The sequence below is a fragment of the Uliginosibacterium gangwonense DSM 18521 genome, assembly GCF_000373965.1.
In the GTDB taxonomy this organism is placed as follows: domain Bacteria; phylum Pseudomonadota; class Gammaproteobacteria; order Burkholderiales; family Rhodocyclaceae; genus Uliginosibacterium; species Uliginosibacterium gangwonense.
On the sequence record NZ_KB892863.1, the window covers coordinates 1 to 115,343 of the forward strand.

General features: G+C 55.7%; 101 protein-coding genes (1 of these 101 running past the window's edge). 36 read left to right on the forward strand and 65 right to left on the reverse strand.

What is annotated here, in order from left to right; genetic code table 11:
- From B145_RS25970 to B145_RS0116280, 4 genes are all read right to left on the reverse strand, one after another.
- The coding region (locus tag B145_RS25970; RefSeq protein ID WP_018608729.1) for a DUF6531 domain-containing protein at positions 1-3,146 on the reverse strand (3,146 nt) is incomplete at its 3' end.
- Between the two features lie 191 nt (positions 3,147-3,337).
- Complete coding sequence (locus B145_RS25975; protein WP_018608732.1) at positions 3,338-4,219, reverse strand: contractile injection system protein, VgrG/Pvc8 family; 882 nt, start codon at positions 4,217-4,219, stop codon at positions 3,338-3,340.
- 121 nt (positions 4,220-4,340) lie between these two features.
- Complete coding sequence (locus tag B145_RS0116275; RefSeq protein WP_018608733.1) at positions 4,341-4,964, reverse strand: LOG family protein; 624 nt, start codon at positions 4,962-4,964, stop codon at positions 4,341-4,343.
- A gap of 81 nt (positions 4,965-5,045) precedes the next feature.
- Entirely contained in the window at positions 5,046-5,270 is a 225-nt protein-coding gene (locus tag B145_RS0116280) for a hypothetical protein (protein WP_018608735.1), read from the reverse strand.
- A 238-nt stretch (positions 5,271-5,508) separates the two neighbouring features.
- Here B145_RS0116280 and B145_RS0116285 point away from each other — a divergent pair, with 238 nt between their 5' ends.
- The 5 genes from B145_RS0116285 to B145_RS0116305 all read left to right on the forward strand — a co-directional run bounded on the left by B145_RS0116285 (position 5,509) and on the right by B145_RS0116305 (position 10,687).
- Positions 5,509-6,138, forward strand: coding sequence for a DedA family protein (locus B145_RS0116285; protein ID WP_018608737.1), 630 nt, complete (start codon positions 5,509-5,511; stop codon positions 6,136-6,138).
- Complete coding sequence (gene purN / locus B145_RS0116290) at positions 6,135-6,776, forward strand: phosphoribosylglycinamide formyltransferase (RefSeq protein WP_018608739.1); 642 nt, start codon at positions 6,135-6,137, stop codon at positions 6,774-6,776. The genes B145_RS0116285 and purN overlap by 4 nt, the downstream gene beginning before the upstream one ends.
- Positions 6,777-6,861: 85 nt before the next feature.
- Complete coding sequence (locus tag B145_RS0116295) at positions 6,862-8,004, forward strand: DUF3108 domain-containing protein (RefSeq protein WP_018608741.1); 1,143 nt, start codon at positions 6,862-6,864, stop codon at positions 8,002-8,004.
- Between the two features lie 78 nt (positions 8,005-8,082).
- Positions 8,083-9,351 carry an RsmB/NOP family class I SAM-dependent RNA methyltransferase gene (locus B145_RS0116300; protein ID WP_018608742.1) on the forward strand — a complete coding sequence of 423 codons (1,269 nt, stop codon included), beginning with the start codon at positions 8,083-8,085 and terminating at the stop codon, positions 9,349-9,351.
- Positions 9,352-9,430: 79 nt separating this feature from the next.
- Positions 9,431-10,687, forward strand: coding sequence for a mechanosensitive ion channel family protein (locus B145_RS0116305; protein WP_018608744.1), 1,257 nt, complete (start codon positions 9,431-9,433; stop codon positions 10,685-10,687).
- Between the two features lie 15 nt (positions 10,688-10,702).
- Here B145_RS0116305 and B145_RS0116310 read toward each other — a convergent pair whose 3' ends face one another.
- Positions 10,703-11,281, reverse strand: coding sequence for an acetate uptake transporter (locus B145_RS0116310; protein WP_018608746.1), 579 nt, complete (start codon positions 11,279-11,281; stop codon positions 10,703-10,705).
- A gap of 126 nt (positions 11,282-11,407) precedes the next feature.
- Positions 11,408-11,938, reverse strand: a complete 531-nt coding sequence (locus B145_RS0116315; protein WP_018608747.1) for a YgjV family protein — start codon at positions 11,936-11,938, stop codon at positions 11,408-11,410.
- Between the two features lie 213 nt (positions 11,939-12,151).
- Here B145_RS0116315 and B145_RS25980 point away from each other — a divergent pair, with 213 nt between their 5' ends.
- Entirely contained in the window at positions 12,152-13,315 is a 1,164-nt protein-coding gene (locus tag B145_RS25980) for an ROK family transcriptional regulator (protein ID WP_018608748.1), read from the forward strand.
- A gap of 24 nt (positions 13,316-13,339) precedes the next feature.
- Here B145_RS25980 and B145_RS0116325 read toward each other — a convergent pair whose 3' ends face one another.
- The gene (locus B145_RS0116325) at positions 13,340-13,681 is read right to left on the reverse strand and encodes a DUF3301 domain-containing protein (protein ID WP_026259209.1); all 342 of its coding nucleotides are present in this window, start codon (positions 13,679-13,681) and stop codon (positions 13,340-13,342) included.
- Between the two features lie 207 nt (positions 13,682-13,888).
- On the opposite strand from B145_RS0116325, the gene B145_RS0116330 reads away from it, so the two are divergent.
- Positions 13,889-14,812: a hypothetical protein gene (locus tag B145_RS0116330; RefSeq protein ID WP_018608750.1), complete on the forward strand. Its 924-nt coding sequence runs from the start codon at positions 13,889-13,891 to the stop codon at positions 14,810-14,812.
- 3 nt (positions 14,813-14,815) lie between these two features.
- On the opposite strand, the gene B145_RS27635 is transcribed toward B145_RS0116330, so the two are convergent.
- The 13 genes from B145_RS27635 to B145_RS0116395 all read right to left on the reverse strand — a co-directional run bounded on the left by B145_RS27635 (position 14,816) and on the right by B145_RS0116395 (position 28,605).
- Positions 14,816-17,722, reverse strand: coding sequence for a PAS domain S-box protein (locus tag B145_RS27635; protein WP_018608751.1), 2,907 nt, complete (start codon positions 17,720-17,722; stop codon positions 14,816-14,818).
- A 126-nt stretch (positions 17,723-17,848) separates the two neighbouring features.
- Positions 17,849-18,598, reverse strand: a complete 750-nt coding sequence (gspN, locus tag B145_RS0116340; RefSeq protein ID WP_018608752.1) for a type II secretion system protein N — start codon at positions 18,596-18,598, stop codon at positions 17,849-17,851.
- 5 nt (positions 18,599-18,603) lie between these two features.
- Complete coding sequence (gene gspM / locus B145_RS0116345; protein WP_018608753.1) at positions 18,604-19,104, reverse strand: type II secretion system protein GspM; 501 nt, start codon at positions 19,102-19,104, stop codon at positions 18,604-18,606.
- Positions 19,104-20,291, reverse strand: a complete 1,188-nt coding sequence (gene gspL / locus B145_RS0116350; RefSeq protein WP_033407467.1) for a type II secretion system protein GspL — start codon at positions 20,289-20,291, stop codon at positions 19,104-19,106. Before gspL ends, gspM begins: the two co-directional genes overlap by 1 nt.
- Positions 20,292-20,310: 19 nt before the next feature.
- Positions 20,311-21,303 carry a type II secretion system minor pseudopilin GspK gene (gspK, locus tag B145_RS25990; RefSeq protein WP_083917782.1) on the reverse strand — a complete coding sequence of 331 codons (993 nt, stop codon included), beginning with the start codon at positions 21,301-21,303 and terminating at the stop codon, positions 20,311-20,313.
- Positions 21,263-21,838, reverse strand: coding sequence for a type II secretion system protein GspJ (locus B145_RS28745; protein ID WP_083917783.1), 576 nt, complete (start codon positions 21,836-21,838; stop codon positions 21,263-21,265). Before B145_RS28745 ends, gspK begins: the two co-directional genes overlap by 41 nt.
- Complete coding sequence (gene gspI / locus B145_RS25995; protein WP_018608757.1) at positions 21,835-22,218, reverse strand: type II secretion system minor pseudopilin GspI; 384 nt, start codon at positions 22,216-22,218, stop codon at positions 21,835-21,837. The genes B145_RS28745 and gspI overlap by 4 nt, the downstream gene beginning before the upstream one ends.
- A complete protein-coding gene (locus tag B145_RS27640; protein ID WP_018608758.1) occupies positions 22,215-22,682 on the reverse strand; it encodes a prepilin-type N-terminal cleavage/methylation domain-containing protein in 468 nt (155 codons plus the stop codon). The genes gspI and B145_RS27640 overlap by 4 nt, the downstream gene beginning before the upstream one ends.
- A 3-nt stretch (positions 22,683-22,685) precedes the next feature.
- A complete protein-coding gene (gspG, locus tag B145_RS0116375; protein ID WP_018608759.1) occupies positions 22,686-23,141 on the reverse strand; it encodes a type II secretion system major pseudopilin GspG in 456 nt (151 codons plus the stop codon).
- 14 nt (positions 23,142-23,155) lie between these two features.
- Positions 23,156-24,355 (reverse strand): type II secretion system inner membrane protein GspF, encoded by a 1,200-nt coding sequence (gene gspF, locus B145_RS0116380; protein WP_018608760.1) that lies wholly within the window; start codon positions 24,353-24,355, stop codon positions 23,156-23,158.
- 16 nt (positions 24,356-24,371) lie between these two features.
- Positions 24,372-25,832: a type II secretion system ATPase GspE gene (gene gspE / locus B145_RS0116385; protein WP_018608761.1), complete on the reverse strand. Its 1,461-nt coding sequence runs from the start codon at positions 25,830-25,832 to the stop codon at positions 24,372-24,374.
- Positions 25,829-27,967: a type II secretion system secretin GspD gene (gspD, locus tag B145_RS0116390; RefSeq protein ID WP_157288467.1), complete on the reverse strand. Its 2,139-nt coding sequence runs from the start codon at positions 27,965-27,967 to the stop codon at positions 25,829-25,831. Before gspD ends, gspE begins: the two co-directional genes overlap by 4 nt.
- Positions 27,968-27,972: 5 nt before the next feature.
- Complete coding sequence (locus tag B145_RS0116395; protein WP_018608763.1) at positions 27,973-28,605, reverse strand: type II secretion system protein N; 633 nt, start codon at positions 28,603-28,605, stop codon at positions 27,973-27,975.
- Between the two features lie 198 nt (positions 28,606-28,803).
- Between B145_RS0116395 and B145_RS0116400 the strand changes: the two genes are divergently transcribed.
- The 3 genes from B145_RS0116400 to B145_RS0116410 all read left to right on the forward strand — a co-directional run bounded on the left by B145_RS0116400 (position 28,804) and on the right by B145_RS0116410 (position 31,132).
- Positions 28,804-29,448 (forward strand): retropepsin-like aspartic protease family protein, encoded by a 645-nt coding sequence (locus B145_RS0116400; protein WP_033407472.1) that lies wholly within the window; start codon positions 28,804-28,806, stop codon positions 29,446-29,448.
- Positions 29,449-29,461: 13 nt separating this feature from the next.
- Positions 29,462-30,064 (forward strand): CoA pyrophosphatase, encoded by a 603-nt coding sequence (locus B145_RS26005; RefSeq protein ID WP_018608765.1) that lies wholly within the window; start codon positions 29,462-29,464, stop codon positions 30,062-30,064.
- 138 nt (positions 30,065-30,202) lie between these two features.
- The gene (locus B145_RS0116410) at positions 30,203-31,132 is read left to right on the forward strand and encodes a CobD/CbiB family protein (RefSeq protein WP_018608766.1); all 930 of its coding nucleotides are present in this window, start codon (positions 30,203-30,205) and stop codon (positions 31,130-31,132) included.
- Between the two features lie 4 nt (positions 31,133-31,136).
- On the opposite strand, the gene miaA is transcribed toward B145_RS0116410, so the two are convergent.
- Positions 31,137-32,090, reverse strand: coding sequence for a tRNA (adenosine(37)-N6)-dimethylallyltransferase MiaA (miaA, locus tag B145_RS0116415; protein ID WP_026259211.1), 954 nt, complete (start codon positions 32,088-32,090; stop codon positions 31,137-31,139).
- A gap of 227 nt (positions 32,091-32,317) precedes the next feature.
- Between miaA and B145_RS0116420 the strand changes: the two genes are divergently transcribed.
- Positions 32,318-33,610, forward strand: coding sequence for a sensor histidine kinase (locus tag B145_RS0116420; protein ID WP_018608768.1), 1,293 nt, complete (start codon positions 32,318-32,320; stop codon positions 33,608-33,610).
- 8 nt (positions 33,611-33,618) lie between these two features.
- Positions 33,619-34,641, forward strand: a complete 1,023-nt coding sequence (locus tag B145_RS0116425) for a response regulator (RefSeq protein WP_157288468.1) — start codon at positions 33,619-33,621, stop codon at positions 34,639-34,641.
- A gap of 91 nt (positions 34,642-34,732) precedes the next feature.
- On the opposite strand, the gene cqsA is transcribed toward B145_RS0116425, so the two are convergent.
- From cqsA to B145_RS0116490, 13 genes are all read right to left on the reverse strand, one after another.
- Positions 34,733-36,010 (reverse strand): alpha-hydroxyketone-type quorum-sensing autoinducer synthase, encoded by a 1,278-nt coding sequence (cqsA, locus tag B145_RS0116430; protein WP_018608770.1) that lies wholly within the window; start codon positions 36,008-36,010, stop codon positions 34,733-34,735.
- Positions 36,011-36,526: 516 nt separating this feature from the next.
- Positions 36,527-36,661, reverse strand: coding sequence for a hypothetical protein (locus B145_RS29530; protein ID WP_018608772.1), 135 nt, complete (start codon positions 36,659-36,661; stop codon positions 36,527-36,529).
- A 217-nt stretch (positions 36,662-36,878) separates the two neighbouring features.
- Complete coding sequence (locus B145_RS0116440) at positions 36,879-38,414, reverse strand: amino acid permease (RefSeq protein ID WP_018608774.1); 1,536 nt, start codon at positions 38,412-38,414, stop codon at positions 36,879-36,881.
- A gap of 249 nt (positions 38,415-38,663) precedes the next feature.
- Positions 38,664-38,936: a cell division topological specificity factor MinE gene (gene minE, locus B145_RS0116445; protein ID WP_018608776.1), complete on the reverse strand. Its 273-nt coding sequence runs from the start codon at positions 38,934-38,936 to the stop codon at positions 38,664-38,666.
- Positions 38,937-38,938: 2 nt separating this feature from the next.
- Positions 38,939-39,754, reverse strand: a complete 816-nt coding sequence (gene minD / locus B145_RS0116450) for a septum site-determining protein MinD (RefSeq protein ID WP_018608779.1) — start codon at positions 39,752-39,754, stop codon at positions 38,939-38,941.
- A gap of 41 nt (positions 39,755-39,795) precedes the next feature.
- Positions 39,796-40,557, reverse strand: a complete 762-nt coding sequence (gene minC, locus B145_RS0116455) for a septum site-determining protein MinC (protein WP_018608781.1) — start codon at positions 40,555-40,557, stop codon at positions 39,796-39,798.
- Between the two features lie 84 nt (positions 40,558-40,641).
- Positions 40,642-41,433 carry a flagellar biosynthetic protein FliR gene (fliR, locus tag B145_RS0116460; protein WP_018608783.1) on the reverse strand — a complete coding sequence of 264 codons (792 nt, stop codon included), beginning with the start codon at positions 41,431-41,433 and terminating at the stop codon, positions 40,642-40,644.
- A 6-nt stretch (positions 41,434-41,439) separates the two neighbouring features.
- Positions 41,440-41,709: a flagellar biosynthesis protein FliQ gene (gene fliQ, locus B145_RS0116465; RefSeq protein ID WP_018608785.1), complete on the reverse strand. Its 270-nt coding sequence runs from the start codon at positions 41,707-41,709 to the stop codon at positions 41,440-41,442.
- Between the two features lie 9 nt (positions 41,710-41,718).
- Positions 41,719-42,462: a flagellar type III secretion system pore protein FliP gene (fliP, locus tag B145_RS0116470; RefSeq protein WP_018608787.1), complete on the reverse strand. Its 744-nt coding sequence runs from the start codon at positions 42,460-42,462 to the stop codon at positions 41,719-41,721.
- The gene (fliO, locus tag B145_RS26010) at positions 42,459-42,866 is read right to left on the reverse strand and encodes a flagellar biosynthetic protein FliO (RefSeq protein WP_157288469.1); all 408 of its coding nucleotides are present in this window, start codon (positions 42,864-42,866) and stop codon (positions 42,459-42,461) included. Before fliO ends, fliP begins: the two co-directional genes overlap by 4 nt.
- Before the next feature lie 141 nt (positions 42,867-43,007).
- Positions 43,008-45,332: a Tex family protein gene (locus B145_RS0116480; RefSeq protein WP_018608791.1), complete on the reverse strand. Its 2,325-nt coding sequence runs from the start codon at positions 45,330-45,332 to the stop codon at positions 43,008-43,010.
- 139 nt (positions 45,333-45,471) lie between these two features.
- Positions 45,472-45,975: a Dps family protein gene (locus B145_RS0116485; protein ID WP_018608793.1), complete on the reverse strand. Its 504-nt coding sequence runs from the start codon at positions 45,973-45,975 to the stop codon at positions 45,472-45,474.
- 75 nt (positions 45,976-46,050) lie between these two features.
- Positions 46,051-47,493: a catalase gene (locus B145_RS0116490; RefSeq protein ID WP_018608794.1), complete on the reverse strand. Its 1,443-nt coding sequence runs from the start codon at positions 47,491-47,493 to the stop codon at positions 46,051-46,053.
- Positions 47,494-47,719: 226 nt separating this feature from the next.
- Between B145_RS0116490 and B145_RS0116495 the strand changes: the two genes are divergently transcribed.
- The 14 genes from B145_RS0116495 to kduI all read left to right on the forward strand — a co-directional run bounded on the left by B145_RS0116495 (position 47,720) and on the right by kduI (position 64,370).
- Positions 47,720-48,325: a methyltransferase domain-containing protein gene (locus B145_RS0116495; protein WP_018608796.1), complete on the forward strand. Its 606-nt coding sequence runs from the start codon at positions 47,720-47,722 to the stop codon at positions 48,323-48,325.
- Positions 48,325-49,746 carry an oligosaccharide flippase family protein gene (locus B145_RS0116500; RefSeq protein ID WP_018608797.1) on the forward strand — a complete coding sequence of 474 codons (1,422 nt, stop codon included), beginning with the start codon at positions 48,325-48,327 and terminating at the stop codon, positions 49,744-49,746. Before B145_RS0116495 ends, B145_RS0116500 begins: the two co-directional genes overlap by 1 nt.
- Positions 49,740-50,753: a glycosyltransferase family 4 protein gene (locus B145_RS0116505; RefSeq protein WP_018608798.1), complete on the forward strand. Its 1,014-nt coding sequence runs from the start codon at positions 49,740-49,742 to the stop codon at positions 50,751-50,753. Before B145_RS0116500 ends, B145_RS0116505 begins: the two co-directional genes overlap by 7 nt.
- Positions 50,753-52,714 carry an asparagine synthase (glutamine-hydrolyzing) gene (gene asnB, locus B145_RS0116510; protein ID WP_018608800.1) on the forward strand — a complete coding sequence of 654 codons (1,962 nt, stop codon included), beginning with the start codon at positions 50,753-50,755 and terminating at the stop codon, positions 52,712-52,714. The genes B145_RS0116505 and asnB overlap by 1 nt, the downstream gene beginning before the upstream one ends.
- 3 nt (positions 52,715-52,717) lie before the next feature.
- On the forward strand, positions 52,718-53,830 hold the full coding sequence (locus B145_RS26015; protein ID WP_018608801.1) for a glycosyltransferase family 4 protein: 1,113 nt from the start codon (positions 52,718-52,720) through the stop codon (positions 53,828-53,830).
- 10 nt (positions 53,831-53,840) lie between these two features.
- On the forward strand, positions 53,841-54,911 hold the full coding sequence (locus B145_RS26020) for an MraY family glycosyltransferase (protein WP_018608802.1): 1,071 nt from the start codon (positions 53,841-53,843) through the stop codon (positions 54,909-54,911).
- The gene (locus B145_RS0116525; protein ID WP_018608805.1) at positions 54,911-56,053 is read left to right on the forward strand and encodes a glycosyltransferase; all 1,143 of its coding nucleotides are present in this window, start codon (positions 54,911-54,913) and stop codon (positions 56,051-56,053) included. Before B145_RS26020 ends, B145_RS0116525 begins: the two co-directional genes overlap by 1 nt.
- Positions 56,054-56,252: 199 nt before the next feature.
- Complete coding sequence (gene tig, locus B145_RS0116530; RefSeq protein WP_018608807.1) at positions 56,253-57,563, forward strand: trigger factor; 1,311 nt, start codon at positions 56,253-56,255, stop codon at positions 57,561-57,563.
- Positions 57,564-57,634: 71 nt separating this feature from the next.
- A complete protein-coding gene (gene clpP, locus B145_RS0116535; protein WP_026259216.1) occupies positions 57,635-58,258 on the forward strand; it encodes an ATP-dependent Clp endopeptidase proteolytic subunit ClpP in 624 nt (207 codons plus the stop codon).
- Between the two features lie 41 nt (positions 58,259-58,299).
- Complete coding sequence (clpX, locus tag B145_RS0116540) at positions 58,300-59,571, forward strand: ATP-dependent Clp protease ATP-binding subunit ClpX (RefSeq protein ID WP_018608811.1); 1,272 nt, start codon at positions 58,300-58,302, stop codon at positions 59,569-59,571.
- Positions 59,572-59,649: 78 nt separating this feature from the next.
- On the forward strand, positions 59,650-62,082 hold the full coding sequence (gene lon / locus B145_RS0116545) for an endopeptidase La (RefSeq protein WP_018608813.1): 2,433 nt from the start codon (positions 59,650-59,652) through the stop codon (positions 62,080-62,082).
- A gap of 96 nt (positions 62,083-62,178) precedes the next feature.
- Complete coding sequence (locus tag B145_RS0116550) at positions 62,179-62,547, forward strand: PilZ domain-containing protein (RefSeq protein ID WP_018608815.1); 369 nt, start codon at positions 62,179-62,181, stop codon at positions 62,545-62,547.
- 29 nt (positions 62,548-62,576) lie between these two features.
- Entirely contained in the window at positions 62,577-63,350 is a 774-nt protein-coding gene (locus B145_RS0116555; protein ID WP_018608817.1) for a TatD family hydrolase, read from the forward strand.
- A gap of 180 nt (positions 63,351-63,530) precedes the next feature.
- Positions 63,531-64,370, forward strand: a complete 840-nt coding sequence (gene kduI / locus B145_RS0116560; protein ID WP_018608819.1) for a 5-dehydro-4-deoxy-D-glucuronate isomerase — start codon at positions 63,531-63,533, stop codon at positions 64,368-64,370.
- Positions 64,371-64,449: 79 nt separating this feature from the next.
- Here the strand turns inward: kduI and B145_RS0116565 are convergent, their stop codons facing one another.
- The 15 genes from B145_RS0116565 to B145_RS0116635 form a co-directional block, all read right to left on the reverse strand.
- Positions 64,450-65,565: a YbdK family carboxylate-amine ligase gene (locus B145_RS0116565; RefSeq protein WP_018608820.1), complete on the reverse strand. Its 1,116-nt coding sequence runs from the start codon at positions 65,563-65,565 to the stop codon at positions 64,450-64,452.
- A gap of 3 nt (positions 65,566-65,568) precedes the next feature.
- Positions 65,569-66,756 carry a cation:proton antiporter gene (locus B145_RS0116570; RefSeq protein ID WP_018608822.1) on the reverse strand — a complete coding sequence of 396 codons (1,188 nt, stop codon included), beginning with the start codon at positions 66,754-66,756 and terminating at the stop codon, positions 65,569-65,571.
- Between the two features lie 103 nt (positions 66,757-66,859).
- Positions 66,860-67,450, reverse strand: coding sequence for a MarR family winged helix-turn-helix transcriptional regulator (locus tag B145_RS0116575; RefSeq protein WP_018608824.1), 591 nt, complete (start codon positions 67,448-67,450; stop codon positions 66,860-66,862).
- A 23-nt stretch (positions 67,451-67,473) separates the two neighbouring features.
- The gene (locus B145_RS0116580; RefSeq protein ID WP_018608827.1) at positions 67,474-68,823 is read right to left on the reverse strand and encodes a chloride channel protein; all 1,350 of its coding nucleotides are present in this window, start codon (positions 68,821-68,823) and stop codon (positions 67,474-67,476) included.
- 153 nt (positions 68,824-68,976) lie between these two features.
- On the reverse strand, positions 68,977-69,813 hold the full coding sequence (locus B145_RS0116585; protein ID WP_018608829.1) for an ATP-binding cassette domain-containing protein: 837 nt from the start codon (positions 69,811-69,813) through the stop codon (positions 68,977-68,979).
- A gap of 11 nt (positions 69,814-69,824) precedes the next feature.
- Positions 69,825-70,601 (reverse strand): aliphatic sulfonate ABC transporter permease SsuC, encoded by a 777-nt coding sequence (ssuC, locus tag B145_RS0116590; protein WP_018608831.1) that lies wholly within the window; start codon positions 70,599-70,601, stop codon positions 69,825-69,827.
- Between the two features lie 9 nt (positions 70,602-70,610).
- Complete coding sequence (gene ssuD, locus B145_RS0116595) at positions 70,611-71,783, reverse strand: FMNH2-dependent alkanesulfonate monooxygenase (protein ID WP_018608833.1); 1,173 nt, start codon at positions 71,781-71,783, stop codon at positions 70,611-70,613.
- A 30-nt stretch (positions 71,784-71,813) separates the two neighbouring features.
- Positions 71,814-72,767: a sulfonate ABC transporter substrate-binding protein gene (locus B145_RS0116600; protein WP_018608835.1), complete on the reverse strand. Its 954-nt coding sequence runs from the start codon at positions 72,765-72,767 to the stop codon at positions 71,814-71,816.
- A gap of 11 nt (positions 72,768-72,778) precedes the next feature.
- The gene (gene ssuE, locus B145_RS0116605) at positions 72,779-73,375 is read right to left on the reverse strand and encodes an NADPH-dependent FMN reductase (RefSeq protein WP_018608837.1); all 597 of its coding nucleotides are present in this window, start codon (positions 73,373-73,375) and stop codon (positions 72,779-72,781) included.
- Between the two features lie 93 nt (positions 73,376-73,468).
- Positions 73,469-73,684, reverse strand: a complete 216-nt coding sequence (locus B145_RS0116610; protein WP_018608839.1) for a TOBE domain-containing protein — start codon at positions 73,682-73,684, stop codon at positions 73,469-73,471.
- 270 nt (positions 73,685-73,954) lie between these two features.
- Positions 73,955-75,151 (reverse strand): amino acid aminotransferase, encoded by a 1,197-nt coding sequence (locus B145_RS0116615; RefSeq protein ID WP_018608842.1) that lies wholly within the window; start codon positions 75,149-75,151, stop codon positions 73,955-73,957.
- Between the two features lie 48 nt (positions 75,152-75,199).
- On the reverse strand, positions 75,200-75,814 hold the full coding sequence (locus B145_RS0116620; RefSeq protein ID WP_018608844.1) for a YitT family protein: 615 nt from the start codon (positions 75,812-75,814) through the stop codon (positions 75,200-75,202).
- A 40-nt stretch (positions 75,815-75,854) separates the two neighbouring features.
- Positions 75,855-76,340 carry an Lrp/AsnC family transcriptional regulator gene (locus tag B145_RS0116625; RefSeq protein WP_018608846.1) on the reverse strand — a complete coding sequence of 162 codons (486 nt, stop codon included), beginning with the start codon at positions 76,338-76,340 and terminating at the stop codon, positions 75,855-75,857.
- A 105-nt stretch (positions 76,341-76,445) separates the two neighbouring features.
- The gene (locus B145_RS0116630) at positions 76,446-77,828 is read right to left on the reverse strand and encodes an amino acid permease (protein WP_018608847.1); all 1,383 of its coding nucleotides are present in this window, start codon (positions 77,826-77,828) and stop codon (positions 76,446-76,448) included.
- Positions 77,829-78,361: 533 nt separating this feature from the next.
- On the reverse strand, positions 78,362-79,273 hold the full coding sequence (locus tag B145_RS0116635) for a LysR family transcriptional regulator (RefSeq protein ID WP_018608849.1): 912 nt from the start codon (positions 79,271-79,273) through the stop codon (positions 78,362-78,364).
- Between the two features lie 130 nt (positions 79,274-79,403).
- On the opposite strand from B145_RS0116635, the gene B145_RS0116640 reads away from it, so the two are divergent.
- Complete coding sequence (locus B145_RS0116640; protein ID WP_211209855.1) at positions 79,404-80,189, forward strand: DODA-type extradiol aromatic ring-opening family dioxygenase; 786 nt, start codon at positions 79,404-79,406, stop codon at positions 80,187-80,189.
- 46 nt (positions 80,190-80,235) lie between these two features.
- Here B145_RS0116640 and mfd read toward each other — a convergent pair whose 3' ends face one another.
- Positions 80,236-83,682, reverse strand: a complete 3,447-nt coding sequence (gene mfd / locus B145_RS0116645; protein WP_018608852.1) for a transcription-repair coupling factor — start codon at positions 83,680-83,682, stop codon at positions 80,236-80,238.
- 207 nt (positions 83,683-83,889) lie between these two features.
- On the opposite strand from mfd, the gene B145_RS0116655 reads away from it, so the two are divergent.
- Entirely contained in the window at positions 83,890-84,204 is a 315-nt protein-coding gene (locus B145_RS0116655) for an ArsR/SmtB family transcription factor (RefSeq protein WP_033407517.1), read from the forward strand.
- A gap of 37 nt (positions 84,205-84,241) precedes the next feature.
- A complete protein-coding gene (locus tag B145_RS0116660; protein ID WP_018608858.1) occupies positions 84,242-85,303 on the forward strand; it encodes an alkene reductase in 1,062 nt (353 codons plus the stop codon).
- A gap of 88 nt (positions 85,304-85,391) precedes the next feature.
- Here the strand turns inward: B145_RS0116660 and B145_RS26025 are convergent, their stop codons facing one another.
- From B145_RS26025 to B145_RS0116680, 4 genes are read right to left on the reverse strand one after another with little or no spacing between them, the layout of a single operon-like run.
- Complete coding sequence (locus tag B145_RS26025; RefSeq protein WP_018608860.1) at positions 85,392-86,813, reverse strand: efflux transporter outer membrane subunit; 1,422 nt, start codon at positions 86,811-86,813, stop codon at positions 85,392-85,394.
- Complete coding sequence (locus tag B145_RS0116670; protein WP_018608862.1) at positions 86,810-89,908, reverse strand: multidrug efflux RND transporter permease subunit; 3,099 nt, start codon at positions 89,906-89,908, stop codon at positions 86,810-86,812. Before B145_RS0116670 ends, B145_RS26025 begins: the two co-directional genes overlap by 4 nt.
- Before the next feature lie 4 nt (positions 89,909-89,912).
- Positions 89,913-93,017: an MdtB/MuxB family multidrug efflux RND transporter permease subunit gene (locus tag B145_RS0116675; RefSeq protein ID WP_018608865.1), complete on the reverse strand. Its 3,105-nt coding sequence runs from the start codon at positions 93,015-93,017 to the stop codon at positions 89,913-89,915.
- A 6-nt stretch (positions 93,018-93,023) separates the two neighbouring features.
- Entirely contained in the window at positions 93,024-94,364 is a 1,341-nt protein-coding gene (locus B145_RS0116680; RefSeq protein ID WP_018608866.1) for an MdtA/MuxA family multidrug efflux RND transporter periplasmic adaptor subunit, read from the reverse strand.
- Between the two features lie 327 nt (positions 94,365-94,691).
- Between B145_RS0116680 and B145_RS0116685 the strand changes: the two genes are divergently transcribed.
- From B145_RS0116685 to B145_RS0116705, 5 genes are read left to right on the forward strand one after another with little or no spacing between them, the layout of a single operon-like run.
- Complete coding sequence (locus tag B145_RS0116685) at positions 94,692-95,804, forward strand: 4Fe-4S dicluster domain-containing protein (RefSeq protein WP_018608867.1); 1,113 nt, start codon at positions 94,692-94,694, stop codon at positions 95,802-95,804.
- Positions 95,801-96,640, forward strand: a complete 840-nt coding sequence (locus tag B145_RS0116690) for an FAD/NAD(P)-binding protein (protein WP_211209856.1) — start codon at positions 95,801-95,803, stop codon at positions 96,638-96,640. Before B145_RS0116685 ends, B145_RS0116690 begins: the two co-directional genes overlap by 4 nt.
- 1 nt (position 96,641) lies before the next feature.
- The gene (locus B145_RS0116695; protein ID WP_018608872.1) at positions 96,642-97,451 is read left to right on the forward strand and encodes an NADH-quinone oxidoreductase subunit B family protein; all 810 of its coding nucleotides are present in this window, start codon (positions 96,642-96,644) and stop codon (positions 97,449-97,451) included.
- Positions 97,452-97,455: 4 nt separating this feature from the next.
- Entirely contained in the window at positions 97,456-98,772 is a 1,317-nt protein-coding gene (locus tag B145_RS0116700; protein ID WP_018608874.1) for a Ni/Fe hydrogenase subunit alpha, read from the forward strand.
- Positions 98,765-99,211 (forward strand): hypothetical protein, encoded by a 447-nt coding sequence (locus tag B145_RS0116705; protein WP_018608875.1) that lies wholly within the window; start codon positions 98,765-98,767, stop codon positions 99,209-99,211. Before B145_RS0116700 ends, B145_RS0116705 begins: the two co-directional genes overlap by 8 nt.
- Positions 99,212-99,282: 71 nt before the next feature.
- Here B145_RS0116705 and B145_RS0116710 read toward each other — a convergent pair whose 3' ends face one another.
- Both B145_RS0116710 and B145_RS26030 read right to left on the reverse strand, forming a co-directional pair.
- Positions 99,283-99,846, reverse strand: a complete 564-nt coding sequence (locus B145_RS0116710) for a LemA family protein (protein ID WP_018608876.1) — start codon at positions 99,844-99,846, stop codon at positions 99,283-99,285.
- Positions 99,847-100,042: 196 nt separating this feature from the next.
- Positions 100,043-102,718 (reverse strand): glycoside hydrolase family 48 protein, encoded by a 2,676-nt coding sequence (locus tag B145_RS26030; protein WP_211209857.1) that lies wholly within the window; start codon positions 102,716-102,718, stop codon positions 100,043-100,045.
- A 1,523-nt stretch (positions 102,719-104,241) separates the two neighbouring features.
- Here B145_RS26030 and B145_RS0116725 point away from each other — a divergent pair.
- Complete coding sequence (locus B145_RS0116725) at positions 104,242-105,003, forward strand: HesA/MoeB/ThiF family protein (RefSeq protein ID WP_018608882.1); 762 nt, start codon at positions 104,242-104,244, stop codon at positions 105,001-105,003.
- A 1-nt stretch (position 105,004) separates the two neighbouring features.
- Here B145_RS0116725 and ribD read toward each other — a convergent pair whose 3' ends face one another.
- From ribD to clpB, 6 genes are all read right to left on the reverse strand, one after another.
- Positions 105,005-106,102: a bifunctional diaminohydroxyphosphoribosylaminopyrimidine deaminase/5-amino-6-(5-phosphoribosylamino)uracil reductase RibD gene (gene ribD / locus B145_RS0116730; protein WP_018608884.1), complete on the reverse strand. Its 1,098-nt coding sequence runs from the start codon at positions 106,100-106,102 to the stop codon at positions 105,005-105,007.
- Positions 106,102-106,575 (reverse strand): transcriptional regulator NrdR, encoded by a 474-nt coding sequence (gene nrdR / locus B145_RS0116735; protein ID WP_018608886.1) that lies wholly within the window; start codon positions 106,573-106,575, stop codon positions 106,102-106,104. The genes ribD and nrdR overlap by 1 nt, the downstream gene beginning before the upstream one ends.
- A 110-nt stretch (positions 106,576-106,685) precedes the next feature.
- The gene (gene glyA, locus B145_RS0116740) at positions 106,686-107,936 is read right to left on the reverse strand and encodes a serine hydroxymethyltransferase (RefSeq protein WP_018608888.1); all 1,251 of its coding nucleotides are present in this window, start codon (positions 107,934-107,936) and stop codon (positions 106,686-106,688) included.
- A 75-nt stretch (positions 107,937-108,011) separates the two neighbouring features.
- On the reverse strand, positions 108,012-108,653 hold the full coding sequence (locus B145_RS0116745; RefSeq protein WP_018608890.1) for a histidine phosphatase family protein: 642 nt from the start codon (positions 108,651-108,653) through the stop codon (positions 108,012-108,014).
- Positions 108,654-108,733: 80 nt separating this feature from the next.
- Positions 108,734-109,501, reverse strand: coding sequence for a hypothetical protein (locus B145_RS0116750; protein WP_018608892.1), 768 nt, complete (start codon positions 109,499-109,501; stop codon positions 108,734-108,736).
- Positions 109,502-109,579: 78 nt separating this feature from the next.
- Positions 109,580-112,162 (reverse strand): ATP-dependent chaperone ClpB, encoded by a 2,583-nt coding sequence (gene clpB, locus B145_RS0116755; RefSeq protein ID WP_018608895.1) that lies wholly within the window; start codon positions 112,160-112,162, stop codon positions 109,580-109,582.
- Between the two features lie 183 nt (positions 112,163-112,345).
- On the opposite strand from clpB, the gene B145_RS0116760 reads away from it, so the two are divergent.
- Positions 112,346-112,861, forward strand: a complete 516-nt coding sequence (locus B145_RS0116760) for a phasin family protein (RefSeq protein WP_018608897.1) — start codon at positions 112,346-112,348, stop codon at positions 112,859-112,861.
- Positions 112,862-112,873: 12 nt separating this feature from the next.
- Here the strand turns inward: B145_RS0116760 and hpnE are convergent, their stop codons facing one another.
- The 3 genes from hpnE to B145_RS0116775 all read right to left on the reverse strand — a co-directional run.
- Positions 112,874-114,181, reverse strand: coding sequence for a hydroxysqualene dehydroxylase HpnE (gene hpnE / locus B145_RS0116765; protein WP_018608899.1), 1,308 nt, complete (start codon positions 114,179-114,181; stop codon positions 112,874-112,876).
- Entirely contained in the window at positions 114,178-115,011 is an 834-nt protein-coding gene (hpnD, locus tag B145_RS0116770; protein ID WP_026259221.1) for a presqualene diphosphate synthase HpnD, read from the reverse strand. Before hpnD ends, hpnE begins: the two co-directional genes overlap by 4 nt.
- Before the next feature lie 93 nt (positions 115,012-115,104).
- Positions 115,105-115,343, reverse strand: partial view of an ATP-binding protein gene (locus B145_RS0116775; protein WP_018608903.1) — the final stretch only. Its footprint extends 1,186 nt past the window's final position; the window shows 239 of its 1,425 coding nt (coding positions 1,187-1,425); its start codon lies beyond the right edge, outside the window; it ends in the stop codon at positions 115,105-115,107.

The window sequence follows — 115,343 nt, forward strand, 5'->3', positions numbered from 1 at the left end:
GCAGCCAGGAGCAGGCGTCCGTTGCCATCATAGGCAAACTCTTCACGGTGCAGCACACCGGCTTGCTCGGGGCTGCTGGGGCGCCCCTGGGCATCCAGGGCTTGGCCTTGGGCGTCGCTCCAGTGGGCGCTGCGTTCGGTGAGGCGGCCCAGGCCGTCGAATTCAAAACGGGTGAGCAGATGGCGCTCGGTTTCCGGGATGCGTCCGTCTTGTGAGCTGATGGCGCCGGTGAAAGTTGTGGCCGGAATACTGCCGCTGACCTGGGGTTGTTGGAGTGTCCAGGCGAGGATGCCGGTGGTCTCCTCGTAGTGGTAGTGGGTACGCTGGCCATCAAAGCCGGTTTCGTCCAGCAGCCGCCCGACCGGATCGTAGTGGAATTGCCAAGTAGCGTCGTTCTCGTTTTGCAGGCCGGTCAGCCGCCCGAGGCGGTCCCAGCGGTAGCGCAGGGTCTGGCCCAGGGCGTCATGGCGTTGGGCGATGAGGCCAGCACCGGTGTAGTCGTAACGGGTGATGCGCCCGAGCGGGTCGAGGTGGGCTAAGAGCCGCCCTTCGGCGTCTTGAACGTAGCGTTCGATGCTGCCGTCGGCACGTTCGATGGCATCCAGGTAGCCGGTGGCATTGGGGGGAAGTCCTTCGAGGCTGGATATTTGTGCCGTTTGTGCAGCCTCTACGCCTTCTGCATAGCGGTATTGGGTCTTGGCGTCGGTGGCATCGGTGAAGGCAGCCAGCCGCCCACGGGCGTCATAGGCCCATTGGCTGGTTTTGCCGCTGCAGTCGGTGTAGCTGGCGAGTTGCCCGCCTTCGGTGTAAGCCAGGGCTTTGACCCCGCCTTTGGCGTCGGTGATTTCAATGGGTTGCCCGGCTTTGTTGTAGGCGTATTCGGTTTCAAAGCCCAGGGGGTCAATCTCTTTGACGAGGTTGCCAGCGCGGTCGTATTCACGCTTCCAGTGCTGGCCGCTGCCATCGACGAGGGTGGTCAGATGCCCTTGTTCATCGTAGGCGAAGTACAGCGTACTGCCGTCTGCGCGCTCGTGGTAGATGAGTTGGCTGCGTTCATCCCAGTCGTAGTGATCGACACTGCCATCTGGGTGGATGTGCTTGGTGACGTTTTTGGCGTCATCCCGGAAGAGCCATTCTTCGAAGTTGTCCGGGTGGACGATGCGATAGGTGTAGCCGAGGATGTCGTAGTAATGCCAGGTCTCGTTGCCCAGGGCGTCGGTGACGTAGGTGAGGCGAATGTTCTCGTCCCATTCGAGACGGGTGTCGAAGCTGCCATCATCGGCCCATTCGTGCACGGCTTTGGCCAGGCTGTTGTCGTGCTCTTCGGCCCCGCTCCATTCGAGGTTGATGCCGCGCCCGGTGCGGTCGCTGTAGCGGGTGATGAGGTGGCGGGTGTAGCGATAATCCCAGTGGGCGCCGTTTTCATCGGTGGCGCCGATGAGGTCGCCCGCGTCGTCGTATTGGTAGTGGGCGAGTTGGCGCGTGACTTGGCCCTCAAGCAAAAGCTGCAAGGCGGTGATGCGCCCAGCATCATCGAGGGTGCTGCCGATCTGAGCGAGAACCTTTTGGTCATGCTGGAGAGTGAGTTCGGAGGGGGCGTTGCGAAGCGCGCTGGCTTCATGCGCATAGCTTAAGCTGAGGCGGATCTTGTTGGGCCAGTCGGCTTGGGTGAGGCGGTAGATTGTTTTACGGCTTGCACCTTTGCCTGTGTCCACGCGCTCAAAGCGCTGGCTGTACTCTGGGGTGAAGGCGAGCACCAGGGTTTGATGGTCGTGGCACTTGAGGGTGAGCATTTCAATGGCGTGGTAGTGCTCTTTGCCCACCCCAAGCTTGGGGAAGGTGACCGGGCGGCCATCTTCGCCCCAATAAACAAGTTCGTCACCGCGCTCTTCGATGTGGCAGAGCCAGTCGGTGGTCCAGCGTGCACCGAGTGGGCCGTTGTCGAGTACGCCGAGATTGGAGGCGTAGGTGCGCTCCCAGGCGAAGGGAATCAGGGAAGATAAAACAAAGTCGGTATGGGTAAAGCGTTCCCAGCCCATGGCAAAGCCGATGCTGTGGCCGCTGGCAGCTTTGGCTGCGTTTTTGCAAGGGATGCATTCGCCTGTAGCCGGATGTTGGTGTTTGGTAGTTTCGAGTTGACCTTTGCTTTTTTCATGCTTGGCCTGATTGGCTTTCTTCGCATTGACCACCGCCGCCTTAGTGTGGGTCAATCTCCTCTTGGCCGCTTCAAGCAGCTTGGTCAACAACCAGCCGATGCTCATTTCCGCTTCAGCTTTGGCCAGATTCGGCAGTTGTGCGACGGCATTTCGACCAATGCGGCGCAGCGCATCGATTTCGACCCGGATCGGTGCTTTGGCTTTTTCGGGCACGAGACTGGTGAGAATCTTGGCTTCTGTATTGGCCACTGTTTTTGCGACAGCCGAACCAAAGCTCCAGAGTGCGCTCACAGCACATTTGAGGGTTTTGCCCGGGTCATGCCAACCGCTTTTGGCGGCTTCTGCGGCGGCTTTGGCGGCTGCTTGCTTGCTGGCGTTGGCATCAAATACTTTGCCATCGAGTATGCGGTTCATTGTATTGGCGATTTCATCGCACAATTTTTGGCCATGGGATGCAGCGTTGTTGAGCATGGGCTTGAGCTGGTCCAGCGCACCTTGGGCAAATTTATCCAGCTCGCCGGCAAGCTTGTCGTTCAGGTGGTCGGCCAGCAGCACCAGAATCGATTCGCCAATGAATTTGGCAGCGCCTTTGGCCGTGCGTGCCAGATTTTGGCGCACCAGGGTGAGCGCTGGACGGAGTCCCATCCGGGCTGCGGCCATACTCGGTGGCATGGGAATGACGCCGATGAGGTTGATACCTAGGCTGACCCACTCAAGAAACTCTTCAATTTTGCTAGTGGCCTTTTTTTGGCAGAGTTCGACGATGTCGCAAATGGCATCTGCCAAGGCGATAATGTTGCCCACCACAGGCAAATTGCCCGCCACCATCTTGATTCGTTCCAGCGTGACATAGCCACCGCTGATCTTGCGAAGCCAGGCGTCAAAATTCTGGATGCCAGCACCCACATCCAGCTTGTCAACGGTATTGGTCGGCGCGACAGCTACCTGCGGCGGACGTTGCGGGGTCGGAGATGTCTTGGGATCAGCCATGATTCTATCCAGATCGGGTCGGGCGTGGCTTGGGGCCACGTTGCGTGTGCCAAACAAGAAAGGCTCCGATTAATACAGACCATCGGGCCATTCCGCGCCAGTTTTTAAAGGAGCGACTATATCCGAATGTAATTGACAGATGTTTGCAATCGATAGACGGCGTTGCAAACGCCCCACAGTTCTGGCAAGCGTCAGGCGGATGAACTGACTTTGAATTCCATCTCCAAGGACGTCGTAAATCCCGAACTGGACAGGCTGTGCGTAGCCCTCGCAATGAGCCAGTCGGTGGCATCCATCTCGGGCTTGAAGCCTTGCACGATCACCGGCAATTCGGGAAACAGATCGGCCCGACCCCGCGCCAGGGATAGACTGAAACTTGCCACACCGCGTTGGAGGCGTTGCCATTCTGCTTTGGCTGCACGTTCGGCGGTGGTCTTGCTGGCGTAGGTGTGGCGCAGTACTTTGGTGTTCTCTGCACTGGCCTTGATTTCTGTGTTCGCGCTCTTGTTCTTCCGTTTTCCCCCGGTCGCTGTGGTGCCCTTGGCATTGACCAGCACCTCCCCATGCGTGCCCCCCCGGATATCCTGATAGTAAGCCTTCACTGCCGTGTAGGTGTCGCGTTCGGCCATGGCAAAGCGATGTTGATCGCCACTGGCTCGCGTGATCGTAACGGTGGGAAATGGCGTACCCGATACGGTTTCCGCCTCGCCAATGGGCATGAACAAGAGCATGCCTTTCTTCACCGTGGCAATGGCATCGTGATCGCGCGCCAGGCGTGTGAGCAGGTTCACGTCTGACTCGTTGGTTTGGTCGATATGCTCGATGGTGAGGCCCGCCAAGCCTTGGGATACCTTGGGCGTGAGGCCGTGGGCCGATGCAATGGCTTTGACGATTTCACCGATCTTGTGCCCCGCCCAGCTTTTGGTCTGTTTCGTGATTAAGCCTGCACGCAGGTCTGCGCTTTTGCCGCGCAGGGTGAGCCGATCCGGCGTGCCGGAATGCTCCACCTCATCAATGATGAACGTCCCCTTATCCACCAAGGGTTCGCCCCGCCAGCCCAGGAAGAGGGCCACCGTGACACCTCGGTCAGGGATGGCGAGCTTTCAGCACTTTTCCGAAAATCCAATTTTGGCCTTTGTGCGATCTTCGCCGCGTGCGGAAATTCCGGTTGAGCGTCAATCCCGACGACCGTGATCAGGTTCTCTGGAGCTGAACCTTGTCGAGCCAGTCGTTTTGGGGCGCCTGATGCTTGCGCATTATGCTCAGGAGTGTGGCGGGGTCTTCTGCCACGCTGATCAGTTGCATGTTGTAGGGACGAATGAATCCTTCGGCGACCATGTGTTCCAGCATGGTGAGCAGGGGGTTAAAGAAACCTTCCACGTTGAGTAGGCCGACTGGCTTTTGGTGGATTTGCAACTGCGCCCAGGTCAGTATCTCAAAGAGTTCATCCAGTGTGCCCAGGCCGCCGGGCATGGCGATAAAGCCATCAGCCCGTTCTGCCATCGTGGCTTTGCGGGTGTGCATGGAGTCAACCACGCGCATTTCGGTTGCAGAGGGGTGGGCGAGTTCTCGCTCTGCCATGAATTCTGGGATGACACCAAAAACCTTGCCTTGGGCGGCCAGGGTGGCGTCGGCAATGCAGCCCATCAGGCCGACGTGGCCGCCGCCCCAAACCAGCTCGATCTGTTCCGTCGCCAGGGTTTGACCCAGGCGTTTTGCCATGTCCCGATACACTTCACGATGCCCTTGCGAGGCGCCGCAGAATACACAGATGGATTGAATGGAGAGCAATTTGGTTTCCTTGGGGCTGAAAAGCAAAACGGGCACCTATAAGGTGCCCGAACGTGCCTGAGAAATGCGCGTCAGGCAACTGACCCGCTATTTGCTACAGGAGCGGTATTACTTGGCAGCGGAAGCGTCAGCAGCCGGGGCGCTGGCGTCAGCAGGTGCAGAAGCGTCAGCAGCGGGGGCGCTGGCATCAGCAACTGCGCTGGCTTCAGCGACGGGGGCTACGGATTGTTCTGCGGCCGGGGCGGATTGTGCATCGGCTGCGGGTTGTTCAGACTTGTTGCAAGCGGCCAGGGTTGCAACAGCAAACAGGGCGATCAGCAGGGAACGATACATCTTTGACTCTCCGGAGTAACAAGTTAAATGACTAAAAAGATATTCGCTAGCCAAGCGTTTTGTTTCGTCATCCCGGCTGCGACGTTGATGCATGGCAGCAATATACTCCGTGAAATGTAATTTCGTCTAGTGAAATTCTGCGTTTGCACGTGAAGTTTTTGATCTAGATCGCTTATGTAAGCCTGTGAGGCCGAAGCTCCGGTATCATTGTGGGCTTTCCCTCCCCAGATATTTGCAAATGGAATTGATTGATATTGTCTTGCATCTGGATAAATACTTGGCCGATCTGGTGATCCAGTATGGGCCTTGGATTTACGCGATTTTGTTTGCGATTATTTTCTGTGAGACCGGTTTGGTGGTGACCCCGTTTCTACCAGGGGATTCTTTGCTGTTTGTCGCAGGGGGGCTTGCTGCCGCAGGCGGCATGGATATCAAGCTGCTCTCCGTGTTGCTGTTTGTTGCGGCGGTTCTGGGGGATAACCTGAATTACTGGGTGGGGCGTAGCCTGGGACATCGTGTTTTCCGTTGGGAGCAGTCGCGCCTGTTTAACCGTGCGGCGTTTGATAAGACCCATGGTTATTTTGAGCATCATGGCGGCAAGACCATCATTGTGGCGCGTTTTATGCCGTTGATTCGCACCTTTGCGCCGTTTGTGGCCGGGGTGGCGGAGATGAGCTATCGGCGCTTTTTGCCGCTGGATGTACTGGGTGGTGCGCTGTGGGTGTTCTCGCTTACCCTGGCGGGCTATTTCTTCGCCAATGTTCCTTTCGTAAAGAATAATCTGAGCTTCTTTATTGTCGGGATTGTAGTGGTTTCACTGATTCCGGTTGCGGTGGCGGCTTTGCAGCGCAAAAAGGCCAATCCATGAAAAGAATTGTCATTCTGATTTCTGGCCGTGGCAGCAATATGGAAGCTATTCTCGAAGCGGACCTCCCCGGTTGTCAGATTGCCGCAGTGATTTCCAACCGTCCTGATGCCAAGGGCTTGGTCTTTGCCAGGGAACGCGGTGTTCCCGCGTTGGCACTGGACCACAAGATGTTTGCTGACCGGGCTGCCTTCGATCAGGCGTTGGCTGCACAGATTGATGAGTATTCGCCGGATTTGCTTGTGCTGGCAGGCTATATGCGGATTCTGAGTGATGACTTTGTGCGTCATTACGTTGGCAGGATGATGAATATCCATCCCTCCTTGTTGCCTTCGTTTGCCGGGCTGCACACACATTGTCGTGCGCTTGAAGCCGGGGTAAAAGTTCATGGTGCGACAGTTCATTTCGTTACCCCTACGCTTGATGCAGGTCCCATTGTTATCCAGGCGATTGTGCCGGTGAGTGCAGATGACGATGAGACTCGGCTGGCAGCCAAGGTGCTGGAGCAAGAGCACAAAATCTATCCGCAGGCGATACGATGGTTTGTGGAAGGGCGCCTGAAGGTGCAAGGCAACACAGTGACCGTGACAGGTTTGCTTGAAGATGCCGTGAGTTGGTCTGTTCCTTCGTTACAAAACTGACTGGCGATGGAACCCGGCCTGCTGTCAACGGTCTGCTACAGATGAGCGTTGATTGCGCTGTGTGGCATAAAGCCGGAGTGAGCACGTGATAGATGCGGAGAGCGAGCCGGGTACAAGCCCTTGGCGTTTCTTTTCCCTGAAGTTTTTGGGGGATAAGAAGTTCCTGCTCGGTTTGGCCTGGGGGCTGTCCTGTTTGATCCATCTGCTGGTGGTGTTGGGGCCGGGATGGGATTTGCCAGAGCCTCCGGGTGAGGCCAGGCGCATCAAGGCTGAATTGCTTGCCGTTGTGCCCTCGGTGCCTGCTCAGGGAAAGCCTAAACAACCCCGCGTAGCCCATCGACCCAGTTCGACCCCTTCTAAAAATGCTTCTCGTGCTGTGTTGCCGAGTGAGCATGCTGAGGATGTGCCTGCATCTGAATCCAGCACTCCCGTCGCATCTACGTCTGCACCAGTGGTGGCGGAGGCTTCTGCGCCGCAGGCTGCTGACTCTGCTCCCCAGGTGGCTGTTGCCCAATCCGAGCCGGTCGCGCAGCAGTCTGCACCGGATGAGCTTCCTTTGGCAGATCTGAAACCTGTGGCCGAACGCTTGCCGCGCATGGGGCGAATTGCCTATACGGGGACGGCCAGCCTGCTCAATGTGATGGGTTTGGTGAGCTGGGAACATGATGGCCAGCACTACAAGGCACGTTTGGGGGCGGGGATCGTAGGGGCAACCTCGACTTTCAATTACGAATCCAGCGGCATTTTGGGAAATACGCAGCTTGTCTCAGAGCAGGCCAAGGATGACCGGCGTGGCAAACACAGCACCGCAAATATCGACAACCAGAACGGTGTGGTGCGCATGCAGCGGGGAGGGGATGAGCGGGAGCGGCGTATCTCGGGTTTGGCCGTGGCCTTGTCTTCCCTGCCCGAAGCGCTGGCCTGCTTGGATGAGCGCATTGAGAAAGCTGCTTTGTTCATCGTGGGCGACTTTTGGGTGGAAGATGCAGTGGTAATCAACCGGGGTTTGGAAATGCTGCGCCTACCCGGGACGACGATAGAAGCCAGACGTTTTCAATCCAAGATCAACAATGGCAAGAACATTGATATCTGGTTGGCGCCTGCTTGGCACAACGCACCTGCGCGAATCCGCTACGACGATGGTGGCGTGGTGGTGGACTTGAAGGCCACGGAGGTGGATATTGATGGTCAGATCCTGCTTAAAGCCCCTGCTGGCAACACCGAATAGGCTCTGGCCCCTGCTTCTGGATTGAGGCAAAACACTCTTTTTACACCGCCGTTGTCCGCATAATGAGATAATGGCAAGATGACTACACTTATCACTTCTGTGCAGCTTGACGCTGCGGGCGAAGCCCTGCAGGACGTCTTGCGGTTCGAGTTCCCGGCAGATAACGTTCTTTCCGGGTTTTTCCGCATGAACCGGAATATCGGTGCCCGTGACCGCAGCTTTGTGGCTGAAGCTGTCTATGGTGTATTGCGCAATTATCGGCAGGTCAAGACGCTCGCAGGCCAGGATGCGCGTGCGCGCAAGCTTGTTTTGACTTGGTTGGTTCGCCAGGAAGGCTACTCTGTGCGGCAACTTGAGCCGCTGCTCAGCCGGGGTGAGGAAGAGTGGATGGGGAAGATGAAGGCCAAGAGTTACAAGCCTTCCTCAATCGGTGACAAGACCAATCTGCCAGACTGGCTGGCTACACGCCTTGTGGCCCAATATGGCGAAGAGAAGGCCCAGGCGCTGGCTGGTGCCCTGAATCGCCCGGCGCCGCTGGATATTCGTGTCAATCCCATGACGACGGATCGAGACACGGTGCTGGCCCGGTTTGAGCAGGAAGGCGTGGCTGCGGCTGCCGGGCTGTATTCCCCCTTGTGCATCCGTTTTGAAGGCAGGCTGGCCTTGCAGCGCCACCCTTTGTTTGAAGAGGGAGGAATCGAAGTCCAGGATGAAGGCAGCCAGCTTTTGGGCTTCCTGGTTGCTCCCAAGCGTGGCGAGATGGTGGCTGATTTCTGCGCAGGTGCGGGCGGCAAGACTTTGCTCTTAGGGGCACTGATGCGTTCGACCGGGCGCCTGTATGCTTTTGATGTTTCTGAAAAGCGTTTGGCCAAAGCCAAGCCACGGCTGGCGCGTGCGGGGCTGTCCAATGTTCATCTGACTGTGATTGCGCATGAAAATGACATCAAGGTCAAACGGCTGGTGGGCAAGATGGACCGCGTGTTGGTTGATGCGCCTTGCAGCGGCACGGGAACTTTGCGCCGCAACCCTGATCTGAAGTGGCGGCAAACAGAAACAGGTGTGGCAGAGCTGACTACGAAACAGGCTTCGATCCTGGCTTCCGCCTCTCGTATGGTGAAGCCCGGTGGGCGTTTGGTGTACGCGACATGCTCGCTGTTGGCCGAGGAAAACGATCAGATTGTGGATGCCTTCCTGGCTGCTCACCCTGCGTTTCGGCAGGTGCCGGTTGCGGAAGTCTTGGCTCAGGCCAAGATCGAGATGCCGGATGCAGGGGAGCGTTTGCACTTGAATCCGCTGGAACATGGAACCGATGGTTTCTTTGCCGCAGTGCTGGAGCGTATCAGCTGATTGATCGGGCGCCTGATGGGCCTACGCCGGTGTCTATGGTTTGAGTTGCAAGCCAATGTCCGACTTGTTTTGAGTGTTCATGAATACTTGGTTTGATAATGCATGGGCCATGGTGCAGCGGCCTGGGTTTCTACTGGAACTGCTGCTGGTTGGCGTGATACTGGGCTTGGCAGGCTGGGCTGCGAACGCGCTTCATCGACGCTCCACCAGCCCAAGCTCCGCCTTGCCGACTGGCGGGGTTGCGCGTCTTGCCTTCCCTGTTATCGCGGTGGTGATGCTCACCACGTGCGGTTTTGTCGCGCATCACATAGGTTGGCAGGTCCGGGTCATCGCTTTTGCCATCCAGTTGTTGATTGCGTTGGCTGCGGTGCGCATGGCTGTGTTTGCCTTACGCCGTGCATTTCCTCAATCGATCTGGGTCGCAGCATTGGAGCGTTCGCTGGCGACCATCATCTGGCTGGGTGTGGCCCTTGATACGGTGGGCTTGCTATCAGAGGTGATCGACTGGCTGGACGGGTACTCATTTCATGTCGGCAAAGCGCATATCACCTTGTGGGCCATCATCCAGGGCTTTGGCTCTGTATTTGCGACGGTGATTGTGGCCCTGTGGCTGGGGGGCTTGATTGAAACACGGCTGCAAAACTCCAGCTCCTTGGATTCGAGTCTGAAGATTGTCTTCTCCCGCGTCAGCAAAACCCTGCTGGTGCTGGTTGCGGTCCTGGTCGGGATGTCACTCGTCGGCCTGGATCTGACCACCTTGTCGGTGTTTGGTGGTGCGCTGGGGGTGGGGCTTGGCTTCGGGATGCAGAAGATTGCGAGCAACTATGTCTCGGGCTTTATCATCCTGTTGGACCGCTCCATCAGTATCGGCAATATCATCCAGGTTGGGCAGGATAAAGGCGAGGTCAAGCGAATCACGACGCGGTACACCGTGCTGCGGGCAGGCAACGGCAGCCATATTCTGTTGCCAAATGAAACGCTAGTGACCAGCACGGTCCAGAACGACTCTTACGCTGATCCGCGTTGGCGCCTGACTGTGAGTGTGCAGGTGGCTTACTCCAGTGACGTGGAGCGGGCGATTGCGATCATGGAAGCGCTGGCGGGCGCAGACGCCCGTATATTGAAGGACCCCATGTTCAAGAGCAACGTCGTGGCGCTTGAGGATAGCGGGGTCAAGCTGGAGATGGGGTTCTGGGTCGGGACGGCGGCACACACCTCGCCGGATCTGCGCTCTGACCTGTATCGTGGGATATTGTTGAGGTTCCGTGAGGAGGGGATCGAAATCCCCTTCCCACAACGCGAAGTCAGGCTATTGGGTACAGCGCCCGCAGCCTGAGTCCGGGTTTCTGTTTCAGGCCTTATCGCCCAAGGGCAGCAGCTTGCAGCCGTAGATTTCGTTCAGAATCTGGGCTGCTGCGGCGTAGATGGCGGACAGGCCGCACACAATGCCTTCCCAGCCGGCCAGATGCTGGATGACTGGGTTGCCAGTCGCGTCTCCTGCTGCAAGCAGGACGAACAGCACGGTGAGTGACGCGAAGATGAATTGTGTGGCGCGGTTGAGTTTCAGGGTGCCCACGAACAGCACAGCGGTAAACAGGCCCCACATGATCAGGAAGGCGATCATCCCAGCTTCGCCCGCCGCGGGAAGCCCCATCTTGGGCATGCAGATCAAGCCCACCAGGGTCAGCCAGAAGAAGCCGTATGAGGTAAATGCAATGGTGCCAAAGGTGTTGCCTTTCTTCCATTCCATCACCCCGGCAATGACCTGGGCGATGCCACCGTAGAAAATCCCCATTGCCAGGATCATGGCATTCATTTCAAACAAACCTGCGTTGTGCAGATTCAGCAGAACCGTAGTCATGCCAAAGCCCATCAATCCCAGCGGTGCGGGGTTGGCGGTAAAGTCTGCGGTATTGGCGTGATCAGCCATCAGAAGAAGCTCCCATCAGTGAACATGAAAATGGGCTCGGCAACCCGAGCCCGGCGCGCATGTTGCCATTGCTGATGAGGTGAAGGCTTCGTTTGGATCAAAGCCAGCCAGCTTTTTTAATGTGTTTTATGTGCTCGCTTTGCTGGGCTCCGGTTGGAGTGCCTGTTCTTGCCCCATACGCCAGATGGTGATGAGGTTGACGACGAGGATGACGCATTCAAGCGCAGTGCCACCAATGGAGCCGGAAATGATATTGTTGGCGATCCACAAAGCCGTGCCCAGCAGCATCAGCATGCGCATTTTTCGGCCATGCAGCAAGAACAAGGCAATAGATCCGACGCAGGATGCGATGGGCGGCAACCAGTTCCACCAATGCTGTACGAGCATTCCGCCGACCACCAGATTGATGGTGACAACCGCTGCAGCCACCCAGCGTGAACGGGTGTAGAGCGAAAGCACCGAGCGGCCAGCAGACAGTGTAGAACTCAGCACGGCGGTGGGGTTGCCCAGCAGGTAGAAGTGCACCACGTAGGCAACACATTCGGCCGCCATGTAGAGCTTGAAATGACGGTCGTTCTTCTGGAGAAATGAGCTGACACCAAGAACAAAAGCCACATAGCCAAAAAGCTGTGGTACGGACAATACAGTGGAAAACATTGGGAAAGGCAGAAGGAGATGAGGAGTTTGGCCCGATTGTGACACTTTGAGCTTCTGAATAGAAGCCTATTGTTTGCGACAAGATGGGGTCTGGTGTGGCACAAATGTTGTGCAAAAGGGAAATAGTATCAATATCGTACTTATATCAACACCGTTCATGCTCAGTTTGTGAAACAATTCATAGCCATTCTGGCGCTATAGGTTTGATATTTCATGGCGATTACAGGTGATCAACGATTACTCAAACGTATCAACCGCATGGCGTTAGTGCGGTTGGTGCGTGGACATCCCGGTTTGTCACGTGCCGAATTGGCCGTGGAGACAGGGCTCACCAAGTCAACAGTCAGCCTGCTGGTGCAGGAGCTGATTGACGAGGGCTGGTTGTGCGAAGACGATGTCTTGGTGACTGGCGCCATCGGGCGGCGCCCCACACCACTCCGCCTGGATGATCAGCGTCTCGCTTTGATTGGCGTCGAGCTGGGGGTGGGCATGATTGGTGTGGTGGCCACGACCCTGAATGGTGAGGTCATCAGCAAGTATTCCCATAGCTTTACGGTGGATAGTGAAATTCCCTTGGTGCTCAGCATGCTTTGCCGCGCCATCATGGATACCGTGCATGCTACCCGTGGGGCTGGCCGTGAGGTGCTGGGGGTGGGCATCGGCGTTCCCGGTGCCGTCCAGGAGAGTAGCGGCGTGCTCTGTGTTGCGCCCAACCTGGGTTGGCGGGATGTGGCGATCCGCGATGAAGTGATGCGGGTACTTCAAGCCCATTCTTTAGGCGATATCCAGGTCTTTGTGCAGAACGACGCGGACGTTGCCGCGCTGAGTGAAGTGGAGTTCTCCCCGTCTTCCACGCATGACCCTCTGTTGTTTCTGAGCCTGGGCATCGGGGTCGGAGCAGGGGTGGTCGTGGGCGGGCGCTTGTTGCTTGGGCGCGGTGGCTTCGCAGGTGAAGTGGGGCATATCCAGCTTCAGCCAGACGGCCCGGTTTGTTCCTGTGGGCGCAAAGGCTGTGCAGAGGCGTTTTTTGGCCTGCAGGTACTGGCCAATTCTTTCCACTTGAGCCGCGAACAGCTTTTTGAGCGTGCCAGTCAGGGTGACCCGGAAGTGGTGTCTGCTTTGCGCTCGGCAGGGCAACACTTGGGCGTGTTGATGCATAACCTCTGGGTGACTTTGGACCCCGCCCAGATTGTACTGGGAGGGCGTTCCTGTCGCCTTGGCCCGGCATTTCTGGATTCTGCGCGGGAAACCTTCAATGCCTTGGCGCATGAGGCGGGGCTTGAGACACCTTTGGTCGTCCAGGCAAAATACGCTGAATTGATGGTTCCGGTGGGCGCTTCTGCGCTGGTGCTGCACAAATACCTGCAGCCCATCTGATTGCCTTGGTGAGAGGGGCCGCGTCTATTGCTCAATCTGTGCTTGGGTGGGCACCAGACGCGGGCCAATGTAGATCAGGGTGACTTCCTGGCCCAGCAGGGTTATCGTACCGTGGCGACGGTTGTCTCCCGTGTCACTGTATTCAAACGCAAAGCTTCGCTGGATGTTCAAGCGGCCACTATCCGGGTTGCGCACCAGACGTAGCCCACTTTGGGCGACTGTGTCATCCAAGAACTGCAGCCCTTCTTTCCGGCATAGATTCCTGGCAGCGCTGACGCCGTATTCCCGTGCCTTCAGGCTATCGGCTATGTACCAGACGAGTGCAGCAATCCCAAGCAGGAAGACAACGGGTTCAATGACATTCATGATCAGCAAATTGTGAGGGCAAGCCCAAAGTGAGTATGGCGATTGGCAAATGTGGTGGTTCGCTCTTACCATGAAGGATACTGGATTACGTGCCTGCGTCGCAGTAATGCCAACAAGTTGTGGGTATGTTGCAAAAAAACCCAATCTCTTGCTTGGAAAAACAGTAGAGTAGCGTCCGGTTTCTGGCCATTTTTTTCGTTACACAACATGGAAAGTGACGTTCAAAGTCCTACAGCACCGGTCTGTGGCTCTAAACGAGTCATTGACGGGGTTGAGCGCGTTTATTACTACGGTTATTGGATCAAGACGTATGAGGCGCCCGCAGATACGCTGGAGGCCAAGAAACGTCTGATTGAAGCGCTCACTCGACGACTTTTCAATCATGTCGAGCATGGCATCAACATTCCGGGCAAGCGCCTGGAAGAGGCCAGGATGACGTATGAGCGTGAAACGGACCCTGCCATGCGGCGCGTCAAGGGGGCCATGCTTGCGGGGACTTTGTTTAATCGGGCGACCGACATTTTTACCAAACTGGTGGATCTGCAAGCCGCAGGGGTGGAGATCGCCCCGGACAATGCGTTGATGCGCGAATGTGGCCGCTGTCTGCATGAAGCCCTGGACTTGGGCAAAACAGTTCTGCATCGTAGCGGCGAAGAGGGTATCGACGAGTTGTGGGGCGAGCCATTCAAGGCTTTCTCCATTCCTGTTGAGGCATTCTACGAGAGCCGGTATAACAAAATCGCCTTGGCCATGCGGGATATCGACGAAATCGCCGCAGCGCTCAAGCAGGTTTTGGGCAAACACGACATGTTTGCCGGGATTGTTCCGGTTGTGGATGCCTACGCAGAAGCGGCGCGCATCAAGAGCGAGACCTTGCGTACCGATGCCAATATTTTCGATGTCTGGGCTCGTTTTTCGGTGGTGGGAGACCAATTAAGGTATTTCCCGCCCGTGGTGGTAGAGAATGCCAGTGAGGATTTGGTCCGAGAGGCAGAACACGCCGTTCGGCTCATTCGCCATGGCGTGTCTTTGATCAGCGATATCACGCGTGCCCGTGTTTCCATGCCTAAGAGTACGGCTGATTTCATAGAGCGTTGCCAAGTCTTTTCCAGCAGATATGCCCAACGGTGATCATCAGGCGGCTGCCCGTGCCTGAGTTTCGTCTGACTTGACGGGAAGCAGCAGCTTGAAGATGGCGCCGCCTGTGGGGTGATTTTCCACCCACAGCTGCCCGTTGTGATCCAGGATGATCCGGCGGCAGATAGCCAGCCCCAAGCCCGTGCCCCCTTGAGGCAAGGTTTGGTGCCCCTGGATAAAGGCTTCAAAGATGTTGTTTATGTCTTGTTCCGGAACACCGGGGCCTTCATCACGGATCGCAAGTCCGACCGCACGGGTGGTCTCTCCGATGATGGCCTCATCCAGAAATTGGATGTGGATGGCGCCGTTTTTAGGGCTGAACTTGATGGCGTTGGAAAGTAGATTGATGAAAACCTGATGGATGCGCTCTTGATCGTAATAGGCGTTCACGGTCGGCGTGGTTTCATCCATCTCAATGCGCAGGTTCTTGTTTGAGAGCAGGGAAGACAACTCACGGGCAGAAGTCTGGAAGGTCTGCTGGAGTGCATGCTGCGCGAGGTTGTATTGCATCTTGTTGGCTTCAAGCTTCGACATGTCCAGCAGATCATTGAGCATTTTCAACAAACGTCTGCCGCTGCTATCAATGCGTTCAAAATAGCGCTTTAATGTAGATGTGTTTGTATTGTCTGTTTTTTGTATGCCCATCTCGGAAAAGGATAGGATGGCATGCATTGGCGTGCGCAATTCATGCGACATATTGGTCAGGAATAAGGATTTTGCGGTGTTGGCTCGCTCGGCATATTCCTTGGCCTGGATGAGAGAGCGCTCGATTTCCTTTTGATGAGTGATGTTGGTGAGAAACACAAATGCATGGGTGATCTGCCCGTCTTCGTCGCAGACCACGCCACGGCTGGCCAGATACGTGCGTTCATTGCCACTCTGGTCAGGCAAAGAGACTTCCTCAAACGGTTGGTGGGCGATCTGCTTGGGGTCATGCGGGAAGAGCTTCTCCGCAATGGCTTCTCCCCACAGACTGGCGGGGGTTTTTGTCTTCAGCTCGGATGAGCTGATTCCGGTCTGGAGGCAAAGTGCGCGATTGATCTCAATAAAACTGTTATGTGTATCGACTAACGCAAAAGAATCTTCGGTTGCATCCAATACCAGGCGCATGAGTCGTTCAGAGTGGCGTAGGGCTTGTGCCGCCAGGCGTTGAGGGGTGTTGTCCTCAATTACATAGATCAGGCCTTCTTCTGGTGCATGAGGATTGATGGCGCGGGCAAAGAAGACTGCCCAGAAGCGCCCTCCATCGTTGCGTTTGAGTTCGATCTCGCGGCGGAAGGTTTTGTCCTGTGCGGCGCGCTCCCGTATATCTCTGACCGTATCGGCATATTGCGTTTCGTCGAGGAAAAAGACGCTTTCCTGCATGTTTTCAATTTTGCCGGACCTGAAAGTGAACAGCGCTTCGAAGGCACGGTTGCAGACTTTGATTTGTCCGTTTGTCGACAGGGCGATAGCCAGGGGGGATGCATCCAGAATGGTCTGGATTTCCGCTGTCTTGGCGCTGACCAGTTCTTGCAAATGGTCGCGGTGGCGTTTGAGTTCTCTTTCTGCTTCTTTGCGTTCGCTGATGTTTCGCGCCGCGACGCAAAGGTAGCTTTGCCCATTGAATGCGACAGCCGACAGGGTGATCTCTATCGGCGTGGTATTTCCATCTGCGCAAGTCAGTTCAGCGGTATGGGTGATGCAGGAGCCTTGCGGGTTGGCGTCACACCAATCCTGCCACGAGGATTCATCAAGCGCTACGATCTGCTCAATGGGTTTATCGAGCAGATCATCAATCTGGTAGCCGGTGTGATCAAGCACGCTTTTGTTTGCATAGACAAGCTGCAAATCTGCTTTGCACCACAGCACCATGTCTGGAGAGACGTCCACCGTGTGTTGGGTCAGACGTAGCTGCGATTCGGCTTCGTCGGCACGTCGCAGTTGTCGCAGTAGCAAATAGTGCAGCATGGAATGCAAAACAATGAAAAATGCCACAATCATTATATACTTGATGGCATTTTCCTGGAATGGGGCCAGAACGCGATCTGCTTCCATGCTGATGCGCACCTGGAAGGGGTAGTGCCCTGCGTTGTGTTGTTGGATGACGAAGCGGTCTTTACCTTGCTCCCCTTCCTTGACGCGAAGCAGATGCCCCTCCTGATCCTGCGTCTCAGCATAATGCGGATCAAGTTCGCGTGCGGTTTTCCCCATCAATTCAGTGCTGGATGGGTATGCGAGCATGATGGCGCCTGAATCGAGCGTAACCTGGACATGTGTGCCCGAGTCGAGTGCCAGGAATTGATAGAAACTCAGAAAATAGTCGGGCTCGACCCCCGCGAGCACAATGCCGCCAAAGTTGCCGTCCTTGGTCGTAATCCGGCGGGTGACGGGAATCAGCCATTTGTAATCGGTGCGGCTGACCAGCGGTGTATCCAGCAAGGGGTTCAGGCTGGGCGAATCCCGGTGGTAGGCGAAATATGATCGATCCGCCAGACTGATCTGACGGGTTGGGTATTCCAACCCATGTGCGCGTAAGATTCCCTTTTCGTCGATAGCGATCAGCCCGCGTACCTGCGGGGTAAGCTGTACCTTTTCACGCAGGGTTTCGTGGATCTGCTTCTCATCAATGTGTGATACACCGCCATCCCGGGTGATGTCTTCAGCCACGTTCTGCATGGCCTGCTCGACGGAGGCGAAGCTGCGGGTCAGGTGCTCGTCCAGAGAGCGGATCAGGGATTGGCTGCTGCGCTCTGCCGTGGCAAGCGTCTTGTAGTATTCGTAGTACAGACTCCAGCCCAAAACGATAAGCAATAGCAGGCAAACCCCCCAATACAGACGCCAAAGCCATTGCCGCAGCCGTTTGAGTGGCACGGATGCGCGGTGTGCGTGTACGGCGTCAATTTTGGCGTCGAATCGGTGCATTGTCGTTTGAGAGAACCGAAAGTGAACACTTCCTTCATTTTCGGCATTGTTGCTGGCGTTTAAAGGCTTCTGCCCTTTTGGATAGTATCAACAACCCTTACGCCGCTGAGATGATTTGTTGCTGTGCTATTGATGAACAGCAAATTTCAGATGTCCTGGAGGGCCATCTGGTGTGACCAGTTTGCCTGCAATGTTGGGCAGACGGTCTACAAAAGCAGGCTCCCCCTGGATGCTGCCACTCAGATCAAAATGTGCCCCGGGTTGAATTTTCCCTTGCGCTTGTAACTGGATGGCGCCTCTCAGGGTCGCTAGTTGCAGATCCATGCTGCCATCTTGCGCATGGATGTTGAGCTGGTAATCACCAAATTGCCGCATCGGAAAGAGGTCTGAGGCCACGCCAAACCATTGCAGGTTAACGTCTCCTGTGCATTGGCTGCGCCAATTGCATTGCCAGTGTTGTACGAAAAGGGTCAGATCGCCTCGCCAACCTGCATGCCCAATGGCATGAGGGACGCGTTCAAGTGCATAGCGGGCAGGCATGGTGATTTGCAGCAGTTCGATTTCCACGCCTCGCGGAGTCAGGGCAATCGCCGCAGGGGCCGCGCCCCCGGAAGAGAACTGCCAGCGAAATTGGCCTCGCAGCAGCCAAGCAGGCTGCCAGGCCCAGCGAACCTGCATGAAGGGGGTGAAGCGGCCGGTGCTGGGTTCTGGGACGGCGAGGGTGCCAGTGCCTGACCACAGGCTGCCTTCTGCACCGACCAAAGCCATGCTACCCATACTCAAACGTTGTATGACCAGATCGGCCCAGGTCGCGGGCGCTTGCCATGCCACCGCTCCGAGGAAGCATGCCAGAAAGAGCAGACTGCGGCGAAGCATGGATTCTACTGTCCTGATGACAATTGGGATTCAACGCGCACATTGTTGCCTTCGCGGACCACATCCGCGCTGGCAAGGCGCATTCCAAGTGTTTGCTGGACTTTGGCGAGCCAGCTGATCCAGATATCGAAACTGACTTCCTTGCCAGATACCTGCACCAGCCCCCCATCAATGTTACGAATGCTCAGGCTCAACTGCATGGCCTGTGCCGATGCCTGGAGGGCATCGACCAACTGAGCGGGAGAGGTTTGCGTCAGAGGCGGTTTGGCTTTCAGGCGGGTGATCTCCGCAGAGGCATCCTGAAGACTGGCCAAGCGAGCCCGGCTTTGCGGCAAAACCTTGTCCAAACGGGTGTTTTCATGACTCTGCCATGCGAACCAACTCCACAGCAAACCGGCCCCTACCACCGTGCACATGATGAGGATCAGACGCCGTTCACGTAATGAATACGCCATGTATCGCGTGCGCAGTTTGGCTATAACGGGGTGGGTCAGTGTACTATCCATCAATTTCCCCTGCGGATGACAATCTTGCCATCCCCTTCACGTTGGCTCACGGTCAAGCCTCTGGCTTGAACCCGGGTACGAATGGTATCCAGATTGATTTTGCTGGCTTCTACGCTCAATTCCAGAGATCCATCCTGGTAGCGCAGGTTTTTGACTGCGTCAGTTCCATCCGGCCCCAACGCGGCGGCAAAATCAGCCATCAGGGATAGCGCAGCGTCATTGGCCAGCAGGCCATGGCGGCTACGTTGCATATTCAGCTCACGCTGAATCTGGGCCGCAGGGTCAAGAACCGGGTCGTTGGGCAACTGGGTGCGCATCAGCTGCTCCATGCTGGCATTGATGTGGTTAAGTTCCGCACGGCGCCACCATGCATACGCAGTTCCCCATAGCAGGTGAATGGCAAATACCACACTTAAGCCCACGAGGGCAGGGCGCAGCGCCCGTCGCCATGCCTTGCGCCGATGGCGGGGCTGAAATTCGCCATGGAGTAGATCTGCCCAATCGCTGGCGGCGGCATACCACGCCCATGCCGTAGTGGATTCAACGCTGACCCCAAGTTGCTCCGACCAGGGTTTCAGCAGGGCTTCGGTTTTGGCTGCGCTCAACAGCAGGCGGGCAGGTGGCCCTCCAGCCTCTTTGTTCTGGGTAAGCGCAATCGAGAGCAGCGCAGGGACTTCGCCCGAAGCTGGCATATCTTCTGCCCACCCTTCGTGTTCGCCTGAACGCACCACTACGCCATCTTCATTGAACGCCACGACCCAGGCATCGGCCTGCACGGGCACCGTCTGCAGCGCAGAGTAGGCCGCATCCAGGGGGCGGGAGATGGTCTCGAATTGTGCGACCAATCGCTTGAGGCGCTCCCGGGCGATGACGATCACATGCCAGTGCTCATCTTCCTGGGCGGTCGGGGTGCTGTGCTGGCTATCCGCTTCCCGCACAATCTGCTCTTCGATGGCAAAGCCAAGTGCCTGAGCCTGCTCACGGACCCCGGCCTTGGGAACTTTGATTTTGAACCAGCTTGTTTGCGGGCCGTGCAGAATGGCTTCCGTCCGATTGCTCTTGGGCCAGTTGCGCGGCTCATCAACCCCGGAGTTGATGACTTTGCCGCGTTCATCCATTACCACCCAGTGGGCGGTTGGCTGATCCGGCCAATGCTCGCCAAGCAGAACGCGTAATAATGTTGTCATAAGTAGTAATTGCCCAAACTCATTGAATCTTCACCCAAAGGATATCAGGTCGGGGCTTGGCCTGGCTGCGATAGAGCAGGGCTTGGACTCTGCTGACCGATTCTCCCCAGCGTGCCCGCCCGGTTGCCAGGAAAAAAGTGCTTGTCACGGCGAGAGACGAGGTGCTTTTGGGGGTTGAGGGCAGGTTTTCAACAAAGTTGTTCACGGAAGTGAAAAAGCTGCGTTCCCGGTTCAGAATCAGTGCCGTGGCTTGCGCTGCGGTGAGGTCTTCGACATATGCCTGCAGCACAGGTGCCGTGGCAGTATTCACATTGATCTGCTTGTCGCTTGCCAGCACGGCAGTGATATGCGGCCGCAGTAGTTGCACGATCTGCGGGCTAAAACCATGCACAAACTGTATCTCCGCAACATCCAGCATATAACTCTGTGGTGGTACGCGCGCATTGCTGCCGTCTTGACGATAGCTTGCAGTTTCCGAGCCGCCAGTCTGACCCGCAATTTCGTCGTTGCTGTCGATCCAGTCAATGAGCGAATTGGTGAGCTTGACCGCATCCGCTTGCGTGATACCGAGCGCGACCAGCAGGCGTTTGAAGCGTGCTGTCTGATCCGCATCAACCGTGCCATCCACATTGACCAGACTATTCAGGTTGAAGCAACCTGATTGATCCTGAAGTTCGCCGCTGATTTCGCCATCTTCAAAAGGCGTGGCAGGGACTTTTGTGGCCCAGTCTTCGCGCAGGTGGTCGACGTGGTTGACGCCTTCACGCAGATAGTCGCTTTCCAGCACGTTGCGCCCCCAGTCAACAGCGGCTTTGGCCAGCCAGCGCGCCTGCGCCTGATCGTGCCGCCCCCCTAGTTGATCGACTGCATGCCCATAGTCGGCCAGGATGGCGGTGGCTAGTGTTGCCACCAGTGCGACAGTTAGCATGGCCATGATGATGGCCGTACCCCTTTGTTGGCGGTAGCAAGAATCAGTGTGGCGCAAAAACACGCGTGATCCTCCCGATTCCATCCACTTCCATTTCAAGGCGTATCCCAGTTGGGATTTCGGTTTTGCGGGCGGGTGACGCAGGCCAAGATGTACGCCATGTCGAGTCATTCTCTGCCGCATAGTTCAGGGTAAAGCTTGTGACGCCTGCCAACAGGATATTGCGCTCCGGGTTTTGAGAGGCATCGCCGGATTTCCAGCGCAGCAGGCTGAGCGTGTTGTTTGAATACTCCAAGCCAGACAATCGGGCTCCTTGGTTGTCATCCATCCGCCAATATACCATACGGATATTGCCGTTGTCGGACGTTGTGACGTCCAGTGCAGCTTGGGCGCTGACAATTTGCCCTGAAGAGCGTGTCCCGATCTGCGTGAGTTCCGTTTCTACCCGGCTGATTGCGCGGCTGATGCGCTGCCAGGTGACATATTCTTCGCTCAAGCGTTTCTGGCTTTCTGTCGCGCTGTAGACGGCGCGATAAGCCATCAGCCCCAGCAGCGAGAAAATGACAATGGCTACCAGTAGCTCGATGAGGGTCAGGCCCCGTATGTGTCGGCGCATCATTGATTGGCTTGGCGGGAAATGAAGCCGGTGACCGAGGCCAGACGAGAACTATCCCCTGCCTTGGTTACGGTGACGTCAATGCGACGGAACAACTGATTGGATGTTCCCTTGATGTTCTCCTCGTAATGAAACTGCACGCCGCCTTGTTCGACTTCGCCATTGTTGTTGCCCGGCTCCACCCAGCGTGCAAAGGCACGATATTCGGCAATGCGGTTTTCCGCTACCCATTCAGCCAGCATACGATTGCGGATGTCCTCAGTCTGGTTGGAGGCTACACCAATGGCACGCATGGCGGCAGTCAGGGCGATCGCCATGATGGCAAGTGCCACCAGCACTTCCAGCAGGGTAAAGCCTTTGCCATGTTTGAAGGGTGTGTTCAATCCACGTCCACCATGCCATTGATTTGTCCGGTAATGTGCTTGGCCCCTTCCGGCGTAGTCAGAACCAACTGATACTCCGGCGGTTCGCTGCCGAAGATGATGCGCATGGGCGATTGGGCCTCCACGCCATCTACCTCAACCCGCGTCACGCTGACTCCGCTGGGCCAGCTTCTTTCCGCAAATGGGCTCGGGGGAAATAGCAGATGCCATTCGCCATCGGTTTGCAGTTCGCTGAAGCGGTAGCCATTGGGCAGGAAGTCCACAGCAAGCTGCGTACCGCGTGTTTCGGCATAATCACCTGCCATTTCCAGCAGACGGCGCACACGTTCCAGCTCCTCTTCACTGCGACGACTTTGCATGCCATCCACACTCATCGTTGTCAGCCCGATAAAGACGCTGACAATGACGAGGACAACAAGCACTTCGATGAGTGAGAAGCCGCGTTGTCGCGTGCTGCGCCACATGGCTTACATCCAGGAGCCAATGTCGGCATCCACACCTTCGCCACCGGGCTTGCCATCAGCGCCGAGGCTCCATACATCTACTGGGCCATGTACACCGGGGCTCAGATATTGGTAAGGGGCACCCCATGGATCTTGTGGGAGCTTCGGCAAGTATCCGCCCTGGCGGAAGGCGGGGGGAACAGGCGCAGAGGTGGCGGGCTTGACTAAGGCGATCAGGCCTTGCTCTGTAGTCGGATAAACACGGTTATCCAGCTTGTACATCTGCAACTGCGTCATGATGGTGGAGATTTCCTGCTTCGCTGCGGCAGCCCGCGCTTCATCTGGGCGACCCATTACATTGGGGACGATGATGGCCGCGAGCACGCCCATGATGACGATCACAACCATGATTTCAATCAGCGTAAAACCCCGGGAACCGGACGGCTTCGCTGCAAGACTGCGGATGCGTGGATAATTCATGAAAAGTCCTTTTCTCATTTCACCAGGGTGTTCATGTTGATGATGGGTTGCATGACGGCCAGCACGATCAGCAAGACCGTTCCACCCATGAAGAGTAACAGAAGGGGCTCCAGTACCGTAGTCAAGGTGGCGGTTCGGGTTTCGACCTCATTTTGCTGCAATTGTGCGCAACGTGAGAGCATGGTCGAAAGCTCCCCGGTAGCTTCCCCGCTTGCCGCCATGTGGGCCAGTAATGGCGGGAAGGCGTGGGTCTGGCGTAAAGCGGTGGACAGCGACGTGCCTTCGCGCACGCGATCAGCCGCTTGGGCAACGGCCTGGCGTATGGGGAGCCGGGTGATGACTTGACGCCCGGCATCCAGTGCCCCCAGCAGGGGGATGCCACTGGACACCAGAATCGCCAGGGTGCTGGCAAAGCGTGAGGTGTCCAGCGCCCGCAGATGCTTGCCCAGGAGTGGTTGAGCCAGGAGGTAGGCATCCCACCGGTAGCGGATGCTCTCGTCACGCAGGGCGTAGCGGAATGCAATGATACCCAGCGCCAGCATCAATGCCATCAACCAGCCGTAGCTCCGCAGAATGGCGCTGGCGAAAACCAGGGCACGGGTCAGTAAAGGAAGCGTCTGCTTGCTATGCTGGAACACTTCAATGACCTGTGGGACAACGTAGGTCATCAAGCCGATGACCACGAGCAGCGCGACGACGGCTACGATTATCGGATAAAGCAGGGCTTGGAGGGTTTTGCGACGCAGCGTATCCTGGCGTTCGAGGTATTCCGCAAGCTGGCTCATCACCATGGCCAGTTGCCCGGATTTCTCCCCAGCGGCGACAGAGGCCCGGTAGATGGGGGGAAAGGCATAGCCAAAGCGATCCAGTGCAGAACGCAATGAGTGCCCCGCCAGGATGTCGCTGCGGACGGCGGCAAGCACGGCCCGGATATTGGGGCTGTCCGCCTGCTCGACCAATGCCCCAAGCGTTTGCTCCACGGTGAGCCCGGAACTCAGCAGCGCAGAGAATTGCCGGGTCAGCAGGCATAGCTCAGCGGAGCGCAGGCGCACCCGGCCTGTGCGTTTTTCATCTCGCTCGACTGCTTCGATACTGGTGGGAAACAAGCCGCGCTCGCGTAATTGGACGCGGGCCTGACGAGCGTTTTCGGATTCAACGGTGCCTGATGTTTGCAGTCCGTTTGCATCCAGTGCGCGGTAACTGAAAGCTGCCATGGTAAGGTCTGCCCGGTCAGTCGCGCGTTACGCGCAGAAGCTCTTCAAACGACGTCTTTCCGCTTGCCAGATAACGCAGGCCATCTTCACGCAGCAAACGCAGTCCTTTCTCACAGCTACGCTCTCGCAATGCCGCTTCCGGGGCTGCGTTGTGGATCAGTTGGGCAAGTTCGGCATCTACTGAAAACAGCTCGTAGATACCGCTACGGCCACGGTAACCCGTGCGCATGCATTCAGAGCAGCCATCTGCCGTCCATAATGAATCAGGCAGGGGCTTACCAAAGAGGGCGCGGTCTGCATCGCTGCTGGCATGTTGGGTGCGACAGCTTGGGCACAGACAGCGTACTAGGCGCTGCGCCAATACGCCGCGCAGGGTGGATGCTAGCAGGAATGGCTCCACGCCCATGTCCGTCAGGCGGGTGACGGCAGAGCAGGCGTCATTTGTGTGCAGGGTGGCCAGTACAAGGTGGCCGGTCAGACTGGCCTGCACGGCAATCTGAGCGGTTTCCAGATCGCGGATTTCACCAATCATGATGACATCCGGATCTTGCCGCAAAATGGAGCGCAGTGCTCGTGCAAAACTCAGATCGATCCGTGCGTTGACCTGGATCTGTCCGACTCCGGCCATTTCATATTCGATAGGGTCTTCTACGGTGACGATATTCCGCGTGGGGCTGAGCATCTCGCGCAATGCCGCATACAGCGTGGTGGTCTTGCCTGAACCCGTTGGCCCGGTCACCAGCACAATACCATGGGGTTGGGTGAGCAATGCCTGGAAAGCTACCTGTGTATCACTAGGCATGCCGATTGCATCAAGGCCAAGTTGGGAGCCTGATTTATCCAGCAGCCGCAGCACGATGCGTTCGCCGTGGGCCGTGGGGACCGTGGAGACGCGCACATCAACGGTGCGCCCGGCCAGACGCAAGGAGATGCGGCCATCTTGCGGCAGACGCTTTTCGGCAATATCCAGACTCGCCATGATCTTGATGCGCGAGGCAATGGCCGCGTGCAGGGCACGGTGCGGACGGGCGATATCCATCAAGGTGCCATCCCGCCGGAAGCGTACCAGGCAGTAGCGTTCATACGGCTCGATGTGGATGTCGGAAGCCTGTTCGCGCACGGCCTGTTGCAGCAGGGCGTTGATCATGCGGATGATGGGGGCATCATCCTGGGTTTCCAGCAGGTCTTCCACAACGGGCATATCCTGCATCAATTGCGAGACGTCGACATCCTGGCCGATGTCTTCTACAACCGATGCCGCATCCTGGTCCCCCTGGCCGTAAGCATCTGCCAGATGCGCATCGAAAGTCGCACGCGCCATGCGCTGGATGCGGATCGGCAAACCCAGATGACGGCGTACTTCAGCCAGGGAAGCCGCGTGGGTATCCTCCCGAACCAGCAATTCAACCGCTTCGCCGGTTTCCGTAACAATCAGCACGCCATGGCTGCGTGCAAAGGCATAGGGCAGCTTGCTCATTGTAGCGTTGCAGCAGGCGTGTCGCCTTGGTCTTCAGGCGTTGGCAGGGTGGGCAAAGGGGCCTCGTTGCGCATCAACGCCTTGGGGCTGTCCGCATTTTTTTCCACGCCGATGATTTGGTCATAGCGCGAGCGCGACAGTTCCGCAGTGTCTTCTGCGCTGCGCAGCACACGGGGGCGCAGGAAGATCATGAGGTTGGTTTTGCTGCGGCTGCGCGTGTCATAGCGGAACAGGGCGCCAATGAAGGGCAGATCGCCCAGCAGAGGCACCTTTTCAACCGACCCGCTGTAACTATCCTGCATCAAGCCACCCAGGGCAATGATGCTGCCATTGTCGACCACGACCGTGGATTCGATGGAACGCTTGGTGGTGGAGGCTCCGCTGGTAGAGGTGGTGGTGCTATCGATAACGGCGGATACCTCCTGATATACCTGCATGCGGATGGAGCCACCTTCGGTGATCTGGGGTTTGATCTTGAGGGTCAGGCCCACATCCTTGCGTTCATAGGTCTGGAACGGCGTGCTGGACGTGGTCGAGGTCGTGGTGTAGGAGCCGGTGATGAAAGGCACGTTCTTGCCCACTACGATTTTCGCCTCTTCGTTATCCACGGTCAGAATACTTGGTGTGGACAGGATGTTGGCATTCGCATCAGACTCCAGCAGGCGCGCCAACAAGTTGAGGTTCATGATCTCTGTGCCATTGATCTTCACAGGGCCTGAGCCAATGATGAAGTTCATCCCCTTGGCAACCGTGCCAGAACCTGTTGCGAGTGAGGAAGCGAGGCCGATGATGTTGTTGCCGGTAGAGGCCGAGCCAAAATTCGTGCCGCCGTATACTGTGGTGCTTCCGTTCGTAGGCAGCGCGCTTTGCCATTGGATGCCGTACTCAGCCGCTCGGTCAGAGGTGATCTCCGCGATCAGCGCTTCTACATAGACCTGGGCCTGACGACGATCCAGCTCGTCGATGACCGCACGGATGTTGTTGTAGATGGCATCTGTGCCGGTGATGACCAAGGCATTGTTCGCCACGTCAGCAAAAATATTACCACTGCCTACCACATTCGAATTGTTGCCCGATTGCGAGAAATTGCCTCCGCTCGTGGACATGCTCGATGAGCTGGTATTGGTACTGTTCGATGAATTGTTTGATGTACTGGAGCTAGAGCTATTATTGTTGCCGCTCAGGCTCGTACTGGAAGAAGATGACGAGTTGCCGCCTGAATCGCCGGAGAGTACAGCGCGCAGCGTTTGTGCAACCTTGACTGCATTGGCGTTCTTCAGGAATATCACCCGGATATTGCTGGTGGCGCCAGCCTGATCCAGTTGGGAGGCCATGCTGCGCACGGCTTGCATGCGTGAGCGATTCTCTGCGCGCACCAGCAGAGAGTTGCTACGTGCGTCCGCTAGGATGCTGACCTTCATCGAAGGCTCGGTCGATGTGCCACCCCCTGCAGCGGTCTCGGAATAGAGCTTATTGAGCATGGCCGCCAGATCGACAGCCGAAGCATGCAACACCGGGATGACAAGTGAGTCGCTGGGCGGGACGTCGATGGATTCGATGATCTTGCTGATGCGCCCGAGGTTTTCCGCGTAATCGGTAATGATCAGGGAGTTGTTGCCCGGATACACGCTCACCGTGTTGTTCGGGGTGACCAAGGGGCGGATGACCTGGAGTAACTGTGAGGCTGACTCATGACGAATCTGGAAAACCTCCGTCACGATTTTGTCGCCCGTCGTCTGGGTGCGGGCTTTGCCCACCGGCACCGAGTGCATTTTGGCATCGGCTTCGGGCAGGATCGTGACAATGCCATTTGCTTCAATGGCCGCGTAACCTTGCAGGCGCAGGGCCGAGAGCAGGATGGAGTAGGTCAGGCTGCGGGGCACCGGGCTATTGGTGACGATATTCAAGGTGCCTTTGACGCGTGGGTCCACCACAAAATTCTTGCCACTGATCTTGCCTATGGCTTTGACGACCGCGTCGATATCCACGCTATTGAAATTGAGTGATACGAGATTGCCGTTTTCCTGGTTTGCAGGGGGCGGCGATGCCGGTGGCGTTTGCGCTTGTCCTGTGACGCACAGGCCTGACAGGAGCATGAATAGCAGGCAACTGATTGAAGATCTGGTAATAAGCATCGTTTTTAGTCGTTAGCAGGTTGCTCTGATGATTTGGCTTCAGTGTGGATGCCCGCCAAGCCCTTTACCGGCGGCGGGGTGGGTGAAGGCATGACCACAGGAGGTGCGGCAGGTTGTTGAATTCCAGGAGGAGGCATTTGCGTCATCATGGTCGTTGGTGCAGGAGGCACCGCTTCGTTTTGATTGCCGCTCAGGGCAAGCGTTTCCTTGACCCCGTCACGCAGGATCTCTACACCTTGGGGTAGAACTTTGCTCAAGCGAATGCCAGATGCAAGTTCCTCTCCCTCTATGACAGGACGGCTGGCCTGACCTTGTTCCTGGACGACCGCGAAGCCTGGGCCGTGGATGCTTCCTGTCAGGATGCCGATGATGCGGAGCCCTGGGGCGACAACGGCGGCTTCCCCTTGCGGTTTATTGGCCTGGGTTCCCAAACCAAACAGGTGGCGTGAGGAGACTTCGTTGGCCGCATTGATGGGGTCTGCCATGGGGGCAAAGATCGCCCCGGACATGGGGGGCGCATTCAGGCGCCAGAACCACCCAGCGGCCAGCCACCCGCAGACGGCCATGACGCAAAGCCAAGCTAGCGCAGGGGCGAGCGCAGTCTGGAGTCGAACGATATAGGTGCGCAACAGCGACATTAGTGCCGAAACCGGAAATTCATGAATTTGCAGATTCTAACAAGCTTGCGTAACAAATTGTCGCAAACCTTGGTTCTGTGGTCTCAAGTCGGTATGGTTGTTTGACTTTCATCGGGGCTTGTATTGTGAGATGGCGGTTGATGGCACAATACTATCCTGTTATGACCGTTTATGACTTGAACCGGAGCGTGGCTAAGCATGGGTCGTCTTTCTTTTTGTGTAAAGCCTTTGCTTTGCGCGCTGTTTTGCCTAGTAGGGCGTGCGTATGCCACAGAGGTCGCGCTGGTCGGGGTTTTTCCCGGTAAGGCTGTATTGGTGGTGGATGGAGGCGCTCCGCACACCATTGGAGTGGGGCAAACGCTAAGCGGGGTTAAGCTGGTGTCCGTTGATCGGGAAAGTGCCGTGGTGGATGTTGACGGCAGGCGAAGCAAGGTGATGGTGGGGGAGCGTCCGGTGGCGCTGGCCAGTGCAGAAGGGAAAAGCGTTTTGTTGCAGGCGGATGCGCGTGGGCATTTTTTGGCCAATGGCGCCATTAACGGTGCGGCGGTGCAATTCATGGTCGATACCGGGGCGACCAGCGTGGCCATGGGGCCGAGTGCTGCCACCCGCGCCGGTATTGTGTATACCCAGGGCACTCCGGGGGCGGCATCGACTGCCAATGGGGTGACGAGAACCTGGCAGGTGAAACTGGATACGGTGACAATTGGTGATATCACACTCAGGAATGTGGATGCCACTGTGATGTCGCAGGAAATGCCAGTCGTGTTGCTGGGGATGAGTTTCCTCAAGCGCATGGAGATGAAACAGGAAAACTCGACCATGTTGCTCAAGCAACGTTATTAGCGCCTCATACGGTATGTTCCCCCGTAATGCCAATGAGATGCGGCGGCTTTGTCAACATGCGGATGCGTTTTCCCGACACTGCCCGGCTCAGTCCGTACCCGATACGGTGATCGCATCTGCGGTGCTGATTCTCTTGCAGGCACATGAGGATGGCCTGCATGTGTTGCTGACTCGCCGTACAGAACATCTGCGTCATCATGCAGGGCAAATCAGTTTTCCGGGTGGGCGCAGGGAAGAGCAGGACGCTACCGCTGTGCGGACTGCCTTGAGAGAGGCGCAGGAGGAAGTGGGCGTTGTTCCAAGTGACGTTGAAGTCCTGGGGTGTCTTCCGGATTTTCTCGTTCCGAGTGGTTTTTTGATTACGCCGGTGTTGGGCTTGCTTCAGCGGCCGGCAAAGCTTGTACTAGATGATTTCGAGGTGGCGGAAGCCTTTGAGGTGCCCTTGGCGCATCTGATGCAACGCATTCGTTACCAGCAGCACCGCCTCCAGTGGCAGGGCTCGGTACGCCATGTCCATGCGGTGGCGTATCAGGGACGCTTCGTCTGGGGGGCTACAGCCGGTATCCTCGTGATGTTGGCCGATTTTCTGTCGTTTGCTTATCAGGCAAAGGTTTGAATACTTGTTGCATTTGTGCCAACTGTCACCATCTGCCCTGAAGATGGCATAGGTCTTGATGCCGAGTATGCTATCTTCGGAAGAACCGACCCTTTTAACATTATTTTTGAGTAGTCTGGCCACCGTGCCACTTTTGCGATGACCTTAGTATCCCTCATGTTGGCTCTGGTACTTGAGCAGTGGAAACCTTTCAAAGCGGCACGGTATCTGTACCCGCTTTTGGAGAGCCTGGGGCAGTATTTTGAAGACCGCTTCAATGATGGTCAGGCCAAGCACGGCGCTATTGCCTGGTGCCTGCTGGTTTTGCCACCGACTGTCTTGGTGGCGGTTGCCTACTTTCTGATCTATACCACGCACCCATTTCTGGCGCTGCTGTTCAATATGGTGGTGCTGTACTGCACGATGGGGTTCCGGCACTCCAGCCATTTCTTCACCCGTATCCACTCCAGCCTGAGAGCCCAGGATCTGCCTGAGGCCAGAAAGCTGCTGGGTGAGTGGCGGGGGCATCTGCATGAGTTGAGCAGCACTAACGAAGTGGTACGCCTGACCATTGAGGAAGGGATTGTTGGCTCCCATCGCCAGGTATTTGCCGTGATCGTCTGGTTCGTGCTCATGCCCGTGCCTGGGCCTTGCGGGGCGGTGTTCTATCGTATGTCCGAGTATTACGCCAGAACCTGGGGGAAGCGCAAAGACCCGGCGTTTGGGGAATTTGGCAGCTTTGCGGCCCAGGTTTTTGAGTTGATTGAGTGGTTACCTGCACGGATTACCGCGATCGGCTTCTCGTTCATGGGTGATTTTGAGGATGCTGCTCATTGCTGGCGCACCCAGGCCACTTTGTGGGTCAATCGCATTGAGGGGATTTTGCTGTCGGCAGGTGCCGGGGCGCTTGGTGTACGTCTTGGTCAGCCGATTCATCAAAATGGTGAAACCATTGATCGTCCCGAGTTGGGTACGGGCGACGAAGCGGAGGTTGATCATCTGCAGAGCTTTATTGGTCTTGTGCGCAGAACCCTGGTGCTGAATCTGCTGCTCGTGATCCTGCTTGGCTTTACCCGGGTGATCGGCTGAGGCTTTACTGCTGCTGCAAGGCCCAGTGTGAGACCTGTTCCAGTATCTGGGCCTGATGATCTGGTTGCAGGCAGTCAACGGTCTGCACCTCAGGCCATGTCTGTTTGAATTGTCGCATCCAGGTGATCTGGCGTTTGGCCAGTTGGCGGGTTGCGGCAATCCCCTTGAAGCGCATCTGTTCAAAATCGATTTCACCGTTGATGTATTCCCACATCTGGCGGTATCCCACACAGCGCATTGAGGCCATGTTTGGGGAGAGCGTGTATTGGGTGAGTAGCTTGCGTACTTCCTGTTCAAACCCGGCTGTGAGCATGGCGTCAAAACGCTGGGCGATCCGCTCGTGCAGCACAGCCCGATCGGAGGGTTCCAGGGCAATTCTCAGGAAGGGCAGAGGCGTCTCATCTAGCGGTGAGCGTTTGTTGTAATTTTCCGCCAGAGATTGCCCGCTCAGTCGCACGATTTCCAATGCCCGCTGGATGCGTTGCGCGTCGTTGGGATTCAGGCGGGCGGCTGCTTCGGGGTCGAGTTCTGCCAAGTCCGTGTGCAAGGCTGGCCAGCCTTTTTCGCGTGCTGCCTGCTCAATTTCTTCCCTCAATGCGCCGTCTGCCTGGGGGAGATCCGACAAGCCATCATGCAAGGCTTTGAAATACAACATGGTTCCACCCACCAATATCGGTGTGCGGCCACGGCGACAGATTTCGTTGATCAAGGTGAGGGCGTCACTGCGGAATTGGGCTGCGGAGTAGCTTTCCTCCGGGCTGACGATGTTGATCAGGTGCTGAGGGCAACTCGCCAACTCGGTAGCGGTGGGTTTTGCCGTACCAATGTCCATGTCGCGGTACACCAGTGCTGAATCCACACTGACAATTTCCACGGGAAATTGGGATGCCACGGCCAGAGCCGCAGCTGTTTTACCCGATGCGGTCGGCCCCATCAGAAAGACGGCGTGTTGTTTCATGCGTCAAAAGTCATTGGATATTTGTTGTTGAGTTTAACGGCTTTCATTCATTTTTGCTGAAGATAAGGCTTGTTTTGACGTGGTTTGTGGATGACAAAGCGGTAATCTCCGCTCTTTTATCCGCCAAATATGCGTCACAAGGCGTTACAATTGGAAAAAATTAGACTGCGAGACCTGAATGCGGGTCACCGCGCTATGGAAATGGAGGATTCGTGGGAGTCAGGAGCTTGGCAAGCTATGCGTACTCTATTTTGGTGCGCAATATCCATTACTTCGAGCCACGTTTTTTGCCTTTTGGTTTGGCGGCGGTTCTGGGGTTTCCCTGCTTTTATCTGGTATGGCACTACATATTTCCTCAGGCCTATGAGAGTCTCTCTTTACGCTTGATAGGTTCGGCGATATTTATCCCGATCATCTTTGCTAGGCGTTGGCCTGCTCGCCTGCAACGCTTCCTTCCCGCATATTGGTATCTGGCGATTCTGTATGCCCTGCCGTTTTTCTTCACATTCATGCTGTTGAAGAACGCAGGCTCCAGCACCTGGGTGCTGTCTGCCTTGTCGGCGGTTTTTCTGATGGTGCTCTTGCTGGATTGGTTGAATCTGTTCATCCAGTTCTTTCTGGGCGTGGGGCTGGCCTGGTTGGCCTACTGCATGACGACTACGGCACCAAGCATCGGCTTCCTGACGCTTGAACATGTGCCCATTTTTTTGTTCATTGTTGTCTTGGGGGCGCTGGCAAATTACAACTCCCAAGTGGTCAAGCACGAAAGAATGCGCGCCATGTTGATCGCTGCCAGTACGGTGGCGCATGAATTGAGGACGCCTTTGCTGGGAATCAAGGCTGGGGCTGCGGGTTTGAAGCGCCATCTGCCTGCATTGCTCGACGCCTATCGGCAAGCCAGCCAGGCCAAACTACAAGTGCCACCGATACGTGGTGCGTACTTGGATTCCATGGCTGGGGTGTTGGAGCGGATTGAATCCGAAGTGGATTGTTCAAATACCGCAATCGATATCTTATTGATGAACACCCGAACGTTTAACATCAATGAAATCGAGCTTTCCGCATGCTCGATCCGCTCCTGTGTCGAAGCCGCCTTGCGGCGCTATCCCTTTAGCTCGGAACGAGAGCGTGCGCAGGTGGCATGGGAGGGGGGGGATGAGTTTACGTTTTGGGGAAATGAGTTGCTGACCGTCCATGTTTTGTTCAATCTACTCAAGAACGCTGTCTATCATGTCGCTAAAGCAGGGAAAGGGCAGATTTGTATCCGCTTGAGCCGGGATCATGACCATGGGCATCTGATCTTTCGGGATACCGGGCCTGGAATTCCGCCACACGTACTGTCACACATATTTACTCGGTTCTACTCATGGTCTGGGGCGCATAATAACGGCTCCAGAGCAGGGATCGGGTTGGCGTATTGCCGAAGTGTGATGCAGGCTTTTGGCGGAACCATTACATGCAAATCGGTAGCTGGCGAGTACAGCGAGTTCGTTTTAACCTTTCCTGTGGTAAACGGCTGATGCGGAGTATGGAAATACCACCGTTTTACTATCCGACTACGGTTATGTTTGTTGACGATAGTCGGGATTTTCTGTCGAATTTGAGCTTGCAGCTTGATGCTGGTTTGGCTTTTAGCCTGTATGACTCTCCTAATCAGGCATTGGGGGCGTTGAATACTGTGTCCAATCAGCCTTCGCTGGCTGAGCGTTTCTTTTCCATTTCTCGCCGTGCTGATGGGGATGGGCACCATGTGCTCGACCTGAACCTGGATAATGTGCTCCGGGAGGTGCATAACGAGCACCGGTTCGAGCAGGTCTCGGTAGTGGTGGTCGACTTTGAAATGCCCGAGATCAACGGTCTGGAGTTCTGCAAAGGAATCAAGAATCCTGCCATCAAGAAAATCCTCCTGACTGGCAAAGCGGGTGAGAAGGTGGCGGTACAAGCGTTCAACCTGGGGTTGATAGACCGTTTCATTGTCAAACAGGATGAAGACGTCATCCCGATTCTGAACCGCGCCATCGTGGATCTGCAAAATGCCTATTTCAGCCGCCAAGGGCGCATGATTCTGGATGCGCTGCTGCTGGGGTCGCATACATTTTTACGTGATCAGGTCTTTGCCAAGGAATTTGAGCAAATCTGCAAGCGTCTGGGAATTGTGGAGTGTTATCTGACGGGTGCGCCAGAGGGCATCATGATGCTGGATGCCAACGCCAAGGCCACACTGATGATTGTGCAGACGGAAGATGGCATGTTCAAGCAGTTTGAGTCTGCCTATGAACTGGCGGCGCCGCGATTCGTGCTGACGGAATTGAAAAACAACAAGTCTGTGTCCTACCTGGGGGCAGGACGTGGGCAAGGTGGCGCTGATCAGGCCGTGGATTGGTCGCGCTGTCTTTATCCCGCCACCGAACTGCAAGGGGCAGAACCCTATTATTACGCGCTGGTTCCAGAACCTACGGGTTTTCCATTGGGGGGCGTGGTGTCTTACAACACCTTCCTGACTTGGAGTGACCAGCAGGGAATCAACGCGGCCAGCGGTGGAGCAAGATAGCGTAGAAAGAGCCCGGGTCTGGCGTGTTGGGTACGCAAGTCCATCGGGCTCTTTGGGTTTTCTACGATCTTGTCTGAAAACTCATCCGTACTTAGGCTGCAGCTGCATTCTGGAAGTAGGGAGTTGTTTCTTTGCGGGTGTTTTTGCGCCGCGTGGATGCCCAAGCCTGCATGCCCACTTCACCCCGGATCTCTTTGCAGACTGCGACAATGCGTTCCAACTCTTCATCCGTTAGCATGCTATTGATTGACATGCGGATCAGCGCACGATTTTTGGGTGTGGCAGGCGCACAGAAGATGGAGCCAAAAATGCCACGAGACTCCAGCGCGTCACGGAGCACAATGGTTTGTTGCTCAGTACCAGATTCCAGCGCAATGATTTGCGCCTGACTGTCATTCAGGTTGTAGCCCAAGGCATCTAGCTCGTGACGCAGATAGGCCGAACTGGCATGCAGCCGTTGCCGCCGCCATCCTTCGGTACGAATGACTTCCAGGGTGGTATGGATTGAGGTGACTTCATGCGGGAGCAGGGTTGAGCTGAAGATTGCCGGGTTCGATTCAAACTTAAAGTATTCTGCGAACCGCTCCGAGCAAGTCACAAATCCCGCCCGCCCGGCAAATGCCTTGGCCAAACTGGCTGTACGGAAGTGGACCTTGCTGCTCAGCCCCAATGAGGCTACCAATCCTTCGCCGTAGCGGCCATGTGTGCCAAGCGAATGGGATTCATCCACCACCAGTACGCAGCCGTGGCGGGTGCCGACGTCAACGAGTTCTTCAAGCGGGCAGAGGCTGCCATTGGTGCTGTAGACAGAGTCTACTAGGACAACCCCGGGGCCATTCTTGAGGATTTGGCGTTCCAGATGCTCCATGTCGTTGTGATGGAACATGATGCTCGTCGCACCCGCTGCACGGATGCCTTCCCACAGCGACATGTGGGCCTGCATGTCCACATACACGGGGATCGTGGCGTCAGCGATGGATTGCACAAGCCCGGTGTTGGCCAAAAAGCCGGATTGACAGAGTACGCCAGATTCTGCCCCCATGAAATTGGCTAGGCGTTTTTCCAGATTGAGCAGCGGGTTGTCTCCATGCAGAAAAATCCCGGACATGAGTAGTCCGCCGCCTTCAGCTAACATGCATTCTGATGTGCGTTGAAGAATCTGTGGATGACGCGCAATCGACAAATAGTCATTGCTGCTCAGGTGAATGGCGTCTTTGCCCGGATGACGTCCGCGCATGATGTGCCCGCCCCCCCAAGTCTTGGTGACGCGCTCACGATAATAGCCATCTACCCGAGTGGACAGGAAGGCGGGGTCGGGTGCGTGTGTAAAGGCGGGAAGGCGGTTCAGGTTAGCAACTGCTGAGTTCATGGTTTCTCCTAGATAAAAAGAATGAGAGGCGCAAAACTAAGGACTTATGACGAACGTCAGGATCGATCCATCACTGCACGCGGCGAATAACTGCAAGCAGGACGGAAATAATTTAACGTAGCGAAACAATCTTCGCTGTGCCAAAACATCCATTTTGCGTAGCACTTTTGATATCTATGGAAGGGCGTTGGGAGAAACCACAACTTGAGCGCTTGTTCCTGGCAAGTTGTCAGCCTTATCCTGCAAGATGGGGCATGGTGCAGGCATAACGTCTTGCTATGCCTGCACTTTCGCGCGGCAGACCGTGATCAGGCTTTATGGATGAAAAATTCTTATGCTGTCGCAATCCGGTAATGGGCGACAGTGGGCGATGAAGGGTGCCAGAGGAGAGGCCAAACGAAAGAGGCTCTGACTAATCAGAGCCTCTGGCGGATTGCTACAACGCATCAGTACCTTGGGGCCGGTCAGACTGTCATGTTTGACGGCTGGAGGCCTAAAGAAGTGGCGCGGATTGAATTACTGAGAGGAGGGGAACAACTGCTGAATCGTCTTGGAATGGCGTTTGGCGGCCTTGACCAAGCGTTTTTCTTTCAAACCCATAACTGGAGTTTTTTTGGTTTCCTTGTTGCCATGTTGTTCCTTGTGACTCATGCAAGCCTCCTGAGTGGATGATTGGGAACGAACTACCAAGTCGGGCACCCCGACTCTATCCACTATAGGCTTGGTTTGATGTTTTGTATGGGGACGATGTCTGCCCAGGCGGCAGATGCCCGCTTAGCGGCAGCTAGACTGGGGTTGCGGGTATGTTTGCAATTCTGTTGCGAGGACGTGTCTGACGCCCTCGCTTGATAGAGCTTGAAACCGACCCTTAACGGGCTTCTGCGTTTGCCAACCCAAGTTCGCCGGCAGGGGTTTTTGCGGAATCCGATTCCCAGGGGGTGTGATCGCTTTCCAGATCCATTTCCGCGTAGGGGACGATCCGGGTTTTGTGCTTGATGCGGTAGCCAAGCCAGATCAACAGGAACAATGGAATACCGATGTAGGTGGCGGTGAGGCCCACCCAATCAATCTTCCCGCCCAGTAGAGCCTGATAATTCTGGCCCAGGGTAATCAGCAGGCACAGTGCAAAGGCAAACAGAGGGCCCAAGGGGAAGAAAGCAGATCTATACGGTAGGGCGGACATGTCCCGATTCTGCAGCACGTAGCCTTTGCGGAAGCGGTAGTGGCAGACAGCGATGCCAAGCCACGCGATGAAACCCGTCATCCCGGAGGTATTCAACAGCCACAGATAGACCGTTTTCTCGCCGTAGATCGAGGCCAGGAAACACAGCGCCCCCACAACCGTGGTGGCATAGAGTGCATTGAGTGGCACGCCATTGGAACTGAGCTTGGCGAAAATCCTGGGGGCTTTCCCTTCATTGGCCAGGGCGTAGAGCATGCGGGTCGACGCATACATGCCGGAGTTTCCTGCTGAGAGGATGGCGGTGAGGATGACCGTGTTCATCACCCCCGCGGCAAACGCCAAACCCAGGCGTTCAAATACCAAAGTAAAGGGGCTGACGCCGATGTTCTCTACGTCATTTTTGAGCAGATTCGGGTCGGTATAAGGAATGATCAGGCCGATGATGGCAATCGCACAGACGTAGAACAGCAGAATCCGCCAGAACACCTGACGCACTGCACGGGGGATACTCTTGCCGGGGTTTTCCGATTCTCCCGCAGCAATTCCGATCAGTTCGGTGCCCTGGAACGAGAACCCTGCAATCATGGCTACCCCGAGCAGGGCTGGAAATCCTCCCGCGAAGGGCGCATCACCTGTTTTCAGATTCGCCAATGGGGAACTGGGTGCGCCGTGGACAATCCCAAAGATCATAGCAAGCCCGGCGGCGATGAATACCAGCACGGTGACAACCTTGATGAGCGAGAACCAGTATTCACCTTCGCCAAAGCCTTTGACCGAGATGGCGTTGAGGATGAACATCAGGGCGAGGAAGGTTCCGCTCCATATGAAGCCTGAGACCTCTGGGAACCAGTACTTCATCACGATACTGGCCGCTGCAAGTTCTACCGCAATGGTCACCGCCCAGTTGTACCAGTAGTTCCAACCCAAGGCGAAGCCAAAGGCGGGGTCCACAAAACGGGAGCCGTAGGTGGAGAAGGAACCTGCCACGGGCATGTAGGCGGCCATTTCCCCCAGACTGGTCATCAGGAAATAAACCATGAGCCCGATGACCGCATACGCCACCAACGCACCTCCTGGCCCGGCTTGGGCGACGGATGCGCCTGAGGCAACGAAAAGCCCAGTGCCAATTGAACCACCGATGGCGATCATGGTGAGGTGGCGTGTACGCAGGCTGCGCCTGAGCTTGGGCTCAGGCGTGGATGCTGCGGGTGTGGTGTCCATATCGAATTCCTGTTCGCGGATTCAAATAGGGATGTAGCGCACGATGGGTGCCTGCATCCCCATAAAAAAGCGCGATCCTAGCACCAACGCTCGAATTTGGTGCGAATTATTGATACAGGGACGCTTGGGTTTGGGCAGAATCAATCTGCCAGAGGATTTAGGCTTCGGTTGGAGTGGTTTTTTGCCGAGGTGGCGCCTGTAGTTAGGCCAAGGCAAGGCGCCCCCGAGTGGACCCGGGGGCGGTAAGGCTTAGCGTGAGTCTGCACCAGCCTCGGGCATCACGATATTGACTTCCAGCACCTCATAATTGTCTTTGCGCTCAAGTTGAACCTTGATGTCATCCGCGTTGACCTTGACGTATTTGGAAATCACATCGATCAATTCCTTTTGCAGCGCCGGGAGAAAATTCGGCTGGCTGCCGGTGTCGGTGCGTTGGTGTGCAATCACCAGGGTCAGCCGTTCCTTGGCCAGTTGGGCGGACTTGGGTTGGCTGTTGCCAAAGAGTCGTTCTAGCCAGGACATGATCAAGCCCCCCCAAAGATGCGTTTGAGCAAGCCGGGCTTCTCGTAACTCACAAAGCGCAGTTCCTGCTCCTCACCCAAGAAGCGCGACACAATGTCGGAATAGGCTTCTGCTGCATCACAACCCTTGGTGTGGATGACCGGGGCGCCCGCATTGGAGGCCTGGAGTACGGCTTCCGATTCCGGGATAACCCCGAGTAGCGGTACGCGCAGCAGCTCCTGCACGTCCTTGTAGGACAGCATCTCACCTTCGTCCACGCGCTTGGCTGAATAACGGGTGATGATCAGGTGTTCCTTGACGGCTTCGCGGCCTTCCTTGGCCCGTCGGCTCTTGCTTTGCAGAATGCCGAGGATGCGGTCGGAGTCGCGGATCGAGGAGACTTCCGGGTTGGTCACCACCAGCGCCTCATCAGCGAAGGTCAGGGCCATGACTGCACCGCGTTCGATCCCTGCGGGGGAATCGCACACGATGTACTCAAAGCCCATATGGGCCAACTCCGTCAATACCTTTTCGACACCTTCTTCTGTCAATGCATCCTTGTCGCGGGTTTGCGAGGCTGGTAGCACGAAGAGGTTCTCGCAGTGCTTATCCTTGATCAGCGCTTGGTGTAGATTGGCTTCTCCCTGGATCACATTGATTAGGTCATAGACGACGCGGCGCTCGCACCCCATGATGAGATCAAGGTTGCGCAAGCCGACATCGAAATCGATCACCGCAGTTTTAAAGCCTCTCAGTGCCAGCCCGCTTGAAAAGCTGGCGCTGGTGGTGGTTTTGCCAACCCCGCCTTTGCCGGAGGTTACGACGATCACTTGTGTCACAAATGTCTCCCTGTATGCCTGTAAGGCAGAAGTAGTCTTGTTCAGTCGAGCTGAAGCGGTTCAAGCACCAGGCTCTGACTCTCCCCGGTTTTCCTGAGCAGAGCATGGCTGGCATGGCCTGCGATGGCAGGTGGTATGCCTTGTTCAAATGTACGATAGACACCCGCAATCGAGATTAATTCCGGGCCGAAATTGGTTGTGATGATGCGTGCGGTCTGGTCCCCCGCGGCCCCGGCCAGCACACGTCCGCGCAACGGGCCGTAGCAGTGGATGTTACCGTCTGCGATGACTTCGGCGCCATGGCTTACGCCCCCAAGTACAATCAGGTCACAGCCGCGCGCATAGATCTGTTGCCCTGAGCGGATGGTGCGCTCTACCACCATGGCAGAAGCCGTTTTCTGGGGTTCAGGCGCAGGCGCAACGGTGACAGCTGGGGCGGGTGGAGGGGCTACTTCTGTTTTAAGCGGAGGCAGTTCTACTTGCCGGAGGCCTCCGGAAGCGCCTTCCAGAATCGCAAAACCAGCCCTGCGGGCTGCATCGTGCAGGTAATCCGGAGCGCCCTTGAGTGCGACAGGCTGCAAACCATAACGGCGCAGCAGGCTTTGCAGGCCAACCCAGTCGACACGCTGAGGGAGGCCCTGGATTGAGCTTACGTCGATGATTGTCGCTTCACCAGCGAAGAATTCTCCCATCCCGCTTAACATGACTTGCAACGCATCGGCAAGGCGAACGTTGTCGATTTCGTGCAGAACGGCTGTCATCGCAGTCAGCGTGCCAGCCTTGAATTCTATGGGTTTGACCATGAGGCGGTAGATGAAATTGCAGCAAATCGCCTGAGTCTACTTTTTGAAGCGCTGCGGGGCAAGCCAAACAGTCAAATGGCGCAATCAATGCCCACCGAAGCCCTGGATCAGCAGTGCCGTCAGCTCAAATCCCGTGTCATAAATATGCTGTAATGCGGGTGCCAGGGAATTGAGAGAGGCGATCATCACCAGATAGCCAACGGTACTGGTGATGGGGAATCCCAGCGAGAAGAGGTTCAACTGGGGGGCGGTGCGGGTCAGTACTGCCAAGGCAATATTGGTGATGAGCAGCGCGGCGATCACGGGTAAGGAAATCATCAGACCAGAAGAAAAAACCGCCGTACCAAGCTGCGCAACCACTGTCCAGGTTTTGCCTGTGACGACGCTCATGCCGATCGGTGCAAGCTCGAAACTGTGGGCAAGCACATCAATCAGTACCAAGTGACCATTGAGCGCAAGAAAAGTCAGCGAGGAGAGCAGGCTGAGCATTTCCCCCATGACGGCAGTTTGCGCGGATGAGTTGGGATCGAAAAATGTGGCAAACGACAAGCCCATCTGCAAGCCGATCAGTTCCCCGGCCACATCCAGGGCGGCCATTACGATGCGCATCGACATCCCGATGGCGACCCCGATTACGATCTGCTGGATAAAAATGCCGATTCCGATCCAGCTACCCGGTGCAATGTTTGCTGCAGTAGGTGGGTGTGCGCTGGCGATGGCAAATGTGATCATCAGGCCAAAGGCCAGACGCACACGACGTGGCAACGCACTGCTGCTAAATATTGGCGCAGAGGCAATCACACCCAGCACGCGCGCCAGGGGAAACAGCCAGGTGATAAGCAGCAGATCCAGTTGGGCACTGGTGACGACCAGCATGGGGCGCTATCCGATCAAGGTGGGAATGGCCTCGAAAAGCCTGCGGATGTAGTCGGTGAGTGTGGTGATCATCCACGGCCCTGCAAGCAGGAGTGTGAGGAACATCACCAGCAGCTTGGGCACGAAGGACAGCGTGGCTTCGTTGATCTGTGTGGCTGCCTGAAAAATACTGATGATCAGCCCGGTGGCCAGCGCAGCAATGAACATGGGTGCAGCAACCAGCAGGGCGGTTTCCATGGCACCACGGCCAATTTCCATCACGGTGGTGGGGGTCATATAACGCTCCTATCCAAAACTGTTGACCAGCGAGGCAATCAGCAGCCCCCAACCGTCAACCAGTACAAACAGCATGATCTTGAAAGGTAGAGACACCATTACGGGGGACATCATCATCATCCCCATCGACATCAGCACCGAGGCCACCACCATGTCGATAATCAGAAAGGGGATGAAAATAATGAAGCCGATCTGAAATGCGGTTTTCAGCTCACTGGTGGCAAACGCAGGGATGATCACGCGCATCGGCAGGTCCGAGGCTTTGTCTACCTTGGGTGTGTTGGCAAGCTTGGAGAAGAGTGACAGATCCGGCTCGCGGATCTGCTTGAGCATGAAGGCCTTCATGGGGACTGAAGCGCGGGTGAGTGCTTCATCAAACTGGATCTTGTTTTCTGACAGGGGAACCCAGGCATCCTGATACACCTTGTCTAGCACGGGCGACATGATGAAGAAGGTGAGGAACAGTGCCAGCCCGATCATGACCTGGTTGGGGGGCGAGGTCTGGGTGCCCATGGCATGGCGCAACAGGGAGAGCACGATGATGATCCGGGTGAAGCAGGTCATCATCAACAAGACGGCAGGGAGAAAGCTCAGGGCGCTGAGCGTGAGCAGGGTTTGTACTGGCAGGCTATAGGTGGTGCTGCCACCTGGCCCCGGTGTGCTGGTAAAGCCGGGAAGGGATTGGGCAAGGCAGATCGTAGGCAGTAGGCAGGCCAATACTGCCAGTATGCGGAGAAGGGGAACACGCTTCACTTGCGCCCCCGTTCCATGAACTGCTTGAGCCGTAGGGCAAAGTCCTGCATGGGTGGTGCTGCGGGAGCCGTGGGCAGGGGGACTTCACCCTCATCCAGCAGGTGCAGCATGTTGACGCGCCCAGGTGCTACGCCCAGCACCATCACCCGATTGCCTGCGGCAACCAGTACCACGCGCTCACGTGGGCCGACGGAGGTAGCGGAGATGACCTTGAGGTTGCTGGTCGCAGCATTGCCGCCTTGTTGCAGGCGCCGCAACATATGCAGGGCACCGTACAGTACCACCAGAATCACGCCCAGGCCCACCACCATCTGCGCAATACCAGCGGCGGGGCTTGGGGCGGCGGAAGGGCTGGCCTGAACCAGACCCGGCAGCAAGCATAAAAGGAGAACGAAGCGTTTCACGGGTAAAGCTCGCGTTGAGTGCATAGTGCAAGGATAGGCTTGCTCTATGCGATCTCAGCGCCGGATAAGCGGCAAAAATAGGCGGCAAATCTTGCCGTATTGAAGCGCGCCTACATGCTTGATCCGCGTGCCGTACTTTTCCTACTTTTGGCGTGCCTTGGCAAACGCAGCTGCAAACGCGCTATTCAAGGGGGCTGGCTCGGGCTTGCGGGCCGCCTGTGGCTTGCCCTTGACGGGCGTTCTACCGGGCTGGTCCGTTTTTGTCGGGCGTGCAGCTTCGTCAGACAGACGCATGCTGAGTGCGATGCGCTTGCGCGCCAGGTCCACCTCAATTACTTTGACCTTGACGATGTCGCCCGCCTTGACGATCTCGGCAGGATCTTTGACGAAGCGATTGGAGAGTGCCGAGACGTGCACCAAGCCGTCCTGATGCACACCGATATCCACGAAGGCACCGAAGTTGGTGACATTGGTCACGACCCCCTCGAGCAACATGCCAGGGGCGAGGTCCTTCAGGTTCTCGACGCCTTCGCGGAAAGAGGCTGTCTTGAATTCCGGGCGCGGGTCACGGCCGGGTTTGTCGAGTTCGCGCAGAATGTCTTGTATCGTCGGCAGACCGAAGCGCTCATCCGTATACTTTTTGGCGTCCAATGCCCGCAAGGTGGCAGAGTCACCAATCAACTCGCGGGCTTTCTTCTGTACATCAGCAAGGATGCGCTCCACGACCGGATAGGCTTCCGGGTGGACCGCCGAGGCATCAAGCGGATTGTCTCCCTCATTGATACGCAAAAAGCCAGCGCATTGCTCGAAAGTCTTGTCGCCCAGACGCGGCACCTTTTTGAGTGCACTACGGCTCTTGAAGGGGCCATTGGCATCACGATGAGAGACAATGTTCTGTGCCAGCGTGGTGTTCAGGCCCGATATACGGGTGAGCAGGGCGGCGGAGGCCATGTTGACGTCCACACCCACTGCGTTCACGCAATCTTCCACGACTGCATCCAGGGAACGGGCCAGCTTGCTCTGGTTCAGGTCGTGCTGGTATTGCCCCACGCCGATCGCCTTGGGTTCGATCTTGACGAGTTCAGCCAGCGGGTCTTGCAGGCGGCGGGCAATGGAGACCGCGCCCCGCAGGCTCACATCCAGCTCAGGGAATTCTTTCGCGGCCAGCTCTGAAGCGGAGTAGACCGATGCACCCGCTTCGGACACGACGATCTTCGTCAATTGCGGGCGCGACAGTTGTTTGATCAGATCCGCTGCCAACTTGTCAGTCTCTCGGCTGGCGGTTCCGTTGCCGATGGCGATGAGTTCCACGTTGTGCTTTTCTACCAGCTTGGCAAGGGTATGGAGCGAGCCATCCCAATCCCGGCGGGGTTCATGCGGATAGATCGTGGCGGTATCCAGCAGCTTGCCGGTGGCATCCACTACGGCGACCTTGACGCCAGTGCGGATGCCGGGGTCCAGCCCCATGGTGGCCTTGGGGCCAGCGGGGGCAGCAAGCAGCAGGTCCTTGAGGTTCTTGGCAAACACACGGATGGCCTCTTCTTCGGCACGCTCGCGCAGCTTACCCATCAGATCCAGTTCCATCGAGAGTGCGAGTTTGACGCTCCAGGTCCAGCGGGCCGTATCGACCAGCCATTTGTCGGCGGCGCGGCCCTGATCACGGATACCTGCGGCCACCATGATCTTGCGTTCGCAAGGGTTGGGCTCCGGGCTGCGCGAACCGTCCTCTGGGTCGGTATCTAGGGCCAGCTTCACACGCAGCGCATCTTCATTGCGGCCACGGAACAGGGCCAGGGCGCGGTGGGAGGGAATGTCGCCCAGCTTTTCACGATAGGCAAAGTAGTCGCGGAACTTGGCGGCTTCCTGATCGTTGTCCTTGCCTTCTGCTACGTTGGCTACGACCACACCGTGCGCATCAACGTATTCGCGCAGGCTACCCAGCAGCTCGGCGTCTTCAGCAAAGCGCTCCATCAGGATCTGGCGGGCACCATCGAGCACAGCTTTGGTATCGGCAAAGCCAGCTTCGGCATTGAAATACTTGGCGGCTTCCTCTTCCGGCTTCAGATTCGGGTCGGTCAGCAGGGCTTCGGCCAGCGGGGCGATGCCTGCTTCACGGGCAATCTGGGCCTTGGTGCGGCGCTTTTGCTTGTAAGGCAGGTAAAGGTCTTCGAGGCGTTGCTTGGTTTCCGCGTTTTCGATCTCGCTACGCAGTGTTGGAGTCAGTTTGCCTTGTTCATCGATGCTCGCCAGCACAGCGGTGCGGCGTTCCTCCAGCTCACGCAGGTAGCCCAGACGCTCTTCCAGATTACGCAACTGAGTATCGTCTAAACCACCGGTTACCTCTTTACGGTAGCGGGAGATAAAGGGAACGGTTGCTCCACCATCAAGTAGTTCGATGGCTGCAACGACCTGATAGGGCTGGGCGCCGAGTTCGGCTGCAATGCGGTGTTCGATCGAAGGCAACATGATCCAAAACAGATAGGGACAAGGGCGCAGACTATGCCTAAGCAGGAACCTGGGCGCAAGCATCAATCGGCGAGTGGTTTGAACGGACAATAAAAAACGGCACCCCCGAAGGCGTGCCGTTTGTGAAGACTACGGGCGCTTAATCTTCCAGCACGCTACGCAGCATCCATGCGGTTTTTTCATGGATATCAAGGCGTTGCGTGAGCAGGTCGGCCGTCGGCTGATCGTTGGCTTTGTCCACCAACGGGAACAGATCCCGTGCCGTGCGTGCGGTGGCTTCTTGGGCAGCGACCAGCAGGCTTACCATTTCCAAAGCCTTGGGCTTGCCTTCTACGGCGGGAATGCTGGTGAGCTTCAGGTAATCCTGATAGCTGCCTGGGGCTTGCACGCCAAGGGCGCGGATACGCTCAGCGATGATGTCCAGCGCATTCCATTGTTCGGTGTACTGAGCCATGAACATGGTGTGCAGGCTGTTGAACATCGGGCCGGTCACGTTCCAGTGGAAGTTGTGGGTCATCAGATACAGTGTGAAGCTGTCGGCCAGTAGGTGCGAAAGCCCTTCTGCAATGGCTGTCCGGTCTTTTTCGGAGATACCGATGTCGATGGCGCCTGCCAGCGACTTCTTGCCTTTTTCCGCTTTCATTTCAACACTCCTTGGGTTTTAGAACGTTTAGCGACGAAGCGCATGCTTTGCAGGGCCTCTCAGTCTTCTATGGTATCAAGACAAACCCAATGCGTGGGCAACTCCCGCGCCATATTGCGGGTCTGCCTTGGCAAAATGCTCCACTTGGTGACGCTGTATTTCTACAGGTACGCCCTGCATAGCGGCGGCGATGTTGGCAAACAGGCGTTCGCGCTCGCCTTTATCAAAGAGCCGGAAGAGTGCACCGGGCTGTGAGTAATAGTCGTCGTCTTCGCGGTGATCGTAGTGGGCGGCGGCCCCGGCAAGTGCAAGCGGGGATTCGTTCAGCGCGGGCTGGTCGAACAAGGCGCCCGGCAGGCCGCTCGGGTTGTAGTTCGGTGTCGCTCCACCATTCCCATCCACACGGCCTGTGCCATCCTTGTGGGGATGATGGAAGGGGCAGCGTGGCGCATTCACGGGAATCTGGTGGTGATTGACCCCCAAACGATAGCGTTGAGTATCACCGTACGAGAACAGACGCCCTTGAAGCATGCGGTCTGGTGAAAAACCGATTCCTGGTACTACATTTGCAGGTGTAAAGGCGGCTTGCTCAACCTCGGCAAAATAATTGACTGGATTGCGGTTCAATTCCAGCACGCCGACTTCGATGAGCGGATAGTCGGCATGCGGCCACACCTTGGTCAGATCAAACGGGTTGATGTGGTAGGTGGCGGCATCCTTTTCCGGCATGATCTGCACCTTGAGCGTCCAGCGCGGGAAGTTTCCCTTGGCAATGTTCTCGAACAGATCCCGTTGGGCGCTTTCACGGTCTTGCCCCACCACGGCTGCAGCTTCTGCGTTGGTGTAGTGAGTCACACCTTGCTGGGATTTGAAGTGGAACTTCACCCAGAAGCGCTCGCCTGCTGTATTGGTGAAAGAGTAGGTGTGGCTGCCGAAGCCATGCATTTCGCGGTGGTTGCGGGGCAAGCCGCGATCACTCATCAGGATGGTGACCTGATGCAAGGATTCCGGGTGGCGCGACCAGAAATCCCAGGCCGCCACAGGGTTGCGCAAGTGGGTTTGCGGATCGCGCTTCTGGGTATGGATGAAATCCGGGAACTTGAGCGGATCACGAATGAAGAACACAGGCGTATTGTTGCCCACCAGATCCCAGTTGCCTTCTTCGGTGTAGAACTTGAGCGCAAAGCCACGGACGTCGCGTTCGGCATCTGCAGCACCCGCTTCACCTGCGACGGTTGAGAAGCGCAAGAACACCTCGGTGGTCTTGCCCACTTCGGCAAAAAGCTTGGCCTTGGTGTACTTCGTGATGTCGTGGGTGACTTTTAAGGTGCCATACGCGCCAGACCCCTTGGCGTGTACCACGCGTTCGGGGATGCGCTCACGGTCAAAGTGCGCAAGCTTCTCAAGCAACCACACATCCTGCAAGAGCACCGGCCCACGTGGCCCAGCGGTGAGACTGTTCTGGTTGTCAGCTACGGGAGCGCCTGCGGCGCTGCTCATTGGCTTGTTCTGACTCATGTTGTTGCTCCTTGCTGTAGTGGTTTTGATGTTTAAAATTTATTGTTTATTTGATTTTTAATCCAATAAAACTATCGAACAAAGATGATAGCGTGAGGCAATCGAAGCACTGAATAGATCAAGTTAGGTAATTTCGTCTGGTCTTTCGACCAAATGGCGCCGGATGGGCAGATTCATGGGGCGAGGAGCGTTATACTCGCGGCCTTCAAGACCTTAAGTGTTTGTTATGAGCATCCTTGACAAGCGTTCCATTCTGCCGACCCTGACGGCTGATTCCCAAGTCGCCATTGAGTTGGGGTGTGGCCCCAGCAAGCGGGATCTAGAAGCTTTGGGGATTGATGCGCTTGATTTCCCAGGCGTGGATCTGGTGGGGGATGTGTTTGAGGTCTTGCGCGCGTTTCCTGCGGGTTCCGTGGTGCGTTGTTCCAACTCACATTTTCTTGAGCATGTGGATGATCCTGCCGGGCTGCTTGATGAACTTGCCCGTGTGATGCGTGCAGGGGCGGAATTGCGGGTGATCGTGCCTCATTTCTCCAACCCCTATTTCCACTCTGACCCAACACATCAACGCAGCTACGGCTTATACACGATGAGCTATTTTGCCCGTGATGAATTGCTGTGGCGCAAGGTGCCCAATTATGGGCGTACTCCTGCGTTTGAATTGCAATCGGTGCGCTTGGGATTCAATTCGCCATTCCCCCTGCGCGGTTTGATGCGCAGAACGATTGGTCGGTTTTTCAATCTGAGTCGCTGGCTTCAGGAATTCCATGAAGAGAACCTCTGTTGGCTATTCCCGTGCTATGAGATTGAGTACCGTTTGAGAAGACTCTGATGTCAGCAGCCAGGGCCAGTCTGGCCTATTTCCTGACTCGCGGGCTATCTGGCGCGCTGGCCGTGGCAACGGTGTCTTTGTTCGCACGGCAATTGGGTCCGCATGGCTATGCCTCCTATACCTTGGCGGCTACGGTAGCAGCGTTTGTTGGCAGCATCCTGATACAGCCCCTGCATAGCTGCCTTGGGCGTTTTCTTCCTGCCAGCAAGGATAACGGACTGACGGTTGCCTTAGGGCGCCTCTTGCTGGGAGGCGGTGGCATTGCGGCCCTGTTGGCACTGTTGCTGGAAGTTTTTCGCCCCCACTGGTTGCCGCCAGGCGTTGCTTTGGCGGCTGCTTTGCTGTGTGTCATTCAGGGGATTTTCGACTTTTCGGCGCAATGGGCCTCTGCAAGCCTGATGGCCCGGCGTTATGGGCGCCTGTATCTGCTCAAGTCTTTTCTGGCCCCCGCCATGGGGTTTGGCCTGATTGCATTGGGTGCGGGTTTTTGGGGGGCCGTGCTGGGAATGTGTTCTGCCTATCTGCTTGCGACAGCCATCTCCTTGCCGCAGCCCTGGACCATCGTCCGAAAGGGACGATTCGAGCGTCGGGTCTTGGACGGGATTGGCAGCTATGCCAAGGGCCTTACCGTGTCAATGTTGCTTGGTGTGACCTTGAGTTGGAGTGACCGCTTGCTCATGGCGGCGCTCTCGGTGGCGGGGCTTGGTATATATGGTGCCGCAGCGGACTTGACTCAGCAGGGCTTTGGTTTGATCTTCAGTGCGCTATTTCTGGCGTGGTTTCCACGACTGGTGAGTAGCTGGGAAAACGGGGTGGATCAGTATCGTGATCAACTGGCTCGTTACCTGCGTTTGAGTGCCGCCTTGATGCCTGCGGTAACGGTTGGCTTTGTGTGGGTTTGCTCTGATCTGGCTCACCTGCTGTTAGGCAAAGCTTTTAGTGCGGAGGCGGCTCGGGTGATGCCTTGGCTGGCATTGGCCGCGTTGTGCGGCGGGATTCGGACTTACATGACAGATATCCCTTTGCACTTGCACAAGCGTCTTGATTTACAAGGGGGCATTGTGGCTGTTTGCGGTGTCTGCGGGATGGGACTGAATGTGATCTTGCTGCCGCGCTACGGTATTTTGGGTGCGGCCTGGAGTTCTGTTGCAGCCAACCTTGTAGGGGTGGTGCTGGGGCTTCTCCAAACGCGCCGTATGGGCGGAATGCCTTGGCCCTGGCGGGATCTGGCGATTTCGTTGATCGGTGTGCTGGTCATGAGTGCGGTGCTGTATGGCATGCCGGAAGGCTCCTTGTTCCGTATGCTGGCGCGTGTGGCCGCTGGGGCTTTTGTGTTCGCCTGCGTGGCCTTGTTGGCCGATTTGGCTGGCGGGCGCACATGGCTTGTGCTCCGGTTGCGTGCCAGGAGTGGCGCATGCTGAGAGCAATGGCCTACACCCAAGGGGTGAATACCCCGTCAGCCCGGTTCCGGATTCGCCAATACTTTCCCTATCTGGCAGAGCAGGGCGTGGCGTTGTCGGAATCCTGGGCGAGGTTCGGTAGCTACCCTCCTGGCCCAGGCTGGCGTCGTCTGCCCTGGCTGACAGCTACGACACTGGAAAGATCCTTGGCTGCGGTGAAGGGGAATGCCTTTGATGCTGTGTTGTTCCAGCGTGAGATGGTCTCAACGCTCTACACTGCAGAGCGTTTGTGCCGTACCCCGGCAGTACTGGATGTGGATGACGCCATCTGGCTCACGCAGCGGGGGGGCGGTATTGACCAGCTCGCCCGGCAATGTAGCCTGATCCTGTGTGGCAATGACTATCTTGCAGAACATTTCTCTGCGCTGGCTCCCGTCGAGATACTGCCCACGGGGGTTGATACCTCGCATTGGCAGCCGGGCGTGCGGGCGCAGACGCCTGTGATCGTCTGGTCTGGTAGCGCCAGTGGTCTGCCTTACGTCTATGAGCTGGAACCCGCTTTGCGTGAGGTGATGCAGGTACGCCCTGATCTGCGGTTGCGGATTTGTAGCAATGCCATGCCACAATTCAAAACCCTGTCGCCAGAGCGTGTGGATTTTGTCCCCTGGTCGCCTGAGGCGGAGTTGGGTGTGGTCCAAAGCGCATGGTTGGGGCTGATGCCCATGCCGGACACTCCCTGGACGCGTGGTAAGTGCAGTTTCAAGATGCTGACCTATATGGCTTGTGGCGTACCTTGTGTAGCAGCTCCTTGGGGGATGAATGCCCAGGTGATTGCCGGAGGTGGCGCCTTGGGGGCCATCACACTGCAGGACTGGCGCGAGCATATGCTGGCTTTGCTGGATGACCCCGATGCGGCTGCCGCACTCGGCAGGCAGGGGCGGATACAGGTAGAGAACCACTACGCGACGGCACAGCTTGCTGGCGTTTTGGCGCAGGCATTGAAACGGGCAGGGGGGCGAGGCGGCTGATGTGTGGGATTGCTGGTTTCTGGGGACGTACCCAAACACAGGCTGATCTTGCTGTCCTTGCGCAGCGGATGGGGGATGCCATCCGCCACCGCGGACCGGACGCGCATGGTGAGTATGTGGATGCCGACCATGGCTTGGCCTTGGCTCACAGGCGCTTGTCGATTCTTGATCTGAGTCCCGCTGGCGCGCAGCCTATGACGAGCCACGGCGGGCGCTGGGTGGTGGTCTACAACGGTGAGATTTACAACTACCGCAGCGTTCAGCGTCAATTGGAGGCTGAACTGGGAGCCATCCCTTGGCGGGGGCATTCAGATACGGAAGTGCTGCTGGCTGCTCTGGAGCACTGGGGGGTTGAGCGCACGCTGGGCGCGCTCGATGGCATGTTCGCCCTGGCTGCGTGGGATCAGCAGGACAAGCGCCTGATCTTGGCACGTGATCGGCTCGGCGAAAAGCCTTTGTACTGGGGCTGCATGCCGGATGGCGCCTTGCTGTTTGGGTCCGAGTTGCGTGCGTTGTACGCCCACCCCTCCTGGCAGGGCGAGGTGGATCGTGACGCCTTGGCAGCCTTCATGCGTTACCAATGCATTCCCGCTCCGCAAAGCATCTTTAAGCGTGTTGGCAAACTGCAGCCGGGTTACTGGCTGGAGATCAAGGCCGGTAACGGTGCGCCCGTTCCGGGCGTGCCTCGGCCTTACTGGCAGTTGTCTGAGACCATGGCGGTAGGGGCCGCTTCACGCAAGGCTTCAAATCCAGATGCCACCGTGTGGGTGGATGAGCTGGAACGGGTGCTGGGGGAGGTGGTCAGTGAGCAGATGCTGGCCGATGTGCCGCTGGGTGCGTTCCTTTCCGGGGGCATTGACTCCTCCCTGATTGTGGCGACCATGCAGCGCCACGCCAGCCGCCCAGTCAAAACCTATACGGTGGGGTTTGACGTGGGTGAGTTTGACGAGTCGACCCATGCACGTGAAATCGCGCGCCATCTTGGCTGCGACCATCACGAAATCCATTTGACCGGGTCTGATGCCCTGGCAGTGGTTCCCAAGATGGCCGACGTGTACGACGAGCCCTTTGCCGACGCTTCCCAGCTCCCAACGTTTCTGGTTGCGCAGTTTGCGCGCCAGCACGTTACCGTTGCGTTGTCTGGTGATGGTGGGGATGAGATGTTTGCGGGCTACTCCCGCTACGCGATTGCGCAGAATCTGTGGCAAAAGATGGGGCGCCTGCCAAGTGCTGTACGCAAAGGCTTGGGGGCGAGCATGGGGATGGTGCCTGATGCCCTGTGGGAGGTGGGCGCAGGGATGCTGAAGCCGGGGATGAAAGCGCCTGCCGACAAGGCGCGGCGCTTCAGTGCCATGTTAATGGCCCAGGACTTTGGCGGTTTTTACGATAGCCTCTTGGCGCATTGGCTACAGCCGCAGGACGTGGTTCCTGGTGGCCGTGCCCGGCTTCCTGATGATGTCTTGAATGCCAGCCAGCGTGGTCTGGATAATATTGAGTTCATGCAGGCGCACGATAGCTTGGCCTATCTGCCGAACGACATTCTGGTAAAAGTGGATCGTGCGGCCATGGCCGTGAGCCTGGAAACCCGGGCGCCGTTTCTGGACCGGCGGGTGATGGAGCTGGCTTGGCGCTTGCCTGAGTCTCTCAAGCGTAAAGGCGACAGTGGCAAGTGGCTGATGCGCGAACTGCTGGCCCGCCATGTTCCTAGAGAAATGTTCGAGCGCCCCAAGCAGGGTTTTGCCATTCCTCTGGAGGCCTGGTTGCGTGGGCCTTTGCGTGAATGGGCGGATCAGTTGCTCTCTACGGATGCGTTGGCCAGTAGCGGTCTGCTCAACCCGGCGCCTGTCCGCCAGTGCTGGCAGGCATTGCTGGCGGGTAAAGGTGGGATGCATTACCGCCTGTGGGATGTGCTGATGTTCCAATCCTGGTTGGAGCACTATCGTTCATCTCGGCACGGGTGAGTCATGCGGATTGTTCTTTTTGCGAATACAGACTGGTTCCTCTACAACTTCAAGCGTTCGCTGGCCTGTGCGTTGCGTGAAGCGGGGCATGAGCTGATATTGATGAGCCCGGATGGTGAGCATGCCTGCCTTTTGAGAGCGGAAGGCTTCACTTGGCAGGCTTTTCCGCTCTCGCGCAGCGGGATCAACCCGTTTGCAGAGTTGATACTTATCTGGCGGCTGTGGCGGGCCTATCGGGCATTGCGGCCCGATGTGGTACATCACTTCACCATCAAATGCGTGATCTATGGCTCCTTGGCAGCACGCTGGGCAGGGGTGGCACGCGTGGTGAATTCCATCACCGGCCTGGGGTTTGCCATACTGGCCAATACCCCGAAAGCACGCTTGATTCGCCCTGTTGTGCTTGTGCTGTATCGCGTGGCCCTACGCGGCAGCCACGTGCTGTTCCAGAATCAGGACAATCTGGAAACCTTGCGCAAGTTTGGTGTGTTGGAACGGGCTCAGCCTGAAGTCGTGCCAGGGGATGGTATTGATACGGAACATTTCTCCCCCGATCCTGGTCACATGCCCGGAAATTGCGTGTTGATGATGGGGCGTCTGCTTCACTCCAAAGGTGTGGAGGAATATGTGGCGGCCGCCCGTATCGTGCGCCAACAAGTACCGGCAGCCAGATTTTTACTCGCGGGGGCACCTGATCCGGGTAATCCAGAATGTATCTCTGAGGCGCAATTGGCCGAGTGGCGAGCCGAGGCTGCGGTAGAATTTCTCGGGCAGCGGGCTGATGTGCTTGCGCTTCAACAGGCGGCTGATGTGGTGGTGCTTCCCAGTACGCAAGGGGAAGGCATGCCGCGTGCTTTGCTGGAAGGGGCTGCCTGTGGCAAACCGATGGTGGCGACTGATGTGCCAGGATCGCGTGAGCTGGTGATTGAGGGGGAAAATGGTTTTCTGGTGCCACCAAGTGATGCTGGCGCCCTTGCAGAGGCTATTCTGCGGTTGTTGAATGATTCGGCTTTGGCGCAACGCATGGGGGCCAAAGCGCGAGAGCGGGTGGTTGATGTCTACTCCAATGCCTGCGTGACGAGGCTGAGTTTTCAAGCCTATGGGCTGACCAATTGATGATGCTGAAATGGGCCTGACCTTCAATTACCTCGTATTTCCGTTTCTCACCTCGCTGAGCGCCTGCCTGCTGCTTGCCTGGCTGGCGCCTTGGCTGTCGTTGGTCGACTGCCCCGATGCCCGCAAACAGCATGTGGGGGAGGTGCCGGTGGTCGGCGGAATCGCCATCATGCTGGCCTACGTGCTGGCGGTGAAGGTGCGCGGAATCAGCGGCAATCTGCTGCCGGCCGTGGTGCCTGTTGGTTTGATGCTGGCGGTGGGGGTCGTTGATGATGTGCGTCCCTTGTCTGCTAAGTTCAAATTGGTGATGCAGCTTTTTGCTGCATGGCTGCTACTGCGAACCAGTGGTTTTGCGCTTATCAATCTGCCTATGCCGGGGTTGTCCGAAGGCGTTCCACTCGGGTTCTTGTCGATTCCTGTGTCGATGCTGGTGATCGTGGCGGTTACCAACGCCATCAATCTGGCCGATGGGGCCGATGGCCTTGCCGGGGGATATCTGCTGATTGCTCTGGTGGGGCTTGGCTTTGTCGCTTTCAAGGCAAGTGACGTGACGGTTTTCCTGTTGGTCGCAGGTTTGGTGTCGGCATTATTGGGTTTTCTGGTCTGTAATGCGCGTCACCCCTGGCAGGCACGTGCGCGGGTCTTCATGGGGGATGCGGGAGCCTTGGCGCTGGGTATCCTGGTGTGCTGGTTTTCCATCATGCTTTCCCGTGGCTCGCGCCCTGCCATGCCTTCCGTGTTGTTGTTCTATGTGGTTGCCCTGCCCGTGATGGATATGGTGACCGTCAGCATCCGGCGCGTCCTGCGCGGAGTGAGCCCGATGCGGCCGGATCGCACCCACCTGCATCACCTTTTGCTCTACAAGGGCTATTCCGTCGAACTCTCGGTTCCGATGCTTTGGCTGGTGGATGCTTTGCTGGTAGGGCTCGGGCTTGGCCAATGGTTGCTGGGTGTGCCCGCGGGCGTAATGCTGGCTGTATTTGCGATCCTGCTCGCTGCCAAAATGGTCTGGTTGCGTGTGTGGGATGAGGCCGCTACGCAACAGGCGAGCAAAGTGATTGAGGGCGAAGGCGGTAAGTGATGACTCGTGTGCATGTGTGTTTCGTGATCACGGCCCTGGGGGTGGGTGGGGCAGAGCATGCCTTGCTCAAGATGCTCTCTCGTCTGGACCGAACTCGCTTTGAACCCAGCCTGATTGTGCTGGGGCGCCAGGATGACCTTCTGCCGCGTTTCCAGGCGATTGGGATTGAGCCGCTGATGCTGCGTCTGCGCCCAGGGCGTTGGCCGTTTGCCGAGGTAGGGCGTTTTCTGGCTGCAGTGCGGAGCATTCAGCCGGATATCCTGCAAGGCTGGATGTATCACGGCAACCTTGCCGCATCTTTTGCTGCTGCACGACTGAACCCGAAACCAAGGGTTTGCTGGAGTGTGCGCGATACGCCAGATGCCGCACATGCACACAGTTTTTTTACGCGCATGGTTATCCGCCTGTCCGGGTTCTACGTGGGCAGGGTGGCGCAGATATTCAATGTATCTGCGCGCAGCGCTGAGTACTGTGCCCAAAATCTCGGTTGGCCGCGCGAGTGCACCGCGCTGCTGCCCAATGGAGTTGATACCGAGTTGTTCCAGCCAGACTCCGCGCTACGGGCAAAACTCCGGCTTGAGCTGGGAGTGGCTGACGATAGTGTGCTGGTCGGGATGGTGGCGCGCTGGAGCCCCGTCAAGAACCACGCCTTGCTGCTGCGCGCGATGGCGGCTCTGCGCACCAAAGTACCAAACGCGCAATGCGTGTTGGTAGGCAAGGGGCTGGATCGCAACAATGCTGAGTTGATGGCATTGATTGAACAAAACGGGTTGGCGTTCGCTTGCCATCTATTGGGGCCACGTGCCGACGTGCAGACGCTGTACCCGGCTTTTGACATTCTGGCATTGAGTTCCCGTAGTGAAGGCTTCCCGAATGTGCTGGTGGAAGCCATGAGCTGCGGAGTGCCGGTTGTCAGTACCGATGTTGGGGATGCTCGTCAGATCGTCGGGGCAGGAGGCCTCATCGTTGGTCAGGACGAAAACGAAATGGCTCAGGCGCTGGAGTTTCTGTGCTTGTTGGGAAACCGACAAGCTATGGGACGTGCCGCCCGCGAACAGGTGAATCAGCACTATGGCCTGGATTCCGTAGTGGAGGGACTGCAGGCACGGTATCTCTCCCTTATTGCCGATTCCAGGGCTTGATTTCCTGATTCCCACCCCAAAATACTTCAAATTAAGCGGCAAGCATGTCTTCGCGGTGCGAGCGTGCGCTTAGGTTGTGCTACCATCGCCGGTTTCTTGAATCATTACTGTCAAAGGTAGCGTTTGTTCGTCTTTTCCGGCGAGGCCGGTAAAGACGAATCAGGCACAGCCTTTTTGTTCCATACCAAGGGATTTTCGAATGCAAACGAATGAAGTGACGCTGGGCGCGCTTGAGCGCCGTATCGACATGGCCGTGTCGCTGGCTGATATCGAACAAGGTGTTGCGGAGCGCCTCAAGCGTCTTTCGCGCACGGTGAAGATGGCGGGTTTCCGTCCTGGCAAGGTGCCGATGCGCATGGTCGAACAAACCTATGGTGGCCAAGTGCGCTCCGAAGTGATTGGTGAGCACGTTGAACGCAAGTTCAACGAAGGCGTCCGGGAACAAAAGTTGCGTGTGGCAGGTTATCCGAAAATTGAACCGAAGGAAGCTTCTGCCGAAGGCACGCTCGAATTTTCTGCTACCTTTGAAGTGATGCCCGAAGTTGTGATCGGCAGCTTGGCTGAACAGGCAATTGAACGCCCGGCCCTGACCGTGGGTGATGCCGAAGTGGATAGCACCATCGAAGTCCTGCGCAAGCAACGTGCCGTGTTCCAGAAGGTGGAACGTGCTTCTGCCGCTGGCGACCAAGTGGTGATTGATTTCACCGGGCGCAAGGATGGCGAAGTGTTCCAAGGCGGGCAGGCGGAAGATTTCTCGGTTGTTGTCGGTGGTGGGCAGATGCTGCCGGATTTCGATGCCCAGTTGGTTGGCATCTCTACAGGTGTGAGCAAGACGTTTGACCTGACCTTCCCGGCTGACTATCAGGCCAAGGAACTGGCCGGTCAGACCGTGCAGTTTGAAATTACCTGCAAGAGCGTGGAAGAAGCTGTGCTGCCCGCTGTGGATGAAACCTTTGCCAAGGCCATGGGCGTGGATGACGGCGATATTGCCAAGATGCGTGCTGAAATCAAAGAGAATCTGGAGCGTGAAGTGGCCCGCCGCGTGCGCGTGCGTATGCGCGACCAAGCCTTTGATGCGCTGATTGCTGTGACGCCGATGGAGGTGCCGAAGGCCATGATTGAAGCTGAAGCTGAGCAAATGGCCGAAGCTGCCAAGCGCGATCTGGCTTCCCGTGGCATGGATGTGAAGAACATCCCCGTGCAACCGGCATGGTTTATCGAACAGGCGACCCGCCGCGCCAAGCTGGGGCTGATCGTCTCTGAGGTTGTCGTCAAGAACGAACTCAAGGCTGATGCAGACAAGGTGCGTGCCCGCGTAGACGAGATTGCAGCCAGCTACGAAGACCCGAGCAGCGTGGTATCTTGGTACTATTCCAAGCCCGAGAATCTGCAAAATATTGAAGATGTCGTGGTGGAAGAGAACGTAGTGGCATGGGTGCTGGCACAGGCCAAGACCACGGATCGGGCTGTGACGCTCGAAGAGCTGATGGCCCAGCCGCAACAGCAGTAAATATGTGGGTGAGGGTGCCGGATGTCCGGCACCCCCTGGGAAGAAAGGTGGCAGTTTTGGAAAAGACTTCGATGCAGTCTCAATGGGATCCGATGGGGCTTGGCTTGATACCGATGGTGGTTGAGCAGAGTGGTCGCGGTGAGCGTTCCTACGACATCTACTCCCGACTGCTCAAAGAGCGAGTGATCTTCCTGGTCGGGCCGGTCACGGATGTGACTGCCAACCTGATTGTTGCGCAATTGCTGTTCCTGGAGTCGGAAAACCCCGACAAGGACATCTATTTCTACATCAATTCACCAGGGGGCTCGGTGAGCGCTGGCATGGCCATCTATGACACCATGCAGTTCATCAAGCCAAGTGTGAGTACGCTGTGCATCGGGCAGGCCGCCAGTATGGGTGCCTTCCTGTTGGCGGCAGGCGAAAAGGGCAAGCGCTTCTGCCTGCCCAATTCGCGGGTTATGATTCATCAACCTTTGGGCGGCTTTCAAGGGCAGGCGTCGGATATTGAGATCCATGCCCGTGAAATTCTGACTTTACGTGCCAAACTCAATGAAATGCTGGCGCTTCATACCGGCCAGTCGATCGAACAGATTGAGCGTGACACTGATCGGGATAACTTCATGTCTGCGCAGGATGCGCAGGCCTACGGTCTGGTAGACAAAGTGCTGAGCAACCGCGCGGATGCGGCAAAATAGCTCATGGTGTTGATTGTGCAGGTTCTTGAGGAAGGCAGAATATGACGGACAAGAAGTCCGGCAGCGAAAAGCTGCTTTATTGTTCGTTTTGTGGCAAAAGCCAGCATGAAGTGCGCAAGCTGATTGCAGGCCCGTCCGTTTTCATTTGTGATGAATGTATTGACCTGTGCAATGACATCATTCGTGACGAAATCGGCGGCGAAGCCTCTTCGCGGCTGGATAAAGGGGAATTGCCTTCTCCGCGCGAAATTGGCGAGATTCTGAATCAGTACGTGATTGGGCAGGCAGCGGCCAAGAAAATCCTTGCCGTGGCGGTGTACAACCACTACAAGCGCCTGCGCCATCGTGCCAAAACCGCTGATGAGGTTGAGCTGGCCAAGAGCAATATCTTGTTGATTGGCCCGACCGGCTCTGGCAAAACGCTACTCGCGCAGACGTTGGCGCGTCTTCTGAACGTACCTTTCGTGATGGCGGACGCCACCACCCTGACCGAAGCCGGTTACGTGGGTGAAGACGTTGAAAACATCATTCAGAAGTTGCTCCAGAAATGTGATTACGATGTGGAACGTGCCCAGCAGGGGATTGTCTACATTGACGAAATCGATAAGATTTCGCGCAAATCGGATAACCCCTCCATTACCCGTGATGTGTCGGGTGAGGGTGTGCAGCAGGCTTTGCTCAAGCTGATTGAGGGTACGGTTGCTTCTGTGCCGCCTCAAGGTGGGCGCAAGCATCCGAACCAGGATTTTGTGCAGGTCGACACCACCAACATCCTGTTCATCTGCGGCGGTGCCTTTGATGGTCTGGACAAGGTGATCCGTAACCGCACCGAACAGGTAGGCATTGGTTTTGGTGCCGAGGTACGTGGCAGCAAGGACGGCAGAATCTCGGAAATGCTGCTGCAGGTGGAGCCTGAGGATTTGGTCAAATACGGCCTGATTCCCGAATTGATCGGGCGTCTGCCAGTGATTGCCACCCTGACAGAGCTTGAAGAAGCCGCCTTGGTACAGATTCTGATTGAGCCGAAGAACGCGCTGATCAAGCAGTATCAGAAGCTCTTCTCAATGGAAGGCGTCGAGCTGGAAATCCGGCCTGATGCACTGACCGCCATTGCCCGCCGTGCGCTCAAGCGCAAGACCGGGGCACGGGGTTTGCGCTCCATTCTGGAGAGCGTGTTGTTGGACGTGATGTACGAGTTGCCCAGCATGGACAATGTCAGCAAGGTGGTGGTTGATGAGAACACCATTGAGACTGCTGCCCAACCACTGGTAATCTATGCCGAGCAACAAGCAAAAATTGCTGGGTCAAACTGAGCTGAAAAATCGGGTCGCCCTGCTTGAATAGTCTGCTCCTGGCCCAATATGGGTTAGGAGCGGTTATCAGGAAAAATCATGTCAAACAAAACTGAACTCCCCCAGGAGACGATTGAGCTCCCTTTGTTGCCTCTGCGCGATGTGGTGGTGTTTCCCCACATGGTCATTCCTCTGTTCGTTGGGCGTCCCAAATCGATCAAGGCGCTTGAGAATGCGATGGAGTCCGGCCGCAGCATTCTGTTGGTGGCACAGAAGTCTGCCGCCAAGGATGAGCCTGCAGCAGAAGACCTCTACGACATCGGCTGTATTGCCAATATTCTGCAAATGCTGAAGTTGCCCGATGGCACTGTCAAGGTGCTGGTGGAGGGTACGCAACGCGGCAGGGTGGAGTCTGTACAGGACGAGCGCACGCTGTTCATGGCCCAGGTAACGCCTGTAGTGGGTGACGAGCATGGCAATCACGAGATTGAAGCCATGCGCCGTGCCATCATCAGTCAGTTTGACCAATACGTAAAACTGAACAAGAAGATTCCGCCGGAAATTCTGACTTCCCTGGCCGGGATTGACGAAGCAGGGCGTCTGGCAGACACCATTGCCGCGCATCTGCCGCTCAAGCTTGAGCAAAAGCAGTCGGTGCTGGAACTTTTCGATATCGGCCAGCGCCTGGAAAAGCTGCTTGCCCAGCTTGAAACCGAGCTGGACATTCTGCAGGTAGAAAAGCGTATCCGTGGGCGCGTGAAGCGCCAGATGGAGAAGAGCCAGCGCGAGTATTACCTGAACGAGCAGGTCAAGGCGATCCAGAAAGAGCTGGGTGAGGGCGAAGAGGGGGCTGATCTTGAAGAGTTGGAACGCAAGATCAAGACCTCTGGCTTGTCCAAGGAAGCGCTTACCAAGGCCCAGGCCGAGCTGAAAAAGCTCAAGCTGATGTCGCCCATGTCGGCTGAAGCCACAGTGGTGCGTAATTTCATCGAAACCCTGGCCGGGCTGCCCTGGAAGAAGCGTTCGCGTATCAGCAAGGATCTGAGTGAAGCCCAAAAAGTGCTCGACAAGGATCACTTCGGCTTGGACAAGGTCAAGGAGCGCATCCTTGAATACCTGGCTGTGCAGCAACGTGTCGACAAGCTCAAGGCTCCGATCCTGTGTCTGGTTGGGCCTCCAGGGGTTGGCAAGACCTCGTTGGGGCAGTCCATCGCCAAGGCGACGAACCGCAAGTTCGTGCGGATGTCCTTGGGCGGTGTGCGTGACGAAGCCGAGATTCGCGGTCACCGTCGTACCTATATCGGTTCCATGCCCGGCAAGATCTTGCAGAACATGACCAAGGTTGCCGTGCGTAACCCCTTGTTCCTGCTTGATGAAGTCGACAAGATGGGGGCGGATTTCCGTGGAGACCCGTCGTCTGCACTGTTGGAGGTGCTGGACCCCGAGCAGAACTCAACGTTTGTCGACCACTATATCGAAGTGGAATACGACCTCTCGGAAGTGATGTTCGTGGCAACGGCCAACTCACTGAACATTCCTGCGCCGCTGATGGATCGGATGGAAATCATCCGTTTGTCTGGTTATACGGAAGACGAAAAGGTCAATATCGCCCAGCGTTATCTGCTGCCCAAGCAGATGAAGAACAACGGCGTGAAGCAGAACGAGCTTTCCGTAACCGAGGAAGCCCTGACCGACATCGTTCGCTACTACACGCGGGAAGCTGGTGTGCGCAGTCTGGAGCGGGAAGTCTCGAAGATCTGCCGCAAGGTCGTCAAGGCCCTAGTGCTGAAGAAGCGTGAGAGCAAGGTGGTGGTCAACGCCAAGAATCTGGACAAGTATCTGGGTGTGCGCCGCTTCTCGTTTGGCATGGCCGAAAAGGAAAACCAGGTGGGGCAGGTGACTGGCTTGGCTTGGACCGAAGTGGGTGGCGAACTGCTGACCATCGAAGCCGTCGTGCTGCCGGGTAAGGGCAAGGTGATGACGACTGGCAAGCTGGGTGAAGTGATGCAGGAATCCATCCAGGCCGCTCTGTCGGTCGTGCGTAAGCGCGCTCGCCAGCTGGGCATCCACGAGGATTTCCACGCCAAGAGCGACATCCATATCCACTTGCCAGAAGGAGCGACACCCAAGGACGGCCCATCTGCAGGGATTGCAATCGCTACGTCGTTGGTCTCGGTTTTGGCCAACATTCCGGTGCGAGCCGATGTGGCTATGACAGGTGAAATCACACTGCGCGGTGAGGTATTGCCGATCGGTGGCTTGAAGGAAAAACTGCTGGCAGCTGTGCGGGGTGGTATCCGCAAGGCTCTGATCCCCGAGGAAAACGTCAAGGATTTGGTTGATTTGCCGCCTGATGTGAAGGATCGTATCGAGATCATTCCCGTCAAGTGGTTCGACCAAGTGTTGCATCACGCCTTGGAGCGGGGGCCAGAGCCTTTGCCGGAGAGTACCGAAGTGCCCCCGGTTGGAGCTGCGGCCGCTGCGCCGGTGGCAGAGGAAGAAGCTTCTGCGACAGGAGTCCTTAAGCACTAACCTTCATCTTTGCGGTGATGCCGGTGGCAAGATGGCCGGTATTACAGCAAAGTGGGTGATGGAGTATCATTCTGATTCTCTAAGGGGCTTAGTAAGATGGATCCAAAACAACAGCCAGTGACGACTGCACGCGCAGGGGTGTTGTCGCTTAACATCAACTCAAAATCCGCGCTGTATGCAGCCTACATGCCCTTTCTAAAAAATGGGGGGCTGTTCATTCCCACTGCCAAGCACTATGGCCCAGGGGATGAGGTATTTATGTTGTTGCAGTTGATGGATGATCCTGCACGCCTTGCCGTGAAGGGCCGTATTACCTGGATTACGCCTGCCAACGCACAAAACAACAAAACCCAAGGGGTCGGTGTGCAGTTCACCCCCGACGAAGGCGGCAACGCGGTCAAGATCAAGATTGAACAAATCCTGGCCAATGCGCTGGGTTCCTCGCGTCCTACCCATACCCTTTGATTTTTCATTGATCAATTCGATCTGCTCACATGTTCGTTGATTCTCACTGCCATATTGATTTTGAAGATTTGGCAGCACAGGGCTCTGCCTTGTTTGAACGCATGGCCCAGGCGCACGTGTCACACGCCGTCTGCATTGGTGTGAGTATTGAAAGCCTGCCCAATGTGCTTGCACTGGCAGAGCAGCATGAACATATTTTTGCTTCGGTTGGTGTGCATCCTGAGTACACCGAAGGCGAAGACCCCTCTGTTGAGCGCCTAGTTGAATTGGCGGCTCATCCACGCGTGATTGCAATTGGTGAGACAGGGCTGGACTACTATTGGCACAAGGATCGCCCCGAATGGCAGCGTGAGCGCTTCCGGCGCCACATTCAGGCTGCGCGGGTCTGCAATAAGCCTTTGGTGATTCATACCCGCGAGGCGGCCGAAGATGTGGTCCGCATCCTGCGTGAAGAGCAGGCGGCCAAGGTAGGCGGGGTGATGCACTGTTTCACTGAAACGCTCGCGGTGGCAGAGCAGGCCATGGCAGAGAACTTCTATATTTCTTTCTCGGGCATTCTGACCTTCAAGAATGCTACGCAGATCAAGGAAGTGGCGGCAGCCATCCCACTTGAGCGGATTCTGATAGAAACCGATTCGCCTTATCTGGCCCCAGTGCCATACCGTGGCAAACTCAACGAACCTTCATACGTGCCCTACGTGGCTGCCGAAATCGCGCGCTTGCGTGGCATCTCGCTTGAGGAAGTTGCCGACGCCACCACACGCAATTTCTTCACTCTGTTCAAGGTTGGCGAGCCCATCTAATCATCTGATTGATGCGTGGTTGATGTAAATCCTGATAGGGATTTACATGCTTGCAATGCTTGGCTTTTCCTCTCCCCGTTCTGTACTAGAATGCTTGTCTGTCTTATGGTTCGCATGTCAGACAGCTCGGCCCGAGAGCCCCTTGCGTGTGAATCTACCTAACCAAATAGCGGAGTGACCATGCAGATCGATATTCGCCAATCTTGCAATGCAGCTTATACCAAGACTCTTGACACCGAAGGTTTGCGCAAGGAGTTCGTGGTTGAGCAGATTTTTGTGGCTGACCAGATCACTATGACCTATAGCCATGTTGATCGCCTTGTTTTCGGTGGCATCATGCCGGTGGCTGCCGTGGTTACTCTACCGGATCTGGGCAAGACCTACGGTACGTCCTTCTTCCTGGAGCGCCGCGAGATGGGGGTCATCAACATCGGTGGTGACGGTGTGATCGTGGTCGATGGGGTGGAGTACGCAATCGCCGCCAAGGAAGCGCTTTATATCGGCAAGGGTTCCAAGGATCTCTCTTTCAAGAGCAAGTCTGCCGCCAACCCGGCCAAGTTCTACTACAACAGCACGCCTGCCCACGCTGCCTACCCGACCAAGAAAATCACTCAGGAAATGGCCAGCCCACAAACGATGGGGGACGTCAAAAATTCCAACCGCCGCACCATCAACAAGTACATCGTGCCGGGTGTGGTGGACTCCTGTCAGCTTGTCATGGGCATGACCGTTCTGGAAGAAGGCAGTATGTGGAATACCATGCCGTGTCATACCCATGAGCGTCGCATGGAGGTCTATTTCTACTTCAATTTGCAGGCCGATGCAGCAGTTTTCCATTTGATGGGTGAGCCGACTGAAACCCGCCATGTGGTGATGCGCAACGAACAAGCCGTCATCAGCCCGAGTTGGTCGATCCACTCCGGTGTGGGGACGCAGGCTTACACCTTCATCTGGGGGATGTGCGGTGAAAACCAAACCTTCCCGGATATGGATCATGTGGCCATGACGACCCTGAAGTAATTCAGGCATATTAAGGTAAAAAGCCGGGTTTTGTGACCCGGCTTTTTTGTATGTGCAACAAGTAAAACGATGCCTTCTATTATTGCGTGAAACGTAGCAAAGCGGCATTCACCATCTCTTCGACAGAGCCCCTGTCGACATATTCGTTTCGCAGATACCCTGCATCATTACCGCCTAACACGATCTGGCGAATCTCTTCCAGCGCAGATAGGCTTCCAAGCTTTTCTGCGATGGGTTCGATGAGGTCCAAGGTGTTTTGGATATCATCCCGCAGCAAGGTTTGTTCATAGCTCTTAGGGTGAACAATCATGCCATCCAAACCAAAACGGCACGCCTGGAAACGGTTGTAGTTGTAGACTAGATAATCGTCTTCAGCGGGGGGCGCATCGTGGCATTCCAGCAGATAGCCGGAAAGTGCTTGCAGATAACACGCCAGCGCTGCAGCACGCTTGACGCATAACGGGGTGTCGCATACACGTAGTTCAATCGTCCCATACTCTGGTTTGGGGCGAATATCCCAGTAAAAATCCTTCATGCTCTTGACGATACCCGTGCGCTCCATTTTGTCAAAATATTGGGTAGAAAAAACATCCCATTGTAGTAGGAAGGGTGCCCTGCCACTCAAAGGAAAGGCAAATACAGAGTTCAAGCGGGCAGAATTGAAAAGCGTATCTGTACCCTGCACGAAGGGAGAGGATGCGGACAGCGCAATGAATTGTGGTACGAAGCGGCTGAGTGCATGCAAAAGAAAGAGCGCCTTATCTCCACTCTCGCAACCGATATGGATATGCTGACCAAAAATGGTAAATTGCTTGGTGAGATAACCATAGAGTTCAGAGACTTCGAGGAACCTGGGTTTGGGAAAGATGCGCCGATCCGACCAGTGTTGAAATGGATGAGTGCCACCACCGCAGATGCCAATATTAAGACGCTCGCCAGCCAGGAGGAGAGTATCCCGAATCTCCAGCAGTTGTCCGAGTAGCGGGCCATATTCAGTTTGCACGTCAGTGGAGATTTCAATCATGCTTTCGGTGACTTCTGGCGTAACGTTTCCAGGGAAAGGTTTACGCCTGAGCAACTCCAGCATGTCCGGGCAGGCAGCTGTCAGATCGAAATCACTTAGGTTAACCAACTGCAACTCAAGCTCTACGCCCATAGTCAGGGCGTGTGAGGTTTTGAAGTTCTCGATCGGCATATCTTAGCCCTCCTGTCTTTGGGGTATCTCATGTGACCAGCGCAAGGATAGCCAAGTCAGTATCGGTCCGAACAGTTCCATTGCCATGGCCGCTGCTGCCAGTGGGGCGAATTGATCAACCAAGTCTACGCCAATGTGACGAGTTTGCTCCAATACCAAAATGACGAATACGGATAATGGCGCCATAGCGAGGCCGGTGAAAATCCCCTTTTTCCATGAAATTCCGCTGACATGAGAAAGCATGGTGGTGCTGAAAATCTTTACGGCTTGCCTAGAAATGACAACGACAAACCCAAGAAGGATGCCAGATTGAACATTCCTCCACTCCAGCGATGCGGCAACAAACACAAACAGCAGCACTGAGAACAGGTCGCCCAGTGTTCCGAACCCACGCTGAGAATAGTTCAGCACGGCACGACGATGGCGGGAAAAAAGCCCAAATGTTAGCGCTGCCAGCACAGGAGATAGCTTAAGGCTATGTGTAAGTGATACAAGCAGGATGACTGCAAGGGCAAAGGCCAGGGTCGCATCATGACAGCTGCGCTTGAGCAGGCGTAGCAATGTCGGCATTGCCATGCTCATCATGATGCCGAGCAGTACCGAGGCAAGAATGACGAAACCACTGCGATAAATGGCTTGTGAAAGCTCTCCCGAGGTTTGAAACACAAATAAGCCCACGACAACCTTGAACGCAAATACGGCTAATACGCAATTCAGGGTAGAGAGATGAATTGCACGCTCGCTGACTTGCCCGGCGCTGCGGTGCTCATTGATAACACGGATAATGGCTGCAGGCGAACTTGCCATGGATAATGTGGCAAGCAGCAGCGATGTTGTTTGGGGTTGTTCCCACCACATGCTGAGCGCGTACACGACCACGAACGTCAGACAGGACTCTGTGATTGAGGTAATCCCTATCCATGGGTTCGCGCGTAACCATGCGAGGTTGATTCGATGCCCGCATTCAAAAAGAATCAGGCCGAATGCAATGTTTGCCAACAGAAGCATGGCGTCTGTGTTGGCGGGTGGCAAAATCGCCAACTGTGTGGGGGCGAGAAGAAAGCCAACTAATGCATAAGTGCTGATGCGTGGCAGTTTTAGTCGCCCGTATGCATATTCACCAATGCACCATGCCAATAGAATGACAAGCGGCCAGGCGATGTCTGATATCAAGGTGGGCAAGTCAATCATATGATCTCCTTGTGGTCGACAAAACAAAATTCGTTTTGTCCGGTTGATTGGATGATTCCGTTTCCAAATCAATCCGTGCCCATTGATTCAGCGAAGGGAGCTGTTACATATCTGCTAAGGGAGTGTCTTCCCCGTGTAATGCCAGTGAATCCATCTTTGCAAGCAACTCTGTTAGGTTTTTGTGAAGGCTGGTGAGGGTGGAATAGGGCATTTTCCCTAATGCATCCGGCAGTACGCCTTGCATGGGGCCAGGGGCCGCTTCCAGGCGCCTTTGCCCCAGTTCGGTGATATACAGCAGAACCATGCGGCTGTCCTGACTGCTGCGTTCCCGCTTTGCAAAACCTAGTTCAACGAGCTTCTCAACCAAGTTGCTGGCGGTTGTTTGGTGAACCGACATGGTCTTTGCCAATTCCGTGACCCGGATACCGGGGTGTTCGGCAATGGCTGCCGCTGCCCAAAGTTGAGAACCGCTGATGCCGACTGTTTTCTCAATAAGCTGAAAATGGCGTCGAACCGATTTGAAGATGATGCGAAACTGGCGTAACACTTCCAGATCCAGTGCATAGGCCTCGATTTGTGGCGACGTCATGGTAAGTATGTGATCTTTGTTGTAGTACAAAAAACATGTGGATGCATTTTGAAATTGCCCCCACTGAAGGCAGATCCTCTTGCTATTGTGCTTCCATGTTAGCATGTAAATACATTTGCACAAATATTTTAGTGGTGATGGATGCCTTGCTTGACACCCGCGGCTTCAAGTTGCAGGCGGGAGAGGGTTCCATAAAGGCCAGGTGAGACCAGGCGCGATATCAGGCTGGCCAGTAGGGCTGTAGCCATGAGGCTGAGCACCATTCCATGCCCGTCGATCATCTCCATTACAATGACGAAAGAAGTAATGGGTGCTTGGGTGGCCGCTGCCAGAAAACCTACCATCCCCAGCGTAGCCAGCGGCATTGCAGGGGTATGAAATAGGATGGAGACATCATTGCCAAACCCGGCGCCAATCGCCAGAGATGGGGCAAAAATCCCGCCTGGAACACCGCTCCAGTATGAAAGCCAGGTGGCTACAAACTTGATCAGCACGTAGATGATCGGCATCTGTCTTGATCCCTCCAGAATCTCGCGGGTATAGGCGTAGCCACTGCCATGGGCCGCTCCGTCGCTTGCGAGGCCCAGCAACGCAATGCCAAAGCCGCACATACCTGCAAACCACACGGGGTGGCTGCGCCGGAAAGTGTGGATGCATCCCTGCACACCGGTGCTGGATTCGATCAGCAACCGCGAAAACAGCCCGCCCAAGCTCCCTGCCCCCAGCGCGCAGAACAGGGCGGGAAAGATCAGGTCTGAATCAAGCCGACTAATCTGGAGGCGCCCGAAGTAGGTGAAATTCCCTTCCAGGGATATGGCTACCACACCAGCCAGAACAATCGCGGAGACCACTATTCCGCTCGATTTCTGCTCAAATTGGCGCGAAAGCTCTTCAATTGCAAAAATGATTCCAGCCAGTGGCGTGTTGAACGCAGCAGCAATACCTGCTGCACCACCGGCCAACAGCAAATCGCGTTGACTGATGCGGGGCAAAGCCCCGCCAATCTGCTGAAATGCATGCATCACGCTGGCTGAGATCTGAACAGAAGGCCCCTCCCGTCCAGTGGAGAAGCCTGCAAGTAAGGCACTGGCACCAAGGACTATTTTGGCCAACGCCAGACGCAGGGAAACAAAGCGTTTCACCATGGTATCGGGAAGTGCAGGGTGCAGTGCAGACATGACTTGTGGGATGCCACTGCCGGCGCTGCCTGGGGCAAAGCGTTGGGTGAGCCATACCACAGCCATGCCACCTATGGGGGTGAGGATCAGAGGCCACCAGATGGAATGGTGCCTGATGCCGCCAAACAGATCGATGGCCCGGTTTGTCATCCATGTGAAGCACACTACGACCAGACCGGCACATGCGGCAGCAACCCAGACCACAAGACGTTCCCTCCAGGCGGAGAAGCGAACAAGATCAAGGCGGATGAGTTGTTTTTTGAGAGAGGAGGACAGACGCACTGGACTCGGAATTTGCATTTAGACAAATGTATTATAACGTCAGAGTCCAATGATCCATAGCTGTGCGCGTTAGGTGGTTGGTTTACGATCTGTAGTGACAGGAGGCGCGGGGGAATGGGGTCCTTTACACACGCGCCAATAAGCCCCCCGTTGCAAGATCGTAAACCTTGCTCAGATTGCCCAACGTACCTGTCCAGCTGGGGGCCATAAGGGGTCGGCGGTAAGCTCCAATGGTTGTGGGTAGTGGTTCTGCTTCAAGACCTGCCGTAGCACATGCTCTTCCAAGGCAGCAAACTCCTTGCCCCGCTCTCGGGGGCGTGGCAACGGCACTGGCAGGTTGAGCGTGATACACCCCTCATCAATCAATACGATCCTGTCTGCCAGCGCCACGGCTTCCGTAACGTCATGGGTGACTAGCAATGCTGTAAAGCCATGTTCACGCCATAGGCGTTCGATCAATGTATGCATTTCAATCCGCGTCAGGGCATCCAGGGCGCCTAGTGGCTCATCCAGCAGTAGCAAACGTGGTTGATGGGCCAGCGCACGTGCCAAGGCTACTCGCTGCCGTTGTCCGCCGGATAGGCGAGCAGGCCAGTCATGAGCCCGGTCGGCAAGCCCCACCTCGTTGAGTACGCTTTGCGCCAGGGGAAAGGCATCCGGTCCCAAGCCCAGCAGTACATTATCGATGACGCGTTTCCACGGTAGCAGGCGTGAATCCTGAAACATGATCCGCGTGTCATGCCTGCGGTCTTCCGCCACGCCATCGTAGAGTATTGCCCCAGCCTGATAGGCTTCCAACCCGGCAACCAAGCGTAACAAGGTACTTTTGCCGCATCCGCTACGCCCGACGATGGCGACAAACTCGCCCGGCTTGATCTCCAGATTGATGTCATGCAGAACCTGGCGTTGGCCATAGTGCTTGGCAATCGTTTGCAGGCGTAAGGCAATCCCGGAATCGGAAAGCTGAGGGGCTGCGACTGCAGCTGTTTCAATGGGGTGATTATGCATACCTTGGCTCCTCAGGATTGGTAGGCTGGATGCCAGCGCAACCAGAAACGTTCCAATGCCCGTGCAATCAGGTCAGCAAGCTTGCCCAGCAAGGCGTAGACGAGAATGCCGACCAGCACGACATCTGTGCGCAGGAACTCTCTGGCATTCATTGTCATATAACCAATGCCCGCATTGGCAGAAATGGTTTCTGCCACAATTAGCAGTACCCACATCAAGCCTAGGGAGAAACGTACACCTACAAGGATGGACGATAAGGCGCCGGGAAGTATGACTTCACGGTAAAGCGCCCAGCGCGAGAGCCCATAACTTTTCGCCATTTCGATCAATCCCGGATCGACTGAACGTATGCCGTGAAAAGTATTGAGGTAGAGTGGAAAGAATACGCCGATTGATACGATAAAGAGTTTCGCTCCCTCATCAATACCAAACCATAATATGACGAGCGGAATGAGTGCCAAGGGCGGGATGTTGCGCAGCATCTGCAAACTGGTATCGAGCAATGTTTCCAATTGGCGGAAACTGCCTGTTGCCAAGCCCAGCAATAGGCCTGCGCCTCCCCCAATGGCAAATCCAAGCAAGGCCCGCTGAGTGCTGACCAGAACATGGTATGGAAGCTCACCACTCAAGGTCAGCTCCCAAGCCGCCTGGGCGACGCTCGCTGGCGATGGAAGTATGCGTACCGAGATAAACCCAGTCTGTGCCAGCACCTGCCATAATATGAGCAGGGCAAGTGGTGGCAACCAGGGCGTCAGGCGCTGCCAACGGGGAAGGGAAGGGCTTGCCATGATGACTCCTTAGCTTTGGGCCGCGTGTCTGGGAATGTGATCAATGGCCACCACTTCGCCGAAAGGGCCTGCCAGTTTGCGCCCAGGCAGACTTTCTGGCAGGGTATGCTCCAGAGGTAGCAAGGGGAACACCAGTTCGGCAAAGCGGTAGGCTTCTTCCAAGTGAGGGTAGCCCGAGAGCACAAAGGCCTCCGCGCCCGCGTCTTGATATTCACGCAGTTTGGCTGCGACTTGCTGTGGGTTGCCGACAATGGCGGTGCCTGCCCCACCCCGTACAAGGCCGACTCCTGCCCACAAGTGCGGGCTGATTTCGAGTTCTGCACGGGTGCGCCCACTGCCTTTACGATGCAGGGCTGCCATGCGGCGTTGCCCTTCGGAATCCATTTTGGCAAAAGTGGCTTGTGCCGAGGCTATCGTTTTGTCATCGAGCCGACTGATCAGGTTATCGGCGGCTGCCCAGGCTTCTTCCTCGGTTTCGCGCACAATAACGTGCAGACGGACCCCAAATTTTACGCTACGGCCATGTTTGGCTGCGCGAGCGCGCACGTCGTTGAACTTCTTGCGGACTTCTTCCGGCGGCTCGCCCCATGACAAATATGTTTCTACCTCTTCAGCGGCGAGTTCATGTGCTGCTTCTGATGAACCTCCAAACCAGACGGGGGGATGAGGTTTTTGTACCGGGGGGTAGAGCAGCTTGGCGCCTTTTACATAGAGATGCTTGCCCTCGAAGTCAAAGCTTTCTCCGCTGTGGCTGCGCTCTAGAATTTCTCGCCAGATGCGGATGAATTCGGTGGAGGCTTCATAGCGTTGTGCATGAGTGGTCTTGACGCCATCACCTTCAAGTTCCGCTGCATCTCCACCTGTAACTAGGTTGATCAGCAAGCGTCCATTGGAGAGGCGGTCGAATGTTGCCGCCATGCGGGCGGCAAGTGCAGGCTGATGCAGCCCGGGGCGAACAGCCACGAGAAAACGCAGGTTTTTTGTTGCCCCAATCAGGCTGGACGTTACCACCCAAGGGTCTTCGCAGGAACGCCCGGTGGGTGTCAGCACGCCATAATAGCCGAGCCGATCAGCGGCTTGTGCCACTTGACGCAGATAATCGTAACTGATTTCACGGGCGCCTTCTGAAGTGCCAAGATAGCGGCTGTCACCGTGTGTGGGTAGGAACCATAAAATTTTCATGTCATATCTCTCTGTTATGCTGAAACAATTCTAGTTTTTGGATTGGCTGTTATTGCGCCAGATCACATCTGCAACCTTGATAGGTTTGGGAATCAGTTTGGCCTGGAAAAATGTGTCTGCCACCGCTTGTTGCTCGGCAATCACTTTGGGCGTGAGCGGCAGAACAGGTGAGCCGGGGCGTCGTGCCACAAAGCGTTCAACCACCGCAGGTTCCAATCCCAACAGGCGTGTGATGAGTTGGCTGGTCTCGTGAGGGCGCTGGGATGAGATGGACGTCTTGTTGATTTCTTCCAGCAAAGCCTTGACGGTATCCGGGGATTCACGAGTCAGGCCTGCGCTGGCGAGGTAGAAGGAATTGTTGGGACTCAGCCCTTTGCTGGTGGTTAAAACCCGTGCTTTGTTTGATTGCTCAATTGCCGCGTAGTAGGGGTCCCATATAGACCAGGCATCCACATTGCCGCCTTCAAAGGCTGCGCGGGCTTCTGCTGGTTGCAGGTAGACCGGGGTGATATCTGCGAGGGTCAGCCCCGCCTTTTTCAGTGCCTGCACAGTCAGGAAGTGAGCACTGCTGCCTTTGGTGAAGGCAATGCGTTTGCCTTTGAGATCAGCGAGTGCGCGAATTGGGGAGTCTTTTGGGACGACGATCGCAGAACCTTCTGGCGCGGGTGATTCGTATGCGATGTAAATGAGATCTTTGCCTGCAGCCTGCGCGAAAACAGGTGGCGAATCGCCCGTAGAACCCACATCAATGCTGCCGACTGCAAGTGCTTCAAGCAACGGGGGGCCAGCTGGGAATTCGACCCAGGTAATCTTGGTGCCCTTGAGGCGCTGTTCCAGATGGGTGCTTTCTTTCAGCACAACAAGCGCCAGCGAGCCTTTTTGATAGCCAATCCGCAATTGCTCCGGGGTGGCGTGGGCAAGGGATGGCACCGTCAGGGCGAGTCCTATCAGGCCACCAAGGAGGTGACGACGTAAATGCTGCATGGATTTTCCTTTCAAATGCCCAGTGGTACGGCGGAAAGCGGTAGGTTCTGCTGTGTGCGTCGATGTAGTGCATCAAGATCCTGGCTATGGAGCCGGTCACGCAGCAATTCCAGCGTGTCATCCAGACGCGTTAGAATATGCGAGTCAAATGTCGTTGTGCCGTCTGCCGCAACCTGAATCTGGGAATCCAATACACTGACGGGTGGGATGACTTCGCGGACGCCGAGCGCAGCCAGTACCGGCCTGATCGTGAAGTCTAGTGCGAGTACATGTAGAGGGCTGCCTGCCGAAGAAAGCGGCAAAACCAGTTTTCCTTCAAATGCTTTCTGTGGGAGCAGATCAAGAAAGGTTTTGAGCAAGCCACTGTATGCTGCTTTATAGATAGGGCTGGCGATCACGATCGCACGTGCCTGCAAAACCTGGCTGACTGCTTTTGCAATGTTTGGTTCGGCTGCCTGGGCCTGCAGGAGCGCTGTGGCGGGAAGATCACGAACGGCGATCCATTCCGTTTCTTCGCCAGATGAGGCCAAGCGTTGCTGAACCTCCTTGAGTAGCAGTGAGCTACGCGATGTGGCGGATGGGCTGCCAGAGATAAATGCAATGCTCATGGTATGTTCTCTCTTGTTGCGGTGTCTCACCTACTTTAGTCGGGGTGTGCCCTTTGCAGGAAAGAAGAAATTTTCACTTGCATATTGTTTTTGTTAGAGCGTGGCGATGGATACTTCGGTGGACTTCACCAGGGCGACGACTTCGCTACCAATTTTGAGCCCCAGCTCATCGACGGAGCGGGTGGTGATGACAGAAGTCACGATGCCTGAAGGGGTTTCCACATCCACTTCGCTGACAACATCGCCTCTTACAATTTCTTTGACCTTGCCCCTGAATTGGTTGCGGACGTTGATTGCTTGAATGCTCATGATGTTTCTCCTTAATTTTGGATAGGAATGACCACGAGAAGATTGCATGGCAGGGGGCTCCGCTCCGTGCGCTGCAATCAATCTCTGGGGGATTCGGAGAAATGTATGGCTTGGATGATCTGAACAGAACGAAGCAATATTCAGATGCTTATCAGGAAAACAGAGGAAGGGCTGAAAACAGACTAGATGCAGAGGTCATCTTGGTGTGTGGCACCGGGGCAAAGGTGCCACACAACAGGCGCCACACAACAAATGAAGGGGAGAAGATGCTTAGGACAGAACTTTGGCGAATGCTTCGGCCACGCGTTCAACGTTGCTGTTGTTCAGCCCGGCAACGCAGATACGCCCACTGCGAACCAAATAGATCCCGAATTCTTCGCGCAGTCGATCAACCTGCTCAGAGGAGAGCCCTGTGTAACTGAACATGCCACGCTGAGCAGTGAGGTAGCTAAAGTCACGTTCAGGCAAGGGTTTCTTGAGCGTCGCCACGAGCGTTTGGCGCATGTCCAGGATGCGCGTGCGCATGGCTTCGACTTCGGCTAACCAGCTCGCTTTGAGTACGGCGTCACTGAGAACGATATTGACGAGTTCTGCACCCAGAGTCGGGGGGCTGGAGTAGTTTCGGCGTACCGTGGCCTTGAGTTGGCCCAAAACCCGTTCGGCGCTGGAGGCGTCATCACACACAACCGACAGTCCGCCAACCCGTTCGCCATACAGCGAAAAAATCTTTGAAAATGAATTCCCAACAAGGAAGGGAATTCCTGCGGCCGCCAGGGCACGAATGGCATATGCATCTTCTTCCATCCCGGCGCCAAAGCCTTGGTAGGCGATATCCAGGAAGGGGATCAGATTGCGCTCTTGCACCAGCTTGACGATCTGATCCCATTGCGCAGTGGTGAGGTCAGAACCCGTTGGGTTATGACAGCACGGATGCAGCAGGACGATGCTTTCCTTTGGCAAGCTGCCCAGGGTGGTGGTCATGCCAGCAAAGTCGACGGACAAAGTCTTGGGGTCGAAATATGGATAGGTATGGACTTTGAAACCTGCCCCTTCAAAGATTGCTACGTGGTTATCCCAGGTCGGGTTGCTCACCCACACCTCAGCATGCGGAAAGTAACGTTTCAGGAAATCAGCGCCCACCTTCAGAGCACCAGAACCGCCCAGGGTTTGGATCGTAGCGATACGGCCAGCTTGAAGGGCTTCAGATGAAGTGCCGAAGAGCAATTGCTGGATTGCTTCACGATAGGGCTTCATGCCTTCCATCGGCAGATAGAGGCTTGGCGTTGTACGGCGGGAGGTGAGCCGGGCGTATGCTTCCTGCACAGTATCCAATTGGGGGATTACACCCTTGCCGTCATAATAGAGCCCGATGCTCAGGTTGACCTTGTCGGCACGTGGGTCTGTCTTGAATGTTTCCATCAGGGACAAGATGGGGTCGCCAGCGTAGGCGTCGATATGCTTGAACATGTTATAGCATCCAAAGAGATTCAGTGGGGTGTGACGTAGGTTGCGCGCTTAGGCAAGATAGCGGTTGGGGCGGTGATTCAGGGCAATAATAAAATTGAGAATGACTGCGCCGCAAATAGAAGCCAGCAGCAGCGGGACGCTGACCAGCATCAGGGATGACAGCACGATCACGACATCGACCGCCATCATCACTTTTCCAGCCCTGATGTTGTAGCGATCCTGCAAATAGAGCGCCAGGATATTGACGCCGCCCAGGCTCGCCTTATGGCGGAATAGGACGATAAAGCCGAGCCCCATGACTGCATTTGCAAATATTGCCGCGTACAGAGGGTTTAGATGCGAAATATTGATGAAATGCGGGTGCAGTTCGGTAAACAGCGAAACAAGGGCGACAGCCGAAAATGTTTTGATGACGAAGGCGCGGCCCATCCGGCGAAATGCCAGATAGTAAAATGGCATGTTGAGGAAAAAGAAGGCGACGCCGAATTTGATGCCTGTTGCGTAATGCAATAAGAAGGCAAGTCCAGCCATCCCTCCTGTGAGTGCCCCGGCCTGCTTGAGCAGACTGGCTCCAAAAGAGACTACGAGCGTCCCTAGCAACAGGGCCAAAATATCTTCAACAGGTGTATGGGGTACGGGGGCAGGGAGGGTTGCGCTTGTCATGGAGTTGAATGCTTATTCGAATCTGTTTTGCCTGGGGGTTTTATTGTTGTGCTGCATTGTGAGGTGTAATCACTACACCTGCTTCTTTGAGGCGCTCCAGCACGACAGAGGTCCGTAGGTGGCTGACGCAGTTACGCAGCGAAGCCAGTTCTTGAATCAGGCGGCTCAGGTCAGCCAGATCAGCAACGGCTACCTTGATGAGATAGTCATAATCGCCAGTCAGCTTGAGCACGTCAAGAATCGAGTTCTTTTGCTGGACGAACTGATGGAAAACTTCGACCGCATCCGGGGAATGGTTCACCATCCGCACTTCTACTACGCCCATGACCGGGGTGCCGTCAGCTTCCGGAGCAAGTTGGGCATGGTAGCCAAGAATCAGTCCGGCTTGCTCCAAGGCGATGCGCCGTCGTGAGCATTGCGAGGCGGAAAGGCCGATGAGATCGGCAAGCTCCTGGTTGGTGAGACGCCCATTCAGACGTAAAAAATCCAGCAGCTTTCGGTCGTTGTCGTCGATCTGGTATGACATGCTCACAATGCTCTCAAATTTTAGAGGGATGTCCGGAAATTGATCCAGTCAGCCAATCGTGAGCCACGGCTTTGCGCTGATGGCGCACGTTTGGTTGAATCAAGATCAGGCGTTTTCCAGGCCTGGCTTGGCTTGGGCAGGAAGCTTTTGGCGGAAGAAGTACAACACGCCAAGAATTACCAGCCATGCTGGGATCAGGGATACCGAGATGCGCATATCTGGCGTCATCCACATCACAATCAGAATACCTGCCATGAACAACAAACAAATGGCATTGGTGATGGGGTAGCCCCAACTGCGATAACGTGGGGTGAGCGATTGCTTGTGCATGGCGTTGCGGAACATGATATGGGTAACGGTGATCATTGCCCAGTTGATGATCAGTGCGGAGACGACCAGTGCCATCAGCAGGCCAAAAGCCTTGCCGGGCATCAGGTAGTTGATCAGCACGCAAAACGCCGTTGCCAGGGCAGAGGCGCCAAGCGCCACAACGGGTACACCGCGTTGATTTACGCTGGCCAGCGCACGCGGGGCATTGCCTTGGACCGCCAACCCCAGCAGCATGCGGCTGTTGCAGTAAACGCAGCTGTTATAGACAGACAATGCTGCGGTCAGAACCACGATGTTCAGGATCGTGGCAACAAAATTCGCATCCAGCGCATGGAAGATCATCACAAAGGGGCTACCGCCTTCCTGAACCTTGTCCCACGGGTACAGGGACAGCAACACAGCCAGCGCGCCCACATAAAAGATCAGGATACGGTAGATCACCTGATTGGTCGCTTTGGGGATGCTTTTTGCGGGGTCGTCTGCCTCGGCAGCGGTGATCCCGACGAGTTCCAGGCCGCCAAACGAGAAGGTGATGATTACCAGCGCCATGATCAGGCCGCTCAGCCCATGCGGAAAGAAGCCGCCAATCTGCCATAGGTTCGTAACACTGGCTTGCGGGCCACCATGACCACTCAAGAGCAGGAAAGCGCCAAAAGCGATCATACAGATGATAGCGGCAACCTTGATGATGGAGAACCAGAATTCCATCTCACCGAAGAGTTTCACATGCAGCAGGTTGATGGTATTGATGACCACAAAGAAGAACAGGGCGGAAATCCAGGTGGGGATGCCTGGCCACCAGTACTGCACGTAGATGCCTACAGCCGTGAGTTCGGCCATGCTGACCAGTACATACAGTACCCAGTAGTTCCAGCCTGAAATGAAACCGGCAAAGCTGCCCCAGTACTTGTTGGCAAAGTGGCTAAAGGAGCCTGCTACGGGCTCTTCGACAACCATTTCGCCTAATTGGCGCATGATGAAGAAAGCAATCAGCCCGGCGATTGCATAGCCTAACAGTACGGCAGGCCCGGCCAGTTTGATCGTTTGGGCAATCCCCAGGAAGAGCCCGGTTCCGATGGCGCCACCCAGCGCAATCAGTTGGATGTGGCGATTCTTTAACCCTCGATGCAGAGTATGTTGTTTATCTTGTTCAGGCATAACCGTTCGATTCTTAAAATAAATTGCTATGTATGGCTTTGCTTCGCACGCCACTGGAGCAAAGCGCCTTGCTCAAAAACATTCAGCAAAAACGAGGCCAGTTTTTCCAAATCAGAAAAGTGTCAAATAAACCAATTGTTTAGCTTGACCTTGGCCTTATCGCAACCTGTCCATAGATATCACAGCATGTGAATCAATTTGGTGCGTTATGCAATATTTGTGTGCATGAATTGTTTTGTTGCATGAATTAAGCGTTATAGTTATGTTTGTGCAAAGAATGTACGTTTAGGCATTCAAATCCAAACAAAGCTCTATCACAAGCTCACCTTGATTCCAGCACTGGTGGTGACTGGAATGTTCGGTTTATCCCTTGATTGAGGGCTTCTATAATCACCAGCCGCCAGTTTAACCCGACTCGTGACCTCCCGCTCTGCGTTTGCATCAATAAGCTTTGGTTTTGGGCATGGTTACGCATGTTTTGCGCAAGAACAGTGGGTCTTGGCAAGCGTAATGCGCATAGTTGCTTCTCTTCTCTATTCTTTGGCCTTGATTGAATAGTGTTTGTCCAGCCACTGTTCCATGTGGCTGACGAAGCTGCGCACCTTGGCGGACAGATGTTTGCGGCTTGGGTAGACCGCAGAAATCGCCAGGGGGGGGATCGGCCAATGCGTCATGATCTCCTGCAAGCGGCCATCTTCAACCAAAGGACGCAGGATGAAATCCGGCGCACGGGTAATGCCCATGCCCGCGGCGGCCATTTCTGCAAGTACTGTGCCGTTGTTGGCATGGATGGCGCCGTTGACGTGGATCTTTTGTGCAGGCTCGTCTCCATGCGCAAAGACCCATATATGCGGGTCGCCCGTGTAGGCGTAGGTTAGGCAGTCATGCTGAGCAAAGTCTTCCGGTGTTTGGGGTGCGCCGCGTCGGGCCAGGTATTCCGGGCTGGCGCAGATCATTGTGCGGGCGGAGCCAATACGGCGCGCAACCAGGTTCTGGCTGCCTAGGGCGCCAATCCGGATGGCCAGATCAATCCCCTCTTCAATCAGATCGATTGCCCGGTCAGCCAGTACAACATCGAACTTCATCCCAGGGTAGGCTCTTGCATACTCACCTAAGGCGGGGGCCAAATGGGTTGCGCCAAAGCTGACCGGGGCTGTCAGGCGTAGTGTGCCGCGTGGATTGGCGGTATGGGTGCCCACCATTTCCTCGGTTTCTGCTAGATCGGCCAAGATCTGAAGGCAGCGTTCGTAATAAGCGCGACCATTCTCCGTCAGGCTGATGCGGCGTGTGGTGCGGTTGAGCAGGCGCGCATCCAGCATGGCTTCCAGCTGTGCGACTTGGCGTGACACGGCCGAAGTCGAAAGGTCCATCCGGTCTGCTGCACCCGCAAAGCTGCCGATTTCCACGACTTTGCAAAAAACCTGCATTGCATCGAAACGATCCATGAGAAGCCCTTTGTTGCGAATTTGGCAATAAATAATTGTACATGCGCTGCTTTATCTCTGCAGTAGGGATGAGCACAATCACCTCATGGATTTCAAGCCGCCTAATTGATGCGGCACTGAGGAGCTTATCGTGACGACCCGCATGCCTGTTTTGTTTATTTCCCATGGCTCACCGATGCATGCCATTGAACCCAGCACGGCAGCAACGGCTTGGGCGGAGTTTGCTGCAGGAATTCCAGTTCCGCGTGCCGTGTTGATGGTCTCCGCACACTGGGAAAGTGGGATTCCCCTGTTGGGCGGTAATCCTCAGCCGGAAACGATTCATGACTTTGGCGGGTTCCCCGAAGAACTTTACCGTATCCACTACGCGGCCCCTGGCGCACCAGACGTTGCGCAGGAAGCCCTGCAGCTCTTGCGTGACGCAGGGTTTTCTGCGGGCATTGAGGGCTGTAGGGGCTTGGATCACGGCGCCTGGATTCCCATGCTCAAGATGTATCCGCGCGCCAATATTCCCGTGTTGCAACTTTCAGTGCAGCCCGCACTGGGGGCGCCGCATCATCTTGCACTCGGGCGCGCGCTGATGGCTTTGCGGGATACGGGCGTTTTCATCATTGGCTCCGGGCATATGACACATAACCTGCGTGATTTCTTCGTGAATCCGGTTTCGTCCGGTGCTGTACCGTATGTGAAGGAATTCCGGGATTGGGTCGACCAACGCGTGCGCAGTGGCAACACAGAGGAATTGCTGCAATGGGAACATCTGGCGCCGCATGCTCGCCGTGCGCACCCTACGAGCGAGCATTTTTTACCACTGTTTGTGGCCTTGGGCGCGGCAGGGGAAGGCTACAAAGTGGAATCCAGTTTTGAATATTTTGATGGCGGCGTGTTGGCAATGGATGCCTACAAGTTTGTTTGATTTGCGCTTGAAAGGCTACGGGATCATCTCCGTAGCCTTTCCTTTTTTATGCTCCCAATTGTTTGATCACGTTGCGTACTTTGCTGACGCGCTCATTCAGTGTATTGGCGGTAATGTTGATGGTCAGTTTGTCCTGCCCCGCCAGCTTCCAGTTCCGATTGTTCTGAATCAGCTTGATGATTTTGATCGGCTCAATCGGTGGATTGGCCTCAAATTGCAGGTGGACGCGCATGTCCGATGCGTCGATCTTGATGATTCCCAGTGGCTTGGCGGCAATGCGCAGACGATGGGTTTCGAGTAGCGCCTGTGTTTGCGGGGGCATCTCGCCAAAACGGTCGATGAGTTCTTCCTGGATCAATTGCAGTTCATCGCTGTCTTCGCAGTTGGCCATGCGTTTGTAGAGCGTGAGGCGCTCCTGGATGTCGCTGCAATAGGCATCTGGAAGCAGGGTTGGGGTATGCAAATTGATTTCTGAGGCTACGTCCAGCGGCTGCGCCAGGTCAACTTCCTTGCCAGATTGCAGGGCTTTGACTGCCCGTTTGAGCATTTCGGTGTAGAGCGAAAAACCGACCTGCTGGATTTCTCCACTTTGTGATTCACCCAGCACTTCACCTGCGCCACGGATTTCAAGGTCGTGCATGGCGAGGTAGAAGCCTGAACCCAATTCTTCCATCATGCAGATAGCCTCAAGCCGCTTTTGTGCGTTTGCACTCGGCTTGGCATTGGCGTCGGTCAGCAGGTAGGCATAGGCCTGGTGGTGAGAGCGCCCGACACGGCCGCGCAATTGGTGTAATTGTGCAAGGCCAAAGCGGTCTGCGCGGTTAATGACGATGGTGTTTGCCGTGGGAATGTTGATCCCGGTTTCGATAATCGTGGTGCATAGCAAAAGGTTGGCGCGTTGGGCGGTGAAGTCCCGCATCACTCGTTCCAGTTCGCGCTCGTTCATCTGCCCATGGCCCACCACGATTCTGGCTTCGGGAAGCAACTCGGTCAGGGATTGGCGGATGTTCTCAATGGTATCAACTTCGTTATGCAGGAAGTATACTTGCCCACCACGTTTGAATTCACGCAATACCGCCTCGCGTACAATCCCTTTTGACCAGCTTTGCACAAAGGTCTTGATCGCCAAGCGCTTCTGCGGCGCAGTGGCAATCACGGAAAATTCGCGCAAGCCCTCCATCGCCATTCCCAATGTACGTGGAATGGGCGTGGCAGTGAGAGTCAGGATGTCGACTTCGCTGCGCAAGGCTTTGAGTGTTTCTTTTTGACGCACGCCGAAACGGTGTTCCTCGTCAATAATCACCAAGCCCAGCCGCTTGAAGACCACGTCCTTTTGCAACAGACGATGAGTGCCAATGAGGATATCAACCTTGCCTTCGGCCAACTGCTCAAGCGCTTCAGTTTGTTCTTTCGCGCTGCGGAAACGTGAGAGTTCTGCGATCTTGACGGGCCAATCCGCAAAGCGATCAGAGAAAGTCTGGAAGTGCTGCTCCGCCAGCAAGGTAGTGGGGCAGAGTACGACGACCTGTTTGCCATCGGCAATCGCAATAAAGGCTGCGCGCAACGCCACTTCTGTCTTGCCAAAGCCTACGTCGCCGCACACCAGCCGATCCATTGGGCGCCCGGATCGCATGTCTTCCACAACCGCATTGATTGCTGCCAGCTGATCCTGTGTTTCCTCAAAGCCAAAACCTTCGGCAAACGCTTCCAGATCGTGTTGTTTGAAGTCAAACTTATGCCCTGGCCGGGCGGCGCGTTTGGCGTACAGCACGAGTAGCTCGGCAGCCGTGTCCCGTACCTGTTGGGCTGCTTTGCGCTTGGCTTTTTCCCACTGTCCAGAACCCAGTTTGTGCAGCGCAATGCCATCTGGGTCGGCGCCTGCATAACGGGTGATGACATGCAGTTGGGAAACTGGTACGTAGAGCTTGGTGTCCTCTGCATATTCCAGATGCAGAAATTCCGTGTCTCCTTCGCCCAGGTCCATATGCACCAAACCCAGGTAGCGGCCGATGCCGTGGCTCGCATGCACCACTGGATCACCCACTTTGAGTTCGGAGAGATCCTTGAGCCAGCCTTCCACGGTACTCTTGCGGGTGTCTCGGCCACGTCCGCGCGGGCGTGCCTGACTGGCATAGAGTTCGTTTTCCGTCAGGATGGCGATATTGGCCTCAGGAAAGACAAACCCCGCTGAAAGCGGTCCGACCGTCAGCGCCAGTTTTGCATCGCTTGCCAGGAAGCCCGCCAGATCAGCACTGGAGCTGGGCTTGAGTTCATATTCGGCAAAATAATCGCTGATGGTCTGTGCTCGCCCCGCTGATTCTGCCAGCAAGATAACCCGCCACGGGAAATTGCCAAGAAAGTGCTTGAGCTTGTGCAACGGATCGCTGGCTTTGCGCTCTACTGCCAAGTCTGGCAGGGGGGCGGTGGGCGCTACGGCTTCGTTACGCTCACCAATTGTCAGCCGGGGCAGTTCCTTGGCGGCAATGAAGAAGTCTTCAGCAGGTAAAAACAGACGGGTAGGCGCGAGTAAGGGGCGGGCGCGATCACCGGCCATCAATTTATAGCGATTGTTGGCCTCGTCCCAGAATGCTTCGATTGCTGCAGGCACATCCTGGTGAGTGGCGAGCATCACGTTCTTGGGCAGGTAGTCAAAGAGCGTGGCCGTGGTTTCAAAGAAAAGGGGCAGGTAATACTCGATCCCTGCGGGCGCCACGCCGTTCGAAATATCCTTGTAGATAGAGGACTTGGTGGGGTCCCCTTCAAACGCCTCACGGAAACGGGCGCGGAAATCGCTGCGTGCCTTCTCGTCGAGCGGAAACTCACGCGCCGGGAGCAGGCGGATTTCCGGGACGGGGAAGACGGTACGTTGGGAATCCGGGTCAAAGGTGCGGATGGTGTCGACCTCGTCATCAAACAGGTCGATCCGATAAGGCAGTTGAGAGCCCATCGGGAAGAGATCAATCAGCCCGCCACGTACCGAGAATTCTCCGGGCCGTACCACCTGGGTCACGTGTTCATAGCCTGCCAGCGCCATCTGCAGCTTGAATGCTTCAAGGTCAAGCTTCTCTTTGGTCTTCAGGAAGAAGGTGTGCGCTGCCAGATAAGACGGAGGCGCCATGCGATACAAAGCCGTGGAGGCTGGTGCAATGGTGATGTCCGATTCGCCCTTTTGAATCGCATACAGGGTCGCCAAGCGTTCAGAGATCAAATCCTGGTGAGGGGAGAAACTATCGTAGGGCAGCGTTTCCCAGTCCGGTAGCAAATGTACCTTAAGGTTTTGGGCAAACCAGGCAATTTCCTCGCTCAAGCGTTGTGCATCCAGTGGATTGGCGGTAATCACCAAAAGCTTTTGCCCTTGTGCCGCGATCTGGGCCAAGGCCGCTGCGTCTGCTGCCCCGTGAAGACGAGGCAAATCAAAACGCTGGCCCGGTTTGGGCAGGGAAATCAGAGACAGAGGTTGAAGCGGAGCAAAGCTTGCAGCAGAAGCATTCATGGCTTGGATTGGGAAAGCACTGCACCGCGCGGCGGGCGCAGGGCGGGATGTCCTGGTCCGGCGTGCGGTGGAAGAGGCGAATTATAGCGGTGGCGACTCAAGAATGTGGACTGAGTGTATGGCAAAGCTAATTTTTGGGCTTGGCTTGTATTTCGTTAAAAAACGAAATAACATTCGTAAATAGACGAAATGCTTGTGATCACTGACATGTCTGAACCTGAATCTGTGGATATTGATGAAATCCTCAAGGCGCTGGCGCACCCAGCTAGGCGGGAAATTCTCGTGTGGTTGAAAACCCCCCAGAGCTGTTTTCCGGGGCAACGTCATTCGTTTGAAGTGGGCGTCTGTGCCGGGCAGATCCATGAGAAGGCGGGGCTGTGCGCTTCTACGGTATCCGCTCATTTGGCGGTGTTGCAGCGTGCTGGCTTGGTTACGACCGAAAAAATCGGGCAATGGATTTTCTATTCGCGGAATGAGGCAGTCATTGAGGCATTTGTAAAGCAGATTCCGCTGGTTTTTTGACGCTCTCCCAACCCCTTCAGAGTAATAAGGAGCAATCATGAGTTCATTGTTTGACCCCATCCGGGCAGGTGATTTGTACTGGCCCAACCGCATTGTCATGGCCCCCTTGACTCGTTGTCGCGCAGGTACAGGCCGGGTGCCTACGCCTTTGATGGCAGAATATTATGCACAGCGTGCCAGCGCAGGCCTAATCCTTTCTGAAGCCACTGCAGTGACCCCCATGGGGGTGGGCTACCCCGATACGCCGGGAATCTGGTCAGACGAACAGGTGGAAGGCTGGAAGCTGGTGACCCAGGCTGTTCATGCTGCAGGCGGGCGGATTTTCATGCAACTGTGGCATGTAGGACGCATTTCCCACCCCGATTACCTCAATGGCGAACTTCCTGTGGCGCCCAGTGCGCTTGCCCCCGAAGGCCACGTCAGCCTGTTGCGCCCGATGCGTAATTTTGTAGTCCCACGTGCCTTGGAGACTGATGAGATCCCAGGTATTGTGGAGGCATATCGCAAGGGGGCTGAAAATGCCAAGAAAGCTGGGTTTGATGGGGTAGAGATCCATGGCGCCAACGGCTATCTGTTGGATCAGTTTCTGCAAGACAGCACCAATCACCGAACCGATCAATATGGTGGAAGCATCGAAAACCGTGCACGCCTGCTATTGGAGGTGACTGATGCAGCCATCAGCGTGTGGGGTGCCGGGCGTGTAGGCGTGCATATCGCCCCGCGATGCGATGCACATACGATGGGTGATAGCAATCCGCTGGCGACATTTGGCTATGTGGCACGCGAATTGGGCAAGCGCAAGATTGCATTTCTCTTTGCGCGGGAATCCATCTCTGAACCACGTATTGGGCCAGCGCTCAAACAGGCCTTTGGCGGCGTGTATATTGCCAATCAGGCTTTGACGCCTGAATCCGCCAAGGCCGTGTTGGCGGCAGGTGAGGCTGATGCGGTGTCGTTTGGTCAGCAATTCATCGCCAACCCTGATTTGCCACGCCGCTTGTTGGTGGGGACCGAGTTCAACCAGCCCCACCCGGAAACGTTTTATGGTTACGGCCAAGCGGACATGACGGTAGGCTATACAGACTATCCCGGCCTGTAATCGCCGAATCCACAGCCAATATCAGCGACTGCAACACTTCTGATGACGTGTTGCAGTCACCGTGTCTGCCTTATTGGAGACACAAATCCTATTGCATGGGCGAGTCCGCCTTTGACCCTTGCCATCCGCCACCGAGTGCCTTGATCAGCGCGACGGAATTGACATATTGACGTGACACCAATTGCAGGGAACTCCTCTCCGCGCTATTGAGAGCGTTCTGCGTGGTGATTACGTCGGTATAAGCGGTCATCCCTGCGCGATATTGGTTCATCGCGATGCGCTCGGCTTCGCGGGCGGCATCAACGGCCTGGGTTTGCTCCACGATCTCATCCTTGAGCAGACGTAGCGCGGCGAGGTTGTCTTCCACTTCTTGAAAACTGGTCAGAACCGTTTGGCGATAGCTGGCAACCGCTGCATCGTAGGCGGCGATGGATTCGTCCACCTTGGCGTTTTTGGCACCACCATCAAACAGGGTCTGACTCAGGCTGGCCCCGAGTGACCAGACCCGATTTGGCAGACTCAGCCAGGGGTTGAGCAATGCACTGGAGAACCCCGCGCTGGAAGAAAAACTCAGCGCCGGGAATAGGGCTGCCTTGTTGACGCCAATCTGAGCGTTGGCGGCTGCAACCTTGCGTTCTGCTGCGGCAATGTCGGGGCGGCGCTCCAGCAATGTGGAAGGTAATGCGGGAGGAATCACCGGCTGTTGAGCTTGCAATTTGGCTGCAACCAAGCTGAATTCTGCGGGAGATTTACCAATCAGGATGGCAATTGCATGTTCATACTGACTGCGTTGGATGCCATAGTCGATGAGCGTGGCCTTGGCTGTTTGCAATTGGCTTTGCGCCTGCGCAACATCGGCACGGCTGATTTGCTCGGCAGCGAACTGGTTTTTGGTCAGTTGCAGCGCTTTTTGATAGGCTTCAACGGTTGTGGTTTGTGAGGCAATCAGCGCATCCGTAACACGTAGTTGGAGATAGCTTTGCACCAGCGTGGCTTCAGCAGATAGGCGAGTTGCCGCGAGTGTGGCTGCACTGGCTTGGGCTGTGGCGGTGTCGCTTTCCACCCCACGCGAAACTTTGCCCCACAAATCAGCTTCCCATGAAGCCTGGAGAGACAGGCTATGAGAATTACCAATTGACCCGCCTTTGCTGCTACTGACGCTGCGGCTGCGCTGGGTGCTGGCATCTGCGTCTATGGTGGGAGCATAGCCAGCACGTGTGACAGAAACAGCCGCCAAAGCTTGCCGATACTGAGCCTGGGCTTGCTGGATATTCTGGTTGGCAGAGGCGACCTGTGTGGCCAATTCATTGAGTGTTGGATCGCCAAAGACTTCCCACCATGCGCCGCGCGGAGCCAGATCTTTGGGGGCTGCACTCGTCCAGAGCGGATCTTCTTTGTAGGTGGCAGGTGTATCCATGGTGGGGCGCTTGTAATCAGGGCCCACAGCACAACCTGCAAGCAGCAGGGCAAGCACCATCATGGAGAGTCGAAACGCTTGGGTGTTCATCATATAGCCTCATTCAAGGGCTTTACTTGTTTGCGGGTACGTAACGCGTGGCACCACAGACGGAAACGGTCAAGATACAGATATACGACTGGCGTAGTGTAGAGCGTGAGTAGTTGAGACAGCAGCAGCCCCCCGATAATGGCGATCCCCAGGGGGCGACGAAGCTCTGCACCATCGCCAGAGCCGAGTGCCAAGGGGACTGCGCCAAAAATGGCGGCCAGTGTGGTCATCATGATCGGGCGGAAGCGCAGCCCACACGCTTTGAGGATGGCGGCACGGGCGTCTAACCCCTGCTGGCGCTGTGCGTTGATGGCAAAGTCAATCATCATGATCGCGTTTTTCTTCACAATACCGATCAGTAGCAACACGCCGATCAGCGCAATGATGGAAAACTCCGTATTGAAAAGCATCAGGGCGAGTAAGGCACCCACGCCAGCGGAGGGCAGAGTGGAGATGATGGTCAGTGGGTGTATGTAACTTTCATACAATATGCCCAGCACGATATAGACGGCCAGGATGGCGGACAGAATCAGCAAAGGCAGACTGGACAAGGTACTCTGGAAAGTCTTGGCCGTTCCCTGAAAACTAGCAAGGACATTCGAAGGCACGCCGATGGCTGCTAGTGCATGGAATATTGTCTGCTGTGCTTGCGAGAGGGAAACCCCTTCGCTGAGGTTGAAGGAAATGGTGGATGCGGCAAAACCACTTTGATGGCTGACGCCCAAAGACGTGTAGGTCGGCTCATAGTGTGCAAATGCGGAAAATGGCACACGCTGCCCGGCAGAATTGATGACGAACATTTGCGCGAGAGCTTCCGGGCTTTGACGGAATTCTGGCGCAACTTCCATGATGACCCGATACTGATTCAAGGGCCGATAGATGGTGGCAACCTGGCGCTGGCCAAAAGCATCGTTGAGCGCGGCGTCCACTGTACGTGCGCTGAGCCCCAATCTGGCAAGCGCATCACGATCAATGGTGATGGTGGTTTGCAAGCCTTTTTCCTGCTGATCGGTGTTGACGTCTTGCAGTATGGGCAGATTGGACAAGGCGCGGCGAATTTGGGGCTCCCATGTGCGCAGACTGTTCAGATCATCTGATTGCAGGGTGAATTGATACTGCGCATTGCTTTGGCGCCCCCCTACCCGGATGTCCTGAACAGCTTGTAGATAGAGCCTGGCGCCGGGTTCGTGGGCAAGTTTGTTGCGCAGGCGGGCAATGATCTGTTCGGAATTTTCGCGCCGTTCCGCCAGGGGCTTGAGTTGGATGAACATGGAGCCGGAATTGACGCGGCTGCCGCCTGTAAAGCCTGTCACACTCTCTACCGCAGGATCGTTCTGCACAATCTGCATGAAATCCCGTAACTTCTTTTCCATTGCCTGGAAAGAAATGCTCTGATCGCCCTGAATACCGCCATTGATGCGCCCGGTGTCTTGCTGAGGAAAGAAGCCCTTGTCGATGGCGGTGTAGAGCCATACATTCAGGCAAATGGTGGCCAGCAGGGAGAGCAGGGTGATCAGGCTATGCCGGATTGCCCAATTCAGACTCGTTTGATAGGCCTGTTGGGTTCGGTCAAAGATGCGTTGACTCCAGCGCATCAGGCGGGAAGGCTTGTGCAGAGGGTCAGGTGCCTTGAGCAGTCGGGCGCACATCATGGGCGTGGTGGTCAGAGAGACCACCAAAGAAATCAGGATGGCTACAGACAGCGTGATGGCAAATTCCCGAAACAAGCGCCCTACGATGCCGCCCAACAGCAGAATGGGGATGAACACTGCAATCAGCGAAAGGCTCATTGACAGAACGGTGAAGCCGACTTCCCTTGCACCTTGTAACGCGGCTTTGAAGGGCGGGAGGCCTTCCTCGATATGGCGCGTGGTATTTTCCAATACGACGACAGCATCATCGACCACAAACCCGGTGGCAATTGCCAGCGCCATGAGAGAGAGGTTATTGAGCGAGAAACCACACAAATACATTACAGCAAAGCTGCCAATCAACGAGATCGGAACCGTAACAGCTGGCACCAAAGTGGCGCGCAGATTGCGCAGGAAGATGAAGACAATGGCAATCACCAGTAATACCGAAATTGCCAGTGAGCGTTCCACCTCGCGGAGTGAAGCACGGATGGTTGGCGAGCGATCCATCGCCACATTCAACGCCATGGACCCAGGTAGCTGCGCCGATAGACGTGGGATCATCGAACGAATCCGGTCTACCGTCTCGATGATGTTGGCCCCTGGTTCCCGGAACAATACGATGAGTACTGATGGTTTGCCGTTGGCAAAACCGGCATTGCGGTCGTCTTGTGTACCATCGAAGACTTTCCCGATATCGGATAGGCGGATTGCAGCCCCCTCCTGGTAGCGAACAATAATCGGCGCATATTGCGCGGCCGTAGAAGATTGGTCGTTGGCCTGTACTTGCCAGTGGCGATTACCGTCTTCCAATACGCCTTTGGGGCGGTAGGCGTTGGAATTGGCGATGGCTGTGCGCACGTCTTCCAGCCCCAGCCCATAGCTGGACATCTGTTGAGGATTCAGCTCAACGCGCACCGCGGGGAGTGCGCTACCCGATACCGTGGCATCGCCCACCCCCTGCACATGCAATAACTCTTGCGCGATGAAGGTAGAAGCCGTGTCATACATCTGCGCTTGAGACGCTGTGTCCGATGTTAGCGCCAGAATCATGATCGGTGCATCCGCCGGGTTGACCTTGCGATAGGTCGGATTGCGTGGCATTGAAGGCAGGATGCTGCGTGCTGCGTTGATGGCAGCCTGCACATCACGAGCGGCGCCGTCGATGTCGCGGTTCAGGTCGAATTGCAAGGTGATGCGAGTGCTGCCCAGGGCACTGTTGGAGGTGATCTCGTTGACCCCGGCGATACGTCCCAGTGTTCGCTCCAGGGGTGTTGCCACCGTGGCGGCCATGGTTTCCGGGCTGGCACCAGGGAGGGAGGCTGATACCGAAATGGTTGGGAAATCCACCTGGGGCAAGGGGGCGACGGGTAAGAGCCTAAAGCCGAGAATACCTGCCAGCACTACGCCGATGCTAAGAAGCGTTGTTGCAACCGGGCGGCGGATGAAGGGCGTGGACAGGCTCATGGTTTCAGGCCTCTTCCGCGTAGGATTCTGAGTTGGTGTTCTTTACGCCCAGCCACGTGGTGAGGCGATCAAAAGCCAAATAGATCACCGGGGTGGTGAACAACGTCAACAATTGGCTCAGAAGCAGCCCCCCGACCATCGTGATCCCCAGGGGGTGGCGCAATTCAGAGCCTACGCCACTGCCGATCATGAGAGGCAAGGCCCCCAGCAATGCGGCCATCGTCGTCATCAGAATCGGGCGGAAGCGCAACAGGCAGGCCTGGAAGATGGCCTCCCGTGGGGGCTTGCCCTCATCGCGCTCTGCCTGCAAGGCAAAGTCAATCATCATGATGGCGTTTTTCTTGACAATGCCGATCAATAGTACGATACCAATGATGGATATGACCGATAAGTCATTGCCTGATAACATGAGGGCGAGCAGCGCGCCTACGCCAGCAGAAGGAAGCGTTGATAGGATGGTGATCGGGTGGATGTAACTCTCATACAGTACCCCCAGCACGATATACATGGTAACGATGGCGGCGAGGATCAGCCAGAGTTCATTGGCAAGCGACGCCTGGAAAGCCAGCGCGGCACCTTGGAAGCTCGTTTTGATGGCCATGGGCATATTGAGCTGCTGTTCCGCCTTCGTGATGGCCTCGACCGCATTGCCCAAGGATGCGTTTGGCGCAAGATTGAAAGAGATGGTGGCTGCAGGGAGTTGCCCCAGATGGTTGATGGCCAGTGAGCCGCTGCGCTCTTCAAAACGTGCAACGGCTGACAAGGGGATTTGCTTGCCGGAACTGCTTGGCACATAAAGCGCGTTGAGCGAGGCCATATCGCGGCGGAAATCGGGAGCCACTTCCAAGACCACCCGGTACTGGTTGGATTGGGTAAAAATGGTGGAAATCAGGCGTTGACCATAGGCGCTATAGAGTGCGCTATCAATGGACGCGACCGATACGCCAAGCTGCCCGGCGGCATCGCGATCAATGAGGACGTATGCCTGCAAACCGTTTTCTTGCAAATCGCTGGTGACATCCTTGATGGTCGGAATCCCATGCAGGGCATCCATGAGTTTGGGCACCCAGGCCGATAGCAAGGTGTCATCAGAAGCCTGCAAGGTAAATTGGTACTGGGTGCGGCTGACCCGGTCTTCTACGGTCAGGTCCTGCAAAGGTTGCAGGTAGAGTGACAGCCCAGGCAGATGGGCGGTGCTATTTTGCAGGCGGCGCACGATTTCGTCAGCCCTGGCTTTGCGCTGGGCGAGCGGTTTGAGGTTGATGAGCAGGCGAGCGCTATTGAGAGCGGAGTTGTTGCCGTCTGAACCGATATAGGCGGAAAGACTGGTTACATCGGGGTCTTGCAGGATGACGTCTGCCAATGCCTGCTGGCGTTGGGTCATTGCGTCAAAAGAAATGGTTTGCGGTGCGTCGACAATCCCCTGTATGACGCCAGTATCCTGCATGGGGAAGAAGCCCTTGGGGATCGCAATATACAAAACCACAGTCAGCACCAGCGTGGCAATGGCTACTAGCAGTGTGGCGGCCTGCCGATCCAGTACCCAGTTGAGTATGCGTCCATACCCGGCGATGATATTGTCAAACATTTTGTCACTGGCATGGTAGAACCATGATTGCTTTTCTTCCGGCACATGGCGGAGCAAACGGCCACACATCATGGGGGTAAGGGTGAGCGAGACCACCGCCGAAATCAAGATCGACACCGCCAGGGTGATGGCAAATTCGCGGAACAGGCGCCCGACCACATCCCCCATGAAAAGCAGGGGAATGAGCACGGCGATCAGTGATACAGTCAGCGAAATGATGGTGAAGCCAATCTGTTTGGCGCCCTTGAGTGCCGCTGCCATGGGGGATTCGCCCAGTTCGATGAAGCGGGCGACGTTTTCGATCATGACAATGGCGTCATCTACGACAAAGCCGGTGGCAATCGTCATTGCCATCAAACTGAGGTTGTTGATGGAAAACCCCGCCAGATACATGACGCCAAAGGTGCCGACCAGTGAGAGTGGCACGGCAACAGCGGGAATGATGGTAGCAGGTACGTTGCGCAAAAAAATGAAGATGACCAGCACCACCAGGGCGATGGATAAGGTTAACTCCATGCTCACGTCCCAGATTGAGGCACGGATGGTGGTGGTGCGGTCGGTCAGGATGGATAGTTCAACCGATCCCGGCAGGCTTTCGCGTAACTGAGGGAGCAGTTGTTGAATGTGGTCAACCGTGTCGATGACATTTGCGCCCGGTTGGCGTTGCACGTTCAGAATAATGCCGGGGGTATGGTTTTCCAGTGCCCCCAGCCGCGTGTTTTCCGCGCTTTCAACTACCTGGGCTACGTCGCTCAGGCGGATTGGTGCTCCGTTGCGATAAGCGAGTACCAACTTTTGATAGTCAGCGGCGGATTTGATCTGGTCGTTCGCGTCGATGGCGGATGACCGCTGTGGCCCATCAAAATTTCCTTTGGCTTGATTGACGTTGGAATTGGATACAGCCGTGCGGATATCATCCAGGCTGATTCCAAGCGAAGCCAGTGAGCGTGGATTAACCTGGACGCGTACAGCAGGACGTTGCCCACCAGATAGGGTCACCAGCCCAACCCCTGAAATCTGCGAGATTTTTTGTGCAATCAGTGTATCGGCAAGGTCTTCGACCTTTGGTAGTGGCATGCCGTGTGAGGTGATTGCCAGCGTCATGATCGGCGCATCAGCCGGATTGACTTTGCTATAGATGGGCGGATTGGGCAGATCACTTGGCAGCAGATTGCTGCCTGCATTGATGGCCGCCTGGACTTCCTGTTCGGCAACGTCAAGCGACAGATTGAGATCAAACTGCAAGGTGATGACCGATGCACCCGCTGAGTTTTGCGAGGACATCTGATTCAAGCCGGGCATCTGGCCGAATTGGCGTTCTAGTGGCGCCGTGATTGTGGAGGTGATGACTTCCGGCCCCGCCCCTGGGTAGAGGGTTGTGACCTGGATGGTTGGGTAGTCCACCTCCGGCAAGGCTGAGATAGGCAGCACATGCAAGGCCACCAAGCCTGCCAGCAATATTGCCAGCATGAGTAGCGAGGTGGCGACCGGGCGTAAGATGAAAATGCGAGAGGGATTCATATGCCCTCACTGCTCCGCACGATGTCGTCGTCCGGCTGCTGGCGCGCTTGCTTCCCCTGCAGGAGATGGCCCGGAGACTGAATTGCCGTTGGCCTGATTCCTGCCACGGCGATTTTCGCCGCGTGCTCCCGAGGATTTGAGCAGGCTGGACGCGTCACTGATCTCTATTTGGGCGCCATCACGCAGTTGGTCTATGCCGTCGACCACAACCTGTTCGCCGGGTTTGAGTCCTTCCTCGACGGCGATCTGATTGCCACTTTCAATGCCTAAGCGTACCTTGCGCTGGCTGACCGTGTTGTCGGCGCCAACCACGTACACAAAGGCCCCGTCACGCCCGCGTTGAACGGCAGAGGAGGGTGCCAGCGTCATCTCATCCAGCGTGCGCGCCAGGAGTTTGATATTGACGAACTGGTTGGGGAACAGGGCCATGTCTTCATTGGCGAACCGTGCCTTGAATTTGATGGTGCCTGTTGTGGTGTCAATCTGGTTGTCAAAAGACAGTACCTTGCCACTTGCCAAGAGGTTTTTTTGCTCTCTGTCCCAGGCATCCACCTTGAGTTCCTTGCCGGCTCGCCATGACTTCATGAGGCCCGGTAATTGAGCCTCTGGAATGGTGAATGCCACGTCGATGGGTTGCACCTGATTGATGACAAACAAGCCTGTGGAGTCCGAGCTATGCACCATGTTGCCCGGATCAATCTGGCGCAGGCCCAGTCGCCCGGAGACTGGCGCGGTGATGCGGCAGTAGGAAAGCTGCAAGCGCGCATTATCCAAGGAAGCCTGATCGGCCTTGATGGCCCCCTCATACTGCTTGACCAAGGCATCCTGAGTTTCAACCTGTTGCCGGGAAATGGAGTCTTGCGACAGAAGTGTTTGGAAACGCGTCAGTTGTTGACGTGCGCTGATCAGTTGCGCCTGATCCTTGGCAAGCAGCCCCTCCGCCTGGGCCGCTTGCACCTGGTAAGAGCGGGGATCAATCTGGGCGATCAATTGACCGACCTTGACCAAATCCCCTTCGTGCACCGGCATACTCAGCAATTGCCCATCCACGCGGCTGCGTACCACCACTGAGTTGGGCGGGGTTGCCGTACCCAATGTACTCAAATAGACGTGGACCGGCCCCCGGCTGACTTTGGCGACCTGTACAGGAATCGTGCGAACGGCTCCACCATTTCCCTTTCGAGGGCCACGAGGCTGAGACTGGGCTGACTGCTCATTGAGCTGCGCAGATGCCTTTTTATCTGCTGAGTTATGCCAAAGATATGCAGTGCCAGCAGCCAACACTATGACTACCAGGCTGACAATCGCCCATCGTCGCACCTTGATGCGCTCTGCCCCATTTGCCATGACTGCTTCCTTTGCCAAGCACTTGTTTGGCCTGATCTTAGCAGCGGCGGCGTGTCTGCGTGTGCTCAACTTGTAGCCAATTTGTTACCAATCTTTATGGATATCTGCAGATGTTGCCGCTTAGTTGACCTATTACTCCGGTAAACGCAGGAAATATGGCCGAGAGGACGTCAAACCTTGCTTCAGACCGGATGGGCAGATTTTGCATGCATGTGCTGACTGCATTGTAGGATCAATGAGGGGGCCGATACATGGCCCCTTGGCCGACATGCAGCAACTGCATGGGTGCGACAACGGCGCTGGCAATACCTTGGATGGGGGCAGAACATGAAAGACATGCGGTATTTTCCCCGGGCTGGTTTGGCCGAATTGATTGCGGCAATCAAGGAATCGGGTTATCGGGTAATTGGCCCGCGTGTGGAGCCGGGGCAAGGGGGGCTGGCGTACCGTGAGATAGCAGGGGTAGAAGATCTTCCCCGGGGCTTGTCGGATGAACAGTCTCCCGCGCGCTATCGCCTTCATCCCAATGGTAGCCAGCGATACTTTGCCTGGGCCAATACTTCGTCGGCGATCAAACCCTTTGTATTTACGCCCAGAGAGAAACTTTGGACGGTGGTCCGCAAAGAGGGGCGTCTGCACTTTGAGGCAAATCATGAAGTGGCGAAAAAAACCGCCGTCTTTGGGGTTCGGGCTTGTGATCTGGCCGCGTTGGCATTGCAGGACGCCCATTTTCTTCGAGGTGCGCATACGGATGTGTTCTATCGGGCAAGGCGTGAAAAATTGCTGCTCGTCGCTGTCAACTGCAGCCACGCGGCAGAGACATGTTTCTGCGCATCTACTGGGGACGGCCCTGAAGTTTCCGATGGCTACGATTTGCTGCTGGATGAGTTGGATGACGGCTTTTTGATCCGGCATGGCTCTACCAAGGGGGCTATGATCATGACGGATCTGGTAACCCAGGAGGCTAGCCCTGAGCAGATATCCCAGGCGTGTGCGCAGGGGGAGTTGTGCCGTGAGAGGCAAACGCGTGCCTTGCCTGAAGCATCCAGGCTACCCGGTTTGATGCAGCGTCTGGAAAGTCCTTTGTGGGATGAGGTCGCAGAACGCTGCCTGGCATGTGGTAACTGTACGGCGGTATGTCCAAGCTGTTTTTGCCACCGGGAATTCGACTCACCCTTGCTGAATGGGAAACATTCAGAGCATTGGCGGGATGCAGATTCCTGCTTCAGCGAAGACCATAGTTACCTGGTAGGCGAAGTGGTGCGCGCGCATACGCGAGCGCGTTACCGGCAGTGGATGACCCATAAGTTGGCAACTTGGGTTGAGCAGTACGGGCGAACGGGGTGCACTGGCTGTGGGCGTTGTATTACATGGTGCCCAGCGGGAATTGATTTTGTTGACGAAGCCAACAAGCTGCTGTCAGCAGAGGAGGAGGCATGATGAAAACGCATAATTGCTATGTGCCTCACGAGGCCGAAATCATTGAGCGGGTGCAGGAAACGCCTGATATCTTTACTTGGCACCTGCGGTTTTCCGATGCTGAGATTGCACAGCACTATCGCTTTCGCCATGGGCAGTTCAATATGCTGTATTTGTATGGTGTGGGTGAGGTGGCCATCTCGGTGATGTCTGGGGATGGAGAAAACCTTTGGCATACCGTAAGGGCTGTCGGGCGGGTCACCAAGGCCATGATGGATCTGCCTGTGGGAAGCCGCATTGGGGTGCGTGGCCCCTTTGGCAGTTATTGGCCCTTGGATATCGCTCGTGGCAAGGACGTTGTCTTTGTTACGGCGGGCCTGGGGTGTGCGCCGGTCATGTCATCAATCCGTTATGTTGTCGAGCATAGGCAGGATTATGGCAGACTGGTGATTATGCAATCTGTACGCCATCGTCATGAAAGCCTGTGGGAGCCACAGTATGAGGCTTGGCGGGCGCTACCGAACACTCAGGTGCTGTTGACTGCATCGCGGGACCAGACACGCTGGCCAAATTGGGAGTTGGGCCGCGTGAGCGTGCTGCTGGAAAAAGCGGATTACAACAAGGAAGAATGTGTCGTGATGATGTGCGGGCCAGACGCAATGATGCGTGATACCGCCATGACCCTGAAAGGTCTTGGTGTGACGGCCGCAAATATTTATGTGTCTTTGGAGCGCAACATGCAGTGTGCGGTTGGGCACTGTGGGCATTGCCAACTGGGTGGCAAGTTCGTTTGCAAGGATGGGCCGGTATTTCCTTGGCCCGAGGTCGAAGCTCTGATGTGTGTGAAGGAGTATTGAGATGAATGCCTCTGCCAACACACCCATGCCCAAGGTGGCCATCCATAAATTTGCTTCTTGCTCGGGTTGTCAGCTCGCTTTTGTGAACATGGGCACCGATCTGATTGAACTGACCAAGCTGGTCGATATTGTGCACATGGCTGAATTTGGACATGTAGCACCAGAAGATGAACCGGTAGATGTTGCGTTTATCGAAGGTTCTATCACCACACCACATGACGTGGAGCGCCTGCTGAAGATCCGTGCCAACAGTCGCTATCTGCTCACCATGGGAGCATGTGCCACATCTGGCGGCATTCAGGCTTTGCGCAACAACGCCGATACAGCCGAGTGGATGCGATCGGTATATGCCAAGCCAGAATTCATTCAGTCTCTATCCAGTTCCGCCGCAATAGCCAACCATGTGAAAGTGGACTTTGAGTTGTGGGGTTGCCCGGTGAGTGTGCGCCAGATGCTGGCGGCAATTCGTTCGCTGCTCTTTGGCGTGGCGCCGCAGATTTCTCGTGAGAAGGTCTGCCAGGAATGCAAACGCAGGGGAAACAACTGCATTTTGGTCACGCAGGGCGCTCCTTGCATGGGGCCGGTGACGCGCACCGGTTGCGGTGCTTTGTGCCCATCTTTTGGCGCACCATGCTATACCTGCTATGGGCCTGCTGAAAATGTGAATGCACAAAGTTTCGGCATGTGCCTGATGGGGTTGGGCTTGAGCCCCGAGCAGGTGGCGCGCAAGTTTGCTTCGATCAACAATGCGGCCCCTGTGTTCAGCGAAGCAACCCAGTTGTTTTCCGGCAGTGCCTGGATGGAGGAATGAGAGCATGAGCCATACCGCCAATCATGATCCCAATCGGGAAATCCGGATTGATGTGCCATTGCTGACCCGCGTTGAAGGGGAGGGTTCGCTAGAGTTCGTTGCCCGCAACGGGCGTATCGAAAGTCTGCAATTGCGGATTTTTGAACCTCCTCGATTGTTTGAAAAATTTCTTGAGGGCAAGGATTATTCGGAAGTGCCCAATATCGCTGCACGGGTCTGCGGCGTGTGCCCGATTGCCTATCAGATGACCTCGATCCGGGCGATGGAAAAAGTGTTTGGCATGCAGGAATCTCCCTGGGTGCATGCCATGCGCCGTGTGGTGTATTACGGAGAGTGGTTGCAAAGCCATGCCTTGCATTTGAACCTGTTTGCCGCACCAGACTTTCTGGGTTTTAGCGATGTCATCCATATGGCACATCGTCACCCTGAAGATGTCAGGCGAGGGATGCACCTGCAGGAATTGGGGAATGACATGCTTCGCTTGTTGGGGGGGCGCTCGGTGCACCCGATTGGATTACGGGTGGGCGGCTTCTTTCGTGCCCCACCCAAGCACGAGGTGGCTGATCTTGTTGACAAGCTGTTGGCTGCTCGTGATTTAGTGCGGGAGTTTGTGGCATGGGCGGTCGGTTTGCCCTACCCGAAGGACGAACAGGAATTTGTCAGCATTGCAGTGCGTCATCCTCATGAATATGGAATCAATGAGGGGCGTTTGGCATCGGATCGTGGATTGGACATTGATTTTTCTGAATATCCCGAGCGTTTTCGTGAGCACCAAGTATCCCATTCAACGGCTCACTACTCCATGCTGGATGGTAGCAGTTATTTCCTGGGGCCATTGGCCCGGATGAATCTGAATTTTGATTTGCTTCCGGCTGAAGTGCAGGATCTTGCTCGTGAACTGGGTCTGCGTTTTCCCTCTCATGATATGTTTCATAACGTGGCAGCCCGTGCTTTGGAGTGCTATCTGGCGGTAGTGGATAGCCTGAATATATTACAGGCTTATCGTTTGCCTAACCGCCCTTGGATTGAGCCAACGCCGCGTGCCGGAGTCGGGCATCATTGCACTGAAGCACCGCGCGGCATGATCTATCATCGCTTTGAACTGAATGAAAGTGGAGAGGTGATTGCTGCCACAATGATTCCCCCCACATCGCAGAATCAAGCCCGCTTGGAACAGAATCTTAACGTGGCGATGGAGCGCTTCGGTCTTCAACATGCTGACGAGCAGTTGCGTGAGTTATGCGAGAAGGTGATCCGCAATTACGACCCATGCTTGTCTTGTTCAACGCACTTCCTGAAAATGACCGTGCATCGTGAGTGAGGTGTTGATTGCTGGCGTGGGCTCTTCGCATGGGGCCGACCGTCTGGGTTGGGAGGTGGTGGATGCACTCCAACAGCGTCCACTGCCACCGGAGGTGGGGCTGTATCATTGCAGCTTGCCGGTAGAACTCAGCTCCCTCTTGTTGTTGTCAAAATATGCGATTGTGGTCGATGCGATGCTTGGGCACGGCCCCGTAGGTAAGATACATGTGCTGGGAGCAGACAATCTACCTCAAGCCCGTTTTTCTTCCGGGGCGCATGGCGTCGGTTTGAGCGATGCCGTTGGATTGGCGATTGCCCTTGGGTTTGAACCCCGGAATTTGTCGGTAGTGGCATTGGATGTGGTTCAACCCGATGCGGTATGGGACCCGGAATGGGTCGCTGTTTTGACGCAAGCGGTACTTGCCCGCTTAACAGAGGAGCTGGAAAAAATTCCCTGACTTCGTGATCCATCTCATCTGGCCACAGCCCCTGTTGTAGCCAGAGAGATAAGGTTGCCAATGGTCGTTATCTAGGATGCAAAATGTACAAATTCGGGCTTGGGGTGATAGCCAAGAAACGTTGCAAAAATGCTGCTTGGGAATGAACTGGTCAAGGTATTGTACTGCGCGACAGTTTCGCTGTACTTTTTGCGCACCTCGTCCAGGCGATTGTTTTTGTCGGCGCCATCAAGATAGTTGTTCATTACCGTAATTTCACTGCTCTGGCTCAGGGCTGGGGAGGCTTTGGCTACTGCTTTTACCCGATACATGGCTCCGGTCAACATGGCCTGAGCCTGCTTAAAATTGTCGAATGCTTGCGAGTCTTGAATCAGCATTGTAGTTGGGGGTTGCTTGCGCGCATCAGAAAGAGCTTGTTCTAGCGCTTTGATCGTATTGGCATCGAAGCCGGGTTGGGCTTTTGCCGTGACGATTACCGCCTGAACAGCATCATTTCGTTCTGCATAAGTATTTGTAACGCTTTGCCAAGCTGTAAGTACCTTTGAGTCGGCCTGCGAGAGTTGGTTGATCAATATGCCACTGATTACAATGGCTACAACAATTCCCACCAACGCTATACGCTTAAAAACCTTCACTTCTTTTTCCTCCTCATGCGCGTTTCGTCCCCCCGAAACAGGGTCAGGTGGAGCGATACTGCTTGATTGCAATCTACGACTGTGACTGTATTGACTGGGTATTCCTTGTTCCAAAGCGATGTCCCTGGCCTCGCCTGGAGTTGATAGAGCCAGTGGGGCTTTTGCTCCACCGGCTCTGCTCAGATGCTAATTGAGATTACTTCACCGTGATTTGACAGTTATGGCTGGCAAGGCTGACATTGCTCGGCACGGGTTTCGCGCCACTGTACGTCAATTGCATGCCGAAGCCAACGTTTCCAGCGGCCGGGATGCTGCCATTGGAACTGGAGGGCGTAACCGTCATGATGCGACCACTTTGTTTGATGGTGCCATTCCAAGAATTGACGACTGTAAAGTCATTCGACTCTGTCCAGCTTAGGCTCCAAGCATTGATGGGCGATGTTCCCGTGTTTTGCATTGTAACTTGAAGCACCTGACCCACACCCCAGTCACTGGATGTATCTACCGTTACATTGCAATCGCTGGGAACCGGAACAACTTTATCCTTGTCGTGCTCGGTGACAATTACGGATGCAGTTGTAAAGCTTGTAGCACTCAAGGTAAATGTTGCGGTGCCGTCGACCTGGTCGCTGTCAATGGCGGCTGCAACAGTCACTGTTTGTGGTACGTTGTAGTTGGTCGGTGTAAAGGTTAGCGAGGTGGCCGATGCACTGACAGAGTCTTCGCCTGATACCTTGGCAATGCTCACGACCGTGTTGGCGGTGGGGGCGTCTGACAAGGCTACGGTGAAGGTGCTGCTGCTGCCTTCGTTCACATCAACGCCCGAGCTGCTGACGACAATGGAGGGGCTTGTGTTGGTCAAAAGGCGTCCGTAGTCAGCCATTGCCATGGCGATGTCTGATTGGGCCCAGAACCGGTGGTAAGTCCACGTCGTTGCACTAGAGGGGTTTTGGATGAAAGCGTTGAGCTTGGCCCAGTCTTTGTCATTTTGATACTTAGGACGCATACTGGCGAAGGTGACGTTCTGATCGATTGTCGCCCCTTGAGCGTTCGTTCCAGTCCAACCCGACGGAATATAGATGCCTTGTCCGGTTGTGGCGTTGTACTTGTCGGTAAAGCGAGTGTAATCCGCGCGGGTTTCTGGAACGGCTACGCCAAGTGAATCCTGATACTTCGTCCACATGCGATCCAGCAGTTCCTTGGCCAGAGTTTTGGCCGCAGCACTCTTGGACTTTGCCGCATAGAAGGTCAGGGTGCGAGCCAGACCTGCCGTGGGGCCAACGTCGGTCGTGTAATCGACGATCGATACATGCAAGCTGGCATTCTTCCCTGGTGAGGTAGGATTCCAGGTATCAGGCGCGCCACTCCAGGCCAGGGTGCTTGGAATCGCATAGGTGCCATCTGTATTCAACTTGACGTTTGCAATGACCCACGTCACCCACTTATCAAGCAGGGCCTTGGCTTGGGTATCGCCTGTTGAGTAGTAATACTCTGCGACCCGTTCCATTGACCATGCCTGCATGCCAAACCATTGGTTGGAGGGCGGATCGTTGTAGACAGGCGCCACTACATAAGGCATGCCGTAAAATGTGGGTGTTCCTGCCGGCGGTTGTGCATAAGACCCACCGTAACTATTTGTTGCTCCGCCTGCAATGGCCCCTTCAGAGGATTGCAGCCAAGTATAGAACTCCATCATACGCTTCAAACTCTTGCCCCAGTCTCCCGCTCCAGTCGGCGTGGCTGGCTTAAAGTCTGAAACGCTGGACAATACCCAGGCAGTCAAGGGGTTTTGATAGCCGAAGTGGTTATGGCTGTCACCAATCCGCCAAGCCCACCCGCCATTGTCCAGGGCGCCTCCCCATGCATAGTACCAACTCATGAGGTAGTGTTGATTATCGCGGTAACCGCTGGCATCTGCTTGACCCGTACCTGGCTGGCAGGTTGTGGCGCCAACGCAATTTCCGATTTTCTTGAAGTACTTGTCAAACATTGAATAGCGTAGATAGTCACCCATCTTGGATGCTTTTTTGACTATGTCCGCAATGTCTGCACTCTTACCTTGCGCTTTGGCCCAGACAGAAGCCCAATATACCGCTTGGATCGCACGTGCATCTGCATCTGGAGCATTGGTATAGCGCCATTGTTTGGAATAATTGGAGTCTTGCATGAACAGACTCAAGAAGCCCTGGGTGTTCCCTGTGCGACCCCATTTAAAGGTTTCGCAGGAAGGGTGGGGTACGGTTTCCCACACAGACTCCTGTTCGCCGCGTTGGAAGGTGTTGATATATGCAGGTTTGGTTACACCGTCGCCACAGTGCCCATATCCATACCAGTTATCCACGTCCAACAGCCAGTGCATGCCATAGATATCTTTTGTACCGTAGGTGCCGGATAGCTCGGCAAAAAGCGGATCTTTCCCAGGCGTTGCAGCGCTGTTCATCGGTGAGGGGTAGCTGCTGGGCTGCGGATATTCGGGCGCATAGGTGGCCGGCTTGCTGTCGTTGTATGAAGCGTTGCTCGGCTGATCGGTTTGGGCAGGAATAATATACTTTTCCATATTGGCCCAAGCTTTGTTGAGCGGTGCCCAATCGCCTGTTGCACGCCCGTATTGGGCTTCCAGCCACAACCAATAACTGTATGCTTCCGACGTGGTTTCATGACCATAGTCGGGCGCCTCGACAATCATGGTTTCAACAGAGTGATAAGGAACTCCGTCTGAGCTGAAGTAGCCGTTAGCCGGGTCCTTGATTTTGTTGTATTGCGTGATGAAACGTTGGCTATATTCTGCTTGGTCATCTGCGGCATAACTGTTTGCGGCCAGTAGGATAGCGAGTGCAGAGAAAGCTGCTTTTATAGAGCAGCGTGCAAGCATCTTTCCCACCTCCATACCGATAACAGATCTATTTGCCTTCTTGATGAACACATTTTTTCTCATAATCATACTCCTGATGTATTAAGCATAATCAATAGGCGCATCTACAGCAAAATCTCATTCCACTTAAAAATGTGGAATGCTATCCCAGCACGGTTACGGGATATCTTGTTTGTATGAAGTCTTTTTTGACTCACACATTAAAAACAACTCCTGTGAAGATCAAAATCTTCTGTGCTTACCATATTAAGTATGACATTTTGTCATATAAAAAATACCATGTGCGTAGAGTTTGTTAAAAGACTGGCTTTTTATGGAACAAGCCAACACTAAACAAACGAACAGAAGTGGTTTTTAACATGCACCATTGGCTGAATTTGGCACAAAAATTTGTTATGAAAACGTTTGCATAGATAAAAACAGATAAAGCTTCCCCAGCCAGATTTGGGACGCGTTTGCGAGTCGCCAAATTCTGCCTTTAGTAATAACTCTGTCCGTGGAAACCGTCTGTCAGGAAAGCTTGAAAAGCACTTACCGCATGTCTCCTTTTATAATCGCTGAGCTAGATTTTTATCATCTATTTAGCGCTTCCAACAGTTTAAACAAGCTATTAACGCATGATCTGTTAAACCTGGGTGTGCAATGCTATTTATATAAGTTGTAATGCATGTTCTGCATGTATTGCTATAAGCATATACACCTATTATGTTTACCCTTTCCTTGCCCGTAGAAAATGAGAAATCGTTTAATCAAAGCATTTTTGGCATTTTTGAATGGTATTTTCATTTCGAACGCCAAATAAATATCGACAGTATTTCTTCGTGTGATCAATATTGGGCACTCAAGCTTGCCAATTTCAACCCTGTTTTGAGGGTAACCGTGGCCTCGTTCCTAAAGTTTTTGAAAGACAATCCTTAATTATCAATGGGTTAATGTCATAGCGTTAGGAAATATGCGTACCCCAATGGCTTACACCATAAGCCTTTTTAAAGATTTTAACATTCGTATGCCCTTTTGTACCTATCTAAACGTAATTTTAAAATATGTTTATCGGGTTTTGTTCGTTTTGCGAACTAAATGGCATTCTGTTCTTGAGCATGCCCTCCAAATTTTTATGTGATTGCCTACCGGATTTTGGAAAGTAAGCAATATATTTACGGTATGAAGTTAGAAAATGAGTCTAGTGATAGATTCTTGATGTATCTGTATTGGGTATGCAGTGTGGGACTTGTTGTGGTGTGCTGTCAAGACTGTAGTCACCTGCCTTTGGTCGGATTTTTCTACGCCAGTGCGATGAACAGGCCCTCGTCACTTGCCAACCTTATGGTGGGATGCCATTCCAGCGGCCCTGTGCTCACGATGAGTGCCGCGACAGGTGTTGGGCCTTTGGTCGTGTCAGGCGCCTGTACTTGAATCCCATCACTTTTTCAGTGTGTCCGTGAAGCGGGCATTATTGCGAGATTGCGTACTCTTTGCCTGTGAGCTTGGTACACTGCGGGTTTAGGTTTTAGAAACTCTGTGTGATGAACGACGACCAGCTTCTACGGTATTCCCGCCATATTTTGCTGCCCGAGATTGATGTTGAGGGGCAGCAGGGCATTATTGATAGCACTGTGCTAATTGTGGGGGCTGGGGGGCTGGGGTCGCCTGCCGCGATGTATCTGGCTTCCGCCGGGGTGGGAACCCTGATCTTGGCGGATGGGGATACGGTGGATTTAACGAATCTTCAGCGCCAGATTCTGCATCGTGAGGATCAAGCAGGGATGCTGAAGGCGGAGTCCGGCAGACAGACGCTGGCAGGGATCAACCCTGCAACGCAGGTGGAGGTGATCGCCCAACGCTTGGAAGGTGAATTGTTGGAAGAAGCTGTTTCACGTGCCAGCGTGGTGCTGGATTGCTGCGATAACTTTGCCACCCGCCATGCCGTGAATCGTGCCTGCCTGCGTTACCGCAAGCCTTTGGTATCAGGGGCTGCGGTGCGTTTTGATGGACAAGTGTCGGTATATGATCTTCGCTACGTAGAAAATCCTTGTTATCACTGTCTGTTTCCAGAAGGTGAGGATTTGGCGGAAATGCGTTGTGCAGTAACAGGTATTTTTGCGCCGTTGACGGGTGTGGTAGGGTCGCTGCAAGCCTGTGAGGCTTTGAAGATACTGGCTTCTTGCGGTGAGCCCCTGGTGGGGCGCCTGCTGCTGATTGATGCTTTGAGCATGAACATGCGCACCGTGCGCTATGGCCGTGACCCTGGCTGTGCAGTGTGTGGGGAAGCCGCCGCGCAAAGGTAGCTTAAATGGGGATTGCCCGGATGCGAAGGTCTTCGCCGATCGGGGTGATCTCTTTGAAGCGCAGGTGTGGCGCCGCATCCACTGTGGCGTAATCGGGCAGGTAGGCCATACCGCGTGCGGGGTGGCCTAGTAGACGGGGCGCCAGATAGAGTAGGTATTCATCGACCAGTCCGTTGGCGATGAACGCTGCATTGAGCGTCGCACCGGCTTCAACCAGCAACTCGTTCGTACCTTGCTGTGCGAGCAAGGGGAGCAGGGCGTGTAGGTCGATTTTGCCTTTTCCGTCGTCCAGGCAAACGAGTTCGGCGCCTGCCTGGGTAAGCGGCTCGGTGCGTTCAGGATGCGTATCTGCGTGTACCAACAGGGTTTTGGCCCCGGTCAGAATTTTGGCCGTGACGGGGGTGCGTAGTTGGCTATCAAGCACGATGCGTCGAGGCTGGCGTGGCGTAGCGACGGCCCGCACATTCATCTGCGGATCATCCGCGAGGACGGTTCCAATGCCAGTGAGCACCGCACAGGCGCGGGCGCGCCAGTGGTGGGCATCTGCGCGGGCCGCATCTGCTGTGATCCATTGGCTGTGCCCATTGGCCATGGCTGTTTTGCCATCGATGGAGGCAGCAATCTTCAGGCGCACAAATGGGCGCCCCCGGGCAATTCTGGAAAAAAAGCCTGCATTGATTTCGCGTGCGGCTTCGCTGAGGACGCCTACCGTGAGGGCGATACCTGCTTCCTGAAGCCGTTTGAGGCCATTACCTGCCACCAGCGGATTGGGGTCTTCCAGGGCTGCAACAACACGGGCAATGCCCGCTTCGATCAGGGCGTTGCAGCAAGGGGGGGTGCGCCCAAAGTGGGAGCAGGGTTCCAGCGTGACATAGGCCGTAGCACCACTGACATCGTGACCACGCTGTTTGGCGTCCAGCAGCGCTTGCACCTCGGCGTGATTCTGACCAGCCGGTTGGGTCCAACCTTCGCCAAGGATCTGACCTTCAGCACTGGTGATGACGCAACCTACACGCGGATTGGGCGTGGTGGTGTACAGCCCGTTTTCGGCAAGCGCCAAAGCGCGAGCCATCAACAATTCATCATTTGCCGCAGACATCAGGCACCTGTACGTGTGCGAGCCTTAGCGGTGACTTCGCGGATCGCTTCGGAGAACTCCTCGGCGTCTTCAAAATTGCGATAGACCGAAGCAAAGCGGATGTAGGCAACTTTGTCCAGACGCTTGAGTTCGCGCATGACCAGTTCGCCAATCTTTTCGCTCTGAATCTCGCGCTCGCCCATTGCGAGCAGGCGGCCTTCAATGCGGTCCAGGGCGTGCTCAAGGCTTTCGGCATTGACCGGGCGTTTACGCAGTGCCAACTTCATGCTGGCCTGAATTTTTTCACGATCAAATTCGGTGCGGCTGCCGTTTTTCTTGACGACTTGGGGCAGCTTTAACTCGATGCGTTCGTAAGTGGTGAAACGCTTGTCACAATCTGGGCAGCGGCGGCGGCGGCGGATGATGTCGCCTTCGTCATTTTCCCGGGTATCGGTCACCTGGGTGGAGGCGGAGCCACAGAAGGGGCACCTCATGGTGCACACTCCGTGTGCACCATGGAAACAAGGAAAGAAGTGAAACGTGATACGTAGTGCCTGACTTCAGAGGTGAGCATTGCGCTATTCACTTTTCACTTCTCCTGTGTTTACGAGCCGTAGACCGGGAACTTCTTGCACAGCGCGGATACTTCGTTGCGCACCCGTTCGATCACGGCTTGGTCGTGTGGCGCATCCAGCACGTCAGCAATCAGGTGGGCAACACGTTCTGCTTCGATTTCGGTGAAGCCGCGCGTGGTCATGGCCGGGCTGCCGATACGGATGCCGGAAGTCACAAAGGGCTTTTCCGGGTCGTTCGGGATGGCGTTCTTGTTGACCGTGATATGGGCTTGGCCCAGCACGGCTTCGGCTTCCTTGCCGGTGATCTTTTTGGCGCGCAGATCCAGTAGGAACACATGGCTTTCGGTGCGGCCAGACACGATGCGCATGCCGCGTTGCTCAGAGAGTACGCGAGCCATGGTGCGGGCGTTGTTGATCACCTGTTCCTGGTAGGCACGGAATTCTGGTGTGGCCGCTTCCTTGAAAGAGGTGGCTTTAGCCGCAATCACATGCATCAGCGGGCCGCCTTGCAGGCCGGGGAAAATGGCGGAGTTGATGGCCTTTTCATGCTCGGCGCGCATCAGGATTACACCACCACGCGGGCCACGCAGGGTCTTGTGAGTAGTGGAGGTCACCACATCAGCGTGCGGCACCGGGTTGGGGTAGAAGCCCGCTGCGATCAAACCTGCGTAGTGGGCCATGTCGACCCAGAAGATTGCGCCAACAGCCTTGGCAACCTTGGCAAAACGCTCGAAATCGATGCGAAGCGAGTAAGCAGAAGCGCCCGCGATGATGATGCGCGGCTTGTGCTCGTGAGCCAGACGCTCCATCGCGTCGTAATCAATCTCTTCCTTGCTGTTCAGGCCATAGGCAACGACATTGAACCACTTGCCAGACATATTCAGCGGCATGCCGTGGGTGAGGTGGCCGCCTTCGGCCAAGCTCATGCCCATGATGGTGTCGCCCGGTTTGGCAAAAGCCATCAGCACTGCTTGGTTGGCCTGAGAGCCGGAGTTCGGCTGCACGTTGGCAGCTTCGGCACCGAACAGCTTCTTCAGACGGTCGATGGCCAGTTGTTCGGCCACGTCCACATGCTCACAGCCGCCGTAGTAGCGCTTGCCCGGGTAACCTTCAGCGTACTTGTTGGTGAGTTGGGAGCCTTGGGCTTCCATCACTGCAGCGCTGACGTAGTTTTCCGATGCGATCAGTTCGATGTGATCTTCTTGGCGCTTGTTTTCGGCCTGGATGGCGGCCCAAAGTTCGGCGTCGGTATGAGCGAGGGTGTCTTTTTTGGAGAACATGGCTGGATGAAGTAGTGGTTCAACAAATGGCTAATTGTGGATGATACCGTGTTAGCAGGGGCACGGCTATCCAGGCTAGGTGGAAACTTCTTCTCTGGTATCAACAAGATGGTTTTCTTCGTTCCATTTGTCGAGGCGCCAACCCTGTGGGTTGATGCTGAGCCAGTTCAGTGTAGCGTTACCCAGGGGAAAATCGCGGTGCGCGGAAAGGGGTTTGCCTGTGGCTGCCCGATAGGCCACATCCAAACAACCGCCGTGGCAGACCACCAGAACGGTCTGGCCCGGATGGCGCGAAGCGATCTCCTGCAGCACCGTGGTGATGCGGTTGCTGAATTCAGCCAGTGATTCTCCTCCTTGTGGAGGTGTGGCTTGCGCTACGCGTTCGCGCAGTGGGGTGTAATGGCTGGGGTAGCGTTCCTTGGCTTCATCCCAGGTCAGGCCTTGGAAGGCGCCAAAGTGGCGTTCGCGTAAGCGGGGCTCGGCAATGACCTGTTGCTTCTTGGGGGCTGCAATGATCCGGGCGGTTTTTGCTGCGCGCAGCAAATCGGAGCAATACATGGCATCAAAATGCACAGATTGCAGTACGGTTGCAGTCGCTTCAGCCTGGGCCAGCCCTGTCGCATTCAAGGGGATGTCGGTATGGCCTTGCAGGCGGTGGACTACATTCCAATCTGTTTCGCCATGGCGAATCAGGCAGATTTTTGTGCTATGGGGCATGGTGCAGGCCTGTGGGCAGGCTCAAATAGGCTAGGGGAAAACGCATTCTACCGGGCATGGTTGCCAGAGTGAAACATCTACTACCGGGGCCAGCCGATTTCCCGTGCAGTCAGTGGGCCAATCAATGTGTCTTTCAGTCTGGGAGGGATGTCTGCCTGGGTTTCACTGACAGGGATTCTGCCTGCCATGATTTCTGCCTGGGCCTGCGGATAGAGGGGGGACTGGTTGGGGGCGGCGTAACCATCAGGGAAAACCGGCAGCCCCGTACCCAAGTCGTAATGATCCGTGGCGCCCAAGGCATGGAGCATTTCATGGGTGAGCACCACGAGATTGCTTCCTTGCATGCTTTGCGTGGCGAACAGGTTGGCCAAGCCGATATGTGCTTTGGCCAAGCCGGTGGAGTCAGGGGCAACCTGAGTCTGCGCAGGATCATAGAACAGTGCGTACATGCGGATATCTGGGCGGATGCCGGTTGCAGGCGTCCGCAGCCAAGCCCAGTAGCGGATGGAAAGACTCCAGCGCATCACCTCGAATATGCTGGGGCGAATCGGGCGTGGTGGGGGCACGTAGCTGATCACAGGCCCGAGTGAGACTCTGACCGGCTGAGGCTGTGTAATGCCGTGTTCATGCGCCTGCTGTTCCAGGTACTCCTCTACGGGTGCGAAACTGGAGGCATCCAAGGATGCGATGAATTTTGCTGCGGCTTGGCTGCCATCGGCATTGATGGGATAGACCGTGACATACAAGGTCGACTTCCAGGCGTGAACCCGTTTGTTGGCCTGCCATGTTCCAATAGCAACGCTGACCAGGATGAACAGTAAAATGGCGATACGGATGCGTTTGAACATGGCAATGAGCGGCGGATGCAAATGGCAAAGAAAACCCGGCCGGGCCGGGTTTTGCGATTATGCGCGAATTTGTGAGGTTCAAGAGGGTTTGCGGAATACGAAATGACCGGTGGCGTAATCGACAATCACGCTATCCTTGGGGCCAAAGTGCCCTTCAAGGATCTCGCGTGCAAGCGGATTTTCGATATGCTCCTGAATCGCCCGCTTGAGCGGGCGTGCGCCAAAGACAGGATCGAACCCCGCTTTGGCAATTTCGCCCAACGCGGCATCGGTGACAGTCAGGCCGATTTCCATCTTGGTGAGCCGGGCCAGTAACTTGCCCAACTGGATCTTGGCGATGCCCTGGATATGCTCTTCAGCCAAAGCATGGAAGACCACGACCTCATCGATCCGGTTGATGAACTCAGGGCGGAAGAAGGTCTTTACTTCGGCCATGACCGCCGCCTTGACTGATTCATAGCTCTCACCCGCCATCTGCTGGATCATCTGGCTACCCAGGTTGGAGGTCATCACGATCACCGTGTTCTTGAAGTCCACGGTGCGGCCTTGTCCGTCGGTCATGCGCCCGTCATCGAGCACCTGGAGCAGAACGTTGAACACATCCGGGTGGGCTTTTTCCACTTCGTCGAACAGGATGACCGAATACGGTTTGCGCCGAACCTGCTCGGTCAGGTAGCCCCCTTCTTCATACCCTACATATCCTGGAGGGGCTCCAATCATGCGGGCAACGGAATGTTTCTCCATGAACTCGCTCATGTCGATGCGAATCAGGTGTTCTTCGGAATCGAAGAGGAAGTTGGCAAGGGTCTTGCACAGTTCGGTCTTGCCCACGCCCGTTGGCCCCAGGAATAGGAAGGAGCCGTAGGGGCGGCCTTCTTCCGATAACCCGGCACGAGACCGGCGGATGGCGTCCGCCACCAGGCGTACCGCTTCGTCTTGCCCAACGACACGTTGATGGAGCTTGTCTTCCATCTGGAGCAATTTTTGGCGCTCACCCTGCATCATCTTGGCAACAGGAATGCCCGTGGCCCGGGAGACGACTTCTGCAATTTCCTCCGCCCCCACCTGGGTGCGCAACAGCTTGTTTGCTGGCCGTGTGCCCTGGACTCCCTCGGCAGCCTTGAGCTGGGCTTCCAACTTGGGCAACTCGCCGTACTGCAACTCGCTCATCTTCTGCCAGTCGCCTTTGCGGCGAGCTTCTTCCATCTGTTGGCGAACCTGATCGATGGCTTCCTTGATATGCTGGGAGCCAACAACAACAGCTTTTTCTGCCTTCCAGATTTCTTCCAGGTCGGCGAATTCACGTTCCTGTCTGGCGATTTCCTCTTCGATCAAGGCCAAGCGCTTTTGCGAAGCCTCGTCGGTTTCCTTCTTCATCGCTTCACGCTCGATCTTGAGCTGGATAAGGCGGCGTTCAAGCCGGTCCATCTCCTCGGGCTTGGAATCGATCTCCATGCGGATGCGGGCGGCTGCCTCGTCGATCAGGTCGATGGCTTTGTCGGGCAGGAAGCGATCCGTGATGTAACGATGCGAGAGTTCTGCTGCCGCAACAATGGCCGGATCGGTGATGTCGACCCCGTGGTGGACTTCATATTTCTCCTGTAGCCCGCGCAGGATGGCGATGGTGGCTTCCACAGTAGGTTCATTGACCAGCACTTTCTGGAAACGGCGCTCCAGCGCGGCGTCCTTCTCTATGTATTTGCGATATTCATCCAGCGTGGTGGCGCCAATACAATGCAATTCGCCGCGCGCCAAGGCGGGCTTGAGCATGTTACCTGCATCAATGGCACCTTCTGCCTTGCCTGCGCCAACCATGGTGTGCAATTCATCGATAAAGACGATGATCTTGCCTTCCTCTTTGGCAATGTCATTGAGCACTGCTTTGAGGCGCTCTTCAAATTCCCCGCGATATTTGGCACCTGCGAGCAGCATGGCCATGTCGAGCACCAGTACCCGCTTGCCTTTAAGGGTTTCGGGAACTTCGCCATTGATGATGCGTTGCGCCAGTCCTTCGACGATGGCTGTTTTGCCTACGCCTGGTTCGCCAATGAGTACGGGGTTGTTCTTGGTGCGCCGTTGCAGGATCTGGATGGCACGGCGGATTTCATCGTCGCGCCCGATCACCGGATCAAGCTTGCCTTGGCGAGCCCGCTCGGTGAGATCCAGGCAATACTTTTTGAGTGCCTCGCGTTGGGTCTCGGCTTCTGCATCGTTGACGCCGGTGCCGCCACGCACGGCCTCAATGGCTGCTTCCACACTGCGCCGTGTGCCACCATGTTCCTTGAACAATTTACCCGTCGGGCCTTTGTCTTCAGTGAGTGCGAGCAGGAACAGCTCGCTGGCGATGAACTGATCGCCGTGCTTTTGGGCTTCACGATCTGTCAAATTGAGCAGGTTGCCCAAGTCGCGCCCCACTTGCACGTCACCGCCGTGTCCTTGCACCTGAGGCAGACGATCAAGTGTCTTGATCAAAGCAGCCTGCAAAGGCGCCACATTGACGCCCGCATGTGCCAGCAGGGATGCCGTGGCGCCATCTTCCTGTTGAAGCAGGGCCAGCAGGAGGTGCTGAGGTTCAATGAACTGGTTTTCGTGCCCAACCGCAAGACTTTGGGCATCAGACAAGGCCTGCTGGAAACGGGTTGTGAGTTTGTCGAGTCGCATGGGGGTACTCCGGGTTACTCATTTTTGATGACATAAAGATGGGGCTGACTTACCAGAGTTTCAAGTCTTTGTCTCCAAAAGGAAGCCCGGGCATGTACTCCCGGGCTGATCCGTACAGGCTTGTATCGGAGTGATGCTAGTGTCCAAGCAGCTTGAATCCCCACATCAGAGAAGGAGCGCAGCATGAGCACGAAAACAGAGCAGGCGGTGATCAGCATGCAGAAGAAAAATCTGGATTCCGCCGTGCGGCTGGCGCAAATGTCGATTGAGAATTCGCAACGCATCCTGCAACTCCAGGTGGATGTGGCGCGTGATCTTTTCGATGAAGGGGTTGCCAGTGCCAAGCAGATGGCGCATGTGGGCTCCCCGCAGGAAGCCATGGAATTGCGGGCCCGCTATGCGCAGCAATCGGCGGAAAAAATGTTTGCCTGTAGCCGCAGCATTGCCGAAATTACCGCTGAATTGCAGACTGAGATGGGGAAGATGGTGAGCGATCAGCTCAATTCAGGCAGTCATGACATGCTTGAAGCCATGCAGCAATTCATGACGGGGATGCCCTTGAATAATCATGCGGCGGCGGAAGTTTTGCAACATACCTTTGATGCAGCGCGTAAAACGCTGGAGCAGGTTGCCAAAGTCTCTAGCGAAGCCTTTACAGCATTTTCCATTCCACCAGGAAATGGGGCCAAACATCGTTGATTGAATGATGTTTCAGGCGGAGGGCAGGCTGCGTAACAATTGGCGCGCAGCCGCCAAGCCGGAACGCACGGCTGCTTCAATGCAAGATGGGTAGTCTGATTCTACGTAATCCCCTGCCAGTAACAGATTGCGGATGGGCGTGATCGTCCTGGGGCGAACCAGGCAGGGGGTACAAGAGAAGGCCGCGTTGTCTTCGCGGATCACGTGCGACCAGCGAGGCGCAGGCAGGCGTGGCACGATCCGTTCAATGGCATGATGGGTATCCAGGGCCAATTCTTCATCGGGCAGGGCTGTACGCGGTTCATCCGCAATGCTTACGCACGCAACAAGCCCCGTTGAGCTTCCCAAACGAGCCGTGTCGAAAAGCCAGCGGATTGGTGGGCCGGGGAGGTGCATCACAGGGTTGGGTAAGCTGACTTCGGGACCATAATCTAGATACACGGTTGTCATGTTCTCGGTGGGCACGCTGTCGATCTGTTCTCGCAATAAAGTCAGCGCTTCCAGCCCCGTAAGCAGTTTGCCAGCCTGTTGGGGGGCTACTGCCAAAATGACGTGGCTGTACAACTGGTTTTCTGAGGCGTTGCCTTTAAGCCGGAATAGCCCTTCGTCGAGTTGGATTTCCCGGATCGGGGCTGCGGTGTGAACGGAGTTACCCTGCCGGGAAAGGTATAGGGTGGCGGGCACAGGCAGCAGTTCGGACAAATCGATGCGCGGCACAATCCACTCTGCTTCTGAGCGACCTGCAAAAAGCGTGTTGCGAAGCATGTTGGCGAACATTTGCGCAGAAGCACGCTCAGCCGGTGTCTTGAGCATGAGCAGGCAAAGGGGGTTCCAGACCAATTCCTTAAGGAGTGGTGTTTGCCTCGTATCCGCCAGCAATTGTGTAACAGTGATGTCTTGTCGCAAGGCGTAGCGTTGCCGACGCAGATCCCAGTACAAACGCATGGCTGCGAGGCTGTCTTGCCAGCCCAACCCGCTAGCACCAAACATGCCCAGTGACAGATGCAAGGGCGGTGGCAGGCTGGATAGACTCAGGCCCAGCCGTTCAGGTACAAACAGGTCGAAGGGGCGTGTGTGCAGAGTTTTGGGATTGACCCCCAGGAAACGCAGCATCCTGAGTGTTTCTGTATATGCACCAAATAATTGGTGGTACCCATTGCTGATCGTTCTGCCATCCGGGTAGGCTACACGGGCACGCCCGCCCAGTACGGTAGCAGCCTCGAAAACGCTGACTTTGACCTGGGCACGGGTCAATTCCACGGCAGCACTTAAACCTGCGTAGCCCGCGCCAATGATGGCAACATGCGGAGAGCTTGTCATGGCTTTAACCATACCCGGGTGGCGATCCAGAGTTTACGTAATGGTGTCAGGCTGATTTTATGCGTGAGCACTTGGCGTGGGGCGAAGTGTATCTCGTGCAGCATGGCTTGCTGGATGGCCGCCAGGATGAGGGATGTGCGCTGGGTTTTGCGGTCTGCCGCCTGCAAGTGGCTCAGTGCCTGGGAAAAGAGGGCCTGGGTGCGCTGGATCTGGAAGGTCATCAGCCGATCAAAATTTTCGCTGCCATGGCTGTCCAGGATTTCCGCCGCAGGCACATTGTATTGCTGTAGCTCATCCACGGGCAGATAGATTCTGCCTTGACGTGCATCGGCGCCTACGTTGACGAGCAGCTCTGCCAGCTTGAGGGCAACTCCCAGATCGTGGGCGAACTTCTGTGTGGCACGGTCGGTATAGCTGCAGATTTCACTCATCAGCAGGCAGACTGTACCGGAGACGCGATAGCAATACAGTTGCAGATTCTTGAAATCGAGATAGCGCCCTTGCTGGAGATCCATGCTGGTGCCGTCGATCATCTCGCTGAACAGTTCCTGAGGAAGATCGAAAGTATGGATGGCTTGCGCCAGGGCTTTGCCAACCGGATGCTCAGGCAGACCTGAGAATACGCTATCCAGTTGTGATTCCCACCACTCCAGCTTGCGTTCTGCAAGCTGCGGATCGTGGGTGTCTGCTACAACAGATTCCAGCTCACGTAAAAAGGCATGCACAGCAGCGATAGCGGTCCGCTGCTCCTGAGGCAGAAAAACCAGGCTGTAGTAAAGGCTGGAGCCTGGCATGGCTGCTTTTTGCTGGCAGTAGTCATCGGGTGTCACTGCGGTGGAATCCTTGCTACGTGCGATCAGCACGAAACCGCTATCGTAACCGCAAGGCCTGTCTGTCTTCTACCCCAGGATGAGTGTGGGCAGCTATGTTTGAATGCGTGGGAGTGAGATGCTCGCCGTCAATCCTCGGCCGGGAGGGGATTTGAGTGTGAGGCTTCCACCATGCATTTCAACAATCGCCTTGGCGATGGCAAGGCCAAGTCCGGTGCCCCCGGTGTGGCGAGCGCGCGAGGCTTCCAGCCGGAAATAGGGCTCCAGGACTTTTTCCAGGTCGGCTTCTGGAATGCCTGGGCCGTGATCCCGGATGTGCAAGCGGACTTCTT

What these genes read in the sequence shown, in the direction of transcription:
- B145_RS0116280 (WP_018608735.1), bottom strand. Translation starts at nt 5,270, where the DNA reads ATGTATCGTTCCCTGCTGATCGCCCTGTTTGCTGTTGCAACCCTGGCC.
- B145_RS0116285 (WP_018608737.1), top strand. Translation starts at nt 5,509, where the DNA reads ATGGAATTGATTGATATTGTCTTGCATCTGGATAAATACTTGGCCGAT.
- purN (WP_018608739.1), top strand. Translation starts at nt 6,135, where the DNA reads ATGAAAAGAATTGTCATTCTGATTTCTGGCCGTGGCAGCAATATGGAA.
- B145_RS0116300 (WP_018608742.1), top strand. Translation starts at nt 8,083, where the DNA reads ATGACTACACTTATCACTTCTGTGCAGCTTGACGCTGCGGGCGAAGCC.
- B145_RS0116305 (WP_018608744.1), top strand. Translation starts at nt 9,431, where the DNA reads ATGAATACTTGGTTTGATAATGCATGGGCCATGGTGCAGCGGCCTGGG.
- B145_RS0116310 (WP_018608746.1), bottom strand. Translation starts at nt 11,281, where the DNA reads ATGGCTGATCACGCCAATACCGCAGACTTTACCGCCAACCCCGCACCG.
- B145_RS0116315 (WP_018608747.1), bottom strand. Translation starts at nt 11,938, where the DNA reads ATGTTTTCCACTGTATTGTCCGTACCACAGCTTTTTGGCTATGTGGCT.
- B145_RS25980 (WP_018608748.1), top strand. Translation starts at nt 12,152, where the DNA reads ATGGCGATTACAGGTGATCAACGATTACTCAAACGTATCAACCGCATG.
- B145_RS0116325 (WP_026259209.1), bottom strand. Translation starts at nt 13,681, where the DNA reads ATGAATGTCATTGAACCCGTTGTCTTCCTGCTTGGGATTGCTGCACTC.
- B145_RS0116330 (WP_018608750.1), top strand. Translation starts at nt 13,889, where the DNA reads ATGGAAAGTGACGTTCAAAGTCCTACAGCACCGGTCTGTGGCTCTAAA.
- B145_RS27635 (WP_018608751.1), bottom strand. Translation starts at nt 17,722, where the DNA reads ATGCACCGATTCGACGCCAAAATTGACGCCGTACACGCACACCGCGCA.
- gspN (WP_018608752.1), bottom strand. Translation starts at nt 18,598, where the DNA reads ATGCTTCGCCGCAGTCTGCTCTTTCTGGCATGCTTCCTCGGAGCGGTG.
- gspM (WP_018608753.1), bottom strand. Translation starts at nt 19,104, where the DNA reads ATGGATAGTACACTGACCCACCCCGTTATAGCCAAACTGCGCACGCGA.
- gspL (WP_033407467.1), bottom strand. Translation starts at nt 20,291, where the DNA reads ATGACAACATTATTACGCGTTCTGCTTGGCGAGCATTGGCCGGATCAG.
- gspK (WP_083917782.1), bottom strand. Translation starts at nt 21,303, where the DNA reads ATGGAATCGGGAGGATCACGCGTGTTTTTGCGCCACACTGATTCTTGC.
- B145_RS28745 (WP_083917783.1), bottom strand. Translation starts at nt 21,838, where the DNA reads ATGATGCGCCGACACATACGGGGCCTGACCCTCATCGAGCTACTGGTA.
- B145_RS27640 (WP_018608758.1), bottom strand. Translation starts at nt 22,682, where the DNA reads ATGTGGCGCAGCACGCGACAACGCGGCTTCTCACTCATCGAAGTGCTT.
- gspG (WP_018608759.1), bottom strand. Translation starts at nt 23,141, where the DNA reads ATGAATTATCCACGCATCCGCAGTCTTGCAGCGAAGCCGTCCGGTTCC.
- gspF (WP_018608760.1), bottom strand. Translation starts at nt 24,355, where the DNA reads ATGGCAGCTTTCAGTTACCGCGCACTGGATGCAAACGGACTGCAAACA.
- gspE (WP_018608761.1), bottom strand. Translation starts at nt 25,832, where the DNA reads ATGAGCAAGCTGCCCTATGCCTTTGCACGCAGCCATGGCGTGCTGATT.
- gspD (WP_157288467.1), bottom strand. Translation starts at nt 27,967, where the DNA reads ATGCTTATTACCAGATCTTCAATCAGTTGCCTGCTATTCATGCTCCTG.
- B145_RS0116395 (WP_018608763.1), bottom strand. Translation starts at nt 28,605, where the DNA reads ATGTCGCTGTTGCGCACCTATATCGTTCGACTCCAGACTGCGCTCGCC.
- B145_RS0116400 (WP_033407472.1), top strand. Translation starts at nt 28,804, where the DNA reads ATGGGTCGTCTTTCTTTTTGTGTAAAGCCTTTGCTTTGCGCGCTGTTT.
- B145_RS26005 (WP_018608765.1), top strand. Translation starts at nt 29,462, where the DNA reads ATGTTCCCCCGTAATGCCAATGAGATGCGGCGGCTTTGTCAACATGCG.
- B145_RS0116410 (WP_018608766.1), top strand. Translation starts at nt 30,203, where the DNA reads ATGACCTTAGTATCCCTCATGTTGGCTCTGGTACTTGAGCAGTGGAAA.
- miaA (WP_026259211.1), bottom strand. Translation starts at nt 32,090, where the DNA reads ATGAAACAACACGCCGTCTTTCTGATGGGGCCGACCGCATCGGGTAAA.
- B145_RS0116425 (WP_157288468.1), top strand. Translation starts at nt 33,619, where the DNA reads ATGGAAATACCACCGTTTTACTATCCGACTACGGTTATGTTTGTTGAC.
- cqsA (WP_018608770.1), bottom strand. Translation starts at nt 36,010, where the DNA reads ATGAACTCAGCAGTTGCTAACCTGAACCGCCTTCCCGCCTTTACACAC.
- B145_RS29530 (WP_018608772.1), bottom strand. Translation starts at nt 36,661, where the DNA reads ATGAGTCACAAGGAACAACATGGCAACAAGGAAACCAAAAAAACTCCA.
- B145_RS0116440 (WP_018608774.1), bottom strand. Translation starts at nt 38,414, where the DNA reads ATGGACACCACACCCGCAGCATCCACGCCTGAGCCCAAGCTCAGGCGC.
- minE (WP_018608776.1), bottom strand. Translation starts at nt 38,936, where the DNA reads ATGTCCTGGCTAGAACGACTCTTTGGCAACAGCCAACCCAAGTCCGCC.
- minC (WP_018608781.1), bottom strand. Translation starts at nt 40,557, where the DNA reads ATGGTCAAACCCATAGAATTCAAGGCTGGCACGCTGACTGCGATGACA.
- fliR (WP_018608783.1), bottom strand. Translation starts at nt 41,433, where the DNA reads ATGCTGGTCGTCACCAGTGCCCAACTGGATCTGCTGCTTATCACCTGG.
- fliQ (WP_018608785.1), bottom strand. Translation starts at nt 41,709, where the DNA reads ATGACCCCCACCACCGTGATGGAAATTGGCCGTGGTGCCATGGAAACC.
- B145_RS0116480 (WP_018608791.1), bottom strand. Translation starts at nt 45,332, where the DNA reads ATGTTGCCTTCGATCGAACACCGCATTGCAGCCGAACTCGGCGCCCAG.
- B145_RS0116485 (WP_018608793.1), bottom strand. Translation starts at nt 45,975, where the DNA reads ATGAAAGCGGAAAAAGGCAAGAAGTCGCTGGCAGGCGCCATCGACATC.
- B145_RS0116490 (WP_018608794.1), bottom strand. Translation starts at nt 47,493, where the DNA reads ATGAGTCAGAACAAGCCAATGAGCAGCGCCGCAGGCGCTCCCGTAGCT.
- B145_RS0116495 (WP_018608796.1), top strand. Translation starts at nt 47,720, where the DNA reads ATGAGCATCCTTGACAAGCGTTCCATTCTGCCGACCCTGACGGCTGAT.
- B145_RS0116500 (WP_018608797.1), top strand. Translation starts at nt 48,325, where the DNA reads ATGTCAGCAGCCAGGGCCAGTCTGGCCTATTTCCTGACTCGCGGGCTA.
- B145_RS0116505 (WP_018608798.1), top strand. Translation starts at nt 49,740, where the DNA reads ATGCTGAGAGCAATGGCCTACACCCAAGGGGTGAATACCCCGTCAGCC.
- asnB (WP_018608800.1), top strand. Translation starts at nt 50,753, where the DNA reads ATGTGTGGGATTGCTGGTTTCTGGGGACGTACCCAAACACAGGCTGAT.
- B145_RS26015 (WP_018608801.1), top strand. Translation starts at nt 52,718, where the DNA reads ATGCGGATTGTTCTTTTTGCGAATACAGACTGGTTCCTCTACAACTTC.
- B145_RS26020 (WP_018608802.1), top strand. Translation starts at nt 53,841, where the DNA reads ATGGGCCTGACCTTCAATTACCTCGTATTTCCGTTTCTCACCTCGCTG.
- B145_RS0116525 (WP_018608805.1), top strand. Translation starts at nt 54,911, where the DNA reads ATGACTCGTGTGCATGTGTGTTTCGTGATCACGGCCCTGGGGGTGGGT.
- tig (WP_018608807.1), top strand. Translation starts at nt 56,253, where the DNA reads ATGCAAACGAATGAAGTGACGCTGGGCGCGCTTGAGCGCCGTATCGAC.
- clpP (WP_026259216.1), top strand. Translation starts at nt 57,635, where the DNA reads ATGCAGTCTCAATGGGATCCGATGGGGCTTGGCTTGATACCGATGGTG.
- clpX (WP_018608811.1), top strand. Translation starts at nt 58,300, where the DNA reads ATGACGGACAAGAAGTCCGGCAGCGAAAAGCTGCTTTATTGTTCGTTT.
- lon (WP_018608813.1), top strand. Translation starts at nt 59,650, where the DNA reads ATGTCAAACAAAACTGAACTCCCCCAGGAGACGATTGAGCTCCCTTTG.
- B145_RS0116550 (WP_018608815.1), top strand. Translation starts at nt 62,179, where the DNA reads ATGGATCCAAAACAACAGCCAGTGACGACTGCACGCGCAGGGGTGTTG.
- B145_RS0116555 (WP_018608817.1), top strand. Translation starts at nt 62,577, where the DNA reads ATGTTCGTTGATTCTCACTGCCATATTGATTTTGAAGATTTGGCAGCA.
- kduI (WP_018608819.1), top strand. Translation starts at nt 63,531, where the DNA reads ATGCAGATCGATATTCGCCAATCTTGCAATGCAGCTTATACCAAGACT.
- B145_RS0116565 (WP_018608820.1), bottom strand. Translation starts at nt 65,565, where the DNA reads ATGCCGATCGAGAACTTCAAAACCTCACACGCCCTGACTATGGGCGTA.
- B145_RS0116570 (WP_018608822.1), bottom strand. Translation starts at nt 66,756, where the DNA reads ATGATTGACTTGCCCACCTTGATATCAGACATCGCCTGGCCGCTTGTC.
- B145_RS0116575 (WP_018608824.1), bottom strand. Translation starts at nt 67,450, where the DNA reads ATGCTAACATGGAAGCACAATAGCAAGAGGATCTGCCTTCAGTGGGGG.
- B145_RS0116580 (WP_018608827.1), bottom strand. Translation starts at nt 68,823, where the DNA reads ATGCAAATTCCGAGTCCAGTGCGTCTGTCCTCCTCTCTCAAAAAACAA.
- B145_RS0116585 (WP_018608829.1), bottom strand. Translation starts at nt 69,813, where the DNA reads ATGCATAATCACCCCATTGAAACAGCTGCAGTCGCAGCCCCTCAGCTT.
- ssuC (WP_018608831.1), bottom strand. Translation starts at nt 70,601, where the DNA reads ATGGCAAGCCCTTCCCTTCCCCGTTGGCAGCGCCTGACGCCCTGGTTG.
- ssuD (WP_018608833.1), bottom strand. Translation starts at nt 71,783, where the DNA reads ATGAAAATTTTATGGTTCCTACCCACACACGGTGACAGCCGCTATCTT.
- B145_RS0116600 (WP_018608835.1), bottom strand. Translation starts at nt 72,767, where the DNA reads ATGCAGCATTTACGTCGTCACCTCCTTGGTGGCCTGATAGGACTCGCC.
- ssuE (WP_018608837.1), bottom strand. Translation starts at nt 73,375, where the DNA reads ATGAGCATTGCATTTATCTCTGGCAGCCCATCCGCCACATCGCGTAGC.
- B145_RS0116610 (WP_018608839.1), bottom strand. Translation starts at nt 73,684, where the DNA reads ATGAGCATTCAAGCAATCAACGTCCGCAACCAATTCAGGGGCAAGGTC.
- B145_RS0116615 (WP_018608842.1), bottom strand. Translation starts at nt 75,151, where the DNA reads ATGTTCAAGCATATCGACGCCTACGCTGGCGACCCCATCTTGTCCCTG.
- B145_RS0116620 (WP_018608844.1), bottom strand. Translation starts at nt 75,814, where the DNA reads ATGACAAGCGCAACCCTCCCTGCCCCCGTACCCCATACACCTGTTGAA.
- B145_RS0116625 (WP_018608846.1), bottom strand. Translation starts at nt 76,340, where the DNA reads ATGTCATACCAGATCGACGACAACGACCGAAAGCTGCTGGATTTTTTA.
- B145_RS0116630 (WP_018608847.1), bottom strand. Translation starts at nt 77,828, where the DNA reads ATGCCTGAACAAGATAAACAACATACTCTGCATCGAGGGTTAAAGAAT.
- B145_RS0116635 (WP_018608849.1), bottom strand. Translation starts at nt 79,273, where the DNA reads ATGGATCGTTTCGATGCAATGCAGGTTTTTTGCAAAGTCGTGGAAATC.
- mfd (WP_018608852.1), bottom strand. Translation starts at nt 83,682, where the DNA reads ATGAATGCTTCTGCTGCAAGCTTTGCTCCGCTTCAACCTCTGTCTCTG.
- B145_RS0116655 (WP_033407517.1), top strand. Translation starts at nt 83,890, where the DNA reads ATGTCTGAACCTGAATCTGTGGATATTGATGAAATCCTCAAGGCGCTG.
- B145_RS0116660 (WP_018608858.1), top strand. Translation starts at nt 84,242, where the DNA reads ATGAGTTCATTGTTTGACCCCATCCGGGCAGGTGATTTGTACTGGCCC.
- B145_RS26025 (WP_018608860.1), bottom strand. Translation starts at nt 86,813, where the DNA reads ATGATGAACACCCAAGCGTTTCGACTCTCCATGATGGTGCTTGCCCTG.
- B145_RS0116670 (WP_018608862.1), bottom strand. Translation starts at nt 89,908, where the DNA reads ATGAGCCTGTCCACGCCCTTCATCCGCCGCCCGGTTGCAACAACGCTT.
- B145_RS0116675 (WP_018608865.1), bottom strand. Translation starts at nt 93,017, where the DNA reads ATGAATCCCTCTCGCATTTTCATCTTACGCCCGGTCGCCACCTCGCTA.
- B145_RS0116680 (WP_018608866.1), bottom strand. Translation starts at nt 94,364, where the DNA reads ATGGCAAATGGGGCAGAGCGCATCAAGGTGCGACGATGGGCGATTGTC.
- B145_RS0116685 (WP_018608867.1), top strand. Translation starts at nt 94,692, where the DNA reads ATGAAAGACATGCGGTATTTTCCCCGGGCTGGTTTGGCCGAATTGATT.
- B145_RS0116690 (WP_211209856.1), top strand. Translation starts at nt 95,801, where the DNA reads ATGATGAAAACGCATAATTGCTATGTGCCTCACGAGGCCGAAATCATT.
- B145_RS0116695 (WP_018608872.1), top strand. Translation starts at nt 96,642, where the DNA reads ATGAATGCCTCTGCCAACACACCCATGCCCAAGGTGGCCATCCATAAA.
- B145_RS0116700 (WP_018608874.1), top strand. Translation starts at nt 97,456, where the DNA reads ATGAGCCATACCGCCAATCATGATCCCAATCGGGAAATCCGGATTGAT.
- B145_RS26030 (WP_211209857.1), bottom strand. Translation starts at nt 102,718, where the DNA reads ATGCTTGCACGCTGCTCTATAAAAGCAGCTTTCTCTGCACTCGCTATC.
- B145_RS0116725 (WP_018608882.1), top strand. Translation starts at nt 104,242, where the DNA reads ATGAACGACGACCAGCTTCTACGGTATTCCCGCCATATTTTGCTGCCC.
- ribD (WP_018608884.1), bottom strand. Translation starts at nt 106,102, where the DNA reads ATGTCTGCGGCAAATGATGAATTGTTGATGGCTCGCGCTTTGGCGCTT.
- nrdR (WP_018608886.1), bottom strand. Translation starts at nt 106,575, where the DNA reads ATGAGGTGCCCCTTCTGTGGCTCCGCCTCCACCCAGGTGACCGATACC.
- glyA (WP_018608888.1), bottom strand. Translation starts at nt 107,936, where the DNA reads ATGTTCTCCAAAAAAGACACCCTCGCTCATACCGACGCCGAACTTTGG.
- B145_RS0116745 (WP_018608890.1), bottom strand. Translation starts at nt 108,653, where the DNA reads ATGCCCCATAGCACAAAAATCTGCCTGATTCGCCATGGCGAAACAGAT.
- B145_RS0116750 (WP_018608892.1), bottom strand. Translation starts at nt 109,501, where the DNA reads ATGTTCAAACGCATCCGTATCGCCATTTTACTGTTCATCCTGGTCAGC.
- clpB (WP_018608895.1), bottom strand. Translation starts at nt 112,162, where the DNA reads ATGCGACTCGACAAACTCACAACCCGTTTCCAGCAGGCCTTGTCTGAT.
- B145_RS0116760 (WP_018608897.1), top strand. Translation starts at nt 112,346, where the DNA reads ATGAGCACGAAAACAGAGCAGGCGGTGATCAGCATGCAGAAGAAAAAT.
- hpnE (WP_018608899.1), bottom strand. Translation starts at nt 114,181, where the DNA reads ATGACAAGCTCTCCGCATGTTGCCATCATTGGCGCGGGCTACGCAGGT.